This is a genomic window from Chryseobacterium sp. BGARF1 (assembly GCF_001677955.1).
Taxonomy (GTDB): Bacteria; Bacteroidota; Bacteroidia; order Flavobacteriales; family Weeksellaceae; genus Chryseobacterium.
Genome location: NZ_LELA01000042.1, coordinates 1 through 115,343, shown reverse-complemented (window position 1 = coordinate 115,343; position 115,343 = coordinate 1). Strand labels below are relative to the sequence as shown.

General features: G+C 33.7%; 104 protein-coding genes and 1 riboswitch (1 of these 105 running past the window's edge). Of the genes, 54 read left to right on the top strand and 50 right to left on the bottom strand.

The window, feature by feature from the left end; translation table 11 throughout:
• The 6 genes from thiC to AB671_RS07840 all read left to right on the top strand — a co-directional run.
• Window positions 1-409: the 3' end of a phosphomethylpyrimidine synthase ThiC gene (gene thiC / locus AB671_RS07865; protein ID WP_066675083.1), read on the top strand. The gene continues 1,403 nt to the left of window position 1, outside the view; the window shows 409 of its 1,812 coding nt (coding positions 1,404-1,812); its start codon lies off the left edge, out of view; its stop codon occupies window positions 407-409.
• Window positions 406-996: a thiamine phosphate synthase gene (locus AB671_RS07860; protein WP_066675080.1), complete on the top strand. Its 591-nt coding sequence runs from the start codon at window positions 406-408 to the stop codon at window positions 994-996. Before thiC ends, AB671_RS07860 begins: the two co-directional genes overlap by 4 nt.
• Before the next feature lie 19 nt (window positions 997-1,015).
• Complete coding sequence (locus AB671_RS07855) at window positions 1,016-1,630, top strand: thiamine phosphate synthase (protein ID WP_066675430.1); 615 nt, start codon at window positions 1,016-1,018, stop codon at window positions 1,628-1,630.
• Window positions 1,627-2,403 carry a thiazole synthase gene (locus AB671_RS07850; RefSeq protein WP_066675077.1) on the top strand — a complete coding sequence of 259 codons (777 nt, stop codon included), beginning with the start codon at window positions 1,627-1,629 and terminating at the stop codon, window positions 2,401-2,403. Before AB671_RS07855 ends, AB671_RS07850 begins: the two co-directional genes overlap by 4 nt.
• Before the next feature lie 102 nt (window positions 2,404-2,505).
• The gene (gene thiH / locus AB671_RS07845; protein ID WP_066675072.1) at window positions 2,506-3,624 is read left to right on the top strand and encodes a 2-iminoacetate synthase ThiH; all 1,119 of its coding nucleotides are present in this window, start codon (window positions 2,506-2,508) and stop codon (window positions 3,622-3,624) included.
• Between the two features lie 212 nt (window positions 3,625-3,836).
• Complete coding sequence (locus AB671_RS07840; RefSeq protein ID WP_066675428.1) at window positions 3,837-4,547, top strand: HesA/MoeB/ThiF family protein; 711 nt, start codon at window positions 3,837-3,839, stop codon at window positions 4,545-4,547.
• A 132-nt stretch (window positions 4,548-4,679) separates the two neighbouring features.
• Here the strand turns inward: AB671_RS07840 and AB671_RS07835 are convergent, their stop codons facing one another.
• Genes AB671_RS07835 through AB671_RS07825 form a run of 3 tightly spaced genes read right to left on the bottom strand, consistent with a single transcriptional unit; the run spans window position 4,680 to window position 9,882 of the window.
• Window positions 4,680-6,815, bottom strand: a complete 2,136-nt coding sequence (locus AB671_RS07835) for an outer membrane beta-barrel protein (protein ID WP_066675070.1) — start codon at window positions 6,813-6,815, stop codon at window positions 4,680-4,682.
• Between the two features lie 55 nt (window positions 6,816-6,870).
• Window positions 6,871-8,997, bottom strand: a complete 2,127-nt coding sequence (locus AB671_RS07830) for a TonB-dependent receptor domain-containing protein (protein ID WP_066675067.1) — start codon at window positions 8,995-8,997, stop codon at window positions 6,871-6,873.
• A gap of 36 nt (window positions 8,998-9,033) precedes the next feature.
• A complete protein-coding gene (locus AB671_RS07825) occupies window positions 9,034-9,882 on the bottom strand; it encodes a DUF5694 domain-containing protein (RefSeq protein ID WP_066675063.1) in 849 nt (282 codons plus the stop codon).
• A 169-nt stretch (window positions 9,883-10,051) separates the two neighbouring features.
• Here AB671_RS07825 and AB671_RS07820 point away from each other — a divergent pair, with 169 nt between their 5' ends.
• From AB671_RS07820 to AB671_RS07810, 3 genes are all read left to right on the top strand, one after another.
• On the top strand, window positions 10,052-10,399 hold the full coding sequence (locus AB671_RS07820) for a hypothetical protein (RefSeq protein WP_157444164.1): 348 nt from the start codon (window positions 10,052-10,054) through the stop codon (window positions 10,397-10,399).
• 266 nt (window positions 10,400-10,665) lie between these two features.
• Window positions 10,666-11,412, top strand: a complete 747-nt coding sequence (locus AB671_RS07815; RefSeq protein WP_228390881.1) for a sensor histidine kinase — start codon at window positions 10,666-10,668, stop codon at window positions 11,410-11,412.
• The gene (locus AB671_RS07810; protein ID WP_066675054.1) at window positions 11,399-12,082 is read left to right on the top strand and encodes a LytR/AlgR family response regulator transcription factor; all 684 of its coding nucleotides are present in this window, start codon (window positions 11,399-11,401) and stop codon (window positions 12,080-12,082) included. The genes AB671_RS07815 and AB671_RS07810 overlap by 14 nt, the downstream gene beginning before the upstream one ends.
• Before the next feature lie 49 nt (window positions 12,083-12,131).
• On the opposite strand, the gene AB671_RS07805 is transcribed toward AB671_RS07810, so the two are convergent.
• Complete coding sequence (locus AB671_RS07805) at window positions 12,132-14,399, bottom strand: aconitate hydratase (RefSeq protein WP_066675051.1); 2,268 nt, start codon at window positions 14,397-14,399, stop codon at window positions 12,132-12,134.
• Window positions 14,400-14,737: 338 nt separating this feature from the next.
• Window positions 14,738-17,518 carry a bifunctional aconitate hydratase 2/2-methylisocitrate dehydratase gene (locus AB671_RS07800; RefSeq protein WP_066675048.1) on the bottom strand — a complete coding sequence of 927 codons (2,781 nt, stop codon included), beginning with the start codon at window positions 17,516-17,518 and terminating at the stop codon, window positions 14,738-14,740.
• Between the two features lie 352 nt (window positions 17,519-17,870).
• Between AB671_RS07800 and AB671_RS07795 the strand changes: the two genes are divergently transcribed.
• The 8 genes from AB671_RS07795 to AB671_RS07760 all read left to right on the top strand — a co-directional run bounded on the left by AB671_RS07795 (window position 17,871) and on the right by AB671_RS07760 (window position 27,227).
• On the top strand, window positions 17,871-18,638 hold the full coding sequence (locus AB671_RS07795; protein ID WP_066678157.1) for a WG repeat-containing protein: 768 nt from the start codon (window positions 17,871-17,873) through the stop codon (window positions 18,636-18,638).
• Window positions 18,639-18,706: 68 nt separating this feature from the next.
• A riboswitch (TPP riboswitch) is annotated at window positions 18,707-18,800 on the top strand.
• 106 nt (window positions 18,801-18,906) lie between these two features.
• Entirely contained in the window at window positions 18,907-21,039 is a 2,133-nt protein-coding gene (locus AB671_RS07790; RefSeq protein WP_066678159.1) for a TonB-dependent receptor, read from the top strand.
• A 276-nt stretch (window positions 21,040-21,315) separates the two neighbouring features.
• A complete protein-coding gene (locus AB671_RS07785; RefSeq protein ID WP_066678161.1) occupies window positions 21,316-22,059 on the top strand; it encodes a hypothetical protein in 744 nt (247 codons plus the stop codon).
• 6 nt (window positions 22,060-22,065) lie between these two features.
• Window positions 22,066-22,593, top strand: a complete 528-nt coding sequence (locus AB671_RS07780) for an acyl-CoA thioesterase (RefSeq protein WP_066678163.1) — start codon at window positions 22,066-22,068, stop codon at window positions 22,591-22,593.
• Window positions 22,594-22,645: 52 nt separating this feature from the next.
• The gene (locus AB671_RS07775; RefSeq protein ID WP_066678164.1) at window positions 22,646-23,575 is read left to right on the top strand and encodes a 2-hydroxyacid dehydrogenase; all 930 of its coding nucleotides are present in this window, start codon (window positions 22,646-22,648) and stop codon (window positions 23,573-23,575) included.
• A gap of 126 nt (window positions 23,576-23,701) precedes the next feature.
• On the top strand, window positions 23,702-24,964 hold the full coding sequence (locus AB671_RS07770; RefSeq protein WP_066678165.1) for a serine hydrolase domain-containing protein: 1,263 nt from the start codon (window positions 23,702-23,704) through the stop codon (window positions 24,962-24,964).
• A gap of 25 nt (window positions 24,965-24,989) precedes the next feature.
• Window positions 24,990-26,747, top strand: coding sequence for an Ig-like domain-containing protein (locus AB671_RS07765; protein ID WP_066678167.1), 1,758 nt, complete (start codon window positions 24,990-24,992; stop codon window positions 26,745-26,747).
• A gap of 21 nt (window positions 26,748-26,768) precedes the next feature.
• The gene (locus AB671_RS07760) at window positions 26,769-27,227 is read left to right on the top strand and encodes a heme-binding domain-containing protein (protein WP_066678169.1); all 459 of its coding nucleotides are present in this window, start codon (window positions 26,769-26,771) and stop codon (window positions 27,225-27,227) included.
• An 8-nt stretch (window positions 27,228-27,235) separates the two neighbouring features.
• On the opposite strand, the gene AB671_RS07755 is transcribed toward AB671_RS07760, so the two are convergent.
• From AB671_RS07755 to AB671_RS07735, 5 genes are all read right to left on the bottom strand, one after another.
• The gene (locus tag AB671_RS07755) at window positions 27,236-27,754 is read right to left on the bottom strand and encodes an NUDIX hydrolase (protein WP_066678171.1); all 519 of its coding nucleotides are present in this window, start codon (window positions 27,752-27,754) and stop codon (window positions 27,236-27,238) included.
• Window positions 27,754-28,665: a site-specific tyrosine recombinase XerD gene (gene xerD, locus AB671_RS07750; RefSeq protein ID WP_066678172.1), complete on the bottom strand. Its 912-nt coding sequence runs from the start codon at window positions 28,663-28,665 to the stop codon at window positions 27,754-27,756. The genes AB671_RS07755 and xerD overlap by 1 nt, the downstream gene beginning before the upstream one ends.
• 16 nt (window positions 28,666-28,681) lie before the next feature.
• The gene (locus tag AB671_RS07745) at window positions 28,682-29,113 is read right to left on the bottom strand and encodes a deoxycytidylate deaminase (RefSeq protein ID WP_066678173.1); all 432 of its coding nucleotides are present in this window, start codon (window positions 29,111-29,113) and stop codon (window positions 28,682-28,684) included.
• Between the two features lie 35 nt (window positions 29,114-29,148).
• Entirely contained in the window at window positions 29,149-29,916 is a 768-nt protein-coding gene (locus AB671_RS07740) for an enoyl-CoA hydratase-related protein (protein WP_066678175.1), read from the bottom strand.
• Window positions 29,917-30,017: 101 nt separating this feature from the next.
• Window positions 30,018-31,505, bottom strand: a complete 1,488-nt coding sequence (locus AB671_RS07735; protein ID WP_066678271.1) for a catalase — start codon at window positions 31,503-31,505, stop codon at window positions 30,018-30,020.
• Between the two features lie 108 nt (window positions 31,506-31,613).
• On the opposite strand from AB671_RS07735, the gene AB671_RS07730 reads away from it, so the two are divergent.
• From AB671_RS07730 to AB671_RS07710, 5 genes are all read left to right on the top strand, one after another.
• Window positions 31,614-32,564, top strand: a complete 951-nt coding sequence (locus AB671_RS07730; protein WP_066678177.1) for a LysR substrate-binding domain-containing protein — start codon at window positions 31,614-31,616, stop codon at window positions 32,562-32,564.
• Window positions 32,565-32,794: 230 nt separating this feature from the next.
• On the top strand, window positions 32,795-34,075 hold the full coding sequence (gene metK / locus AB671_RS07725; protein ID WP_066678181.1) for a methionine adenosyltransferase: 1,281 nt from the start codon (window positions 32,795-32,797) through the stop codon (window positions 34,073-34,075).
• Between the two features lie 81 nt (window positions 34,076-34,156).
• The gene (locus tag AB671_RS07720; protein WP_066678186.1) at window positions 34,157-34,645 is read left to right on the top strand and encodes a hypothetical protein; all 489 of its coding nucleotides are present in this window, start codon (window positions 34,157-34,159) and stop codon (window positions 34,643-34,645) included.
• Between the two features lie 186 nt (window positions 34,646-34,831).
• A complete protein-coding gene (locus tag AB671_RS07715; protein ID WP_066678273.1) occupies window positions 34,832-35,419 on the top strand; it encodes an RNA polymerase sigma factor in 588 nt (195 codons plus the stop codon).
• A gap of 198 nt (window positions 35,420-35,617) precedes the next feature.
• On the top strand, window positions 35,618-36,313 hold the full coding sequence (locus AB671_RS07710) for a YjjG family noncanonical pyrimidine nucleotidase (RefSeq protein ID WP_066678187.1): 696 nt from the start codon (window positions 35,618-35,620) through the stop codon (window positions 36,311-36,313).
• A 70-nt stretch (window positions 36,314-36,383) separates the two neighbouring features.
• Here the strand turns inward: AB671_RS07710 and trpS are convergent, their stop codons facing one another.
• The 9 genes from trpS to ileS all read right to left on the bottom strand — a co-directional run bounded on the left by trpS (window position 36,384) and on the right by ileS (window position 44,877).
• Window positions 36,384-37,352, bottom strand: a complete 969-nt coding sequence (gene trpS / locus AB671_RS07705) for a tryptophan--tRNA ligase (RefSeq protein WP_066678188.1) — start codon at window positions 37,350-37,352, stop codon at window positions 36,384-36,386.
• A 79-nt stretch (window positions 37,353-37,431) separates the two neighbouring features.
• Window positions 37,432-38,292: a hypothetical protein gene (locus AB671_RS07700; RefSeq protein WP_066678189.1), complete on the bottom strand. Its 861-nt coding sequence runs from the start codon at window positions 38,290-38,292 to the stop codon at window positions 37,432-37,434.
• A 1-nt stretch (window position 38,293) separates the two neighbouring features.
• Window positions 38,294-39,004 carry a hypothetical protein gene (locus AB671_RS07695; RefSeq protein WP_066678190.1) on the bottom strand — a complete coding sequence of 237 codons (711 nt, stop codon included), beginning with the start codon at window positions 39,002-39,004 and terminating at the stop codon, window positions 38,294-38,296.
• Window positions 39,005-39,018: 14 nt separating this feature from the next.
• Window positions 39,019-39,663: a vancomycin high temperature exclusion protein gene (locus tag AB671_RS07690; protein WP_066678192.1), complete on the bottom strand. Its 645-nt coding sequence runs from the start codon at window positions 39,661-39,663 to the stop codon at window positions 39,019-39,021.
• A 41-nt stretch (window positions 39,664-39,704) separates the two neighbouring features.
• Window positions 39,705-40,343: a lipoprotein signal peptidase gene (locus tag AB671_RS07685; RefSeq protein ID WP_066678194.1), complete on the bottom strand. Its 639-nt coding sequence runs from the start codon at window positions 40,341-40,343 to the stop codon at window positions 39,705-39,707.
• The gene (locus AB671_RS07680) at window positions 40,343-40,537 is read right to left on the bottom strand and encodes a DUF2683 family protein (protein WP_066678196.1); all 195 of its coding nucleotides are present in this window, start codon (window positions 40,535-40,537) and stop codon (window positions 40,343-40,345) included. The genes AB671_RS07685 and AB671_RS07680 overlap by 1 nt, the downstream gene beginning before the upstream one ends.
• A gap of 52 nt (window positions 40,538-40,589) precedes the next feature.
• Window positions 40,590-40,835 (bottom strand): DUF6576 domain-containing protein, encoded by a 246-nt coding sequence (locus AB671_RS07675; RefSeq protein WP_066678198.1) that lies wholly within the window; start codon window positions 40,833-40,835, stop codon window positions 40,590-40,592.
• An 86-nt stretch (window positions 40,836-40,921) separates the two neighbouring features.
• The gene (locus AB671_RS07670; RefSeq protein ID WP_066678201.1) at window positions 40,922-41,302 is read right to left on the bottom strand and encodes a TraR/DksA family transcriptional regulator; all 381 of its coding nucleotides are present in this window, start codon (window positions 41,300-41,302) and stop codon (window positions 40,922-40,924) included.
• Between the two features lie 59 nt (window positions 41,303-41,361).
• Entirely contained in the window at window positions 41,362-44,877 is a 3,516-nt protein-coding gene (gene ileS / locus AB671_RS07665; protein WP_066678205.1) for an isoleucine--tRNA ligase, read from the bottom strand.
• A 414-nt stretch (window positions 44,878-45,291) separates the two neighbouring features.
• Between ileS and AB671_RS07660 the strand changes: the two genes are divergently transcribed.
• Together AB671_RS07660 and AB671_RS07655 are read left to right on the top strand one after the other, a co-directional pair.
• Entirely contained in the window at window positions 45,292-46,584 is a 1,293-nt protein-coding gene (locus AB671_RS07660; protein ID WP_066678207.1) for a phenylacetate--CoA ligase family protein, read from the top strand.
• A gap of 95 nt (window positions 46,585-46,679) precedes the next feature.
• Window positions 46,680-47,276 carry a hypothetical protein gene (locus tag AB671_RS07655; protein WP_066678209.1) on the top strand — a complete coding sequence of 199 codons (597 nt, stop codon included), beginning with the start codon at window positions 46,680-46,682 and terminating at the stop codon, window positions 47,274-47,276.
• Window positions 47,277-47,312: 36 nt separating this feature from the next.
• Here AB671_RS07655 and AB671_RS07650 read toward each other — a convergent pair whose 3' ends face one another.
• A complete protein-coding gene (locus AB671_RS07650) occupies window positions 47,313-48,557 on the bottom strand; it encodes an NAD(P)/FAD-dependent oxidoreductase (protein ID WP_066678214.1) in 1,245 nt (414 codons plus the stop codon).
• A gap of 86 nt (window positions 48,558-48,643) precedes the next feature.
• Here AB671_RS07650 and hutH point away from each other — a divergent pair, with 86 nt between their 5' ends.
• The 9 genes from hutH (at window position 48,644) to AB671_RS07605 (ending at window position 60,416) form a co-directional block, all read left to right on the top strand.
• Window positions 48,644-50,164: a histidine ammonia-lyase gene (gene hutH / locus AB671_RS07645; RefSeq protein WP_066678216.1), complete on the top strand. Its 1,521-nt coding sequence runs from the start codon at window positions 48,644-48,646 to the stop codon at window positions 50,162-50,164.
• A 70-nt stretch (window positions 50,165-50,234) separates the two neighbouring features.
• Window positions 50,235-50,966 (top strand): 3-oxoacyl-ACP reductase FabG, encoded by a 732-nt coding sequence (gene fabG / locus AB671_RS07640; protein ID WP_066678218.1) that lies wholly within the window; start codon window positions 50,235-50,237, stop codon window positions 50,964-50,966.
• Between the two features lie 72 nt (window positions 50,967-51,038).
• Window positions 51,039-52,259, top strand: a complete 1,221-nt coding sequence (locus AB671_RS07635; protein WP_066678220.1) for a beta-ketoacyl-[acyl-carrier-protein] synthase family protein — start codon at window positions 51,039-51,041, stop codon at window positions 52,257-52,259.
• Window positions 52,260-52,266: 7 nt separating this feature from the next.
• Complete coding sequence (locus tag AB671_RS07630; protein ID WP_066678274.1) at window positions 52,267-52,521, top strand: acyl carrier protein; 255 nt, start codon at window positions 52,267-52,269, stop codon at window positions 52,519-52,521.
• Window positions 52,522-52,630: 109 nt separating this feature from the next.
• Window positions 52,631-53,515, top strand: a complete 885-nt coding sequence (locus AB671_RS07625; protein ID WP_066678222.1) for a lipid A biosynthesis acyltransferase — start codon at window positions 52,631-52,633, stop codon at window positions 53,513-53,515.
• Between the two features lie 218 nt (window positions 53,516-53,733).
• A complete protein-coding gene (locus AB671_RS07620; protein ID WP_066678224.1) occupies window positions 53,734-55,272 on the top strand; it encodes a phytoene desaturase family protein in 1,539 nt (512 codons plus the stop codon).
• Window positions 55,256-57,052, top strand: a complete 1,797-nt coding sequence (locus tag AB671_RS07615) for a C45 family autoproteolytic acyltransferase/hydolase (protein WP_082987260.1) — start codon at window positions 55,256-55,258, stop codon at window positions 57,050-57,052. The genes AB671_RS07620 and AB671_RS07615 overlap by 17 nt, the downstream gene beginning before the upstream one ends.
• A gap of 305 nt (window positions 57,053-57,357) precedes the next feature.
• A complete protein-coding gene (locus tag AB671_RS07610; protein WP_228390932.1) occupies window positions 57,358-58,383 on the top strand; it encodes a hypothetical protein in 1,026 nt (341 codons plus the stop codon).
• A gap of 20 nt (window positions 58,384-58,403) precedes the next feature.
• Window positions 58,404-60,416, top strand: a complete 2,013-nt coding sequence (locus tag AB671_RS07605; RefSeq protein ID WP_066678226.1) for an FG-GAP-like repeat-containing protein — start codon at window positions 58,404-58,406, stop codon at window positions 60,414-60,416.
• A gap of 63 nt (window positions 60,417-60,479) precedes the next feature.
• On the opposite strand, the gene AB671_RS07600 is transcribed toward AB671_RS07605, so the two are convergent.
• The 19 genes from AB671_RS07600 to AB671_RS07510 form a co-directional block, all read right to left on the bottom strand.
• Window positions 60,480-61,649, bottom strand: a complete 1,170-nt coding sequence (locus AB671_RS07600) for a DUF2062 domain-containing protein (protein WP_066678228.1) — start codon at window positions 61,647-61,649, stop codon at window positions 60,480-60,482.
• 4 nt (window positions 61,650-61,653) lie between these two features.
• A complete protein-coding gene (locus tag AB671_RS07595) occupies window positions 61,654-62,130 on the bottom strand; it encodes a hypothetical protein (RefSeq protein WP_066678230.1) in 477 nt (158 codons plus the stop codon).
• A 5-nt stretch (window positions 62,131-62,135) separates the two neighbouring features.
• Window positions 62,136-62,507, bottom strand: coding sequence for a 3-hydroxyacyl-ACP dehydratase (locus tag AB671_RS07590; RefSeq protein ID WP_157444162.1), 372 nt, complete (start codon window positions 62,505-62,507; stop codon window positions 62,136-62,138).
• Between the two features lie 3 nt (window positions 62,508-62,510).
• The gene (locus AB671_RS07585; RefSeq protein ID WP_066678231.1) at window positions 62,511-63,146 is read right to left on the bottom strand and encodes a hypothetical protein; all 636 of its coding nucleotides are present in this window, start codon (window positions 63,144-63,146) and stop codon (window positions 62,511-62,513) included.
• Window positions 63,112-63,738 (bottom strand): LolA family protein, encoded by a 627-nt coding sequence (locus AB671_RS07580; protein WP_066678232.1) that lies wholly within the window; start codon window positions 63,736-63,738, stop codon window positions 63,112-63,114. Before AB671_RS07580 ends, AB671_RS07585 begins: the two co-directional genes overlap by 35 nt.
• A 213-nt stretch (window positions 63,739-63,951) precedes the next feature.
• Window positions 63,952-64,680, bottom strand: coding sequence for a polysaccharide deacetylase family protein (locus tag AB671_RS07575; RefSeq protein ID WP_066678237.1), 729 nt, complete (start codon window positions 64,678-64,680; stop codon window positions 63,952-63,954).
• A 146-nt stretch (window positions 64,681-64,826) separates the two neighbouring features.
• On the bottom strand, window positions 64,827-65,888 hold the full coding sequence (locus tag AB671_RS07570; RefSeq protein WP_066678280.1) for a beta-ketoacyl synthase N-terminal-like domain-containing protein: 1,062 nt from the start codon (window positions 65,886-65,888) through the stop codon (window positions 64,827-64,829).
• Complete coding sequence (locus tag AB671_RS07565) at window positions 65,885-67,084, bottom strand: beta-ketoacyl-[acyl-carrier-protein] synthase family protein (RefSeq protein ID WP_066678239.1); 1,200 nt, start codon at window positions 67,082-67,084, stop codon at window positions 65,885-65,887. Before AB671_RS07565 ends, AB671_RS07570 begins: the two co-directional genes overlap by 4 nt.
• Before the next feature lie 79 nt (window positions 67,085-67,163).
• Window positions 67,164-67,421 carry a phosphopantetheine-binding protein gene (locus tag AB671_RS07560; protein ID WP_066678241.1) on the bottom strand — a complete coding sequence of 86 codons (258 nt, stop codon included), beginning with the start codon at window positions 67,419-67,421 and terminating at the stop codon, window positions 67,164-67,166.
• A gap of 106 nt (window positions 67,422-67,527) precedes the next feature.
• Window positions 67,528-68,067 (bottom strand): 3-oxoacyl-ACP synthase, encoded by a 540-nt coding sequence (locus tag AB671_RS07555; RefSeq protein ID WP_066678243.1) that lies wholly within the window; start codon window positions 68,065-68,067, stop codon window positions 67,528-67,530.
• An 18-nt stretch (window positions 68,068-68,085) separates the two neighbouring features.
• Window positions 68,086-68,370 (bottom strand): type II toxin-antitoxin system RelE/ParE family toxin, encoded by a 285-nt coding sequence (locus AB671_RS07550; RefSeq protein ID WP_066678244.1) that lies wholly within the window; start codon window positions 68,368-68,370, stop codon window positions 68,086-68,088.
• The gene (locus AB671_RS07545) at window positions 68,367-68,606 is read right to left on the bottom strand and encodes an addiction module protein (RefSeq protein WP_066678245.1); all 240 of its coding nucleotides are present in this window, start codon (window positions 68,604-68,606) and stop codon (window positions 68,367-68,369) included. Before AB671_RS07545 ends, AB671_RS07550 begins: the two co-directional genes overlap by 4 nt.
• Window positions 68,607-68,645: 39 nt before the next feature.
• Window positions 68,646-69,788 carry a beta-ketoacyl synthase N-terminal-like domain-containing protein gene (locus tag AB671_RS07540; protein ID WP_066678246.1) on the bottom strand — a complete coding sequence of 381 codons (1,143 nt, stop codon included), beginning with the start codon at window positions 69,786-69,788 and terminating at the stop codon, window positions 68,646-68,648.
• Window positions 69,785-70,204: an acyl-CoA thioesterase gene (locus AB671_RS07535; RefSeq protein ID WP_066678247.1), complete on the bottom strand. Its 420-nt coding sequence runs from the start codon at window positions 70,202-70,204 to the stop codon at window positions 69,785-69,787. Before AB671_RS07535 ends, AB671_RS07540 begins: the two co-directional genes overlap by 4 nt.
• A gap of 535 nt (window positions 70,205-70,739) precedes the next feature.
• Window positions 70,740-72,002 carry an ABC transporter permease gene (locus AB671_RS07530; protein WP_066678249.1) on the bottom strand — a complete coding sequence of 421 codons (1,263 nt, stop codon included), beginning with the start codon at window positions 72,000-72,002 and terminating at the stop codon, window positions 70,740-70,742.
• Window positions 71,992-72,744, bottom strand: a complete 753-nt coding sequence (locus AB671_RS07525; protein WP_066678251.1) for an ABC transporter ATP-binding protein — start codon at window positions 72,742-72,744, stop codon at window positions 71,992-71,994. Before AB671_RS07525 ends, AB671_RS07530 begins: the two co-directional genes overlap by 11 nt.
• Before the next feature lies 1 nt (window position 72,745).
• Window positions 72,746-73,741 carry a BtrH N-terminal domain-containing protein gene (locus AB671_RS07520; RefSeq protein WP_066678253.1) on the bottom strand — a complete coding sequence of 332 codons (996 nt, stop codon included), beginning with the start codon at window positions 73,739-73,741 and terminating at the stop codon, window positions 72,746-72,748.
• A gap of 3 nt (window positions 73,742-73,744) precedes the next feature.
• Window positions 73,745-74,149, bottom strand: coding sequence for a hypothetical protein (locus AB671_RS07515; RefSeq protein WP_066678255.1), 405 nt, complete (start codon window positions 74,147-74,149; stop codon window positions 73,745-73,747).
• Between the two features lie 363 nt (window positions 74,150-74,512).
• The gene (locus AB671_RS07510; RefSeq protein WP_066678257.1) at window positions 74,513-74,719 is read right to left on the bottom strand and encodes a hypothetical protein; all 207 of its coding nucleotides are present in this window, start codon (window positions 74,717-74,719) and stop codon (window positions 74,513-74,515) included.
• A gap of 112 nt (window positions 74,720-74,831) precedes the next feature.
• Between AB671_RS07510 and AB671_RS07505 the strand changes: the two genes are divergently transcribed.
• Window positions 74,832-77,744 (top strand): M16 family metallopeptidase, encoded by a 2,913-nt coding sequence (locus AB671_RS07505; RefSeq protein WP_066678259.1) that lies wholly within the window; start codon window positions 74,832-74,834, stop codon window positions 77,742-77,744.
• Between the two features lie 338 nt (window positions 77,745-78,082).
• Entirely contained in the window at window positions 78,083-78,430 is a 348-nt protein-coding gene (locus tag AB671_RS07500) for a hypothetical protein (protein ID WP_066678262.1), read from the top strand.
• 75 nt (window positions 78,431-78,505) lie between these two features.
• Here the strand turns inward: AB671_RS07500 and AB671_RS07495 are convergent, their stop codons facing one another.
• The 6 genes from AB671_RS07495 to AB671_RS07470 all read right to left on the bottom strand — a co-directional run bounded on the left by AB671_RS07495 (window position 78,506) and on the right by AB671_RS07470 (window position 85,515).
• Window positions 78,506-78,772 (bottom strand): hypothetical protein, encoded by a 267-nt coding sequence (locus AB671_RS07495; protein ID WP_066678264.1) that lies wholly within the window; start codon window positions 78,770-78,772, stop codon window positions 78,506-78,508.
• Window positions 78,773-78,859: 87 nt separating this feature from the next.
• Window positions 78,860-79,303: an ABC transporter permease gene (locus AB671_RS07490; RefSeq protein ID WP_066678266.1), complete on the bottom strand. Its 444-nt coding sequence runs from the start codon at window positions 79,301-79,303 to the stop codon at window positions 78,860-78,862.
• 28 nt (window positions 79,304-79,331) lie between these two features.
• On the bottom strand, window positions 79,332-79,763 hold the full coding sequence (locus tag AB671_RS07485; RefSeq protein WP_066678267.1) for a hypothetical protein: 432 nt from the start codon (window positions 79,761-79,763) through the stop codon (window positions 79,332-79,334).
• On the bottom strand, window positions 79,763-80,902 hold the full coding sequence (locus AB671_RS07480) for a beta-ketoacyl-ACP synthase III (RefSeq protein WP_066678268.1): 1,140 nt from the start codon (window positions 80,900-80,902) through the stop codon (window positions 79,763-79,765). Before AB671_RS07480 ends, AB671_RS07485 begins: the two co-directional genes overlap by 1 nt.
• A 2-nt stretch (window positions 80,903-80,904) precedes the next feature.
• Window positions 80,905-81,819, bottom strand: a complete 915-nt coding sequence (locus tag AB671_RS07475; protein WP_066678269.1) for a hypothetical protein — start codon at window positions 81,817-81,819, stop codon at window positions 80,905-80,907.
• A gap of 42 nt (window positions 81,820-81,861) precedes the next feature.
• Window positions 81,862-85,515 carry an MMPL family transporter gene (locus AB671_RS07470; RefSeq protein WP_066681166.1) on the bottom strand — a complete coding sequence of 1,218 codons (3,654 nt, stop codon included), beginning with the start codon at window positions 85,513-85,515 and terminating at the stop codon, window positions 81,862-81,864.
• A gap of 163 nt (window positions 85,516-85,678) precedes the next feature.
• Between AB671_RS07470 and AB671_RS07465 the strand changes: the two genes are divergently transcribed.
• The 5 genes from AB671_RS07465 to topA all read left to right on the top strand — a co-directional run bounded on the left by AB671_RS07465 (window position 85,679) and on the right by topA (window position 95,529).
• Complete coding sequence (locus AB671_RS07465; RefSeq protein ID WP_228391034.1) at window positions 85,679-86,698, top strand: hypothetical protein; 1,020 nt, start codon at window positions 85,679-85,681, stop codon at window positions 86,696-86,698.
• Window positions 86,695-87,834, top strand: coding sequence for an EpsG family protein (locus AB671_RS07460; RefSeq protein WP_066681161.1), 1,140 nt, complete (start codon window positions 86,695-86,697; stop codon window positions 87,832-87,834). The genes AB671_RS07465 and AB671_RS07460 overlap by 4 nt, the downstream gene beginning before the upstream one ends.
• Before the next feature lie 288 nt (window positions 87,835-88,122).
• Window positions 88,123-91,569, top strand: a complete 3,447-nt coding sequence (locus AB671_RS07455; protein ID WP_082987259.1) for a T9SS type A sorting domain-containing protein — start codon at window positions 88,123-88,125, stop codon at window positions 91,567-91,569.
• A 197-nt stretch (window positions 91,570-91,766) separates the two neighbouring features.
• On the top strand, window positions 91,767-92,912 hold the full coding sequence (locus AB671_RS07450; protein WP_157444161.1) for a hypothetical protein: 1,146 nt from the start codon (window positions 91,767-91,769) through the stop codon (window positions 92,910-92,912).
• A 46-nt stretch (window positions 92,913-92,958) separates the two neighbouring features.
• Window positions 92,959-95,529 (top strand): type I DNA topoisomerase, encoded by a 2,571-nt coding sequence (gene topA / locus AB671_RS07445; RefSeq protein ID WP_066681155.1) that lies wholly within the window; start codon window positions 92,959-92,961, stop codon window positions 95,527-95,529.
• A 56-nt stretch (window positions 95,530-95,585) separates the two neighbouring features.
• On the opposite strand, the gene AB671_RS07440 is transcribed toward topA, so the two are convergent.
• From AB671_RS07440 to AB671_RS07420, 5 genes are all read right to left on the bottom strand, one after another.
• Window positions 95,586-96,047: a hypothetical protein gene (locus tag AB671_RS07440; protein WP_066681154.1), complete on the bottom strand. Its 462-nt coding sequence runs from the start codon at window positions 96,045-96,047 to the stop codon at window positions 95,586-95,588.
• 76 nt (window positions 96,048-96,123) lie between these two features.
• Window positions 96,124-96,981, bottom strand: a complete 858-nt coding sequence (locus tag AB671_RS07435; RefSeq protein WP_157444160.1) for a WG repeat-containing protein — start codon at window positions 96,979-96,981, stop codon at window positions 96,124-96,126.
• 346 nt (window positions 96,982-97,327) lie between these two features.
• Window positions 97,328-97,807, bottom strand: a complete 480-nt coding sequence (locus AB671_RS07430) for a hypothetical protein (protein ID WP_066681151.1) — start codon at window positions 97,805-97,807, stop codon at window positions 97,328-97,330.
• A 79-nt stretch (window positions 97,808-97,886) separates the two neighbouring features.
• Window positions 97,887-98,111: an ankyrin repeat domain-containing protein gene (locus tag AB671_RS07425; RefSeq protein ID WP_157444159.1), complete on the bottom strand. Its 225-nt coding sequence runs from the start codon at window positions 98,109-98,111 to the stop codon at window positions 97,887-97,889.
• 8 nt (window positions 98,112-98,119) lie between these two features.
• The gene (locus tag AB671_RS07420) at window positions 98,120-99,025 is read right to left on the bottom strand and encodes a hypothetical protein (RefSeq protein WP_066681147.1); all 906 of its coding nucleotides are present in this window, start codon (window positions 99,023-99,025) and stop codon (window positions 98,120-98,122) included.
• A gap of 197 nt (window positions 99,026-99,222) precedes the next feature.
• Here AB671_RS07420 and AB671_RS07415 point away from each other — a divergent pair, with 197 nt between their 5' ends.
• The 14 genes from AB671_RS07415 to AB671_RS07350 all read left to right on the top strand — a co-directional run bounded on the left by AB671_RS07415 (window position 99,223) and on the right by AB671_RS07350 (window position 114,797).
• Complete coding sequence (locus AB671_RS07415; protein WP_066681145.1) at window positions 99,223-100,308, top strand: glycoside hydrolase family protein; 1,086 nt, start codon at window positions 99,223-99,225, stop codon at window positions 100,306-100,308.
• A 152-nt stretch (window positions 100,309-100,460) separates the two neighbouring features.
• The gene (locus tag AB671_RS07410) at window positions 100,461-101,531 is read left to right on the top strand and encodes a formimidoylglutamase (RefSeq protein WP_066681144.1); all 1,071 of its coding nucleotides are present in this window, start codon (window positions 100,461-100,463) and stop codon (window positions 101,529-101,531) included.
• Between the two features lie 3 nt (window positions 101,532-101,534).
• Window positions 101,535-102,536 (top strand): glycosyltransferase family 2 protein, encoded by a 1,002-nt coding sequence (locus AB671_RS07405; protein ID WP_066681143.1) that lies wholly within the window; start codon window positions 101,535-101,537, stop codon window positions 102,534-102,536.
• Between the two features lie 104 nt (window positions 102,537-102,640).
• Window positions 102,641-103,771, top strand: coding sequence for a glycosyltransferase family 4 protein (locus AB671_RS07400; protein ID WP_066681141.1), 1,131 nt, complete (start codon window positions 102,641-102,643; stop codon window positions 103,769-103,771).
• 30 nt (window positions 103,772-103,801) lie between these two features.
• Window positions 103,802-104,644, top strand: a complete 843-nt coding sequence (locus tag AB671_RS07395) for a polysaccharide biosynthesis/export family protein (protein ID WP_066681138.1) — start codon at window positions 103,802-103,804, stop codon at window positions 104,642-104,644.
• A 3-nt stretch (window positions 104,645-104,647) separates the two neighbouring features.
• Window positions 104,648-107,137 (top strand): exopolysaccharide transport family protein, encoded by a 2,490-nt coding sequence (locus AB671_RS07390; protein ID WP_066681136.1) that lies wholly within the window; start codon window positions 104,648-104,650, stop codon window positions 107,135-107,137.
• Window positions 107,138-107,342: 205 nt separating this feature from the next.
• Complete coding sequence (locus AB671_RS07385; protein ID WP_066681134.1) at window positions 107,343-108,236, top strand: DUF6089 family protein; 894 nt, start codon at window positions 107,343-107,345, stop codon at window positions 108,234-108,236.
• A gap of 6 nt (window positions 108,237-108,242) precedes the next feature.
• On the top strand, window positions 108,243-108,992 hold the full coding sequence (uppS, locus tag AB671_RS07380; protein ID WP_066681133.1) for a polyprenyl diphosphate synthase: 750 nt from the start codon (window positions 108,243-108,245) through the stop codon (window positions 108,990-108,992).
• A 28-nt stretch (window positions 108,993-109,020) separates the two neighbouring features.
• Complete coding sequence (gene bamA, locus AB671_RS07375) at window positions 109,021-111,558, top strand: outer membrane protein assembly factor BamA (protein ID WP_066681131.1); 2,538 nt, start codon at window positions 109,021-109,023, stop codon at window positions 111,556-111,558.
• Between the two features lie 4 nt (window positions 111,559-111,562).
• Window positions 111,563-112,108: an OmpH family outer membrane protein gene (locus tag AB671_RS07370; RefSeq protein WP_066681129.1), complete on the top strand. Its 546-nt coding sequence runs from the start codon at window positions 111,563-111,565 to the stop codon at window positions 112,106-112,108.
• Between the two features lie 73 nt (window positions 112,109-112,181).
• Entirely contained in the window at window positions 112,182-112,685 is a 504-nt protein-coding gene (locus AB671_RS07365; RefSeq protein ID WP_066681127.1) for an OmpH family outer membrane protein, read from the top strand.
• Between the two features lie 69 nt (window positions 112,686-112,754).
• Window positions 112,755-113,240, top strand: a complete 486-nt coding sequence (locus AB671_RS07360; RefSeq protein ID WP_066681124.1) for an acyl-CoA thioesterase — start codon at window positions 112,755-112,757, stop codon at window positions 113,238-113,240.
• A gap of 11 nt (window positions 113,241-113,251) precedes the next feature.
• The gene (gene rfbD / locus AB671_RS07355) at window positions 113,252-114,112 is read left to right on the top strand and encodes a dTDP-4-dehydrorhamnose reductase (RefSeq protein ID WP_066681122.1); all 861 of its coding nucleotides are present in this window, start codon (window positions 113,252-113,254) and stop codon (window positions 114,110-114,112) included.
• Window position 114,113: 1 nt separating this feature from the next.
• A complete protein-coding gene (locus AB671_RS07350; protein WP_066681120.1) occupies window positions 114,114-114,797 on the top strand; it encodes a hypothetical protein in 684 nt (227 codons plus the stop codon).
• The last annotated feature ends 546 nt before the right edge of the window (window positions 114,798-115,343 follow it).

The window sequence follows — 115,343 nt, the reverse complement described above, 5'->3', positions numbered from 1 at the left end:
TTGGTTTGGTTGTGCGATGTTGTGTTATGTGACTCCGAAAGAACATTTGGGGTTACCCAATAAAGACGATGTAAAAGTTGGGGTAATCACCTATAAATTAGCTGCTCATGCTGCAGATTTGGCGAAAGGTCATCCAGGTTCGCAATACAGAGACAACGCGTTGAGTAAAGCAAGATTTGAATTCAGATGGGAAGATCAGTTCAATCTTTCTCTTGATCCGGATACGGCAAGATCTTATCATGATGAAACGCTTCCTGCGGACGGAGCAAAAATTGCGCATTTCTGCTCAATGTGTGGGCCAAAATTCTGTTCAATGAAGATCACACAGGAGATCCGTGAGTCTGCAGAAAAAGGAATGTTTGATAAATCTCAGGAATTCATCGAAAAAGGGAAAGAAATTTATATATGATCACTGTAATTTCTCCCGAAGAACTTGTTCAAAATGAAACTGAGATTATCAATCAACTATTTCAGGAAGGTTTGGATTTACTTCACATAAGAAAGCCTTTTATTAACCAAAATGAAATGACTGATTTTATTCAAAAGATAGATTCGGAATTTCATTCTCAATTGGTTTTGCACAGTCATTATAATTTGGCGGATAACTTTAATATTTCAAGATTTCATTTCAGAGAAATTGACAGAAAAAATGGCTTGTCTCAATCTTTTACAGATAAAACAATTTCAACATCAGTTCACGATATTGAAACGTTTAATGAACTAAATGAAGAATGGGAATATGCATTTATCAGTCCGGTTTTTCCGAGTATTTCTAAAAAAGGATATGGTGAAAATTCAAATATTTTAAATGATATCAAGAAAAGAGATAATCGAAATGTAAACCTGATTGCTTTGGGAGGAATTAATGAAAATAATATTCATCAGATTTTTGATAGTAATGTTGATGTTGATGGAGTGGCTTTATTAGGTGCAATTTGGGAAAGTAATCAACCATTGAATGTATTTAAAAAATGTAAGCAAAACATTAATTATTAGAGTTTATTCAAATTATAAAATGGAAAAATTACAATACATATCACAAGGATTTACGATAGAAGATCAAGAGCTAAATATTAGAAAAGCAATCGATAATGGTGTAAAATGGATACAGGTTCGTTGGAAAAACGCTTCTGAAAATGAACTAATCAAGCTTAGCGAGGTTTCAAAAAAAATATGCTCAGATAATCAAACAGTTTGTATCATTAATGATTATATACATATTGCTAAAATGGTCGATGCAGACGGAGTTCATTTAGGCTTAAAAGATGAAAAGATAGAATCGGCACGACAAATTTTAGGGAAGCATAAAATCATCGGAGGTACGGCAAATACTTTAGAAGATATTATTCAAAGAATTAACGAAAACTGCGATTACATCGGTTTAGGACCACTTCGATTTACTTCAACTAAAGAACAGCTAAGTCCGATTTTAGACTTTGAAGGTTATGAAAAAATCATTCAGGATTTAAAAGAAAAAGGATTAGAAATCCCAAAAATATTCGCAATTGGCGGAGTGGTTTTGAAAGACATCGATCTCTTACAACAAATCGGAATTTATGGAGTTGCCGTTTCTGGTCAAATCACCAATCAACCATCTATTATCAACGAATTTAAAATAGCAATGCAATGAACAATCAACCATTAATTATAGCAGACAGAACTTTCGAATCGAGACTGTTTTTAGGAACCGGGAAATTTGGAGATCTTTCAGAAATGACCGACTCCATCATCGCTTCTGGAAGTGAACTGGTGACAATGGCTTTAAAAAGAATCGATTCTCAATCTTCAGAAGATGATTTGTTAAATGCTTTAAAACCTACAAAATCTCACCTTTTACCCAATACTTCAGGAGCAAGAACTGCCAAAGAAGCGGTTTTAGCAGCACAATTGGCAAGAGAAGCCTTGGAAACCAATTGGGTAAAACTTGAAATTCATCCGGATCCAAAATATTTGTTACCTGATCCAATTGAAACGTTGTATGCAACAGAAGAATTGGCAAAATTAGGATTTATCGTAATGCCTTACATCCATGCAGACCCAGTTTTGTGTAAACGTCTCGAAGATGTAGGAACAGCCGTTGTTATGCCTTTGGGAGCGCCGATTGGGACGAATAAAGGGTTAAGAACTTTAGATTTTTTAGAAATTATTATTGCCCAAAGTAATGTTCCCGTTGTTGTTGATGCTGGAATTGGTGCACCTTCTGATGCCGCAAAAGCCATGGAAATGGGAGCTGATGCAGTTTTGGTAAATACGGCAATTGCCGTTGCAAGAAATCCTGTAAATATGGCATTGGCTTTTAAAGAAGGCGTAATTGCAGGAAGAAGAGCTTTTGAATCTGGTTTGGGAGCTATTGGAAATCATGCACAAGCATCAAGTCCGCTGACTTCTTTTTTGTTTGATTAAAATAAAGAGAAAAGAGTCCCGAAGGGACGATTTAATAAAGGATAGGATAAAATCCTATCAATAAATAATAGACAACGGGTCATTTGGATTAAACCGAATATTATGAAAAGTTTTAAAGATTTTTTTGAACAATATCAATGGGATGAGGTAAAAGCAAAGCTTGAAAAAGTGACATTGTCTGATGTGGAAAATAGCCTTCAGAAAAAGAATAAAACAATAGAAGATTTTCTGAACTTTCTTTCGCCTGTTGCTGCTCAAAAGTTAGAATTAATGGCGAAAATGACGCAGCAACTTACTCAGAAACGATTCGGGAAAACCATTCAGTTGTATGCGCCGTTGTACCTGAGTAATGAATGTCAGAATATTTGTACGTACTGCGGTTTCAGTTTAGATAATTCGATTAAAAGGAAAACACTTTCTGATACTGAATTGATGATCGAAGCTACCGTTTTGAAATCAATGGGGGTAAATCACGTTTTGTTGGTGAGCGGAGAAGCAAATAAAATAGTTGGAATTGATTATTTTCTGAACGCTGTTCGTTTGTTAAAGCCATATTTTGCTAATATTTCTATTGAAGTTCAGCCTTTGTCGGAAGAAGAATATCGAGAACTTCATGAAGCAGGCGTGAATGCGGTTTTGGTCTATCAGGAAACTTATCATCAGGAAGTTTATAAAGAGTATCATCCAAAAGGAAAAAAGTCAAATTTCAATTTTCGTCTGGAAACTCCCGACAGAATTGGTAAAGCCGGAATTCATAAAATGGGATTGGGGGTTTTGCTTGGTTTGGAAGATTGGCGTATAGACAGCTTCTTCAACGCACTTCACATCGATTATCTTCAAAAACAATATTGGAAAAGTAGGTATTCAGTTTCATTTCCTAGATTAAGACCTGCAGAAGGAATTATTGAACCCAATTTTATCATGTCTGATAAAGATTTACTCCAATTAATCTGTGCGTACAGAATCTGGAATGAAGATTTGGAAATTTCTATTTCAACAAGAGAAAACGAAAATTTTAGAAATCATATTATTTCTTTAGGCGCAACAGCAATGAGTGCAGCTTCGAAAACCAATCCAGGTGGTTATGCGGTGGACAAAGAATCTTTGGAACAATTTGAAACCAGTGATGAAAGAAGTATGGCGGAAATTAAAAATATTATTAAAAATGCAGGCTACGACCCAATAATGAAAGATTGGGATTCTGTGTATAGCGGAGTTTAAAGGTTGAAATTTTAAACAAATTAAAAATAAAAACTCTATTAGAAATATAACGAACGTCACTTCGAGTAGATTTTTGCAAAAAATCGTATCGAGAAGTTTTGCTTAATGAAAGTTCTCGATACATTTTTCTCCATTCTATTATGAAAAACAGTCGAACTGACGTGAGGTTAAAAATAAATCTCGAACAACCTGATTCAAATAAAATCAAAAAAATGAAAAAGGAAGATATTTTCTCAAGATACAGCCGCCAGATCTTTATTGAAGAAATTGGTTTGGAAGGTCAAAAAAAAATAATGAGTGCCAAAATTCTCGTGATTGGAGCAGGAGGTTTAGGTAGTCCGGTCATTCAATATTTAGCTGCGGCCGGAATTGGATTTTTGGGAGTTGCGGATTTTGATGAGGTTGAATTGCATAATTTAAACCGACAAATTATTCATAATGAAAATTCTGTAGGAAAATCAAAAGTTAAAAGTGCAGAAGACTTTGTAAAAAACCTTAATCGTCAAGTCAATTTTATCGGAATTGAAAATAAGATTGATGATTCTAATGCTGAAGAAATTATTTCTCAGTTTGATATTGTTATTGACGGTTCCGATAATTTTAAAACGAGGTATTTAGTTAATGATACTTGTGTAAAGATTGGAAAACCTTTAGTTTACGGAAGTATTCTAGGTTTTTCCGGACAGGTTGCTGTTTTTAATTATAAAGGAAGTAAGAATTTAAGAGATATTTTTCCTGAACCTCCTTTTAAGGAAGGTCTTCCGGATTGTGATAGTCTCGGAGTTTTGGGCGCATTGCCGGGAATTGTAGGAAGTATGATGGCGATTTTAGCTTTAAAAATAATAACCAATCTGTCATTCAATTTAAATCAAATCACATTGATTGATACTTTGGAATGGAGATTTCAAACGGTTGATTTCTAAAAAAATCCTAATTGTTATAATTTTCCTCTTTTTGAAAGAATGATTTTTAATGTTGATGGAAAATTAGACATCAAAAAAACGGACTAAAGCCCGTTCCTATTGAAATATATAATGGTTGAGATTTTGGATAAATTATTGTCCTTGTTGTAAAATTCCACCGCTGCTGTCGCTTTGATTGGTTGATTTAATCATATTCGGATCTTCTTTTGCCAGTTTGTTTTTGGTTGGGATTTTATAATTTACGGTGATTCCGAAACTTCTGCTGTCGTATTTATTGGATGTAAATACATTTCCTTCTGTAGATATGGCCTTGATGACGCTTTTATTTTGATTAAAAATATCTCTTGCATACAAGGAAAGGTTAAGACGGTCACTCATGAATTTTTTAGATACCGTAAGGTCAAATGCGTTGTTTAATGGTTTTTCAATTTCAAAATAATAGAAATTTCCACCTTTTGGTATTACGTTATAATTTGCCTGAAGTCTGATATCTTTAGGAAGAATAAATTGTCCCATTACGCTGAAAACCCAAAAACCTTTCGTTTTTACATCGGGCATTTCCTGAAGCTGATAACCCGTATAAACGTATAGTAAATTCATTTTATCAGGATTCACATTGAATTTCATCAGTTCACTGAAAGGCGTTGTAAACAACATAAACGGAATAGGCATTCCAAAGTTAAAGTTATGCGTTCTGATGCTATTTACCTGTACTTGTTCGTTTGTAATAAAATTATCTTTTCTTGAAACTCGCTGTACAATCTGATTTTTTACCCAACTGGTGTTGTAGCCGATGTAAGCATAATCAAATGCGCTGATTTTGATTTCAGCATTATCATAAATGGTTGGTTGTAAATTGGGGTTACCGGTTGATGTAACTGTTTCTGTGCTAAGTATATTGTTATTCGGGTTTAGTAGCGAAACACTCGGCAGACTGATTTTTTTGTTGTAGTTGACATTAACGAAAAGCTGTTTCATTAAATTATACTGCACACTTGCGTTTGGAAAGATTTTAAACTTTTTGAATGGATTTAAATTGCTTTCTTTTAAATTATTGTTTTCATCATAGAATCGTGTAATTCCTGTAATGTCATAATTTTCGGCTCTTGCTCCCGCGATGAAATCAAACTTTTTCAAAGTTGCCTGGAATTCTACGTAAGCAGAAGTCGTTTGTCTTGTGTAATCGAGATTAATAAGACTTTTATCTTTTGTTTCAAAATCTTGCTGGTCGTATAAACCTCCAAAACTTACCTTGCCATCATCTAAAATTTTCAGTGGTTGAGAATAATCAACTCTGAAATTATATAGATTAAATAAAGAAGAGTTATTTAATGATTGGTTTCCATATTGATTAAATTCTGAATCGCTGTTGGTGTAAACTGCTTTAAAATCAAGCTTCTTATTTTTATCCTCAAACTTTTTCTGATACGTTGCCGCAACTTCCTGTCTTAAACCTTTAGTATCACTGGAATAATTGGATGTGGTAACTCCACCTATAAATTGGTCAGCAACAACATCTGCACCTCCATTATTGTGATTGATGTCATAATTTAACAATAATCTGTCTTTCCCAAGCTCGAAAGTGAAAGCAGAATTCATATAATAGGTTCTTCCCAAGGAATTTGAGTGGTTTCTGGTAAGTCCATCCAATTCAGAAAGCGATAAGCTTTCACGGTAGTATTGACCTAAATTGACCTGCCATCCAAACCATTTGTTTCTTGAGTTTAAAGCGATTGAATTATTGAATCTGCTTCTGTATTTGTCGTAGCTTGAAAAACGGTAACCTCCATTGTAAACTGCAGTCAGATAATTTTTTGCTGATTTGCTTGTAATAATATTTAAAATAGCACCTCCAGAAGTTGCAGGAAATTCGGCACCAGGTTGTGTAATTATTTCGATTCTTTCTACGGAGTTTGCAGGCATTCCTACCAAGAAAGCATTCAGTTCGTTGCTTGAAATGTTTAAAGGTCTTCCATCCATATAAACATCCAAAGGCTTCCCCTGATACATCATTCCTACCATATCAGAAACTACCAAACCCGGAAGTTTTTTTACGCCTTCCATCAAAGAGCCTGAATTTAGACTTGGTTGCTCAGAAAAATCAAAGATTGTACGGTCAGCTTTTTGCTCAACGGCTTTTTTAGTTTTGGTAATAACAACGCTTTCTATTTCCTTTTCTTTTAGTTTGCTGTCATTATTATCTTTGGTTTCCTGGGCAAAACCTAAAACTGAACCTAAAATTGAAAGAGTAAATAAAGTTTTCTTCATGATGTGAGTAAATCTAATCAGTTAGACGATAGAAAATCTTATTTGTTACAAAATTTTATTGCGCTCTGTCTTTTTCTTCAAAACTGATGCTTTTTGTACTTCTTTTCTTTTTGTTGTTTCCTAATGTGTAATTGACATTTAAACGGAAACTTCTCCCATCCCAATAATTATTGAAATGTTGACTGTTATCTTTGAAATACATATCACCACGATATTTCTGAGCAAAAATATTGGTTACAGTAGCATTGATTTGTAACTGTTTTTCCATTAATGAAACTTTTATTCCTGAAGTAAGATTAGAAAAATTATGAAAATAAGAGTTTACATTTTTATAAGGTAAATCCTGACTGTAATTTAGAAAAAAGAAAACCGTTTTGTTTTTATTGACTGTAAAGGTATTATTGATCGAATAACTGACTGAATACCCATTTTTAGCTTCAGCTTCAACATTAAATATTTTAGAATCTGTAAGTGACCCATTTATTGAAAGACTTGTTTCCCAAAATTTGAACAATTTGTCGGTGTAAGAAGCGTTAGCACCATAAAAATTGTTGTCATAATGATTAAGGTAAGTCCCAATTTGTGTAAGACCATCTAAGTAAGAGACTTGTCCGAAACCATTTTTAAGCTTTAAATAATAAATGCTCGCTGAAAATTTGCTGTTGTAAGTATATCCCAATTCCAGATTATTGATGTAAGAGGGTTTAAGCAAAGGGTTTCCTGAAGAATAAGAATAAGGATTTTCATACCATCTGAAAGGATTAAGATTGCTCATACTCGGGCGGTTGATTCTTCTTGAATAAGAAAAACTGAAAACATTTTTCTCTTTTTTATAAGACACAAAAGCAGATGGGAACCACTGTCCGTAATTGTATGTATTACTTGTGTTTGTTGATGGAGTGAAGCTTTGCGCCTGAGTGTTTTCATAACGAAGCCCTGCTTTTGTTTCCCAATGCTCTCCAAAGCTTTTGGCATAACTAAAATAAGCAGCATAATTTTCTTCCTTATATTCAAATAAATTGGCTCTTTGAAAATCCGGAACATATTGATTGTTGATGATATTAAAATATTGTAAATCTGTAGCGTTTTTAAATTGATTAAATTTAAGTCCGGTTTCAATGGTACCAAAAGAAAACGGAAGCTCAAGGTCTCCCTGCAAAGAAAAAACCTGTGGCTCAACAATTGATCTTGTATTAACATTCTGAACTGAATTATCACTCAATTTCAATGTTGAAAAGTTAACGTCTGTATCAGAATTGTTTTTAAAAAAGTTTCCTGCAAAGCTCAATTTTTTTCCCAATGAATCTAATTTGAGGTCATAATAAGCGCTCAATGTATGAGTTGGTGTTTTTTCGCGGTGAAAAGTCTTTGTTAAAAGGTTTTCTGCGGATAAATCGGTGTCTACATTTCGTGTTTCGTTTACAATATCCATCCCAGATTTCTGATGAGCATAGATGTATTCCATTCCAATTTCGGAGTTTTTATTGAGCTTGTACGAAAGATTTAGATTAGGCGTCAATTCTTTCCACATATCTTTTCTTACAGACCGGCTGTAGTTTTGAGAAGCTCCTAAAATACTGTAGTTTTCTTCTGAACGTTTTGCTCCGTCAATATAACTTGTTTTAAATGACAAACTTAACTTTTCAGTTTGATAATTCAATGACCCTGTTGAATTTCCACCCGAATAGGTTCTTTGGTTCAATCCGGTATTCACAGATCCGCTCCATCCTAGGTTTGGATTTTTTTTAAGAATAATATTGATCAATCCACTGTTTCCCTGAGCTTCATATTTTGCAGGTGGAGTAGTGATTACTTCTATTTTGGCAATATTTTCCGAGCGTATCGTTTTCAGATAATTGATAAGATTCGTTCCAGAAAGATTCAGCATTCTTCCATTGACCATTACATTGACACTGCTCTTTCCTGCAATAGAAATACTTCCCAAATTATCGTCTACTTTCAACATCGGAACATTGGCTAAAGTTTCGGCACCATCCATTCCCTGTGAAGCTACAGAAGCTTCCACATTAAAGATAAATCGATCAGCTTTTCTTTCGAGAAGAAGTTTTTTCTTTCCATTAATGGTAACAGATTCTATATTTTTAAGTTGTAGAGTATCCTGTTTTTGGGCAAATGAAGAGATATATAAGAAAGAAGCTGCAATAATGAATGTCTTTTTCATAAGGAATGGATGGTTTAGATTGATGAGGTAAGAAAATTATTTTTTTGAGTCTAAAGATGAAAATTCTACGTAATCATATTCCGGAGACATAGTAAAAAGCTGTCTGAAAACTGTAGCATGACCGTTTCCTGCAATCACTAAAATTCTGTCTTCTGTATTTTTAGGGATCTCCTGTATTTTTCTGAACATTCTAAGATTCCTGTTGTACCAGTATAAAGCAAGCAGATCTGCGCCGTCGTGTTCTCTCAATTTAAAATCTCCTGTTAAATACGCTCCGTATTCATATTGATGATATTCTTTACTGTTCATATATTTAAACATATTAAGAATAGATTTGAAGTTTTTGCGCTCAGTATTCTTAATGAAAGTAGTATACTGTTGAGAAATACGATCGTCATTTAAGAAATCATAATCTTTAAGCATATTTTTAAAATATACTGAGTCTGTCTTACCAAATTTTTCTGTAAGATCATCTAATACTGAATTCGCATCAATGCTGTGTAATTCATTAATCTTAAGTTCTGTTGCGATACGCATTGCGAGCTGATAACGCTCATCTCTTTGGTCTCTGTGTTTTCCTTCCTTATATTCTTGCAATTTTTCGTTAGCTTTCCAATCTGGCCAAGCTTCAATTGCAATTTTTGTAGGCTTAAACTTTTTAATGTAATTGATTAATTCTGTTACTTCGGCTGCTGTCTTCGGTTCCAAAACATCTACTTGGTCATTTTTTTCTGTTTTATGAGCATCTTGATTGGGATAATCAAAATGAAATGAACCAACAACCAAAACTTTGGTTTTAGAATCAGGAAAATATTCTGAAGGTTTTTTCTGCCCGAATAAGAATGTTGACATTGTCATTAACGTGATTAATATTGATGTTTTCATAATAATTTGTTTTAAATATTTTTGACAAATTTATATCTCACATCGATTTGATAAAACAGCGTTTCGACCAAGTAAGGAATATGCCGGTTTAAAATATTTTCATCGGAAAAAAAGGGGTGTTTATAGATTTTGGAAGATTTGGTTATGCTATAGTATTTATTTTTGATGAATGAAAAATATAATACTCTTTTTAAGCTTAGCTTTTATGCAACCCAATGTAGGCGATCACAGGGTAGATGTTTGGAAAACAATGACAATAGCTCCGAACGAAAGCATTACTATTAATAAAGTAAAAGCGCCAGTAACTTTAGAAATAGAAAATCTTTCAGATGAAAAAATAGCTTTAGTTTCTGAGCTGAAAATACCTTCTGAAATTTTGAGTAAATCTGAATTTAAATATAGATTACCTAAAAAAAGCAGTTTAAAGCTGGAGAACAGAAATACAAAGCCTGTTTCAATATATTTGCATTATTACTCTTCTCAACCAATTATAGTTAACAACAAAGAATTACGATGAAAACAAAACAGATCTTATTTTTACACCTATTTTATTGGATTCTTAATATTACTTTTTCCATTTTGATACCGATATTAATATGGAAAACCGATCATGCTGTACTGAATGCCACATTTTTTATAGTTAGTTTTATCGTTTTTTATATTAATTATTTTTTTATAGTTCCGTTTTTCTTTAATATCAAAAAGCTGTATTTAACGATTTTTGGCTTTTTTATCAGTGTCGGCTGTTTTGTGATTTTTCGATATTTGTCAGAAGAGTTGATTATGCCGATGTTTATTGGACATGGTAATTATGCTGAAGGTACTTCGCTTTGGTTTTATTATTTTGATAATGTTTTTTATAGTTCTAATACATTGTTCATCAGTACTGCATTGGCTTTGTTCAATATATTTTTTAAAAGAGAAGAAGAACGACAACAATTGATTCAGGAAAAAAAATCTGCAGAACTCAAAGCTTTAAAAACCCAAATCAATCCACATTTTATTTTTAATACACTAAATAATATTTATTCTTTGGTCTATCAAAATTCAGATAAAGCTTTGCCAGCAATTGAAGAATTAGGGCAATTATTAAGATATAGCACAAAAGATCTTGAGAAAGATTTTATTACTTTAGATAAAGAAATTGGTTATCTAGACAGTCTAATTGCTTTAGAAAAATTGAGAATTAAAAACCCTGAATTATTAAATGTTGAAAAAAAGCTGTCGCATCCAAAACTGAATATTTCGCCGATGCTTTTAGTTCCTTTCGTTGAAAATGCTTTTAAACATGGGGATTTCAGAAACAAAGGTTTTGATATGAAAATTTCAGATAACAATAAAGTTCTGCATTTTTATCTTTTAAACTTTAAAAAAGAGAAAATGAAAGACTCTGTTTCTGGAATAGGGATTGAAAATGTAAGGAAACGACTCGAAATTTTATATCCTAAAAAATACGAGTTGAATATGATTGAAACGGAAACCAATTTTACCGTAGACTTAAAGATTGATTTAAAAAATGAAGAAAATTAAATGCATTATTGTTGATGACGAACCGCTCGCTGTATCACTCCTCGGAAGTTATGTAGAGAAAATTCCTTTTCTTGAGCTTGTTTTTTCTACTGAAAACCCTATTGAAGCTTTAGAATTTATTCAGAAGAATGATGCAGATCTTGTCTTTTTAGATATTCAAATGCCAGAATTAACTGGGATTAATTTTATGAAAATTGTCGGCGATAAAATGAAATATATTTTAACTACGGCTTATTCAGAATATGCTTTAGAAGGATATGAGCACAATGTGGTCGATTATCTTTTAAAACCAATTTCTTTTGACCGCTTTAATCGAAGTGCTATGAAAGCTCAGGAACGTTTTCCTGTAGTTGAAGCTACTGAAACTGGACATTTTTTCGTGAAATCTTCCGGTCAGCAACATCGCATTAATTTTGATGAAATTCTTTATGTGGAAAGCATTAAAGATTACGTGAATATTAAAACCAAAACTCAGGAATATATTGTTTTAGATACACTGAAGTCTCTGGAAAATCAGCTTCCTGAAAATTTTATAAGAATTCATAAATCTTTTATTTTAAATTTAAATAAAGTGAAAAGCTTAAGTTCAAAAAAAGTAACTTTAATTTCGGAACATGAAATTTCGGTGGGAGAAATGTATAAATCTAATCTTTTAGAAAAGCTGAAATAAAAAAGCAACTTCAATGGAAGTTGCTTTTCTATATGATAAAAACTAAATTTTAGTTTTCCTGTTGTTTAATTAAATTCAACGCAGAACCTGCTTTAAACCAATCAATTTGTTGTTCGTTATACGTGTGATTTGCCACAATAATATCTTTTGTGCCATCAGCATGTACAAATTCTAAAGTCAACTGCTTTCCTGGAGCAAACTGATCAAGATTTAAGAAGTTAACGGTGTCGTCTTCTAAAATTTTATCATAATCAGACTCATTGGCAAAAGTAATTCCCAACATTCCTTGTTTTTTAAGGTTGGTTTCATGAATTCTTGCAAATGATTTTACCAAAACAGCTTTTACACCAAGATGTCTAGGTTCCATTGCTGCGTGCTCTCTTGAAGAACCTTCACCGTAGTTTTGATCTCCTACAACAATCGTCGGAACTCCTGCTGCTTTGTAAGCTCTTTGTACCGCCGGAACTTCACCGTATTCACCAGTTAATTCATTTTTAACGTGGTTAGTTTCCATATTGTAAGCATTGACGGCTCCAATCAACATGTTGTTTGAAATATTATCAAGGTGACCTCTGTATTTCAACCATGGTCCTGCCATAGAAATGTGGTCGGTCGTACATTTTCCGAAAGCTTTAATTAAAACTTTTGCGCCGGTAATATTTTTGCCATCCCAAGCCGGAAATTCTTCCAATAACTGAAGTCTGTCTGAAGTTGGGCTTACATTCACCTGAATACCAGATCCGTCTGCAGAAGGGGCTTGATAACCATTATCATCTACAGCAAATCCTTTTGCCGGCAATTCAAATCCTTTTGGTTCATCTAGTTTGATTTGTTCACCAGCTTCGTTGGTTAAAGTATCGGTAATTGGATTGAAATCTAACCTTCCGGAGATTGCAACGGCAGCCACCATTTCCGGAGAAGCTACGAAAGCATGTGTATTTGGATTTCCATCGGCTCTTTTTGCAAAGTTTCTGTTGAAAGAGTGAATAATCGAGTTTTTCTCTCCTTTTTCAGCACCTTCTCTGTCCCATTGGCCAATACAAGGTCCGCACGCATTGGTAAAGATCCTTGCATTTTCAAATTTTCTGAAAGAATCTAAGAAGCCGTCTCTTTCTGCAGTAAATTTCACCTGCTCAGAACCCGGATTGATTCCTAAAATAGCTTTAGGTTTTACCCCTTTTGCCACTGCATCTTCTACAATTGAAGCCGCTCTCGATAGATCTTCATAAGAAGAGTTGGTACAAGAACCGATCAATGCCCATTCTACTTCAAGAGGCCATCCGTTGGCTTCAGCTTTCGCTCTGAATTCAGAAACTGGAGTCGCTAAATCTGGAGTGAAAGGTCCGTTCAAATGAGGAGTTAATTCAGAAAGATTAATTTCTATTAATTGATCGAAATATTGTTCAGGGTTTGCGTACACTTCAGCATCACCTGTTAAATGTTCAGCGATTTTATCAGCCGCATCTACAACATCTTGTCTTCCAGTTGCAGCCAAATATCTTCTCATCGAATCATCATAACCGAAAGTAGAGGTCGTAGCTCCGATTTCAGCACCCATATTACAAATCGTACCTTTACCTGTCGCTGAAAGCGATTCTGCTCCTTCTCCGAAATATTCTACGATACATCCCGTTCCTCCTTTTACGGTAAGAATTCCTGCCACTTTTAGAATAACGTCTTTTGCTGAAGTCCAGCCAGACATTTTTCCTGTTAATTTAACACCGATTAATTTCGGCATTTTTAATTCCCAAGCCATTCCTGCCATTACATCTACCGCATCAGCTCCACCAACTCCGATGGCAACCATTCCTAAACCTCCTGCATTCACTGTATGAGAGTCGGTTCCAATCATCATTCCTCCTGGAAATGCATAATTTTCTAATACAACTTGGTGAATGATTCCGGCTCCCGGTTTCCAGAAACCAATTCCGTATTTATCACAAACCGAGCTTAAGAAATTGAAAACTTCAGAATTTTTATTAATTCCTTCCTGCAAATCTGCTTCTGCACCCACTCTTGCCTGTATCAAGTGATCGGCGTGAGCTGTTGAAGGAACGGCTACTTTGGCTTTTCCAGCCTGCATAAATTGTAAAAGTGCCATTTGCGCAGTGGCATCCTGCATTGCAACTCTATCCGGAGCGAAATCTACATAAGAGTTTCCTCTTTCATATTCTTGTGTTGCGTTTCCTTCCCATAAGTGGGTGTAAAGGATTTTTTCTGAAAGCGTGAGTGGTTTTCCTGTAATTTGTCTTGCCGCAGCAATTCTTTCAGGATAACGTTCGTACACTTTTTTAATCATGTCAATGTCGAAAGTCATATCTATTTTAATTTTTCTTTTCTAATATTTTTCCGGTATTTTAATTAAAACTTAAAGCCAGAAATTTTTTCAATAAAGGTTCATCAAATACTATTCCTACCATTCATAAAATAGGACTAATTAGATGAATAACTATTATTTTTTATATCTATGAAGTTAAGGAAAAATAAATTTTGAATCATTGACATAGGTTAAAATAATTCTTGCCGCTCTTAAATGGAAAGATTCTAAACAAAAAAATGGAAGACTTCTCTCGAAATCTTCCATTTTTTATCATCAGCCTTGTCAAGGTTCTAAACCTTGACAAGGCTTTTTTTATTCTAAAAATTTAAAATCAATTAATGACCAACGGTAACCAATTCTTTGATAGATGGAACGAAAGTCGTTAAATCGATACCTTCAACCGCAGCTTTGTATTCTTCGATATTTGGAATTCTACCAATAATTGCAGACAATACAACAACCGGAGTCGATGCTAATAAAGATTCACCTTTTTTACGTTCTGAATCTTCAACCACTCTTCCTTGGAAAAGTCTTGTAGAAGTAGCCAAAACAGTATCTCCTTTTTCAGCTTTTTCCTGGTTACCCATACAAAGGTTACAACCTGGACGCTCAAGATACATCATGTTTTCATACTGAGTACGAGCTTCACCTTTCGGAGCATTATCATTAAATTCAAAACCTGAATATTTTTCTAATAATTCCCAGTCACCTTCAGCTTTTAATTCATCAATGATATTATAAGTAGGAGCGGCAACCACTAATGGTGCTTTAAATTCTACTTTACCATTTTGTTTTTCAATGTTTTTCAACATCTGAGAAACAATCTTAAGGTCACCTTTGTGAACCATACAAGAACCTACGAAACCAAGGTCAACTTTTTTCTCACCCCCGTAAAAGGTAAGGTCTCTGATGGTGTCGTGCGTATATCTTTTAGAAACGTCATCGTTGTTTACATCCGGGTCAGCAATCATTGGTTCAACGATAATGTCTAGGTCAACCACTACTTCAGCGTAATATTTTGCATTAGCATCCGGAGTCAAAGCAGGTTTGTCACCAGTTCTGATTTCCTCGATTCTCTTGTTTGCTTTGTTAATTAGACCTTGAAGAACGTGGTTATGATTATCCATTCCTTTGTTAATCATAATCTGGATTCTGCTTTTCGCAATTTCCAATGATTCAATCAAAGTATCGTCTTCAGAAATACAGATAGAAGCTTTAGCTTTCATTTCTGCAGTCCAGTCTGTAAATGTAAAGGCTTGGTCAGCAGGAAGAGTTCCGATGTGAACTTCGATAATTCTACCTTGGAAAACATTTTCTCCGTCAAATTGCTTCAACATCTGAGCCTGAGTTGCGTGAACTACATCACGGAAATCCATATGCTCCTTCATGTCACCTTTGAAAGTTACTTTCACAGATTCAGGAATCGGCATTGAAGCTTCACCTGTTGCTAAAGCAAGAGCTACCGTTCCAGAGTCAGCTCCGAAAGCAACACCTTTAGACATTCTTGTGTGAGAGTCACCTCCGATGATGATTGCCCATTCGTCAACCGTAATATCATTAAGAACTTTGTGAATAACGTCCGTCATTGCGTGGTATTCACCTTTCGGGTCACGAGCTGTGATTACTCCGAAATCGTTCATAAATTTCATTAATTTAGGAATGTTAGCCTGTGCTTTTTTATCCCAAACTGAAGCGGTGTGACAACCTGATTGGTAAGCTCCGTCAACGATTGGAGAAATCACGGTTGCTGCCATAGATTCTAATTCCTGAGAAGTCATCAAACCTGTCGTATCCTGAGAACCAACAATGTTTACTTCTACACGAACGTCTGAACCTGCGTGTAATAATTTACCGTCAGTAACACCTACAGCATTTCTGTTGAAGATTTTTTCAACAGCAGTTAAACCTTGTCCTTCAATAGAAATTTCTTTAGAAGGTGCGAAAACTGCAGGAGCTGTAATTCCTAAGGTTTTAGCTGCAAAAGTTTGAATTTTTTTACCAAAAACGATAGCGTAAGAACCGCCTGCTTTGATAAACTCTAATTTTTGAGGAGTAAATGATTTTGAAATATCTTTCAATTCAGTTTCTCCATTATATAATTTCTTTTCTTTGGTATTGATTGTCAAAACAGTTCCTGTAGCAATAGAATATTTTTCTTCTAACACAATATCACCATTTTCGTTACGAACAGGGTTTCCGTTTTCGTCAGTTTTCTTTACCCAGTTTTGTAGGTCAATTCCGATACCTCCTGTTACATCAACAGTCGTTAAGAAGATTGGAGAAATACCGTTTGTTCCCGCTACAATCGGAGCGATGTTTACGAAAGGTACGTAAGGGCTTGCTTGTTTCCCTGTCCAAAGTGCAACGTTGTTTACACCCGACATACGAGAAGAACCAACTCCCATTGTTCCTTTTTCTGCGATAAGCATTACACTTGCATCAGGATGTTGAGCTTGAAGCATTTTGATTTCGTCCTGAGCTTCAGGTGTAATCATACATTTACCATGAAGTTCTCTGTCTGAACGAGAGTGCGCCTGATTTCCAGGAGACAATAAATCTGTAGAAATATCACCTTCACCTGCGATGAAAGTAACTACTTTAATTTCTTCTGCAACTTCAGGAAGTTTAGTGAAAAATTCTGCTTTTGCATAGCTTTCCAAAATATTTTTAGCGATTACATTACCAGATTCGAAAGCTTCTTTTAAACGTGCTGTATCAGCATCATATAAGTAAACCTGAGTTTTAAGAACTTCAGCAGCCGGTTTTGCAGTCGTCTCATCATTTCCTAAAGCTAAATCAAGAAGAACTTCGATAGAAGGTCCACCTTTCATATGAGATAATAATTCGAAAGCGTAAGCTGGAGTAATTTCTTCAACCACAGATTCACCAAGAATAATTTCCTTTAAAAACTGAGCCTTTACGCCTGCAGCACTTGTTGTACCCGGTAAAGTGTTATAAATAAAAAATTTAAGAGAATCAGCTCTGTATTCGTTTGCTGTATCTTTGATTTGTGCAATTATCGCGCTTGATAATTCTGCGCCGTCAATTGGTTTTGGGTGAAGCCCTTGTGCTTTTCTTTCTTCAATCTCTTGGATGTAATCCTGATAAATATTCATAATAATGTACGTCTTTTCATTTTTAATTTCATTTTCAAAAATTTTAAAATTCTAAAAACCTGTAATGCTTTCAAGTTGTCCGGAATTTTTTCAAAAAACTTTTAACATCATGGATTAAACCTTTGATGTTATCTGAAAATCTTTTCTTGAGATAAAAACTAAACAGATAAGAACTGCTGTAAATTTTTTGATTTTATCAAAAAAAATCTTCAAAATTTTGTTTTCTATTGTTAAACCTTTGAAAATGTTCCCAAATTTACGAAATTTTACTATTTTGTAAGGTTGAAATTATTTAGATTCTTTATAAATATGAATTTTATATTTTCTATTTTTGGTACAAAATAAACATAAGATGATTCTAAGGAAATTGAAGTTGGGTTTTTTAATAGCGTTTTCCGTTTTTGCTTTTTCTCAATCTAAAACTCTTAAAAAGAATGATTTAAATAAATCTAAAAATAGAGTAAAGTCAAATATTGTAAAAAATGATGTGTCGAAACTTCCCGTGGTTAATGAAGAAGTGCCATTGCTGATTCCGCAAAAAAAGAATGGAAAATCGGGCTTCGTTAATCAAAAAGGAAAATTTGTAATTCAGCCAGAGTATGATTTGGTGATGTTTTTTGGTGAAGATTGCAACCTTTTAAACTCACCTAATGAGAAAGTTCGAAAGTTTGGAGCCGCAGATTTTGCCACTGTGGAAAAAAATAAAATAGCGTATCGTATTAGTAAAGTTGGTAAGAAAGTTTACCAATATAAAGATGCAGATTTAGGGAAATGTATACTAGAATTAAAAAAAGCACTATTTCATGCTTATATTTTAAAGGGAAAGTATGGTATTATCGAAGATTCAAAGTTTAAAAATCCTTCAAATCAGAGCGAGTTTACTATTTATCCTAAATATCAATACCTCTACATTTTAGAAGGTGATGATGTTTCTAATCCTATGATTGTTGCGACTTACAATGATAAGTTTGGAGTAATTGATGTTAATAATAAAATTATTATTCCGTTTGAATACGCCGATATAAAAAGGAATTACAGTTGGAAATTGGGTAAAATGTTTGAAGTTACAAAAGATGATAAAAACTATTATTATATTGATTCTTACAACCGATCTTACTAAATTTTATGGTTGAATTTTCAATCATAATTTCAAAATATTTCAATTCAAATATTTTTAGTAATTTCGCGGCTGAAATAAAGGGGTGCTCCAATAGGGGCTGAGATTATACCCAATGAACCTGGAACGGGTAATGCTGTTTAGGGAAACATTCATTATAATTGATGAATGATAAATGATAAACTATAAATTAAATCACTTATCAATCATAATTTATCGATTATAAATATAGTCGCCCCTTTTATTCCATTAAATTTTTAAATTTATAAGAATGAAAGGATTGTTTTTTTTAGGACTTACCGCAAGTTCCCTGAGTTTTGCACAAACTCTAAATAATGATTCTCTGAAGATCAGAGAAATTGAAGCTGTCAACTTTACCAAAAGACTTCCTGTTGCCAAAGAGATCATCAATGTTCAGAAAGATCTTGACGGTAGAAACCTGGGACAAGATCTACCTATTCTCTTAAAAAATCAAACGTCAATTATCTCAACTTCCGATGCCGGAAATGGTGTTGGTTACACTGGATTTAGAATTCGTGGAGTTGCAGGAAGAGGAATTAATGTGATGATGAATGGCGTTCCCTTCAACGATTCTGAAAGTCAGGGAACTTTCTTTGTGAATGTTCCGGATCTTACGAGTTCAGCTTCACAAATTGTGATTCAAAGAGGAGTCGGGACTTCCAATAATGGAGTTTCTGCCTTTGGAGCAAGTATTAATGTGATTTCTAAAGAGCCTGAAGAAAAATTTTATTTTAAAACAGATGACAGCTACGGATCATTCAATACCTATAAATATTCAGCTGAGGTAGGTTCTGGTAAATTCTGGAAAGACCGACTTTCTGTGATGGGAAGATATTCATATATTCATTCTGATGGGTATATAGACAGGGCGTTTTCAAATCTAAATTCTTACAATTTCACGGCTTTATTTGAAGAAGGGAAAACAAAACTTCGTTTCATGGCTTTTGGAGGAAAAGAAAAAACGTATCAAGCCTGGAATGGAATTGATAGACAAACCTGGGAGACCAATCCTAAGCTTAATTATTCTGGTCAATATACTGACCTTTTTACAGGAGAGGAAAAATTCTATGATAACGAAACCGATAATTACAGACAAAATCATTATCAGTTTTTATGGGAACAAAATATCAATGAGCGTTGGAATCTTGAAACAACTTTGCATTACACAAAAGGAAGAGGATTTTATGAAAACTATGTAAGAGTAAACGAAGAAGATGAAGATGCAACGCATTACTCCAATTACAATCTTCCGGTGTTTGAATTAAACGGTTCTCCGGTAAATCAAACTGATTTTATCAGAAAAAAATGGTTGAATAATGATTTCTATGGCTTGGTTTCTACCTTGTACGGGAAATTTGAAAATGTAGATTTAAATTTTGGTGTAGTAGGAAATCAATATTACGGAAGGCATTATGGAAATGTTACCGGAGTATATTTTCCAAATATTGATGAATTTGAATATTATCGTAACCGTTCGGTAAAAACTGAGGCTGCTGCTTTTGCTAAAGCTTTAATTAAAGTAAATGATTTTGAATTCTTCGGAGATCTTCAGTTGAGAAATATTGATTACGATACAAAGATATTAATGGAAGGTGATGGAGAAGGCGCTAATCTTGATAAAAACTGGCTGTTTTTTAATCCAAAAGCGGGAGTTAATTATAAATTAGGCAACGGAAAAGTATTTTTCTCTTATGCTCATGCGCAACGTGAACCGAATCGTGATGATTTAATATCAAACAATGACGTAAAATCAGAAAAACTTCATGATTTTGAAGCCGGATTCGAAAAACAGTTTGGAAAAGTAGCTTTTACAGCTAATCTTTATTATATGTATTATTTGAATCAGCTAGTTCTGAACGGTCAGATCAGTAATATCGGTGAATTTATCCGTACCAATTCAGGTAAAAGTTACAGAAGAGGAATTGAAATTGGAGCGTTAGCAAGGCTTTCAAAACAATGGGAGGTTTCAGGAAACGTAAGTATAAGCCAAAATAGAAACCTTGATTTCAGAATTAAAAATAAAAAAGAGATTACCGAGCTAGGGAACACTGAAATTTCATTTTCACCTAATTTAATTGCCAATCTTAGCCTGAAATACAATCCAACTAAGAATTTCCACTTTGCTTTGATGAATCAATATGTCGGAAAGCAATATCTTGATAATACAGAAACTCAGAGTTTGCAACTTGATGATTATTTACTTACGGATTTTAATGCGCAGTATGACTTTAAAATTGCAAAACATGAAGTTGCTTTAAAGCTTTTGGTGAATAATATTTTTAATCAGAAATATGTAAACAACGGATATGTTTACAATGGTCCGGTTTATTTTTCTCAGGCAGGAACTAATTTTATGTTTGGGATTAGCTGGAAAATTCAGTAATTAAACACCATTTCTATCATTATATTTCAAGTAAAGTTCAGATTAAATTTTTTAAAGGCTGCTTCAGCAGTCTTTAATTTTTTTTGAAAATAGAATCAACGAGTAAACTCTAAAAGGTCTCGCAGAAAGCTTTGAAAAAGGCTGAGACACGTACGACTTTTGTTTTAAATCAAAAAAACGATGCTGAACTGTATGGTCTGCAGGACAAAAAATCCTTAGGATGAGTACAAATAAATCTCTCAAAAAGTCCCGAAAAAGTCATAAATTTGCCACCAAATGAATATTTCAGCTTACATTTTAGACTATTTGAAACAATTTGGAACCGTTACTGTTCCGAAATTTGGTGTATTTTCTCTGGAAAATTCTAAAGCGGTCATCAATTCTGAAAACGGAAGTATTCTTCCTCCTTCTACAAAAATTGCGTTCCATTCTGATTATCAGGCTTTATCTGAAGATTTGATAGGTTTTGTCAGCAATAAAAAAGAAATTTCAAAAGAAGCTGCTGAAAGCGAATTGCAGATTCAGACTGATTTTTGGAAGAAAAAACTTCAGGCTGAGCATACTTTGGAAATCCAGAATTTAGGGACTATTTTTCTTGAAGACGGAGAACTTCATTTCAAAGGAGAGCGTTTAGAATCTGATCATCCGGATTTTTATGGTTTAGAAGAAATTAGATTTTCGGATATCAACGAAGGTGATTCTTTCGAAAGCCCTATAAATACTGAGAAAGATTATAAATTTAATAAATCAATTCTTTGGATCTTCCTTTTTATTATTCCGGTTTTAGGAATATTATATTTAGGATATACTCAACAGGAACTTCTCTTCGGAAAAAAATCTTTTGATGATGTTTCGGTACAAACCAAAACGAAAAGAATTGAAAAGAAAATGCCGGTAAAAATAGATTCGGCACAGATAAAAAGAGCAGATTCTGTAAAAGCTTTTAAAGCGGATTCTCTTAAAAAAGATTCAATAAAGCAGGCTGCAAAAACTTGGAAACCAAATTCCAATAAAAAGTAAATCAAAATGGCAAAAATAAAAAAAGCGTCAGAATCTCTGACGGTAATGACCAATATCGTACTTCCCAATGATACCAATCAACTGAGAAACCTTTTTGGGGGTGAGTTGTTGGCAAGAATGGATCGTTGTGCTTCAATCTCAGCAACAAGACATTGCGAAAGAAGAGTGGTAACAGCTTCTGTAAACCATGTTTCTTTTGATCATCCAATTCCGGAAGGAGGAATTGTAGTGATGGAATCTAAAGTTTCTCGCGCATTCGGAACTTCTATGGAAATTTACGTGGATGTTTGGTTGGATGACCCAATTAATCATAAAAAAATTCAGACCAATAAAGGAATTTATACCTTTGTGGCAGTTGATGAATTCAACAGACCGATTCCAATTCCGCAAATGGAGCCGGAAACAGAACTTGAAATAGAAAGATTTGATGCAGCATTAAGAAGAAAAGAATTATCGTTGATTCTTTCGGGAAGAATGAAGCCAACAGATTCTGTAGAGTTGAAGAAGCTTTTTGCAGGAGAAATTGAACAATAATTTACAACGGAAGAATTTTTCTTCCGTTTATTTTTAAATGTAAGTTACAAAAATGAGAATCTTATTATTAGATAAAAATCACCCTCTTATTACCGAACAGCTTTTAGCGAAGAATTTTATTTTGGAAGAAGATTTTACGTCTTCGTATGATGAGGTTTGTAGTAAAATTCAAAACTATGATGGAGTAATTATCAGAAGCAGAATTCCTTTAGATAAAAATTTCTTAGAAAAAGCAATTCATCTGAAATTCATCGCTAGAGTAGGAGCCGGAATGGAAAATATTGATATTCCTGTTGCTGAGAAATTAGGGATTCAATTAATTAATTCTCCTGAAGGGAACAGAGATTCTGTTGCCGAACATGTTGTAGGAATGTTGTTGATTTTAATGAATCGTCTTTTCATTGCCTCAAATGAAGTGAAAAATGGAATTTGGCTGCGTGAGGAAAACCGTGGTGATGAATTGCTTGGGAAAACAGTTGGTCTTATCGGTTATGGAAACATGGGAAAAGCTACCGCAAAAAGACTTTCAGGTTTTGGATGTAAGGTGATTTTTCATGACATTCTTCCTAATCTTTCAGACGAGTTTGGAACGCAGGTTTCTTTGGAAGAATTAAAAGAAAAAGCTGAGGTTTTAAGCTTGCATATTCCTATGACGGAAGAGACTCATTATTTAATTGACTCAACGTTTATTTCTGAAATGCAAAATGATTTTTATTTCGTGAATACCGCAAGAGGAAAGAATGTAGAGACGAAATATTTAGTTGAAGCTCTAAAATCCGGAAAAGTAAAAGGTGCATGTCTGGATGTTTTAGAATACGAAAAAGCTTCTTTTGAAAATTTAGAATCGGAAAATGAAGATTTGCAATATCTTTTAGACTCAGAAAAAGTAATCGTAACGCCACATATTGCAGGCTGGACGCATCAAAGCAAAGAAAAGCTAGCCCAAGTAATTGTCGATAAAATTATTGCATCGTTTTGCTAGTTTAAAATAAACGAATTAGATTACTCATTTAGGGTGTGAAATTTTATGTTAAATAATTCATAATTGACAATCGCCTTTTCATATTTGAACTGAGTTTTATTAAATTGCCGTTCATTTTTTGAATCCATGAAGAAGCTTAATCTTGTACTTGTTACCACCGTATTTTTATTCTTATTTTCCTGTAAAAATAAATCTGAAAATAATACTGCATCGGCAGGATATACCAGCAACCTTCCTAATTATGGAAATGTAGATTTAACGAAGGTTTTTGCTTCAGGAGATTTCAATCTTGTTGATAAAGACTATGCAGTAAATTATATTGACCAGTACTATAAAAAGGTATGGGAAAGAGGTAATTTAAGTGGAAGTTTCTTGGTTGCACAGGGAGATCAGATTTTATATGAAAATTACAGAGGTTTCGCTCGGGAAGGAGATCAGAATCCGATAAATCAAAATACGGCATTGCATGTTGCTTCAGTTTCAAAAACATTGACAGCAATGGCAATGATGAAGTTGATTGAAGCGGGGAAAATAAAGCTTACAGATCATTTGACGCAATTTTTCCCAGGATTTCCTTATCCGAATGTTACGGTTCAGACCTTATTAGACCAAAGAAGCGGACTGCCGAAATACGAATATTTCATTACTAAAATTCAACCTGCTCCTGCAGAACTTTCAAAAACGTACATTACAAATCAGGATGTTTTAAATATGATCATCAAATACAAACCTGAATTGGCGAGAAATACCGATACAGGATTTATGTATTGCAATACCAATTTTGCGCTTTTGGCCTTGTTGATTGAAAAAGTGACGAAAACTCCTTTTCCACAGGCGATGAAAGAAATGGTTTTTGCACCACTGAAAATGACGAATACTTATATTTTTCAGGAAAAAGATATTCCTACGGCATCGCAGTCATTTTATTTTGGTGGAAATAAGCTTTATCCTTTAGACCGATTAGACCTTATTTATGGTGATAAAAATGTTTATACTACACCAAGAGATCTTTTTAATTTTTCAAAAGCAATGTTTTCGAAAGATTTTTTAAAGCCGGAATTGATGCAAATGGTTTTTGCGCCTTACAGTAATGAAAAAGCAGGTCAAAATAATTACGGATTAGGTTTTAGAATGAAAATTTTTGATAACGGAGAAAAGCTAACTTATCACAACGGTTGGTGGCACGGTACAAATTCTGTTTTTGCCCATCTTTTAAAATCAAAAGTTACCATTATTGCGATTGGTAACAAATATTCGGGTAGAGTTTACTCAGCTTTGGCTTTGTCTGGTCTTTTTGAAGATTTTCCACCTCAAAAAGATAAGCTTCACAGCATTATGAATGATAATCAGGACACTTTGAAAACGGGAACAGAGGTTTTTGGAGAATAATGTTTATTTTTGCTCAAATAATTTCATGAAAAGATTTCTTCTTTTATTCATTATCGGAATTCTGGTACAGTCTTGTGCAAGAGTAGGCTCACCAATTGGAGGTCTTAAAGATACGTTGGCTCCTCAAGCGATAGGTTCAAATATAGATTCTTCGAGGGTTAATGTAAGAAGAGATATCAAAGAATTACGTATTGATTTTAATGAATATATTACCTTAAAGGACATTAGTAAAAATCTTAATATTTCGCCGCCAATAAAGAATATCAAAAGAATTCTTCCTTCGAATATTGCCAATAAATATATGGTGATTCAATGGACAGATACTTTACAGGCAAATACTACGTATAATTTCAATTTTGGAAACGCAATCGTTGATAACAGTGAAGGCAACGTATTGAGATATTATAATTTTGCTTTTTCTACAGGAGAAAAAATAGACGATTTATACATCAGTGGAGTGGTTACAGATGCTTTAGCTTTAAAAAAGAAAAGCAGTTCTGATAACAAAATGGTGGTAGGTCTTTATCAATTGAAAGACAGTATGGATTATAAGCAGAAGCCATATTACATCACAAAAGTGGACGATGACGGATATTATGAGCTCAATTATCTTGCTAAAGGAAAATATAAGATTATCGCTTTTGATGATGAGAACGAAAATTCTATTTTCAATCCTGGAAAAGAGAAAATAGCATTTCAGAAAGATACGGTCGTTGTTGAGAAATCTATTTCCGGTTTAAATTTAAAATTGTTTCCATCTAAAAAGCCATTTAAAAACCCTGAATTAAAGGAAATGCCGGGAGGAATTTTAATGACTTTTGAAGGGAATCCGGAAGAAGTAAAAGTACTTTCTATAAATGAAAAGCTGAAAGATATTAAAGTGACTCACAAACCAAAATCAGATTCTGTAAAGATATGGTTTGATGCTGTAAAAAGTGATGTTGGACAAACGGTGAACGAAAAATTAGAATTCAGCTACGATACCGGAACAAAGCAAGATACTGTGGCAACTTTTTATAAATATAATAAGAAGAATGTGATGGATGTTATTAGTGAAAATGGTGGTGCTCTATTGCCACCAAAAACTGATTTCAAAATCTCGTCTACTTATCTTATCGATAAAATTAATCCAGAGAAGTGGACTTTAAAGATTGATAGTACAACGGTACAACCGTTTACTGCAAAAATATCTCCGACCAATCCTTATCAGATTTTAATAACATCAGATTTTATTTCCGGGAAAAAATATCAGTTAACGATTCCGAAAACGACGATTTCATCTTATTATGAAAAAAATTCTGAGTCTAAACGTTTTGATTTTGAGGTTGATAAGATTGAAAATTATGGAAATCTGTCGATTACATTGGAAAATGCTCCCACTAAAAAGTATTGGCTCCAGCTTTTAGACTCTTCAGAAAAACCAATTTATCAAGTATATACAAGTGGAAATTCGGTTATGTTTGATGTATTAAAGCCTGCAGAATATATTATCCGTATTTTAGTAGATAATAACGAAAACGGCTATTGGGATCCTGCAGATTTTGAAACGTCTACTTTTGCAGAAGACTCTTATACTTATTATAAGACTGCAGTTATCCGACCGTTATGGACGTCAAAAGAAACTTGGGATTTGAAAGATACAAAAGTACTTGATATCAGTAAATTTGGTACCGCTCCAAGCGCTGCAAAAGCTCAGCCTAACGAAAATAAATCAACAACAAACCCATTGAACAAAAACTCTATTCAGAATAATAATTCTGGAACACGCACTGTGAATAGATAAGGGTTTACAATTAAGAAGATAATGCAGAAGTTTAAGAAAATAGCTTTTTGGTGCTTGGTAGGTTTTGCCATTATTCAGTTTATTCCAGTTGATAAAGTGAATAAGCCAGTAGATCAAAGCAAAAATTTTGTGAACGTTAAAAAGACTCCACCGAAAGTTGTTGGTTTACTTAAAAATGCTTGTTATGATTGTCATTCAGATGAGACTGTTTATCCTAAATATGCATATATTGCTCCGTTTTCCTGGTCAATTAAAAGCCATGTAAACGATGGGAGGAAGTATTTGAATTTCTCAGTTTGGGAAACATATAATAACGATTTGAAACACAAAATGCTTACCCGGGCGATAGAGATGGTTGATAATAAAATGATGCCAATGCCTGCATATATCATTTACCACGAAGAAGCCAACCTTTCTACCAATGAAAGGAGGCTTTTAAATGTTTATTTTCAAGAAGTCTTAGATTCTAAAAAGTACTAAAGAAATGATTAACTAAAATTTTTCAAATACTCTTCAAAGAATTTTTTCTGAGAATCAAAAGCAATGTGATCAAGATCAATTTCGGAGGTATGGATCCATTGCGTTTCTGAAATTTCTGAGAGTTCTATATTGACTTCAAATTTTTCATCAACACAATATTCATAAAACAAATCAATTGTATTGTAATCAATTTCTTTATATTGATATACATTCGGGAGACTCGTTAGATATTTTAAGTTTTTAACATCAATCTTGAGTTGAATCTCTTCAAAAAGTTCTCTTTTACAGGTGTTTTCTGCACTTTCTTTAGGGTCTACAAATCCTCCGGCCAGATCTAGTTTTCCTTTTTTAGGTTCCTGATTTCTGCGGGTTAAATAAATTTCGTCCCCACAGCGAATTACTACAGCAACAGCTCCCGCAACATTATTATACAAAGTGAAGCTGCATTCTGGGCAGCTCCATTTTTTTTCTCCGTCCCAATTGAGCGTTTTGTTTCCACAATTCGGACAAAATTTTAATATTTTCATTAAGCAATATTAGAGTTTCTCGGGTGATAGTTTAATATCACATCTCGAAGTTCTTCTGTTTTTAAATGGGTGTAAATTCCGGTTGTTGTAATGCTTGAGTGCCCCAACATTTCCTGAATGTAACGTAAATCGGCACCGTTTTGCAACAAATGGGTAGCAAAAGAATGTCTGAAAGTATGTGGAGATATTTTCTTGCTCACTCCTGCTTTATCGGTAAGTTCTTTAATAATGATAAATACAATTACCCGAGACATAGAAGTTCCTCTACTGTTAAGAAAAAGGGTGTCTTCGTGCTTTTTGTTGACCTTACTTTTAGAACGTACGTCACTGATATATTCTTTTAAAAGTTTAGCAGTATATTGAGCTAAAGGTACAAAACGTGTTTTGTTTCCTTTTCCAATTACTTTAATGTAGTTTTCCTTGAAATTGATATTAGAAATTTTAATATCAATCAATTCAGAAACTCTTAGTCCACAACCATAAAGAACCTCAATAATACAGTGATTTCTTTTACCTAAATCTGAACTTATTTCGATAGCTTGAATAATTTTTTCAATATCAGCCAGGCTTAAAGTATCGGGTAAGTATAAACCCAATTTTGGCCCTTCCAGTAATGTTGAAGGGTTGTCGTCACGAATTTCGTCTTCTAATAAATACCTGAAAAAAGCTTTAATTGAAGAAATCCATCTTGCCTGTGACCTTTCGCTGAATTTTTGTTTAGACAATGTGAAAATATATTCCTGTAGATTATCATAGGTAATCTTTTCAGGGCCAGTGTTTTCAAGGTCGCCTATTGCGTAGTCTTTAAGTTTTTTGATGTCGCGGATATACGCGTCAAGTGTGTTTTCAGAAAAATTTCTTTCAAAGCGAAGAAATATCTCGAAATCTTTAATTTTTTCATCCCAAGTCATTGTGTTGTGTTTTTTTTTAAATTTTTAACTCATTTTCTGAAACCTGTATTATTTCAATTTGATGTTCTTTTAAAAAGGCAATTCCCTCATCATCTGAGTAAGCATTGATGTAAACTAATCTTGAAATTCCTGCCTGTAAAATCAGTTTACTGCATTCTTTACAGGGAGATAAAGTAAGGTACAATGTTGCACCTCGAGCAGACTGTGTAGAGCCTGCCAATTTCAAAATAGCATTTGCTTCTGCGTGTAAGACGTACCAATGCGTTTTGCCTGTTTCGTCCTCACAGCAGTTCTCAGAGCCAGATGGGGTACCGTTGTATCCATCAGAAATAATCATCCTATCTTTTACGATAAGAGCTCCTACTTGTTTTCTTTCACAGTAGGAAAGTTTTGCCCACTCCTGAGCCATTTTTAGATAAGCTTTATCAAACTTATTATACTTCTGCATCGTTTATTTTTCGAAATAATTTGTGATAAGGAATATTAGAAGTTAGGCTTTCTTTTTTCAATAAAAGCGGAAACTCCTTCTTTCTTGTCGTCTAAATCAAAAAGCTCGCCAAAATACTTAATTTCGGCTTCAAAACCTTTATCAGTATCAGATAGATTGGTTGCTTTAATAGCGCGGGAGATTGCCATTGGAGAATTATTAGCAATTATTTTTGCCAATTCTTCTGTTTTAGAAAGAAGCTCACCAATAGGGAAAACTTCATTTACCAAACCAATTTCTTTTGCCTTTTGTGCAGGAATCATTTTTGCAGAGAAAATCATTTCATTAGCGATTCCTTTTCCTACTAATTTTGGAAGTCTTTGAGTTCCTCCATACCCAGGAATAAGTCCTAAAGTTACTTCGGGAAGACCAAGTCTAGCATTTTCAGATGCATATCTGATATGGCATGCCATTGCCAATTCTAAACCTCCGCCTAAAGCAAAGCCGTTTACTGCAGCAATTACTGGCTTAGACAGATTTTCAATCTTGTCAAAAAGAATATTTTGCCCGTTTCTTGCTAATTCTTCTGCTTTTTCCTGATTAAAGTTACTAAATTCTTTTATATCTGCACCGGCTACGAATGATTTTTCTCCGTTTCCAGTTAAAATAATTACTCTCACCTCATTATCAGATTGTAATTCGTCTAACACAGCACTGATTTCTTGTATCGTTTTTGCGTTTAATGCATTTAAACTTTCAGGTCTGTTGATTGTAATTACAGCAGTTTTCTCGTCTTTCTTTATCAGTATATTTTCGTAAGTCATTATTCCCTTAATCTTTAAGAACTTGCAAATTAAAAATTTTTTACAAATAAAAAGGGAAAAAAATGACTTTTTTCCCTTTTAAGTGTTTATTATTTAATAGTTTACTTTAAATGATTCATCATGTTGGCGTCTATATTGACACTTAAACCTGATGCTACTTTCATGCCAAGCTCAATATTTGCTCTGAAAAAATGGCATAATTGGCGATTGATTATCTCGTCTTTTTTAGGTCCATCAATTCCTCTCATACTACCTATAATGTTGTTTACCAGATGTTCTCTAGCTTCCTGGTTCATCGCTTTTGTATATAAAAGACCAGGCTGAGTATAATGATCATCATCATTTTCATTTCGGTTGAAATTAGCGACATGATTGCTATCTAATTCGTATTCGAAATTTTTGTAAGATGAATCTGGCTGAATGCCGTCAAAACTGTTTGGATGATAGTTTGGTTTATCTTGGTATCCGCTAGAATCAGCCATGAATCCGTCTCTTTGGTAATTGTTGATGGCAAAAGGACATCTGTTAACTTCCAGATGATGAGCGTTTACACCCACTCTATATCTGTGAGCATCCGGGTAAGAGAATAATCTTCCCTGAAGCATTTTGTCGGGTGAAAAACTAATTCCGTTTATTAAATTACTTGGGGAGAATGTAGATTGTTCAACGTGAGCAAAATAATTTACAGGGACTTCATCCAGCTCCATTTCACCCACTTCAATCAAAGGGAAGTCTCCCTGAAACCATACTTTAGTGATGTCGAAAGGATTCCATCTGAATTCATTAGCCTGCTCTTCGGTCATTACTTGAATGTACATCGTCCATTTCGGGAAATCGCCGTTGTCGATTGCATTGCAAAGGTCTTCCTGCGCAAAATCTGGATTTTCACCCGCTATTTTTGTAGCATCAGCATCATTGAAATTTTTGATACCCTGTTTTGTTTTGAAATGAAATTTCACCCAAACTCTTTCATTCTTATCATTAATCATCGAAAAAGTATGAGAACCAAATCCGTGCATGTGTCTAAAACCATAAGGAGTTCCTCTATCTGACATTAGAATAAGTACCTGGTGCAGCGATTCGGGGTTTAAGCTCCAGAAATCCCACATCATGGTAGCGCTTTTCAAATTGGTTTTTGGAACTCTTTTTTGGGTATGTATAAAATCGGGAAACTTTTTAGCATCTTTAATAAAGAAAACAGGAGTGTTGTTGCCTACCAAATCCCAATTTCCATCTTCAGTGTAGAATTTTAAAGCAAATCCTCTTGGGTCTCTTGCGGTATCTGCACTTCCTTTTTCGCCACCCACGGTAGAGAAGCGGGCAAACATTTTACACGAGTTTCCTACCTTAGAAAATAATTTAGCCTTTGTGTATTTTGAGATGTCATGAGTGACTGTAAATTTTCCGTAAGCTCCACTTCCTTTCGCGTGAACAATCCTTTCCGGAATTCTTTCTCTTACAAAATGAGCAAGATTTTCCTGTAAAATAAAATCCTGTAACAATACAGGGCCACGGGCTCCGACGGTTTGAGAGTCTTGATGTTCATAATAAGGTGCTCCACTGCCTGTCGTTAATTTTTTATTATCCATATAGTTATGATTTGAGATTGTTTTCCATTTTTCAGTATCAAATTTAGTTGAATTTTTAATGGCTTCTGCCAAAAACGTTATATCTTTGTAATAGATAATATTAATCAAATGAACATTCAGCAATTGGAATATCTTATCGCTGTAGATAAGTATAAGCATTTTGGTAAAGCCGCTCAAGCGTGTTTTATTACTCAGCCTACATTAAGTGCAATGATACAGAAGTTTGAAGATGAGCTGGATGTAAAGGTTTTTGACAGAACGACCCACCCCATCAGAACCACTGACGTAGGACTGCAAATAATAGACCAAGCTAAAGTAATCATAGAGGCTGTAAATGAGCTTAAAAACAAGGCTAATTTATTGAATAATATTTTGGGTGGAACGATTAACCTAGGAATTATTCCTACCGTTTCTTCATTTATTTTACCTACAGAGATTTTCCATTTTCTACAAGATAATCCTAAAGTTCAGATGAATGTAAAGGAGATGACGACCGATAACATTATCAAAGCCCTGAAAGCTGGAGAACTTGATGCCGGAATTATTTCTACTCCTTATGATAATGCCAACGAATTTTATCAGGACTTCTTATTTAATGAAGAATTGATGATTTATAGTTCGGATACTGAAGCAAACAAGAAAAATACATTTATCGTTCCCGAGGAATTAAATGTAGAAAAAGTTTGGCTTTTGGAAGAAGGTAACTGCCTGAGAAATCAGTTTGAAAATATCTGTCACTTAAAGGAAAATACATTAAAACCTAAAAATTTAGATTTCTTAGCGTCCAATATCCAGACTTTAGTACATATGGTTGACAAAGTGGGCGGAATCAGTATTTTGCCTGAATTAGCTTTAAATCAACTTTCGGAAGAACAAAAAGGCAAGGTTTATAGATTTAAAAAACCTTTTCCATACAGAGAAATTAAAATCATTTATTATAAACCGACTTTCAAGCAAAAAATCATTGATGAGTTGAGTTCATTTATAAAATCTTCTTTAGAAACGAAGCTTAATTTCAACAATGCACCAAAAGATTTTGTAAGCATTAAGCCTCAATAATCAAATTGAGAGACCATATGAAGCATGTTTCAATAAAAATATAATAATCGACAAAAGTTTTTGAGTATTAAAAAATAGTACTTAACTTTGCAGACGTTTATTAACGAGGAAAAATTTGACCTGATTGCAACCTCTCTAAAAAAATGCTAAAACAGTAATTCTATTTTAGCATTTCCGGGCAATTATTCATTTTTTCTTCACATTTTTAATTTAAAAATACAAAGAATAATATGTCTTATTTATTTACATCTGAATCTGTTTCAGAAGGACATCCGGATAAAATTGCCGATCAGATTTCCGACGCACTTATCGATAATTTTTTAGCATACGACAAAACTTCAAAGGTAGCTTGTGAAACTTTGGTTACTACAGGACAGGTAGTTTTGGCAGGAGAGGTAAAATCTGATGCTTACTTAGATGTGCAGACTATTGCTAGAGAAGTAATCAACGGAATTGGTTATACAAAAGGAGAATATATGTTCAATGGTGATTCTTGTGGGGTAATTTCTGCAATTCACGAACAGTCACCAGATATTAATCAAGGGGTAGACAGAGTTGTTGCTGATGAAACTTTCGAAACAAAAGCAAACGCACAAGGAGCGGGAGATCAGGGAATGATGTTTGGCTATGCAACCAACGAAACGGCAAACTATATGCCTTTAGCTTTAGATTTGGCACATACTATTCTTAAAGAACTTTCTGCTATCAGAAGAGAAGATTCTGAAATTAAATATCTTCGTCCGGATGCAAAATCGCAGGTTACTATTGAGTATTCTGACGATCACAAACCGGTAAGAATTGATTCTATCGTAGTTTCTACACAGCATGACGATTTCGCGGCTGAAGAAGAAATGTTAAACAAAATCAGAGAAGACATTAAAAACATTTTGATTCCTAGAGTTGTTGCTTTGCAGACTGAAGAGATTAAAGCTTTATTTAATGAGCAGATCAAATATCACATCAATCCTACAGGGAAATTCGTAATCGGAGGTCCTCACGGAGATACAGGCCTTACGGGAAGAAAAATCATCGTTGATACTTACGGTGGAAAAGGAGCTCACGGTGGTGGTGCTTTCTCTGGAAAAGACCCTTCAAAAGTAGATAGAAGTGCGGCTTATGCTACAAGACATATTGCTAAAAACCTAGTTGCTGCAGGTGTTGCTGACGAAGTTTTGGTACAGGTTTCTTACGCAATTGGTGTTGCTGAACCTTGTGGTTTATATATTAATACGTATGGAACTTCAAAAGTAGGTATAAATGATGGTGAAATCGCTAAAAAAGTATCTACCGTTTTCGATTTGAGACCTTATGCAATCGAACAAAATTTAAAATTAAGAAATCCTATCTACCAGGAAACAGCTTCTTACGGTCACATGGGACGAGAGCACTTCGTTGCAGATAAAACCTTTAACAAAGGTCATAAAAATGAGTTGACTCTTACAGATCTTGAGTTCTTCACATGGGAAAAATTAGATAAAGTAGAAGAAATTAAATCCGCTTTCGGAATTTAATTCTTCTTTTCGGTATAGAAACTGCTTTAACATTAAAATGCTAAAGCAGTTTTTTTTATTTTTACACTTAAATATTTTACAATGAATATGCGATTTGCAATCACTATACTTTTCCTTTTTTTTGTAAGCACTTTTGTAAAAGCGCAGTACACGGTGCATAAAATGATTAATGTGGGATATGTTTACCAAAACCAAAGCTTCGGTGAAGTAGGTGGTAAGTTGATGTTTCTTAAAAATGATGATGTGATTTATCGTTTAGGAGCTTCGGCTTTAATGGGCTCTGCGAATTCTGAGTTTGCAATCATGCCTAAAGTACAGGCAGATGTTTTACTGAATTTTGAAAGAAATGTAGATTTCTATCATTCATATTATTTTCTTGCCGGAGTTGAAGGAACGAATAAATATGTGGCTCCCAAAATAGGGGTTACTCTTTTCGGAATTTTAGATTTAACAGGTGGTTACGCTTTTCCTCTTGGAAATTCTGGTTTAAATGGTAAAGAATTAAAAGGATTGAATGTAAACTTCACACTAAATATCCCAACAGCCTTCTTACATGACATGTTAAAGTGATTTTTTTTAAATAATTCTTTAGAATATTTAATAATTGGTTAACAGTTATTAAAATTTTATTTATATTTACAGCATAATTGTAATGCTTATAGATAATACTCTACTCTAATACTGTTTTGGCAAACCAAAAATTAACTTGATCCTAGTCAGGAAATTGTTTGTCGGCGGAAAATAATGAGAAGAGTTATGAAATCAACAGATAGTCTATTAATTTCTCTGTACCAAAAAGGAGACGAAGAAGCATTGTCAACCCTAATACATCGCCATCAAAGAGAATTGTTTACGTTTATTTTATATAAAATAAATGATCAGGATTTGGCCAATGATATTTTCCAGGATACCTTTATTAAAATCATCGTAATGCTGAAAGAAGGTCGTTACAATGAAGAAGGGAAGTTTATTCTTTGGGCAAAGAGAATCGCGCAAAATCTTATTATCGATTATTTTCGTGCCAAAGCAAAAAATATAAAAGTTTCGGAAACTACTTTTGAGAATGATGAGTTTTCAATTTTCGATTTAATCAGAGAGCCTTCCGAAAATATTGAAGATCAATTGGTAAGTCTTCAGATTCAAGAAGATTTGCTGAAAATGTTGCAGTTTTTACCAGAAAACCAACAAGAGGTGATAAAACTCAGGTTTTTCGATGGATTGAGTTTTAAAGAAATCGCAGACCATACAGATATGAGTATTAATACGACTTTGGGGCGTGTTCGCTATGCATTGATCAACCTAAGAAAAATAATGGAAGAAAATAATATTGTCTTGACGAGATAATAATTCAATATTTTTCACGTTTTAAAGAAAAAGTAATTTTTGCCTATGAAAAATAACGATTCTTTAAAAATGAAAAGTTTGAAACCTAAAAAACAAACTATTGATTTCTTGCTTAGCTTCTCAAAAAATCTTGAAGTGGTGAAGATTAAAAATAATCATATTCATCTTTCAAAAAATTAATCATTAATTTTGTGCTGTATGAAAATTCAGCACATTTTTTTTGACTTAGACAATACGCTTTGGGATCACCGAAGAAACGCTTACCTAACCATCAAAGATCTTTTCGATAAAGAAGAAATCGCTTTAAAATATAACCTTGATTTTGAAGAATTTCATTCTGTGTATCATGAGATTAACGAAAGACTTTGGGAACAGATTAGAGACGGTGAAATTGATAAAGAATATCTTAGAAAACACCGTTTTTATGATACATTTAAGCGTTTTGGAATTGATAATCTCGAATTATCAATGTATTTTGAAGAACACTTTTTAGATAAAATCCTGAATTATAATCATTTGGTTGAAGGAGCGCAGTATATTTTAGATTATTTAAAAGCTAAAAATTATACGCTTCATATCATTTCAAACGGTTTTCAGGAAGTGACGGAGAGAAAATGTATTCTGTCTAAGATTGATCATTATTTTCAAACTATTACAAGTGCAGATTCTGTAGGGGTAAGAAAACCAAATCCTGCTATTTTTGAATATTCTTTAGGGCTTTCTAATGCTAAAAAAGAAGAAAGTATTCTGATTGGTGATGATTGGATTGCAGATGTCATCGGTGCTCAGCAATTCGGAATGGATGTAATTTTCTTTGATGTTTTAAATGAAAATAAAGACGTTGAAAATTTGAAAGTGATCAAACATCTTTTGCAGATCAAGGATTATTTATAATAATATATTGAAAATAGTTTCGGCGGTACCAAAGGTGCCGCCGAAATTTATTACTTATAAAAATTCAGGATTAAATTCCCAAACTTTCTCTTACTCTTTTAATAGTTTCCGTAGCAATAACTCTTGTTTTTGCTGCTCCTTCCTGAAGCTTCGCTTCAAGCTCCTCAAGATTGTTCATATAGTAAGAAAACAATTCTCTTTCTTTTTCAAATCTGGTTAAAATTAATTGGAAAAGTTCCATTTTAGCGTGACCGTAACCGAAATTTCCGGCTAGATATTTAGCTCTCAATTCTTCTGTCTGTTCCGGCGTTGCAATTAATTCATAAATCGCAAAAGTCTTGTCTGTTGAAGGATCTTTTGGCTCTTCTAAAGATTTAGAATCACTTTCAATACCCATTAGTTGTTTTTTCAATTGTTTCTCAGGTAAGAAAATATTGATGATGTTTCCTCTAGATTTAGACATTTTGTGTCCGTCTAATCCGGGAACATATTTGGTATCTTCCTGCAATTCAGCTTGAGGTAAAACCAGAACTTCACCCATCTGATTATTAAATCTTGACGCTACATCACGGGCAATTTCCAAATGTTGAAGCTGATCTTTTCCTACAGGAACAATTTCTGCGTCGTATAATAAAATATCTGCAGCCATCAAAATAGGATAGGTAAACAACCCTGCATTTACATCTTGTAAACGGTCTGCTTTATCTTTAAAAGAATGCGCCAACGTCAATCTCTGATAAGGAAAAAAACATGATAAATGCCAAGAAAGTTCACAGGTTTCAGGGATGTCGCTCTGTCTGTAAAAAAATGTTTTTTCAGTATCAAGCCCACAAGCAAGCCAAGCCGCAGCAATTTCGTAGGTGTTGTTTTTTAGTTCTTTTGCATCTTTAATCTGCGTTAACGAATGAAGATTCGCAATGAATAAAAATGATTCGTTTCCTGCTTGCTTAGAAAGCTCTACTGCAGGAATAATTGCACCCAAAAGGTTTCCAAGGTGCGGTGTTCCGGTGGCTTGAATGCCGGTAAGAATTCTTGACATTTTTTTAAAATTATTTCTACAAAAATAAGGAAAATTTAGAATCTATCTTGTTCAAAAACTGTTGTAAAGTTGTATAAAATTATTTCTTCAATTTAATTTTATAATAAAATGTGAGAACCTTTATATGCCAAAGAGTTAGAGTTTGTTCCGCTGAGATGAAGTCGTTTTCTGCACCAACAACCAATCGATCACGAAAAGAATTGATAAATTGCGACCAATATTCTCCCTTCGAATCTTTCAGTAGAAAATAAAATCCGGCGTCACCAAATTCTTTCCCTGAAGAATCTAAAATTAATTCGCCATTCTTTCCAACACTTGGAATCATCAACACAGTTGCATTTCCATTAGGCAGAGGGAAAACAGCTTTTACACAGGTTTTTCCGGAAGGCAAATTACTGATTCCGTAAACCCCGGAATAAATAACTTGTCCACTAGATTCAATGAAGCGAAACCAAAATGTGTATTTTATTTCATTGGACGCTGGATCAACAAGGTTGATAATTTCGCTTTTTAATGATTCCGGATCAGAAATATTTTTTGTGGGAATATTCAATTGATTGATCCTTTTGCTGAATAATTTATTAATTAAAATGCCAAAGAATTTAAATAATGGATTCCAGTGTACTGAAAAATCTAAGTTGTGATTTGCTGTATTTTCATAAAACCTAATTACCTTTTTTGATAAATTTGAGTATTCAGTTTCGGATAAATTCAGCTTTTGCATAGAAGGAATAATACCTTTTGCTTTTGAGTCTTTTTCTACAATTAAGTTTTCTTTTTTCGCAAATTGATAGATGAAATCTTTGCCTATCGCATCCAAATTTCCAAACGGTCCCATCAGCCAAGGAAAATCTTCAGGTTTGATTTTTTTTCCACGCAGAATCACCCACTGTTGAGTCACCCAATCCTGAAATTTCTGCATAGGATAAGCAAACCGCATTTTAATTGTTTTTTAGATTGGGAATAATATTGCGTCGTCCGTTCCACTCACCAAATTCAGAAATAGCTTTGAAGCGCAAGGTTGTAAATTCGAAGTGAAAATCTTTTCGATCTCTTTCTTTCATTGCATCGGCATGTCTTTTGGGTTTTGGAACTTTGCTATGTCCGTGAACCATGTCGGTTATTTCTTTTTGTGTTTTCCAAATAGAAAATGTAGAAACCGTATTTGGGAATTTTATAGAAGCTAATGATAAAGTAGTTGCCGGATGGTCGCGCACCAATTTCTCAACCGGTCTTCCCCAATGGATAAATCTTGGAATTTCTGTAAATTTCATTCGGGCAATAGTAACAGCAACGACTGGAGAATCTGGATTTTCAAATTCGGTGGTTTCATGGGGAATTTCAAACTTGTTGAATTTTCCCCATTTTCTCATGAAAGTTAATCGCGTATGCCAACCCTTAGATAAGGTTTTTCCAGTACTATTTTCAGCTAAAAAATGGTTGACATCACTTTCGTTTTCCCATTGAGCAAATACAGCGATTTGTCTGATCAGCATTCGGGATGGGGAAAAAATCGCTGAGCCAAGAGTCATTACTGTCATCGTTTCCGCATGTATCAAACCCGGAATATTTTTTGGTTTCGGTGGAAACAAAAGAATTTTAAACGCTGAAAAGAAATTTGTTTTTACTAAATGATAAGTGAAGACGCTCATTTTTTTAGTTTTTTCTATTTAATTAAAATCTTCTTCCCTCCAAACTTCGGTTCTACCCCAAACATAAAATCCCAAAAAACTTTTGCTCTTGCCAGTTTTTCTCTCGCATTGGTTTTTAAACCGGCATATTTATTAACATCTGCTGCATTGTAACCCCAAGCTTCAATATTGTTTTTTCTTGCTAAATAAACCGCTCTTTCGTTGTGAAACCTTTGTGAAATAATGATGTATGAATTTTGTCCGAAAATCTCTTTTGCACGAAGAACAGAATCTAAAGTTCTGAAACCTGCAAAATCTTCGAAAATTTTATCAGCAGGAACTCCGGCTTTGATGAGTTCGTTTTTCATTTCTTCCGGCTCATTATAATCTTTCTTAGAATTATCGCCACTCACGATGATATTCTGAATTTTCCCTGATTTAAATAATTCTGCAGCCGCTTCAATTCGATTAAAAAAATAAGCATTCGGTGCTCCATTGGATAAAGTTTTACTTGTTCCTAAAAGAAGTCCGGTTTTTTCATTCGGTAAAGTCGAAATATTCGAAGTCACATAATCTTCCGTCTGATTTTTAATCGTAAAGTTTGACCAGATGATAAAAATAATTCCTGCCACAAAAAGCAGCAGGAATATTTTGATTGTATTTTTTATAAATTTTCTCATACATTTAGACCCTTGAAGGTTTCATAAAAGTATGAAATATTTTAGAACTCAAGTCCGTTTGGAAAAGCTTTTTTTCTGAAAATTAAAAGCAATGCAGCTCCAATAGTAATAGCAGAATCGGCAACATTAAAGATGTATTTAAAAAACTCAAGATGTTTTCCTCCGATTAAAGGCCAGCTTTCAGGAACGTACCAATCTACCAAAGGGAAATGAAGCATATCAACAACGCAGCCTTTCATAAATGTAGAATATCCTTCACCGAAAGGAACCAGTTTAGAAACTCCACCGTAGCCAATCCATTGATTTACGTTTTCGTCATAGATCATTCCACTGTCGAAAATTAATCCATAAAACATTCCGTCAATTAAGTTTCCAATTGCTCCAGCAAAAATAATAGCCATTGGAATAATTAGATAATTAGATTCGCCTCTTTTAAGCCACTTGTTGAAAAGATAGATCATTCCGCCAATCAGAAAAATACGAACAATCACTAAAAAATATTTGCCAAGCATTCCACCAAAATGAAAACCGTAAGCCATGCCCGGATTTTCTACAAATGTCAATTTAAAACCTGGAAAAACAGGAATACTGTCGTTCAGGTTGAAATTTGTTTTGATGTAAATTTTTGAAGCCTGATCTATTAATAAAATAAGAAAAGTGATGAGTGCAATCTTCTTCATTACCTATTCGTCTTTGGTTTGTCTTTAAAATCCTTACCAGTATTTTCTTTCTTCACAGGAGCTTTTTTCTCAAAAGTTTGAGTTTTTGCGCCTCTTGTATGAAATTTTTCATATCGAATTCCCATGTCTTTCATCACGCTTTTTAGCGCATTCAGCTCCATTTGATTTTTTGGGTGTACAATTAATGCTTCCATTTTAATTTATTATTTGTGGTCTTGCTAAAACGTAAGTTCTAACAGTCCTTATTTAATGTTTAGAAAGTTCGTCTAGTCTTTTTCTGTCTTTTGCAGAAAGGTCATTGATTCCGTTCTTGCCCATTTTACTGAGAAGTCTGTCGATTTCTTTTTCTCTTTCTCGTTTGTCTGAGTTGAATTGTTGGTCTATTGTCAGATTTTTAGGTTTATCTGGATAGAATCTGTTTTTGATTCGATCTTTATTAAAAAACCATAAAACGATAACAAGGATAATTCCTAAAATCAAAAATTCACTCATAGATATAATTAAAAATTAGGTTTATACAATGCTGTAAAACATTATATAAACCCAATTAATTATTTACAAAAATAAGATAAAAATAATTATCTCTTCATATTTTTAGCTTCAATGCTCAAAGTAGCATGTGGAACTGCCAAAAGTCTTTCTTTCGGAATTAGTTTCCCTGTTACTCGGCAAACGCCATATGTTTTGTTTTCGATTCTTATCAAAGCATTTTTCAAATCTCTTACAAATTTTTCCTGTCTTCCTGCCAAAATAGAGTTTTGCTCTTTGCTTAGCGTTTCTGCACCTTCTTCAAAAGCTTTGAAAGTAGGCGATGTATCATCAGTTCCGTTATTTTGATCGTTGATAAAGCTTTCTCTGATTAACTGTAAATCTTTCTCTGCTTTCTCAATTTTTTCTTTGATTATCTTTTTAAACTCTTGTAAATCAGAGTCGTTGTATTTTACTCTTTCGTCTTGCATTGTCTTTTTCTTTTTTAATAAATTTATGATTTGGAAATTGAAAAAACAATAGTTAAATATTAATTTTTTTCAACATTCACTTTAAATTTAATCTCATCGATGTCGATTTCGTTAAAATTTGAAAGTGAAGATACAATTTCTATTTTATTTGACAAGACCTCAGATGAAATATATTCTTCATTTTGTTTGATCTGCTCCAAAAATGGAGTGTTTTCTTCCAAAACGATGCTTATTCTGTCTGTTAAATCAAAATCTTTCTCTTTTCTAAGATTTTGGATCCTGTTGATAAATTCTCTTGCGATACCTTCAGATCTCAATTCATCAGTCATCTTCAAATCTAGTGCCACAGTTGTTTTACCATCTGAAGTTACCGTCCATCCCGGAATATCTTTAGTTGAAATTTCTACATCTGCAGTAGTGATTTCATAGCCTTGAATTTCTATGCTTCCTTCTTTTTCTAAAGATGAGATTTGCTCTCCGGAAAGGCTAGTGATTTCATTACCAACGACTTTCATGTCTTTTCCAAGTCTTGAACCTAAAGTTTTGAAGTTTGGTTTGATCTGTTTTACAATTAAATGGGAAGCTTCTTCCGCATTGATCAATTGTAATTCTTTAACGTTAACTTCTTGTTTAATTAATTCTGCTACCGCTAAGATCTGTTCCTCTGTTTTCTTATTTAAAACAGGAATTAAAACCCTTTGAAGTGGTTGTCTTACTTTTAGGCTTTCTGCACGTCTGATTGATAGCACTAGACTTGTGATATTTTGTGCTAAATGTGTTTTTTCAACCAGATCCTGATCGATCAAACTTTCATCTGCAACCGGGAAGTCTGTTAAATGCACAGATCCTGCGCTGTCTTTTCCTGTTACTTTGTTTAGATCCTGATACAGCTGATCCATAAAGAACGGAGCAATTGGTGCAGATAATTTGGCAACCGTTTCAAGACAAGTATATAAAGTCTGGTAAGCAGAGATCTTGTCATCAGAATAATCTCCTTTCCAGAAACGTCTTCTGCACAATCTTACATACCAGTTACTCAAATTATCATTTACAAAATTACTGATCGCTCTTGCAACTCTTGTCGGCTCGTAATCTTCGTAAAATGCCTTTACTTCTTTAATTAAAAGATTCAATTCAGATAAGATCCAACGGTCGATCTCTGGTCTGTTTTGAACTTCTTTTTCAGAATAATTGAATCCATCAACATTTGCATATAAACTAAAGAATGAATAGGTATTGTAAAGCGTTCCGAAGAATTTTCTTCTTACTTCATCAATTCCATCTTTGTCGAATTTCAAATTTTCCCACGGATTTGCATTAGAGATCATATACCAACGCGTTGCATCCGGTCCGTAATCTGAAAGTATTTCAAACGGATCAACTGCATTTCCTAGACGTTTTGACATTTTCTGACCGTTTTTGTCCAAAACAAGTCCGTTGCTCATTACATTTTTATAAGCGACCGAATCAAAAACTGCTGTTCCGATAGCGTGAAGTGTGTAGAACCATCCACGAGTCTGGTCAACACCTTCTGCGATGAAATCTGCTGGGAAAGCTTTATTGTTATCGATTAATTCTTTGTTCTCGAAAGGATAATGCAACTGTGCATAAGGCATCGAACCTGAATCAAACCAAACGTCAATAAGGTCGCTTTCACGGTTCATTGCTTTTCCTGAATCTGAAACCAAGACAACTTTATCAACAATGTTTTTGTGCAAGTCGATCAAGTCATAGTTTTCTTCAGACATATTTCCAATCTCAAAACCTTTGAAAGGGTTTTCAGTCATCAATCCTATTGAAATAGACTTTTCGATCTCATTATATAATTCTTCAACAGAACCAATTAATTTCTCTTCTTTTTGATCTTCAGTTCTCCAGATCGGCAATGGAATACCCCAATATCTTGAGCGGGAAAGATTCCAGTCGTTCACGTTTTCCAACCAATTTGCAAAACGGCCTTCTCCGGTAGCTTTTGGCTTCCAGTTGATGGTTTCGTTCAATTCTACCAAACGGTCTTTTACAGCTGTCATTTTTACAAACCAAGAATCCAAAGGATAGTATAAAACTGGTTTATCGGTTCTCCAACAGTGCGGATAACTGTGAACATATTTTTCTACTTTGAAGGCTTTGTTTTCTGTTTTCAACAAAATTGCCAATTCTACATCCCAAGATTTTTCAGGTGCAGTTCCTTCATCGTAATATTCGTTTTTAATATATTTTCCTGAGAAAGTTTCCGGAACATCATTTCCTTTGATGAATTTACCTTGTAGATCAACCAACGGAACTAAATTATCATTCTCGTCTTTCACCAACATTGGCGGAATTCCTGCATCTTTCGCAACTCTTGCATCATCTGCACCAAAAGTAGGAGCGATGTGTACGATACCTGTACCGTCTTCTGTGGTTACAAAATCTCCGATAATTACTCTAAACGCTTTTTCAGGAGTTTCATCCGGTGTAAACCAAGGGATTAATTGCTCATATTGAGTTCCTGCAAGTTGTTCACCAGTAAATTCTTTTAAAACTTTATATGGAATGTTTTTAATTTCTGATTCTAAAAATTTTATTCTTTGTTCTCCATATTTAGGTTCTGCTAGTCCGGATAATTTAGATTTTATATCATCAATTTCAAGATTTAAAAAATTATGATATTCTTCTAGTGAATTGCTTTTAAAAAGATATTCATTCTGTTTTGTGTCAGTTCTAATATCAACAAATTTTTTACCGAAATTCTTTTCCAATAAAACTCTCGCTAAAACAACTGTTATAGGCTCAAAAGTATATTGGTTGAAGGTTTTTACCACAACATATTCAATATCTCTTCCTACCGCCAAAGCCGTGTTTGAAGGCAAGGTCCAGGGAGTTGTTGTCCAAGCTAAAACACTTACATCTCCATCAACATCGTTGAATAATTCTGAAGAATCTTTTTTAACTTTAAACTGAGCAACAATTGTTGTGTCGGTAACATCACGGTAAGTTCCCGGCTGATTCAACTCGTGAGAAGAAAGTCCGGTTCCTGCTTTCGGAGAATATGGCTGAATGGTGTAGCCTTTATATAATAATTCTTTGCTGTACAATTGCTTCAACAACCACCAAACCGTCTCCATATATTTTGACTTGTACGTAATGTACGGATCTTCAAGATCTACCCAATATCCGATTTTTTCGGTAAGGTGATTCCAAACATCAGTATAACGCATTACCGCTTCACGACAAGCTTTGTTGTAATCTTCAATCGAAATTTTTTTGCCAATATCTTCTTTAGTGATTCCGAGTTCTTTTTCAACTCCTAATTCCACAGGAAGTCCGTGTGTGTCCCAACCTGCTTTACGGAAAACCTGTTTCCCGTTCTGCGTTTGGTAACGACAGAAAATATCTTTCAACGCTCTTGCCATAACGTGGTGAATTCCGGGCATTCCGTTTGCAGAAGGCGGACCTTCGTAAAACACAAACTCAGGATTTCCCTGACGTGTTTCCACACTTTTTGCAAACGTATCATTTGCTTTCCAGAATTCCGAAACATTCTCGGCTACATCTATAAGGTTGAGGTTTTTATATTCTTTAAATTGGCTCATTGTAATTTCTCAATTTCGTTGATTAATCAAGTTGGCAAATTTAGTGAATTTTGTCGGTTTATAATATATGTTTTATTTTGATTCCGTCTATTGAAAAGTTGGAAGAAATTAAGAGTGTTTTAAATTGTGAATTGTTAATAGTGAAATGTGAGTTTTTAAAGCCTATGACATAATAATGTATTTGTCTTTTATCAATAGGAGCGGGCTTTAGCCCGCTTTCAAATTTGACAGACGAAATTGGCTTTAGCCAAAACTTATTTTTCTCTCACATTTTAATTTAACCTTAAAAGTAATCATCCGTGAAAATCTGTGGGATTTATATCTCCCGCTGATTACACAGATTTTCGCAGATTTTTATTGTTCAATGCTTCATTCTTTTCATTTTAATTAAATTTGTCTTCTAAATTTACACTATTGGAACTTTTCCCATTCATTGAAAAAGCAAGCAGTCACGATATAAAAATATTTCAGGAAGAAAAGCTTCAGGAGCTTTTGGTTTATCTGGAAGCCAATTCACCTTTTTACCAGAAATTATTTAAAGAAAATAAAATTCAAATTTCTGATATTCAGACTTTGGAAGATTTGCAGAAAATTCCAACAACTTCCAAAAACGATATTCAGCAAAATAATGATGATTTTTTCTGTATTCCACAGAATCAAATTGTTGATTACAGTACAACTTCCGGAACGCTTGGTGACCCCGTAACTTTCGGTTTATCTGATGCCGACCTTGAAAGATTGGCTTACAACGAAGCGATTTCTTTCGCTTGCGCAGGAATCCAAAAAGGTGATGTTCTACAAATGATTACGACAATTGATAAAAGATTTATGGCTGGTTTGGCTTATTTTTTAGGTTTAAGAAAAATGGGTGCAAGTGTCGTAAGAATGGGGCCGGGAATTCCAGAACTTCAATGGGATTCTATTTTTAGATACCAACCAAAATATTTGATAACCGTTCCATCATTTCTATTAAAAATGATTGATTATGCCGAAAAACACGGAATTGATTATAAAAATTCCAGTGTTTTTGGTGCAGTTTGTATTGGTGAAAGCATCAAAAATCAGGATTTTACAGACAATATTCTTTCGCAGAAAATTAAGGAGAAATGGAATATTCAATTGTATTCCACTTATGCTTCTACTGAAATGAGCACTGCGTTTACCGAGTGTGAACATCAAGTTGGAGGGCATCAACATCCGGAATTAATTATTACCGAAATTCTTGATGATGAAGGAAATCCAGTAAAAGATGAAGAAAGCGGTGAACTGACCATTACAACTTTGGGTGTTGAAGCACTTCCTTTGTTGAGATTTAAAACAGGAGATTTAGTTAAAGCACATTATGAACCTTGTCAATGTGGTAGAAATACAATGCGACTTGGTCCTGTTGTCGGAAGAAAGCAACAGATGATTAAATATAAAGGAACGACTTTGTATCCGCCTGCAATGAACGATATTCTGAATGATTTTGAAGGGATTTTATGCTATCAAATTGTTATTCAGTCTAATGAAATTGGTTTAGATGAAATTATCATTAAACTCAGCGCAGAAAGAGAAGATGAGAGTTTTGAAGCGGAGGTGAGAGACCATTTTAGAGCAAAATTAAGAGTTAGCCCGAAAATTGAAATGGTAGATTTTGATGTTTTGTCTAAAACTGTTTTCAACCCAAACAGTAGAAAACCGATTACATTTATAGATTTAAGATAAATTTTAAGTTTTATTCAAATAAGTTGGAAATATTATCGTTCAGTTAAAACTAATTTGCTTTTCTGATATTATATTTGCAATCTTAATTTTATACTATGAAAAAAATATTTCTATTTCTGTTCGTTGCAATGAGCACGACAATTTTCGCTCAAAATAAATTGACCATCGAATCGGGAAATCTGAGTTTTCTAAAAGGACAAACAGAAGTTAATGTTGAACGGAATTACGGAAGCCCGCTTTTTCAGGCAGATAATTTTACGGAAACTGAATATATTGAAAGAAGGCATAAGGAAACTGTCGCAAAAAAAGGAGAAGAGGCATGGAAAAAGTGGATTGATATTTGGGAGCAACATGTAGAAACCATTTGGACGGAAAAGTTCATTGAAGGTTTAAATAGATCAAAGAAAATTAAGTTTGCTCAAAATCTTGAAACAAAATATACTTTGATTATCCAGCCAAAATGGATGTATGCAGGATGGAGCGGTTTTGTAACGCAGCCCGGAAAATTAACAGCAGAAATTACAATCGTGGAAACTGAAAATCCTTCAAAAGTTTTAGCAAAATTTATAGGCGATAAAATTGAAGGAGTCGGAAGTAAGGTCGATTACAGCATGGAATATGGAAGAATCGCTGCAGCTTACGAAAAAACAGGAAAAGAGTTTGGGAAAGAATTGAAAAAAGCTTTAAAATAAAACAAAAAGCGGTCTGAAAATTTTCAGACCGCTTTTTTATGCTTGTTGCTTTTCTGCTTTAATGAAATTTGCCAAATTCACAATTGCAGTATCATGTATTCTCACAAACGTATTTTTTTTGTCCCAAACATACCCTGCCAAAACTGCGCAAATTTTTCTTTTTACATCAGGGTTTTCCGGCTGATGGAAAAATAATTCCTGAAGATTTCCGGTGTACCACTCTTTTACATACGTTGTAAAAACATCTACACCGTACAGAATATAATCTGCAAATTCTTTTTGCCAATCGACTTTTTCTCCGTTTAATTGTCTTATGGCCAGTTTTGCCGCTGTCATTCCGCCTTCGGTTGCAAAAGCCATTCCCGAAGAGAAAACTGGATCCAGGAATTCTGAAGCATTTCCCGTTAAAGCAAATCCGTCTCCGAATAAGCTTTTTACCGAGCAAGAATAATCTTTCAAATGTCTTGGTTCAAAAAGAAATTCTACATCACCAAAACGTTTTACATAATAATCAGAAAGTGAAATTGCTTTTCTCAAAGCTTCCGTAGGGTCTCCATTTTCAGAAAGTTTTTCAATATAATCAGTAGGGCCAACAATTCCTATGCTTGTATTTCCATTGGAAAATGGAATTACCCAAAGCCAGACTTCTGTTTCAATAATATCAAAAGAAATCAAAGTTCCTTCTACGCCTTCTTCTCTGTTGATATCTTCAACGTGAGCAAAAATTGCAGAGTGCGGAGACAATTTTGAAGGTTTTTCTAAATCTAAAAGTCTTGGTAAAACCCTTCCGTAACCGCTGGAATCAATCACAAACTTGGCGTGGATCTCTTTCGTTTTTCCGTCTTTGTTTTTTACGGTCGTAATAGAATCGGTTCCGTTAAATTCAATGCCGATAACTTCTGTTTCAAATTCAAGGTCAATGCCTTTGTTGATGACTTCCTGAGCCAGAGTATTGTCGAAATCGGCTCTTGGAACTTGCCAGGTCCAATCCCATCCTTCTCCGAATTTGTTGCTGAAGTCAAAAATACAAACTTCATTTCCTCGCATAAAGCGCGCTCCCAATTTCTTTTCAAAGCCCATTTTATCTAAAGCAGGAAACAATCCGGCTTCATCAAAATGATCCATTACTCTGGGAATAAGGCTTTCGCCAACAACAAGTCTTGGGAATTTAGTTTTTTCAACCACTTTCACATTGATGTTCTTCTTCTTTAAATAAGCAGAAGATACGCATCCAGAAGGTCCGGCTCCAATTACTAAAACATCAACAATTTCTTTGTCCATTTGTTTAATAAAACTTTTTATCTTTGCGCAAAATTAGTGACAATTAATTACATTTTACAAAAATTATATATTATTACTTTTAATTGATGAAAATAAATAACTTTTTAGAACTGAGAGATTTTCAGAGAATTATTATTGAAAATGAAAGCATTGAATTAGATCTAACACTTCTCCAGAGGGTGAATGAGAGCTTTTCTTTTCTAAAGGAATTTTCAAAAAATAAAGTAATTTATGGTGTGAATACGGGTTTTGGGCCAATGGCGCAATTTAAGATCAGTGATGAAGATACACACCAACTTCAGTATAATCTTATCAGAAGCCATTCTTCGGGTATCGGAAATCCACTTCCTGCTGATGAGGTAAAAGCTTGTATGTTAGCAAGATTAAATACACTATCATTAGGGAATTCCGGAGTTCATGAATCTGTAGTAAATTTACTTAAAGAATTAATTAACAGAAACATTACACCGCTTATTTTTGAACACGGAGGTGTTGGAGCAAGTGGTGATTTGGTGCAATTGGCGCACTTGGCTTTAGTTTTAATTGGTGAAGGCGAAGTTTTTTATAAAGGTGACAGAAGATCAACCAAAGAAGTTTTTGGAATTGAAGGTTTAGAGCCAATTCAGGTAGAAATAAGAGAAGGTTTAGCCTTAATGAACGGAACTTCTGTTATGACTGGAATAGGTGTTGTTAATGCGTATAAAGCCAATCAATTAACTGATATTTCATTAAAACTATCTTGTGCCATTAACGAAATTGTTCAGGCATATGATGACCATTTTTCAGAAGTATTGAATGGAACAAAGCTTCACGCAGGTCAGCAGAAAATTGCAGAAAAAATGCGTGATCATTTATCTGACAGTAAATTGATCAGAAAAAGAGCAGACCATTTATATACTCACTTTGAAGAACAGGAAAAGGTTTTCAAAGAAAAAGTACAGGAATATTATTCTTTAAGATGTGTTCCTCAGATTTTAGGTCCGGTTTTAGATACTTTAGAATACACTGAAAAAGTGTTGGAAAATGAGATCAATTCAGCGAACGATAATCCAATTATCAATGTAAAAGATCAACATGTTTATCATGGTGGAAATTTCCACGGAGATTATATTTCTTTGGAAATGGATAAGTTGAAGATTGTTGTAACGAAGTTGACCATGTTGGCTGAAAGACAATTGAATTATCTTTTAAATTCAAAAATAAACGAAATTTTACCTCCATTTGTTAATTTAGGTAAATTAGGATTTAATTTCGGGATGCAGGGTGTTCAGTTTACGGCAACTTCCACAACGGCAGAAAGTCAGATGTTGTCGAACCCAATGTATGTTCACAGTATTCCTAATAATAATGATAATCAGGATATTGTAAGTATGGGAACCAATGCAGCGGTGATTTGCAGAAAAGTAATTGAAAACGCTTTTGAAGTTTTGGCTATTGAAGCGATTACTGTTGTTCAGGCTATAGAATACCTGGGTTACCAAGATCAAATTTCATCAAAAACAAAAGAATTGTACGATGAGATCAGAAAAATTATTCCTGCATTTTCAAATGATATGGTGATGTATCCTTATTTGGAGGAAGTGAAAAAATATTTAAAACATTTCTAAAGTCCTGAAAGGACGATTTAACAAAGAATAGGATGAAATCCTATTAATAGAAAATATTAAAAACGAATAGATGAAATGTGCAATTGTAACAGGCGGTTCCCGAGGAATTGGAAGAGCCATCTGTATAAAACTGGCAGAAGAGAAAATTGAGCATATTTTAATTAATTATACTTCTAATGAAGCTGCAGCAAAGGAAACTTTAGCGAAAGTGGAAGAGTTAGGTTCTACAGGAGAAATTCTTAAATTTGATGTAGGAAATGCCGAAGAAACTCAAAAAGTTTTAAATGAATGGCAGGAAAATAATCCAAATTCTGTAGTCGAAATTATCGTAAACAACGCAGGAATTACAAGAGACGGATTATTCATGTGGATGCCAATTGAAGACTGGAATTCTGTGATCAATACAAGTTTAAATGGTTTCTATAATGTGACGAATTTCTTCATTCAAAAATTATTGAGAAACAAATATGGCAGAATTATCAATATGGTTTCTGTTTCCGGAGTAAAAGGAACGGCTGGACAAACCAATTATTCTGCTGCGAAAGGAGCTTTGGTGGGAGCGACAAAAGCTTTGGCTCAGGAAGTTGCAAAAAGAAATATCACGGTAAATGCAGTTGCTCCGGGTTTTATCAAAACAGATATGACTCAGGATTTTAACGAAGATGAATTGAAAACGATGATTCCAGCCAATCGATTTGGTGAAGCAGAAGAAGTGGCAGATTTGGTTGCATTTTTAGCATCAAAAAAATCTTCTTACATCACAGGAGAAATTATTAATATTAACGGAGGAATTTATTCATAAATTAGGTAACAGATAATAGGTGACAGTAATTAGCTGCAACCTAAAACCTGAAGCTTATAACCTAAAATTTAGATGGAAAATAGGGTAGTCATTACCGGAATGGGAATTTATTCTTGCATCGGCACTTCTTTGGAAGAAGTGAAAGAATCCCTGTATCAAGGAAAATCGGGAATTGTTTTAGTCGATGAAAGAAAAGACTTTGGCTTTAGGTCGGGTCTTACGGGAGTTGTTCCAAAACCGGATTTGAAGAATCTTCTCAGCAGACGTCAACGCGTAAGTATGGGCGAAGAAAGCGAATACGCTTACATTGCAACATTGGATGCTCTAAAACAGGCAAAAATCGACCAAGACTTTTTAGACCAAAACGAAGTTGGGATTTTATATGGAAATGACAGTGTTTCAAAAGCGGTTGTAGAATCTATTGATATTGCTAGAGAAAAAAAAGATACCACGTTGATGGGTTCTGGAGCGATTTTTAAATCGATGAACTCCACGGTAACGATGAATCTTTCTACTATTTTTAAATTGAGGGGAATCAATCTCACCATCAGTGCAGCTTGTGCAAGCGGTTCTCATTCTTTGGGATTGGCTTACATGATGATTAAAAATGGTTTTCAGGAGATGATTGTTTGCGGTGGAGCACAGGAAACCAACAAATATTCAATGGCGAGTTTTGATGGTTTGGGTGTTTTTTCGGTAAGAGAAAACGAACCAGCAAAAGCATCAAGACCTTTTGATTCTGAAAGAGATGGCTTAATACCGAGCGGTGGAGCAGCAACTTTAATTGTTGAAAGCCTTGAATCTGCACAGAAAAGAGGTGCCACTATTTTAGGCGAGATCGTTGGTTACGGCTTTTCTTCAAACGGCGGACATATTTCTACACCGAATGTAGACGGTCCGGCTTTAGCGATGAACCGTGCTTTAAAACAGTCGGGTTTAGAAGTAAAAGATATCGATTATATTAATGCTCATGCGACTTCCACACCAATTGGTGATGCAAACGAAGCAAAAGCGATTCACGAAATCTTCGGAAGCGAAGTCCCGGTAAGTTCTACAAAGTCAATGACGGGTCACGAATGTTGGATGGCAGGTGCAAGTGAAGTGATCTATTCGATTTTGATGATGCAGAACGATTTTATCGCTCCAAATATCAATTTAGAAAATCCTGATGAAGACGCTCAAAAGATAAATTTGATCTCCGAAACTAAAAATCAAAAAATTGACGTATTTTTGTCGAATTCTTTCGGATTTGGGGGAACCAATTCCGCATTAATCGTTAAAAAATTTGAATAAAGAAAACATGGAAAGAGAAAAAATTGTTGCCATTGCTAATGATTTTTTAATCAATGAATTTGAGGTAGATGGTGACGAAATCACTCATGATGCTCATTTTAAGAAGACTTTGGGCTTAGACAGTTTAGATTATATAGATTTGGTGGTAGTTATCGAATCTAATTTTGGAGTGAAATTAGGCGAAGCAGACTTTAAAGATATTATCACATTTGATGATTTCTACTCGACAATTGAAAACAAGATCGCCAATAAAAACGCATAACTATCGATTAAACTTTACTCAAAAAATGTAACGATACTACAATTTAACAGTTTACCAATGTTTTAAATATTGTTACATTGTTAGACTGATACATTGTTAAATTAATACTATGAACAAGTGGAAAGGTAAATCTAAAGGCACTATTCTTGGTTACCAAATTTTCGTCTGGTGCATTAGAAATATCGGGATCCGAAGTTCTTATTTTGTACTTTATTTTGTTGCCTGTTACTACTTTTTGTTCGAAAAAAACAGCAACAAATACTACAGATATTATTTCCAGAAAAGATTAAATTACGGATTTTGGAAAACAAAAATTTCATTATTTAAAAGCTATTTCACTTTCGGAACAATTCTGATTGATAAAACTGCTATTTCTGCAGGATTAAGAAACAAATATACCTACGAATTCGACGGAATAGAAAATCTTAGAAATCTTTTGGCCGAAAAAAAAGGTGGAGTTCTCATCAGCGCACACATCGGAAATTTCGAAATTGCAGAGCATTTTTTTGCCGATATCGATTTCGAATGTCAGATTAATTTAGTCACTACAGACCAGGAAGTTACGGTCATTAAAGAATATCTAGAAAGCATTTCTGTAAAACAAAGCAACATCAAATTCATTTACGTGAAAGACGATATGTCGCATATTTTCGACATCAATGAAGCGTTGTCTAAAAACGAATTGATATGTTTTACAGGCGATCGTTATTTTGAAGGTTCAAAATTCCTTGAAGCAGATTTGCTTGGGAAAAGTGCAAAATTTCCGGCAGGTCCGTTCCTTATTGCTTCCAGATTGGGTGTTCCTGTGGTTTATGTGTATGTAATGAAAGAAAAGAATCTTCATTATCATTTGTATGCAAGAGTCGCTGAAAACGTCAAAAAACGCGATGCACAAGGGCTTTTACACTCATACACCAAAAATCTTGAATCGATGATTCAGAAATATCCACTTCAATGGTTCAACTATTTCGATTTTTGGGACGATATTGATTAATTTTCGATAATTTTAAGGCGGTTATTTGACAGTATTGAATAACAGTTTAATATTTTTTTATGGCAGCTATTTCCGCCTTCCGCTCTCAATCTTTTTTTGCCAAAGCTTTACCAAAGCAAAAAAAGGATTTCCGCTCAAGTCGGGCTGCAAACAATTCAGCAATAGAAAAGCCTTGTCAAGGTTTTAAACCTTGACAAGGCTGATGAAAATTAATTTCCTTGAAAAAAACATACGACATATTGATTATCGGCAGCGGAATAGGAGGTCTTGTTTCGGCTCTTATTTTGGCTAAAGAAGGCTTAAAGGTCTGTGTCCTAGAAAAAAACAATCAATATGGCGGAAATTTACAGACATTTTCCCGTGATAAATTAATTTTCGATACCGGAGTTCATTATTTGGGCGGACTTTCAAAAGGACAAAACCTGCATCAGTTTTTTTCTTACCTGGAAATAATGGATGATTTGGAGCTCCAGAAAATGGATGAAAATGGCTACGATAAAATCACTTTCGGAGACGATGAAATTGAATATCCGCACGCTCAGGGTTATGAAAACTTTGTTGAACAATTATCAAAATATTTTCCTGAAGAAAGAGAGAATTTAGAAGATTATTGTGAAGAAATTCAGCGTGTTTGCAATCACTTTCCCAGATATAATGTGGTTGGAAAAGATAGTTATAGTGAAGAAATTCTCCATTTAAATACCAAAAGATTCATCGAATCGATTACTCAGAATAATAAATTGCAATCTGTTTTATTGGGTTCCAATTTTTTGTATGCAGGCGATTCTGAAAATGTTCCGTTTTACGTTCATGCTTTAACGGTGAATTCTTATATTCAAAGTGCTTACAAATGTATGAAAGGAGGAAGCCAGATTTCTAAGCTTTTAATCCGAAAATTAAGAGAATACGGAGCGGATGTTCACAAACATTCTGAAGTTACTGGGTTTATCTTTAATGAAAATAATGTTTTAAGTTCGGTAAAAACGAGATCAGGGAAAGAATATTTCGCCAAGCAGTTCATTTCAAATATTGAAATTCGTTCTTTAACTAAAATAATCGGCGAAGAAAAGCTGAAAAAATCTTTTTTAAACAGGATCCTGAGCTGGGAGCCGGTTTCCTCGTGTTTTAGCGTTTATTTGGTTTTAAAACCTCAAACAGTTCCGAACTTTAATTACAATATTTACCACTATTCATCTGAAGAACTGGTCTGGAATGCCTATCGTTACGACAAACAATCGTGGCCCGAAACCTATATGCTTTCTTCCACGCCTTCAAAGAATCATCCTGATTTTGCAGAAAGCTTAACCGCCATTTCTTATATGGATTTTGATGAGGTGAAAGCGTGGGAAACTACTGTAAACACCGTTGCTGAAGAACACGAAAGAGGAAAACAATACGAAAAATTTAAGCTAGAAAAAGCAGAAAATATGATTGATGCTTTAGAAAAGAAAATACCGAATTTAAGAGACTCAATTAAACATATTTATACGTCTTCACCTTTGTCTTACCGCGACTATATCGGAAGTTTTAACGGGAATATGTATGGTTACATCAAAAGTTCAGAAAACCCTTTAAAAACGATGGTTTCTCCGCGAACGAAGATTGATAATCTCTTTCTAACAGGGCAATCTGTCAATATGCACGGGATTTTGGGTTGTACAATCGGAGCGTTCAATACTTGCGCAGAAATTTTGGGTAAAGAAAAAATTGATGAACGTTTGACGCAAATGATTAATAAGAATGAAAGTGAAAAATAAAGATAAAATACAGTTTGTCATTCAGAACGAAGCGAAGCGAAGTGAAGAATCTCAATTGTTTTTGTTGAGATTCTTCCTTCGTCTGAATGACAACATTCGACGTTTATACAATAACAGAAATCTAATTTTCCTTTTTCTAAACCTTATTCTCATTCTCAACCTTACTTCTTGTGGTGTCCGAAAATCAATCAAACACGTTCCTGATATCAAACAATATTCGTTAGAAATACCCAAAATCAAAACAATTAACGACTCTACTTTTAGTTTTAACCAAAATTATTTAACCAAAAATAAACAGCAGCTTTGGGAACTGTACATCAAAGGAAATCCTTTGCAATTGGGCTATAACAATGGCGCTTTAACGCAAAATTTGATGCAGAAACAGGAAGAAATTTTCTTTTCTAAAGTGGAAAGTTTTGTTCCCTCGAAGTTTAAGCAAAAATTGTTGAGAGGTTTCTTGAAATGGTACAACCGAAAAATGTATCTCAATGTAAGAGAAGATTTTCAGGCTGAATTATACGGCTTATCGCAATATTCATCAGATAAATATGATTTTATTGCTCCAAAGTTTAGACGAGCGATGTATTTGCACGGCGCACACGATATTGGTCACGCAATGCAGGATCTAATGGTTGTTGGTTGCACTTCGCTTGCAGTTTGGAATGAAAATACGGAAGACGGAGATTTGTTGATTGGAAGAAATTTTGATTTTTATGTCGGTGACGAATTTGCGAAAAATAAATTAATTGAATTTGTAGAACCAGAAGACGGAATTCCTTATATGTCTGTAAGTTGGCCAGGAATGATTGGTGTAGTTTCCGGGATGAATAAAGAGGGAATTACAGTAACGATTAACGCCGGGAAATCGAAAATTCCGTTCACTGCAAAAACGCCAATTTCTTTTGTGACAAGAGAAATTTTGCAATACGCCACAACAATTGATGAAGCGATTGCGATTGCCAGAAAGAGAAAAGTTTTCGTGTCCGAATCTATTTTGGTAGGAAGTTCAAATGATAAAAATGCAGTCATTATTGAAGTTTCTCCCGATAATTTTGGGGTTTATAAAGTTGAAAATACGAGTAAAGTTTTTTGCACCAATCACTTTCAATCGGAGGCTTATAAAGATGATAAAAGAAATAAAAAGCAAATTTTAGAAAGTCATTCTGAATACCGTTACGAAAAACTTCAGGAGCTTTTGCAGGAAAATAAAAAACTGAATCCTGAAAAAATGGCTTCCATTTTAAGAGACAAATCTGGTTTGAAAGATGAAAAAATAGGCTATGGAAATGAGAAAGCGATTAATCAGCTTTTGGCACATCACGCGGTGATTTTTTCGCCTCAGAAAAGATTAGTTTGGGTTTCTTCAAACCCTTATCAGTTGGGCGAATTTGTCTGTTATGATTTGAATGAGATTTTCTCTGATAAAAGATTAAGAAGTGGAAAATTTCCAAAATCTGAATTGAATATTGTTAAAGACCCGTTTGTAGATTCTCAGGAATTTGAAAATTATGAAGAGTTTAAATTTGCTCATTCTGAAATACAAAGTGCAATCGATTCGGATAATATGGTTCTTACAGATGATTTTATTCCTCATTATCAATCTTTGAATCCTGATTTTTGGCTGGTTTATTATCAATCCGGGAAATATTATTTTAAACAAAAAGAATTTTCAAAAGCAAAAACAGAATTTGAAAAAGCTTTAACGAAGGAGATTACAACAATTCCTGATAAAGAAAATATCGAGAGATATTTGAAGAAAGTGAAGAAAAATGTGAAATAAATCTTTTTTTAGGACAAAATATTTTATTGAAATAGAGCTATGAGAAGCAATTCTTATAGCTTTTTTTAGTTTTAATTAAATTGTGGTTGTAATTGTATTTTGTTGCGTTGTTCGTGGATTTCGTGCTTTTTAATTTGTTTTGTTGAATTATTCTAAATATAATTATTTATTTTTTGTGAAAATGTTTGGTGGCGATTGTGTTAAATATTTATATTCGTTTTTCCAATACTATTGAATTAATGAAAAAAATCTATTTTTTAATTTTATCTTTTTTACTCCTTATTTCATGTAAAACTGATGAAAAAATGGAAGCTGTAGAAACAGAAAGTTCCTTTGTTAACTTTAATATTGATGCAGTTCCTTATTCAAAACTTTCAACGTATTCTTTTTTTACCGGAGATTTAAAAAATTTAAATCCATCAAAAAAAGTGATTCCTTATGAACCGGCGAGCTCTCTTTTTACAGATTATGCCTTAAAAAAGAGATTTATCTGGATGCCGGAATCTACTAAAGCAAGTTATGTTTCAGATGATCAGTCGTTAAATTTTCCTGTCGGAACAGTTTTAATTAAAAACTTTTATTATAATACTGTTCAGCCGGGTAATAGCACGAAAATTATTGAGACAAGATTAATGATTAAAAAAGCGAGCGGTTGGATATTTGCTGAATATTTGTGGAATGATGATCAAACTGAAGCAAATTTAGTAACTGGTGCCGATTTTACAAGCGGAAGCTCAAAAAATATTACATTTAAGAAAAGTAATAATGATGTTATTACTACAGCTTACAGAATTCCTTCTGAGTCTGAATGTTATGCCTGTCATAAATTAGATAATCAACCGGTTCCGATTGGTGTGAAACCTCAAAATCTTAATGCTTCTTATAGTTATCCAAACGGATTGAAAAATCAGTTACAGAAACTTGTTGATGAAGGTTATTTGCAAAGCTATCCTTCAAGTATTGTTTCTACAGTTGATTATAGAGATACAAGTAAACCTGTAGATATTCGATTACGTTCATATGTTGATATCAATTGTGCGCATTGTCATCAGGAAAAGGCTCGTTGTGATTACAGAGCGATACGACTGAGCTTTAATAAAACTGCCAACTTTGCAAATATGGGAATTTGTGTAGCCGCAGATGAGCCTATCGATCAGTCTTTACAGAGGATTATTACTCCGGGAAATCATAATAAATCTGTAATGAATTATAGACTTAATTCTGTAGATGAAAGTATGAGAATGCCTTTATTGGGAAGAACGGTGGTTCATGATGAGGGGGTAGAACTTTTAAAACAATGGATTAATTCTTTGAATCAAAACTGTCCATAAAAATAAAACTAAAAATAATCATGAAAAAAAAACTATCCTTTTTTGTTGTATTATTTAGTATAACATGGGGAAATGCACAATTAACCTGTGCTACAGCAGTGAATCTTTCACCGGGAACATATACTGCTCCTGCAGTTACAGGTACAGCGCTTCCGACAGTCTGTACGCTTGCTAATTCTGGAAATGCTGCGTTATGGTATAAATATACTGCGACGCAAAATATTAATATTACTGTTTCCACGGCTTTGCCAGGACAAAATGTAGATACAAGAATAATTGTTTTTAAAGGAAATTGCGGAAGTCAAACTTGTGTGACTGCAAATGATGATTTTTTAGGTTTGCCTTCTCAGGTTACTTTTGCTGCAACAATGGGAACAACTTATTACATCACTTTTGATAATAGGTGGACAAGCTCAGGATTTAACTTTACAGTTGCAGAAACTATTCCTGTACCAAGTCGTTTATCGTTTAATCAACAGTCTGTAAATGCTCCGGGAATCTATAACCATTGTGTGGTAGATATGAATGGTGATTATTTAGATGATATCGTTTCGGTGGTCAATAATACTCAGATAGTAATTGCATATCAACAGCCTGGAGGTACTTTTAATGAGGTAGCTCATACTATTCCTGATACTTCAGTTTTACCATATTGGAGTATTGCTGCCGGAGATTATGATAATAATGGCTTCAATGATCTTATCTATGGTTCTGCCAGCGGAATTGCTTTTGTAAAAGCCAATGCAACGGGAACAGGCTTCACCGTAGACAGAAAGCCTCAATCTTTTCTTACGCAGCGTACCAATTTTGTAGATATCAATAAAGACGGAAAATTAGATGCTTTTGTCTGTGATGATAATGCTCCCAACAGATTTTATATGAATGACGGAACCAATATGAATCATAATCAAGGTGGAATGGGAGATTTCCCTTCTGGCGGAAATTATGGATCCATTTGGGTTGACTATGATAATGATGGTGATATGGATTTATTTATCGCTAAATGTAGCGGAGGAGGCTCCGGACCTGGTGGAAATATTGATGAGCTTCATCGAAATAACGGTAACGGAACTTTCACCAATGTAGCGGCTATGGCAAATATGGCAAACCCTGTTCAGACTTGGTCTTCGGCTTGGGGAGATTTTAATAATGATGGTTGGATGGATGCTGTAGTGGGAATGAATTCCACAGCAAACGGATACAGCAAGGTGATGAAGAATAATGGGGATGGAACTTTTGCAGATGTCTCAGTAGATTCGGGTTATGATACTGCAAGTGGTTTAAGCAGAGAATATGTTGCTTATGATTTTGATAATGATGGATTTTTGGATATTTTAGGAGCTGGAAACAATATTATGTTTGGGGATGGAAATCTTAAATTTACTCCTAATGCAAATCCATATAATTTAAATTATAACAACAGACCGGTTGGGGATCTTAACAACGACGGTTTTCTTGATATTCAGAATGGAAATACCATTATGCTGAATGCAGGAAATACCAATAAATGGCTAAAAGTAACTTTACAAGGAACCCAAAGCAACAGAAACGGAATTGGTGCAAGAGTAGAAATTTACGGCGCTTGGGGAAAACAGATTCGTGATGTACAAAGTGGAGTAGGATTCAGAAATATGAATACATTGAATACACATTTTGGGATTGGTCAGGCTACTGCCATCACAAAAGTTGTTATAAAATGGCCTTCCGGATTGGTCGATATCATCGATAATGTTACACCAAATACAACCCTCCATGTTGTAGAAGGAACGCATTTAGGAACTAGAGATGTCGAAAATATCCAAGATTTATTTACAGTATATCCAAATCCTGCTTTTGATATTATTAATTTTAAATCAAACAAAAACTTTGCTCCGACAGAAGCAAAAATCTATGAGCTTAGCGGAAGAATGGTTTTACAGACCAAAGTTGAGAAAGAATCAATTTCTGTGAAACAATTAAATGCAGGTAATTATTTGTTGGTTTTAACCGATAAAAATGGGAAAATATATTCTCAGAAAATAATTAAAAAGTAAAATCTAATTTTAAACTTAAATTAATGCTGCAAAGTCGAAAGGCTTTGCAGTTTTTTATGAAAATCAATTATTTTCAGGATTCACTTTATTCAAAAAAAGAAAAGCAGCAATTCCTGAAATGGTAGAAATTGAAGTCGCCAGAATAAAGCTTCCGATAATGTATTGAAGCAGATTATTTTTTACTAAATCGAAATTCAAATCCTGACTCAAAAGATTAGAATCTCCTGAAACGAAAGGCGCTCCCAAAAACAATGAAGCGGCAATAATGAACGGAATAAACGGCGGCAAACTCACATTGGAAGCCACAAATGCCAAAACTTTATTGAGTTTGAAAAGGACTGATAAAGAAATTACCAACAACGTCTGAAATCCCCAAAACGGAGAAAGCCCAATGAAAACACCCAAAGCGATAGAAAACGCTTTTACACGGTTGGTTCCTTCACTTTCTAGAACATCTTCTTTGATGAATTTTTTAAAGCTTTTTTTTCTGAAATTATTAATGAAATTTCTTGGAATAATATACAATAAAGTGATGGTCACCAAAATTGTATTCAAAATACTGATTCTTGTAAAATCTTTAAAAGGTCTGAAATGCGAAACCCTTTCTGCAGGGTCATACAAAACTTTTATCGGAACATTTTTTACAGAAATGTGTCTCCAGGCGGTTCTTACGATAATTTCGATTTCAAACTCGAATTTTGGAGTAAAATATTTTTTCGGAATTTTATGTAAAGGATAAAGTCGATAACCAGATTGTGTGTCTTCAAGCTTGATTCCGGTCTCAAACCAAAACCAGAAATTAGAGAAACGATTTCCAAAACTGCTTTTTTTCGGAATCCCGTCTTGCGACATATTTCGATTTCCAATCAGTAAGACATCTTCGTTTTCTTTCAACAGATTTTCTACAAAAACAGGAATGTCATCGGGATAATGTTGTCCGTCTGAATCGATGGTGATGGCGTAATTGTAGCCTGATTCTTTTGCTTTTCTAAAACCTATTTTCAGTGCATTTCCTTTCCCTTTGTTTTCTGATAGATTAATAATAGTAATCGAATATTTTTCTAAAATCTGTAAAGTAGAATCAGTAGAGCCGTCATTGATAACGATAATATTTTCGGTATAATCTAAAACACCGTCAATTACTCTTTTCAGAGTTTTTTCGTTATTGTAAGTAGGAATTAAAACGCAGATTTTCTTTTCAGAAATTGCATTTTGCACTTCAGGAAGGGTCATTGTTTTATTTTAACATTGCTTTTTCTGCGTCTGTCATGGTCTTAGACTGAGTTGCAAACTTTTTAATATAAGTTTTCAGCGCTGCGTTTTGTTTGCTGTAATTATTTAAAAGAAAAGCTTTGTCGTCTTTTAAGCTTCCTCGATAACCTACAATTTTCGGGATATTTTCCTGAACGCTCATTCTTATAACTCTCAATTCTGCGTTACTTGGATTGCTTTTAATAATGCTTTCAAGACTTGTTGCTCCGGATTTTACGAGGGCTTTTCTGTTTTTGGTTACAATTTTAGCCTCCATTATTTTCGCAGCAGCTTTGTAACCGTTTGTTACGGCATCAGAACCAGTTTGCTTTTCAGCGATATCAATGAAACTTTGTGTATTTGCAGTTGACGAATTGGCCTTTTCATAGCTGTTTCTTAAAGCATCAAGATCAGATTGAAAGAATAGAAAAAAAGCAGTCAAAAACGAGAAAATAAGTTTCATAAGGTCTATTTTTTATAGTTTACCGACATTTTTAATGCAATAGTCTCGCCAAAAGAAGTCACGTTTTTTACTTTGATTTCTTCTTCGCTTTCTTTAATATCTAATTGCAGCGTTAAATCCGGTGTCTCAAAAGGATTTATGATGGCCATAAACTTTACATTGGATGCTGATTTTAGAAATAATTTCTTCCCAGTAAATTCTTCAGTCAGTTCTTTTACAATCTGCATCATACAAACTCCGGGAGTTACAGGATTTCCTGGGAAATGGCCTTTGAAAATATCATTATTTTTATTCAGGAAAATATGAGCAATAAAACTTCCGTTTTCTGCTTTTTCAGAGGACTTTAAAGTGTAAAAATCTGTAAGAATGGTCTGCATTATTTATTCAGTTTCGGTGATTTGAAATAGTTTTATATTGATTTTAAAATCTTTATGTTGAAGATTTAAACTATCCGCGAAGATATGTTTTTTTGCATCAAAAGTGAAATCGACTTTTTCCTTATTGTTCTTTGTATAAATGATTTGCTTGAGCAGATTATTTTCTTTGTTGAAAAATAAATAATAATTTTTCTTCTCAATTTTTGAAAGATAAATCTTAGAATTTTCATTTTCAAAACTTTCATTCACAGGATATCTTTGTCTTAAAAGTTCCTGAAAATCATTCTTCAAAAAATTAATGACGATTTTTTTATCTAAATCCGGAAGAACGTAATTCAGTTTAAAATCATTTTCCGAAACTTCAAAATCAATCAATTTATTTCCAAAATCTGAAGTTAATACAACACGATGTGTTGTTTCCTTGATTTTTTTGATAATTAAAATTCCACTGATGTGATTTTTATAAATATCCATTTGACATTTATACACATAATCTTCGTTGGAAGAAAAGTATAGATTTTCAACTGTTTTTTCAGAATTTGAAACAGGTTTTACATCTGTAAGCTTATACGTTTTACAGGAAACAAACAGTAAAACAAACAAACTATAAAGAAAACTCTGAAGCAGGAATCGGCGCATTGATTTTTGTGTTTTTGAAAACAATATTCGTTGTATCTCCCGAAGCTTCTGTCATATTTACTTGCGAAACTGTCGTTTGATTTTTAGGGAAATGAAGTTCAATTTGTTTGATATATTTCAATAATTGAGCAGATTTAGGAGTGAACTTTGCGATATTGAAATTTCCATTTTTTAAATATTCCACAGAAAATTCTGGGTCGCTGAACATTTTTCCGTTTGAGCTGCCGACAATCAGTTTATTGATTTTTTCAAAAGTTTTGCTTTTGGCATCTACCGAAGATTTTTTTCCCTGGTCATTGATGAAAATTTTATTTTCCTTAAAAATAATGCTGTATTGATAAGGTTTTGTGTATTTCCAGCTCAGCGTATTTGGCGATTTTAAAGACATTTTACCGGACGTGATAATGCTTTTATCCAAAAAATCCATTTTTTTAGTTTGAATAAAATCGGCTTGTAAAGTTTTTATTTCTTTGGTTTCCGATGAAACTTTAGTTACAAACGCTTTTGCTTCCGCTCCGGACATTGCTGTATTTTGTGCAAAAAAGAAGCTTGAAGCTAACAAAAACGCTCCGAAAGCAATATTTTTAATCATTATTTTATTGTTTAAATTTAACCACAAAAGGCACAAAAGTTTTTTATAACACTTAAGTTACTTGAAGTTAGCAATTCGACGTATTAAGAGAACACATTAGTTTTTTGAAAATCTTTGATTTTCGTCTTATGTGAATTTCTGTTTTCAAAGTATTAAACTTAAAAAAAACTAATGTGTCCAAAAACTTTTGTGACTTTTGTGGTTAAAAAATTATTAATCAACCTTAAAAGTTGAATATTTTTTTTCCTTCAAAAATAGCAATAAATCTACCAAAACATTATACGTTTTTTCCGAAGTATCGTGAAGAAGAATAATGCTTCCTTTTTTCAGGTTTTTGGTGACTTTTCTAAAGATTTTCTTTTCATTTTCTGTGATTGTATCCAAAGAACGTACATTCCAGCCAATGCTTTTTTTCTGAGTTTTCCGGATTGCTTTTGCAATATTCGGATTGGTAACTCCGAAAGGTGGTCTGTACAAATCGGTTTTTAGATTTCCGACTTTCAATATCATTTCATCACATTTCTCAATTTCCTCAATCATTTTTTGAGTTGATAAAAAACCCGTATTGTTTGAATGCGAAAACGTATGATTTCCAATCGTGTGGCCCTCTGCAATAATTCTTTGAAAAGTTTCGGGATATTTTTCAATCTGTTTTCCGATACAGAAAAAAGTAGCTTTTACGTTATTTTCTTTTAAAATATCTAAAAACTTAGGAGTAAATTCTGTAGGTCCATCATCAAAAGTTAATGCAACTTCTTTTATTTTGGTTCTTTTATGCGTAAAACTATTGACAAAATATCCTAACCGAATATCAAAAGAACCCCAAACTACAACCGCTGAAAACACTAAAAACAAAAACAGATACACCCAAAAACTTCCTTGAAACGCATAAATAAAAACGTTACAGAAAAGATAAAATAGGATAAATGGGTAATGTTTCATCTTTATTTTTAATTATTGGTTCTCCTTGTTGCCGTCTGTTTTGTCATTCACAATGTAGCGAAGCGAAATGAAGAATCTAAATGGTAAAGTTGAGATTCTTCCTTCGTCAGAATGACAAAGAGACTGTTTTACTTTGCTGAATGAAATCAAGCTTTCTCCAACAAAACCAAACTATGGTCATTTCCACCCAAATGATTATATAAAAGAATGTTTTTAATTTCTTTTTTCTTTAAATCATTAATCATCATCACCTCCGGAATTTCCTGATTTTTCAAAATATGGCAAGCCATAAATGTTGAAAAACCACTTGCCGTATTGAATTCTCCGCTCAAATGTTTATAATACAACAATGCTGAATTTGAAAATAAATCCATTGCTTTCGTATAATAAGTATCAGAACTTTTATCTCCGCTGAATCCTAAAATAGCAGCATCAATTTCATCATTTTTCAGATTGTTTTTAGCTAAAAAATCTTCAATAAATTGTTGAGTTTCTTCTAAGTCTAATTGATTACTTAATTGAATATCTTTTAGTTGAGCGTAAGAATTTTCTGTTTTATCTTTTCCTAAGACAAAAAAACTGGCGCCTTCACCCCAAATAACACCGTCAGTTGTCGAGTTTAAATAATCAACGGGAAAATTTTCTTCTTTTTTAATGGTATTGTTTAATTTATACAATTCCATTGTTCTGTTTGTTTGTTCGTCTGTAGACCCCACTAAAATGGCTTCTGCTTCACCATCTAAAATCTGAAGTTTCGCATCCAGCATTGAAAATTCCAATGAAGATGAAGTGTTGACGTACGTGAAATTATAGCCGTGGCATTGTAATCCCAAAGCAATTTGTCCGGAAACCGTATTGTGAGTGGATTGAATGAAAAAAGTCGGAGTTAAAAACTCTTCATTATTTTCAAGGACATTTTTTAAAAACTTTTCAGAATCCTGCGAACAGCCCATTCCTGTACCAACAATTATGGCAGTAGGATTTTCTATTCCAGCTTCTTTCAAAGCATATTGAGACGCAACGGTGCTCATTTTTACTGTTTTAGACATTCTTCTGCTTGCTGCAGGCGGAATGAATTCCTTGTAATTAGGCTCAATTGCTTTTAAAATCTGAACTGAGTTTTCAGGTTGTAAATTTTGGAAAAAGTTTTCGTTTAAAGTGTCCTGAACTGAGATGCAGGCTGCACTGTTGATGTAAACTGCACTCACGATTTTGAAAAAATTAAGGTTGAACAATTTCCTCCAAATCCAAATGAATTGGAAAGAACGTGATTGATATTTTTCTCTTTGAGTTCAGTAACCGGAGTCAAATCAAATTCTTCCATCTTAGTTTTAAAATTAAGATTCGGGAAAATGATATTATTCTGCATTGCCAAAATAGAATAAACTGCTTCAATTCCTGCAGCTGCAGCCAAAGTATGACCTGTAAATGCTTTTGTAGAACTGAATTCCGGGACTTTATTTTCGCCAAAAATTCGAATCATCGCAATTCCTTCCGATAAATCATTATTTGGAGTTGCCGTTCCGTGAACGTTAATATAATCAATGTTTTCTTTATCTAAACCTGAAACTTTCAAAGCTTTTTCCATTGCTAAAAATGCACCTTGTCCGTTTTCTGAAGAAGCAGTTTGATGATGTGCATCATTAGCGTTTCCATATCCTGAAAGATAGGCTAAAACTTTTTTGTTTTCTTTTTTCACGATTTCATCAGATTCCAAAACAATAAAAGCAGCGGCTTCACCTAAATTTAGACCTTTTCTATCGTTATCAAAAGGCGTGTTGTAAGATTCCGTCAAAATCATCAAGGTATTAAATCCATTCAGAGTAAACTTTGAAAGAGAATCTGTTCCGCCGACAATTACACGATCCAAAACACCATTTTTAATGAGCTTTGCGCCCATCATAATTGCATTTGCTGCAGAAGAACAAGCCGTACTAATTGTAGAAACCATTCCTTTCAAACCTAATAAATCTGCAATAGCCAATGATGAATTTCCGGCATCGTGAGAGTCAATATATTTTTGCTTTTCAGGGAAATCTTCGTAAGTGTAGAAATATTTTTCGGTGATATCCATTCCGCCAACGCTGGTTGAGGAAATGAGCCCGGTTTTATATTGATTAATATCCGAAATTCCGGCACTTTCTACAGCTTCTTTTGCAGCAACCATTCCTAACAAAGCAGTTCTTGTTACGTTGTTATCTTCAGCGAGCTGAAGTTTCTGTATCAATTCTTCATTAGACAACTTTATCTCACCAGTTTTAATAGTTCCAGTGTGGCGTGTTTCAAACATTTCAATGTCTGAAATCCCGTGTTTACCAGTCGTCAGCGAAATAAAATTTTCCTCGACATTGTGACCAATGGAGGAAATAATGCCCATCCCTGTAATGGCAATTTTTTGACTCATCTTTTGCAAATGTAACAATGTATCAATGTAACAGTTTACCAATTGCTAGACTGTTATATTGATACATTGGTATATTAATTTATTTTGTTCTGTTTTCTTCGATGAATTTTGCCATCACTTCGATTGATTGGAAGATTTCTTTTCCTTTTTTAGGGTCAGATAATTTGATTCCGTAGTCTTTGTCAAGAAGTACAATCAATTCCAAAGCGTCGATAGAATCCAATCCAAGACCGCCACCGAATAACGGGTCTGTATCTTTGATTTCTTCTATTGCAACGTCTTCAAGGTTAAGAACTTCTATAATTTTTGTTTTTAATTCTAATTTTAAATCTTCCATAAAATAAATTTCATTTATAATGTACTAATGTATCAGTTTAACAATGTACCAATGATGTTTGGGGTAATTAATTATTGGTAAACTGTTACATTTTTATATTGTTATATTACAAAGTAAGCAAATATACAAAAGCTTTATAACTTTCCTGATATAGTTCTACCCAGCCACACAAGACTTTTTCAGCTTTTCCTGATTGTAAAATCTGTTCTGCATATGAGCTTAAAAAATCTTCATCAAATTCATCCAAAACGAAAAAAGCATTTTGGGTCTGCATTTTATGTTTTATGCTGATTTCACCAACACAAATATTCGGTAAAGTGTACACAAAAACAGCAGGACTTGGGAAATAATTTTCCTGAGAATTAATGCTTTCCTGATATTTAAAATCAGTGTCTAAGCTTGATGATTTATTAGCAAAAATCAATGCTGTTTTGCTGTGATTTTCGTTTTTCAATATCATTTCAGAAGCAAGAAAAGTGAGTTTGCTTAAGTTATCCATCTTATGAAATTTAGGATAACTTAGTTCTAAACTTTTATAAGCTTCTTTCGCAAAGTCTGAGAAATTTTCGGTTTCGGATTCAAAAATAATTTCGTTGTTGAGAATGATTTTTGAATTTTCTATGGTGCAAATGTCTGTTTTCTTCATTAATAGGTTTCAAAAAGTTTAAGGCTTTTTCTCTAGATTTTGATGGGTGTTGAAAACAGATAGTACAATGATTTTGTTATCAATAATATCAAAAACTATGAGATAGGGAAACTTTTTAATAAAAGCTTCTCTATAATTTCTTTTAAGCTGAAAATGTTTTGGATTGCTGAGGATTCTGCGAAAATAATTATTTATCTGTTTCATAAATTTTTCTCCCAAAACTTTTTGTGCATTCTCATAATAAATGTATGCTTCCAAAATTTCAAGACTGGCTTCTTCTTGTATGATTAATTCATCAATCATTTTAAAGCAGATTTTGCCTTTTCTTTAACTTCCTCCCAAGTATAAGATTTACTTTCTCCTGTTATGTATTTTTCTCTTCTTTCATTTAATTTGTCGTAATGCCAATCAGGAATTGTAGGATAATTATCTTCTTGTTCCTCAGCATCAATAATTCCATTGATAATACGTAAGATTCTCTCATCTGCAATATCAATGAAGTCGTGAATTCTTTTTCTGATTTCTAAAGTAGATTCCATTTCCTAAAACTTTAATTCTATCAAAATTACAAAATTATTTTATGCTTTTTCCAAAACAATTGCTGCATTACATCCACCAAAACCCGAAGCTGTTTTCAGAATATATTTGATTTCTGCCGATTGGTTTTCTTTAATAATATTTAAATCTTGAGAAACTCCCATTTCTTCGAAGTTTTTAGACGGAATTAAAATGTTATTCAACGCAGATTCCATAGAAATAATACTTTCCAATAAACCTGAAGCTCCTAAACAATGTCCGTAATATCCTTTCATACTATTCAAAGGAACATTTTGTAATTCCATTCGGTTGAAAGCGATGGCTTCCATTTCGTCGTTGTAAATGGTTGCTGTTCCGTGAGCGGAAATAAAATCGATTTGTTCTGCTGAAACTTTTGCTTCTTTCATTGCATTTTGAATGCTTGCAAACAATCCGTCGCCAGTTCTTGATGGGCCCGAAATGTGATTAGCATCATTGATTGCTGAATCTCCTAAAACTTTAAATCTAAATTTTTTGGTTTCTGATGGAGTTGAAGTAATATACATTGCAGCAGTTGCTTCGCCCAAATTGATTCCGTTTCGATTTTTATCGTAGGGTTTGCAAGGTTCGCTTCCGATTGCCTGAAAAGAATTGAATCCTGAAATCACAAACTCAGAAATCTCGTCTCCTGCAATTACAAAAGCATCTTTATATTTTCCTGCTTGAATCATATTTTTCGCTACAGAAATCGCCATTACTCCGGAAACACAGGCGTTGGAAACCACAATCGGTTTAGTTTTAAATCCAAAAAAATCAGCTAATTTTTGAGCTAGCTTTGACAAATAAACGCCTTCCGGTAAATCTGTTTTATTTTTTAATAAACTGATATTTCCTTTTGTAGTCGATAAGATAAAAGCGGTGTCATCTGAAATGGGATGTTTTTCAACTAAAGGTTTTAAACTCAATAAAAACATTTTTTCAAGTCTCGTAAAGTTGTCATTCTGAGCGGAGTCGAAGAATCTCTTAAATTCCTCTTCCAATTTCTTAGAATCAATTTTAGAAACAAAAAAAGCTTCAAGATTATCGCTAACTTGATGCAAAGCTACACCGGATTTCCCTTCTACAAGTGCTTTCCAATTTGATTCTATATCAAAACCTAAAGGTGTGACGCAGTTGTAATCAGTAATGTAAATTTCTTTTATCATAAACCCATTTTATCTTTCCAGGTTTGAAAAAACTCAGGATTGTACAAACATAAATTATTATCAGAATCCAAGAAAACCTGAATGGTTTCTCCTGAACAAACCAATTGGTTTTGCTGATTGAAAATCTCGTATTTGTAAATCAACTTCGCGGAAACAGAATTTACAAAAGTGGTAACAATGTTGAAGGTTTCGCCATATTTTAAAGGAAGAAAATGTTCGCATGTGCTTTTCACAATCGGTGTTACAAATCCTGCTTTCTGAATATCGAGATAAGTTAAGCTGTGCTGTCTTCCGAAAGCTTCTCTTCCATCTTCAAAATACACGATATAATGACCGTGCCAAACAATTCCGAGCGGATCTGTTTCGTTGAATCGTACGCGAACTTCCTCGGTACAAGTTAAATCTTTAGACTGCATTTTTATTTTCTTTTTTTAACCACAAGGGGCACAAAGTTTTTCACAAATTATAATCAAATGTTTTATTGTGTGATAAAATTTAAATTCAATTATCAGGTCGCTCTTCTAGAGCTTTAATTCAATCAATATCTATTTGTTATTAACAGTTCGCTTCTAATGAAGCTTTGCAAAGTCCCATCGGGACGTACTGTTAGTAGGAAGAAATGAAGTCCCAAAAACAAAGCTCCAGAGGAGCGAACTGTTAGTTTATCTTGTAAACATTGAGTTCTTAAATTTGTTTATATTTTTATCGGACAAACCATAAACCAAATATTTCTGTTGATTCATTCATTTTAATTCTACTTTCAACTTTGCCAAAGTTTGGACTCTTGATTAGGTTGACAAAACGTGAATTTTCTACGAAATCCCTAGCCCTGATGGGAACGGCATCCTTTTTTGTCATTGCGATTGCTGAAAAGTTCTATAGATTGATTCACGTCATTCGCAATGAGAAAAAAGATATAGTGAACAGCAGGTTCTAGGCTCTTAAAATAAATCAAACACTATTTTGTTTCCTCTCATAAAATAAAGAAATGGTAACCATTGCAATATAAAATAAAAATAAGAAAATCAATTCTTTAGCAATTTCACCAAGTCCGCTGTTTCTCAAAATAATATCGTAATAGGCATTCAGTCCCCAATTCATCGGAGAAAATGCGGCGATTTTTTGCATAAATTCTGGCATCAGAAAAACAGGAACCCAAATTCCGCCAACCGCTGCCAAAACAACCACAGAAGTCGCTCCAAACGGCGCAGATTGTTCCTGAGTTTTTGCAACAGTTCCCAATAAAACGCCAAATCCAATCGCTGCCAATCCTGCAAAAAGAGTGACAATGATAAGGTGGAACATTTTTCCGGTCACATCAAATTGCGGTAAATCCATATACGGGAAAAGCCAAACCCCAACTGCAACCATCAATAAAAACTGAATGATGCAAATGATGAGATATGTAAATGTTTTTCCTAAAATATGGATGTAGTATGGAGTCGGACTCACACGAACTCTCACGCTCGTTCCCTGACTTTTTTCTTTAACTAAATTAATAGACAAAGGAACGACGATAAAGAAAATTGCAAACAATGCCCAAGCCGGAACGTTGTGTTGAACAGAATTTGGCATCAATTCTTCTTTGCCTTTGTTCGGAGTGATTTCTTTAAAAGTAATTAAGCTTTTATTTTCAAGGTCTTCGGTTGTTCCTAATTGGTCTTGAAAGGCTTTGTATATTTTTTTATTCTCGATTTCAAAAACCATTTTATTAATGGCGTTCATTACTGAATTTTTGAAACCTGCGTTGGTTGCAGGGTCGAAATAGAGATGAATATCTTTGGTTTTTGAAGCCACCGCTTTTGTCGCCGTTGAATCACTTTCCAAACCAAATGAACTGACAATGGTCTGGACTTTGGAATCGATATTTGAATTTAAATCTTTCGTTAAGTTTTCAGGAATAACGATTGCCATTTGATAATCTCCTGAAAAAACTGCGTTTTGAGCAGATTTTTCATCATAATTTGTCAGTAAATCAAAGGTTTTGCTACGTTGCAGTTCCAGTTTGATGTTTTTAGAAATTTCAGATTTATCGTTATCAATAAAAATAATCGGAATTTTTGAACCTTCCAGATTTTTAAAAGTAGAATCCTGAATTAAAGTAATCGTAATAATCAGAAGCAAAGGCATTAAAAATATAATGACAATTCCACCTGAATCTCTTTTCAGCAACTGAATTTCCTTGATGAAACTTCTCCACAATTTATACAACATCTCTCAATTCTTTTCCGGTTAATGAAATGAAAACATCTTCAAGGTTTTCGGCATTGGCAACTCTTTCAACCAATTCTTCAGGTGTTCCTGTCGCGTGGATTTTTCCGTGGTCTATGATGGCAATTTTTGTGCAGAATTCTTCCGCTTCCGAAAGGTGATGTGAAGTATAAATAATGCACGTTCCTTTTTTATTTAAATCTAAAAGATAATCAATAATTGCTTTTTTGGACTGTACGTCAACACCAACAGTCGGTTCGTCCAGAAACAATACTTTTGGGTTGTGGAGCGTTCCTGCAATCAGATTGCAACGGCGTTTCATTCCACCTGAGAACTGGTCGACCTTTTTATTGGCGAATTTAGACAAGCCCATTAATTCTAAAGCATTATCGATTTCTTTGTGAAGATTTTTATGTTTTAAACCATACAAACTTCCAAAAAATAAAAGATTTTCTTTAGCTGTTAAAGTAGGGTAGAGCGCATATTCTTGAGGAACAACACCAATGATTTGTTTGATTTTTGAGGCATCTTTTTTAGGTGACAGCCCGTTGATGGTAAAACTTCCTGAAGTTGGTTTGATTAATCCTGAAAGCATAGAAATCAATGTAGTTTTTCCAGCTCCGTTGGGACCAAGAATTCCGTAGATTTCATTTTTATCGATGTTCAAAGAAATATCATTAACCGAAAACTCTTCCGAATTTTTGTATTTCTTGTAAAGGTTTTTTATTTCGATGATATTTTCCAAACTATATCGCTTTTCTCAGTTTTTTATAAAAAGCTTCTTCCAAATCGGCAATATGCAGCATTGATTTTGAAAGCTGATTGTAAATATCGCTTTTCGAATTTCTGTTTTTGTAAACTCTGGCAATATCCACCGCAAAATCTCTCCAAAGGTCGCCGATTGCAGTAATTTCTTTAGACAATTCTTTCAGTTCGTCATTTTTAAGAATTACAGCAGCTTCCTGCAAAAATGCACCGTAAATAAATCTGAATCCGCCACCGCCGGTTCCTATTTCTTCCTGCATTCTGATTAATTGCCCAAGATAATGATTGGTTACTTTCGTACCTTTCTTTTCTGCCCATTTCGGGATGCTTTTTGCGACCCAGCGCATTGCTTTTACTCCAATTAACGGAACTGGAGCCAGCATATTTTTACAGGTATCTTTAATTCCTTTTTTAATCGCTTCTTCCAGATTTACATTTTCCGGAATGTGAGTTGGAAAGTACATATGACCTTTTGGAGCGAGTGCACCTTTTGCATAACGTACTTTTTCTAGCTCGGCTTCAGACAATGTTGTTGCGAAATCCATTACAGGATCACTGATGAGGAATTTTCCATCTTCTTTTCCATAAACTACAAGATTGTGAGCATTGAAATGGAATTTATATTCTTCAGGAAAATAAGTAAGGTTAAAAACCCCAACCTGTAAACCTGTAGGTATGTTTTGTTCTAAATTTTTCTCTAAAGCCGTTTGAGCTTCCTGAGGATTTGAGAATTTTTGTCTTTTAATTTTAATTCCCAATCTTTTTGCTGCTTTGCTGAAAATAGCTCCTGGCATCGGACGGTAACTAAAACCCGGAGCAAAATTAACTTTCAAAAAAGGAAGATATACAAAAAACAGACCTGACCCGATTCCGAAGATCATAGGTTCGCTGAGTTTCAGACCTCTGTTGAGAAGTAGATTGGAGGCAACACCGTTTTCGCAATGTGCAGTTTGGTGGTGTTCAAAATTGATCTTCATTTTTTATTTGCCGTTGAAATTTTTTAATTCATCTACCGAAATCTCAAATGCATCTGCATATTTTTTGAGGGTAGAATCGCTGAGTTTTTTAAAAAAATTGGGTTTTGCATGTCTTTTCACAGTCCATTGCCACATATTAACGTAAGCTGCTAAAACCTGCATATCCATTTTATTTAATTCCATAAAATAGACGATAGGACTTACCAAATTGTTTGCCACATTTTGTTTTGCTTCTTCGATGCGTTCATTAATGAGCTCCATCGATTCTTCGAGAGCTGCTTTTTTGGCATCCCAACCAATGCTGTTTGCTGTGGTGTAATTGTCATTTTCATCAGTCACATACAACACTTCGGTCATATTTGCTGATTGTAAATTACTCTCGTCCTGAGGAAGATCTTGCTTTTTCACCCGAAAATATTGATGTTAATTATCTTTAAAATCTAATTGGCTAAAATAATAAAAATGCAGGACATAAGATTGTGCTATTTTTTTTAACCAAAAAGCTGTTTAAACTAATTTGAAATTTAACCACAAAAGGAACAAAAGATAATTATAAAGCTATTATTAGATTATCAAAGTTCTCAAAAGAATAAAAAATCAAAGATTTTTAAAGATTTTTGTGTGTTTTTTTTCTTTGTACTCATCAACTTTAGATAAAAGTATCTAAATCTTTTGCCTCTTTTGTGGTTAAATAAAAAGTTTAAACAAGTTTCAAAATAAAAAAGCGCGAAGAAAATCTCAGCGCTCTAACAATAAAAAAGGAATTAAAGTTTATTGACGTACTCTCTGAAGTTTTTTTGTCAGAGAATTTATTGGAAGATAAATTACAGATATGGCTAGAAACAGCATGGTGATCATTGCAAAAAATTCTGTAAAGCGCATTGTCATGCTTGGTTCTTTTATATCACCATCCATAAGAAAGCCTATGGTTGTAATAATTGCTGAGACTGTAAAAATGTTTAAAAGTTTTCTTTTCATTGTATAGATTTTAATTATATATCAAACGCAGGTGAAGTTGCTTTATTGTGTGAACGATTTGTAACGAAACAAAAATTGTAAAGACTAATGTAATCAAATAATTAATTTCAATATGAAGAAAATTTTTATTTCTCTTTCTCTTTTTGTGATGTTGCATGCTGCCGCACAAAAATTTGAAACGCAGAAACAAACGGATGCTCAAGGGTACAGCTTCGAAACTGTGAAGAATGACCAGTCAGGAGTAAGAGTGTACACTTTGAAAAATGGTTTGAAAGTATATCTTGCTAAAAATGATGATGCACCGAGAATTCAGACTTATATTCCTGTAAGAACAGGTTCTAATAACGACCCTAGTGATAATACCGGTCTTGCTCATTACTTGGAGCATATGGTTTTCAAAGGGACTTCACATTTGGGAACTCAGGATTGGGCAAAAGAAAAAACGATACTAAAGCAAATTTCTGATCTTTACGAACAGCACAAAGCAGAAAAAGATCCTGAAAAGAAAAAAGCACTGTATAAAAAAATAGATGAGGTTTCTCAGGAAGCTTCAAAATATGCAATTGCCAACGAATACGACAAAGCAATTTCATCTTTGGGAGCAACTGGAACCAACGCTCATACTTGGTTAGACGAAACTGTTTACAAAAATAATATTCCTGCAAACGAGCTTGAAAAATGGCTTAAAGTAGAAAAAGAACGTTTCTCTGAATTGGTTTTAAGATTGTTCCATACAGAATTGGAAGCGGTTTATGAAGAATTCAACAGAGCGCAGGATAACGACGGACGTTTGGTAAACTACGCATTAATGGATGCGCTTTTCCCAAAACATCCAAACGGTCAGCAAACGACGATTGGAACTTCAGAACATTTGAAGAGCCCTTCAATGGAAGCTATTCACAAATATTTTGATACCTATTATGTTCCTAATAATATGGCGGTAGTTTTGGTTGGAGATCTTGATTTCGACAAAACCATTAAAATGGTAGATCAGTATTTTGGTTCATTCAAATACAAAGAATTGCCAATGAAGAAAATGGTTTCGGAAGAACCAATGACCTCTATTGTAACAAGAACCGTAAAGAGCCCATCTACACCAAGAATGACAATCGCTTGGAGAACCGATTCAAATGGAACGAAAGAGGCTAGATTGGCAACGATGGTTGGGGAAATCTTGAGCAACAATGGTGATGCAGGTTTAATCGACCTTAACATCAATCAAAAACAATCAACTTTAGGAGCGGGAGCTTATGCTTCACCTTTAAACACATACGGATCTTTTAATATGTATGTAACTCCGAAAGATGGACAGAGTTTTGATGCTGCTAAAAAATTACTTTTTGCTCAGATTGATTTAATTAAAAAAGGACAGTTTCCTGAATGGATGTTGAAAGCTATCATTAATGATATGAGAGTACAGCGTATGAAAGGTTGGGAAACTGCGGATGGTTTAGCAACAACACTTTACGGAGCTTATATTGGTGAAAGAACCTGGGAGCAGGAGCTTGACGAAATTAATCAGTTTGAAAAAATTACAAAATCTGACGTTGTAAAATTTGCCAATGATTTCTTTAAAGATAACTATGTTGTGATCTACAAAGAGAAAGGGGTGAATGATAAATTGGTTCGTGTAGAAAACCCGGGAATTACACCAATTAAACTGAACAGAGATGTACAGTCGCCTTTCCTTAAGGATATTTTAAGTACAAAAGTTGCAGAAATAAAACCTCAGTTTGTTGATTACAAAACTGCCATTGCAACGACTGAAATCAAAGATAAGAAGGTAAGTTTCGTTAACAACAAATACAATAAAGTTGCTCAGGTAAGTTATATTTTCCCATTCGGAACAGATAACGATAAAGAGCTTTCTTTAGGTGTAAGTGTTTTACAGTATTTAGGAACGGATAAATATACTCCTGAGCAACTAAAAGAAGAATTCTACAAATTAGGAATTTCAAATAGCTTCAGAACAACTAATGATCAAACTTTCATTACATTAAGCGGTCTTGAAGGGAATATGAAAAAAGGGGTAGAATTGTTGGATCACTGGTTGAAAAACGTAAAAGCAGATCAGACAATTTACAACCAAACGGTAAAGACTATCCTTGAATCTAGAGATGTTGCTAAGAAAGATAAGAACAGAATTATGGCAGCGCTTTCTAACTATGCTAAATATGGGAAAGATTCTAGAATGACTGACATTATTTCTAAAGAAAGACTTCAGAATATCAATGTAACTGAATTGATGTCTAAAATCAAGACTTTAAATAATTATCCTTACGAAGTTTTCCTTTACGGAGAAAGCCAGAAAGATCTTGAGAAAGCGGTAAAACCATTTATTGCAAACGCAACTTTGCAGCCTGCAAAAGCTAAAGTATATGCAGAGCCTGCAACTGGAGGAAAAGTATATTTTGCTAATTACGACATGGTACAAATGGAAATGTCTAAAATTGCAAAAGGAAGCGACGTACATCTTGCCAACTTCGGTAAAGCGAATGTTTTCAACGAATATTTTGGTAGAGGTTTATCTTCAATCGTATTCCAGGAGATCAGAGAAAGTAAATCTTTGGCATATTCTGCTTACGTTTCTTATGCTACAGCAAGCGAAAAAGATCATCCGAACTATGTAACCAACTATATCGGAACACAGTCTAATAAATTGCCTTTAGCGGTAACTGCAATGAATGAATTGATGGCAGATTTCCCACAAATTCCTGCTCAGTTTGAGAATTCTAAAGGGTCAGCTTTAAAGCAAATTGCATCTAATAGAATCAACAGAACAAATATTTTCTATAATCAAATGGCTCTTAAAAAATTAGGTGTTGATTATGATATCAGAAAAGATGTTTATTCTGAAATTCAATCGTTGACATTGCCTCAATTAACTGGTTTCTACAATACAGAAATTAAACCATTGAGCTACAATACAGCCATTATCGGGAAAAGAGAAAACCTGAAAATGGAATCGATCAACAAAATGGGTGACTTTAAAGAAGTGACTTTAGAAGAGATCTTCGGATATTAATTTTCATTAATATAAATTGTTTTAAGTGAGGCAGAAATGCCTCATTTTTTTGTTTTTATAACATTCAAAAAAGATTGTATATTTGATTTTATCCGTATAACAAAACTAAATCTACCATAAAAGAGAGTATAGAAAATAAGAAGCTAATTTGGATTGCATTTGCCTGCAGTTTAGTTTTTCTGTTTATTGCTTTTAAATTTATCACTTCTGAATTACCCAATGAAAAGAATATTGCAAAAATCACCGGAATTCTAAAAGATGATATAAAAAAAGAAACTGGGGGTCGTGGTAAAAAATCTTTAATAATTAAACTAAAAAACTATCCCGAAATAGATTTCATGATAGGAACTGTTTCTTTAGACGATACCTATTCTGAGAAATTGACAGATGAGAACAAAATGGGAGATTCTATCACGTTTTTCATTGAGGACGTGGAATTCAGAAGGAAAATTGTAAAAAAAGAAAAAATACCATTTCCAGAGAATATTCTTCACCCTGAAAAAATAAGTGTCGTTGAAATTAAAAATAGTAAATCAAACTATCTCTTGCTAGAAGATTATCGTAAAGCACATTTGAAAAATAATTATCTGGGAACTGCTTTTTTTGGAATTTTAGCTTTACTAATGTTTATTTTGGGCACGAAAGTTTTGCAGCATCAAAACAAATATGAAGGCTTAAAAAATTGACTAGAAATACCTTACTTTTTTATTTCAATCAACAAATCTTGCTATATGGTTTTTGTTTTCATCCTTCAATAGTTTTTACTTCCTCTTATATTTCAATTGTACCAAAAGATAAATTTCATTCTTTTCTAAATCATTGCACCAGGTACGTTCTACAACTAAGGCATTATTGTATAAGCCTAAATCTTCCATGTTCTCATAATACTCGATTCTTTCTGAGCTCTCGTGTTTGAAAAAAGAGATCAGATTTACCTCATCTCCAACTTGCGGAGCTACCGGAAATTCTACAGAATTTCTAAACTCAAATTTAATATCGTACGAATAGAATCTTACTTTTACGCTCATAACTTTATTTTCTCAAATATATCGAGAATTTGGCCAATAAAAAAAGCCAAACTTTAAAGTTGGCTTCTTATTTTATATTAAAAAATTTTATGATTCTATTTCTTGAATAAACAAACTGATTTGGGTACGAATCAGCAACTGATCATCCAGAAAAGTTTCGCAAAAAATATTGCAGATGTTTTCGTATTGTGAGATCAAGGAAGCTTTAGAAATGATCTTGTCACCAACTTGAGGTAACCTAAAAACTTCAATTTTTTTGATGTTGGTGATAAATCCGATTACTTTAGTGTTTGATTCCGGATTTTCGAAGAAACTTTGCCCAAGAATTGATGATGAGGTTTGCGCAGAATGTTCAATTAATCCCGCTTCTACAAACTGATTGTTGTGTACAAAAATATTGTCTGGAGTAATCTCAAAAGAAGTCACCACCTTTTCCGGAGTAAGCTCCAGAATATAATCTGCCATCAACATCGGATTGCGATGAGGCAAAAAATGATGAATGTTGATGAGGTTTTCTTCTTTTAATTCCATTGCTCTTGGTACATTTTTCTTGACTCTTTTATTTAACGACCGTTTTCATTTCAGATTTAGCAATAATTTCACCGTTGATTTTTGTGATAATTTCTACTAAAGTAACGCCCATCATTTCATTGATGATTTTCACTTCAGAAACAAGCTCGTCTCCTGTTTTAGGTAACGTCTGTGCTTCAAAGGTTTTAATGGCACCAATGTAACCTGTAGGAGCTTCTTTTCCTAAAAGATAAAATTTGTATCCTGTATGAAGCGCCACACTTTGCGCCTGATGTTCGATCAAACCAGAAGCCTGAAAAACACCTTCATGCACAAAAATATTTTCTTCGGTAATGGTAAAGCCCGATATCAAATGCTCTTCAGAATATTCTGAAATGGCATTCACCATCACAAAGGGAAACTTCTGCGGAATTAGACTTTCAACAAAATTTTGGTCAGATGTTGGTAAAGAAAGCTCCATTAGCAAACCGTTAATAAAGCACAAGAATAAGCAAATCTTCCACTTTCAGGAACGCAAAGAAGTACTTTTTCGCCTTTTTTTAAATTTCCTGAATTCATTAATTGCTCAACGGCAACGAAAATAGATCCTGCTCCGATATTTCCAATTTCTGAAAGATTGTAGAACCATTTCTCCCAAGGGAAATCAAGCCCTACGTTGGCAAATTCATTCTTTAAACCTTCTTTAAAATAACCTGAAGAAATGTGAGCCAAAACGTGATCTATGGTTTCAGGATCAAGCTGATGTTTATCAAAAGATGCTCTCAAGCTTTCGGCACCTTTTACTAGAATATATTTATCTAAAATCTTAGTGTCTTGTTTTAAAGCAAAAATAGACTGCTTCAGCCATTCGTCAGAAGGGTAATCTGCCCATGATTTTAGGCTGCCGTCTTCTTGCTTTTCACAACCAGAATACATACAAGCTTCAATTTCGTGAGCGTAAGAATAGAAATCAATCCAATCGATTTTTAAAGAAATTTCGTTTTCTCTTGGTTTGTTTTCCAATAAAAAAGCTCCGGCTCCGTCGGAAAGCATCCATCTTAAAAACTCTCTTTTGAAGGCAATGATAGGTCTTTCTTCTAAAAGTTTTAAGTTTTCTGCTTCATGGTCAAATTTATCGGCAGTCATCCATGAAGACATTCTTTCAGAGCCTACACAGACAGCATGGTCTTTAATTCCTGCTTTTACATTCAGGAATCCATAATTCAAAGCGTTCATTCCCGAATTACAAAGTCCGGTTGCGGTATTAATTTCGATAGATTTTCCGATGTTAAGCTCACCATGAACCATTGACGCATGAGAAGGCTGAATTTGGTCTGGAGAAGTAGTTCCCACAGACAATAATGTCATATCTTCTTTTTTGAAGTTTTCATCAAAAAGTCCTTCCACCGCTTTTGCCGTAATCTGTGCGTTGGTGTGTGTCGGATTTCCGTTTTTATCTAAAGCGTAATATCTCGTAGTGATTTTGTTGTTCCTTAGAATTAAGGCTCTTGCCTTAGAAGGTGTATTATTTACCAAGCCAAGATAGCTTTCCATTTCATCATTAGAAACCGGCTCATTCGGCAAGTATGTGGATGCTTTTGTTATAAATACGTCGTACATTCCTATTTTAAATTAATTCCTTGTAAATATTTTTTCTGTTTTTGTCTTTTTGTCCATAAAATTGGAGCTAGCAAGATATGAAAAATCAACACAATGGGTGAAATGATCCAAATTGCTGCCATCAAATATACCTTAAAGAATTTTATCAGCAATGGTCGTTTTTCTTTTTTCTTGATAATCAAATTAGACCAAATGGTAAAAATTTTATTCCCTACTTTTTCAACTCTCACAAGGAAGGCTCTGATTTCTACAGCGCCGTTCTTTACCAAATCAGGTTGAAGATTAGCTAAATCATTATTTTTTAAATGTCTCTCAATAATCTTACCGTATTTTCCGGCTCCGTTGATTTCTTCATCCGAAACTCCAGCTGCAGGAAGAATTCCTGATTTTTCTTTTTGTCCGGTTGTTAACCATCTTAGAATGGTCAAAACACTTGTGTAATTGTCTCTTCTGTCTACTAATGCAATATTTCCGACTAATTTAGCGTCAAAATTCTTTAAATATACTTTCAGTTTTTCCTGTGAAAGCATCCACATATTTCTGGTTGCTGAAATGGTTACAACTGGCGTATTCTTTAAAATATCAGCTGCAAAACCGCTTTTCAAAAATGAAATAATCGGAATGGACGGCGTAAGATACCAAACCTGATATCCGAAAAGAATTAAATCAAATTTAGTATTGAGCACTTCTTCCGGTGGTGGAAGAATTTCGCTAGGAATTTGTAAATAAGATTCGGGAAAGGTGTTGAAGAAAACATCACTCGGCCAAGGAAAAGGAAAATCTTTTTTAAGCTGAATGTTGTAATAAGTTACTTTATATTCGTCTTTTTTATCTTCAAAAGGCTGTGCAATATTTCTTACAATATCCTCCAGTTGCCCGGTTTGAGTGTAATAAATGACAAGTATATTTTTTTGCATTAATCTATTTTATGGATTACAAAAATATGATTTTCATAGATATTATACATATCTAAATACTTTTATTGATTCTGAGTTAAATATTTGCTTGAAATTTTCATTTTCAAAAGTTTGATTTTTAATATTTAAAAAAATAATGGTCTCTGGTAAATCTTTAATATCTTTAATATTAAAATTCTCGTCAGAAATTAAAAGAACATCAGCTTTTTTATTAATTTCTGATAAGTTATCGATATAGATTATTTTTCGTCTCTGCACCAGATAATTGTTTTTTGCAACCAGTCTTTTTTCGTTATCATTGATGAAACTGAAAACTCTTCTTCCGGCTTGTTGTAATGTCAGCAAAATATCTTTCTGCCCAAAATCATCTGCAATATGAAAAACGGTTGCATCGCTCGCAATGTGTTTATTCAGTTCAAAATAAACCGACTTGTTTTTGTTGAAATCGCCTTTTACGGGTTTTACGACTTCATTTTCTTTATATAAATAGCTTAAAAACAGTTTCTTTTTAAAATAATTTTCGTCTTCAATTTCATTTCTCAGTTTCGCAAACTCATCTCTGAAATAAGCATTGATTTTTTTCGTTCTTTCTGAATAATCTGTACCAAAATTTAAATCGTCTTTATTGATTCTGTCGCCTACTTTTACCGTAATACTTCCGTCGTAGATAATGAAGTCTCCTTTTGGTTGTACTTCAGAATTTCCGTGAATGTAAAGTGGTAAAATATCCAATCCGAATTCTTCAGCCAGATAAAAAGCTCCTTTATGGAAGCGCTTTACATCATTGGTGTAAGACCTTTCTGCTTCAGGGAAAACCACTAATGAATACCCTTGGTCGATTTTTTCTTTTAATTTTTCTTTGCCATTTTCGATGCCTTGAGAAACAGGAAAAAAGCCTAAAGCTCTTACCAGCTTACCAAAAACAGGAGAGTTCCAAACCCAGTCATTCACCAAATAAACAATCTTATGTGTTGTCATTGCAATCGCCAAAGTATCGAGAAATGAGGTGTGATTGGCAATAATTACTGCTGGTTTGCTGAAATCTTCGTTGGGATTTCTTATTACAGTTTTCTTTACAAATGGGGTAAGGTGTAAAACAGACTTTAAAAATAAAGCAATGGCTTTTTTGATGTTGTCTAATGTTTTTCCTTTGGCTTTTTTGATGAAGAAATGTCCGAAGAAAGAAAAAATAAGTCCACCCAAACCATAATATATAAATGAGAAGACTGAACGTAAAAATAACCTCAAAGTAATGGGTGATAATCCTTTCTTTTGTCTGTTAATAATCAAAAATCTAAACCAAAACGGATATAAAGTGGAGGTAATCACAATCACTGAAAACATCCCGATTAAAGCAACCAAAGCTAAAGAATGTAAAGCCGGATGTTTTGCAAAAATTAATGAACCGATGGATAAAATGGTTGTGAAAACCGCCAGAATAATAGATGTTCTGTAAGTTGGAAGTTCGTTTTTCCCATTTGTATGTTCTTTCTGCATTGCTTTTGTGAGGAAAATACTGAAATCATCCCCAACTCCGAAAACCAAAGTACAGACAACTGTACTGAAAATATTGAGTTCTAAACCTAAGAAATAAAGAATTCCTGCGGTAACGACTCCTGTTAAAACAATAGGAAACATTGTTAAAAGTGACAATTCGAAATTTCTGAAGAAAACAATAATCGTTAAAACAATTGCTAAAAGAGAATAGTTAATCAACGTATTAAAATCTCGTTTCAGTAAGCCTAAAAAGTTCTCATTCATCTGTTGACGGTCGATTGCTAAAGCTTCGTGCGTTTTTTCGACCTCTTTGATGAAGGCGTCTCTGTTTTTCTCATCCAATTTCACAACGTTCGAAACGGTATAAAATCCATTTTCGTTGCTGAGGAATTCTGAGATTTGCAGCGCTTTTATTTTTTCGTAATCTTTTAAACTTAAAGTAGAGTAAGGTTTATTTAAATTTTCATTAAACTGATTAAATGCAGAAGCGTTGAAGCCAAATTTGTTTCCATTATTCACCAATTCAGAAATGGTCTCATTTTTTTTATTTTGACTCCAAAACTGATTCCATTGTTCTACTTTTTTCTGTTGGTCTTTTTCTGATAAAACCACATTTCCGATAGAGTTATAGCTTAAGATTTTCCCGTCCTGTTTTTCTTTTTCCAAAAACTGACTCAGCTGAGAATTTCTTGTTAAAGCTTCATTTTCAGAGTTTCCGTAAGAAATAGTGTAAATCGATTTTGAAGTGATGTCGGACAGTTTTTCAAGCTTCGCTTCACTTATTTTTAAATCTTTTGGAATGTAATTTAAATCACCAATATCTTCATTAAAACCAACATGTCTGAACCCAAAAAGACACGCAATAATCATCAACGAACAGCCGATAATCAAAGGTTTGTTTTTTTCGTAAGGATAACTCCCTATTTTATCGATAAAATTGGTGTTGGTTTTTTCGTTGCTTTCTTTCGGATGATACAATTGCGGAACAATAATTAAAGCTGCAAAAGAAGACAGAAAAACGGTAATTGAAGCAAAAAGTCCGAGGTCTTTCAAGGCTTCAGAACGCACAAAAATCAAACATAAAAAAGAAACCGCTGTCGTTGCGCTGCTCAGAATAATCGGTTGTGTAATTTCTTTGTAGAGCTCTTCAATATTATTGTTATGCTTGTAATGCGTGAGAATGTGAAGCGCATAATCTATCGTAATCCCGATGAGAATCGCACCAACACTGAGCGAAATTGCCGAAATTTTATCTTTAATAAAGTATAAAATCATCAGTGAAATGAAAACGGCAAAAACCGTTGGCAAAAAAACAATCAGTGGTGTAAAGAAATTTCTGAAATAATACATCAGCAAAACCAACAAGACCGTCATTGAAATAATCACCGTATTTTGGATGTCTTTTTTGATTTGCTGAGCATTGGCAACCGCAATTACGGGCGACCCGAAATAGCTGATTCCGGTTTTTCCTTTGAATTGTTTGTTGATATTATCTTTTATTTCATTGAGCTGATTAACGAAAACTTCGTTGTTTTTGGTATCGTTGCTTTTATTTTTCGGGTCGATAAAAAGCAAAAGGTTTTTCCCATCTTTGGTAACGATATAATTGTCTTCAAGCTTAAAATCTTTGCTGATGTTGAGCGAATTCAGTTTTTTGATTCCGAGAAAAGTAATTCCGAGAGGGTCTTTTTTGATGAAATCTTTAGTGACTAAACTTGTAGGCGAAACCAGCGAAACATAATTATTCTCAACTTGTTTGGCAATGCTGTCTTTGTTGAGCTTTCTTTCGATTTCAGCGTAATCATTTTCGTTTAAAAATAAAGGGAGATTCTGATTGACAAAATCGAAGGTCTCTGAAATTTCATTATCATTTACTTTTCCTTGAACCGAACCGATGTATTTTTTTAAAGGTTCAATTTTATTTAAAAAAGTATCGGCGGTTTCTGAAAGTTGAAAACTATCGTCATTAGATTTTTTCTCAATAATAACAATGATTTTGTCTGAAAAGTTGAGCTGTTGCAGAACCTTCGCAGTCAAATCTGACTTTTCATTTTTAGGAATAATCTGATTAATATCTTCTTCAAAATTAATTTTCGAAGCAAAAAAGCCACAAATAATAAGAATTCCCAATGCTACAGCAACAGAAATAATTCGGTTTTTGGAAATCAGGTAATATAAATGGATGAAAAAACGATGCATGAGTTTGTAAAATCAAGTCTGCAAATTTATATTTTTCAGGATTAGTTTAAAACAATTATTTAATAAGTTTTCACTGAAAATCAGTAAAATATTTAAGATAAAATGAAAAAATCTTTTACTTTTGTAAAAATTCCCTCCCTGCTAAGTTATAGATAGCAGAAAAATGTTTTTAAAGGCACAGCAGTTTTGTATGTTGAAAATAGTTGATGAAAAATTATCCGGATTTCTGTTTGTAGTAATTTTACCGTTTCTGCTGTTTTTCATGTCTTATTATGGGTTTGAATCTTCTTATGCAAAATTGAAATCGATGGAGGAGCCTCCAGATTTTATGTTTTCTTCTGTGTATGCTTACAGGGTTATTCCAAATTTTCTGATGATGGAAGTTTTTGCTTTCGTTAATTTTGTTGTTGATAATTATTTATTCTCATTAAAAAGTTTTCTATTAAAAAACGGAACGCTGTTTTATCATAGTATTTTTTTGATTAACGCTATTTTTTTTGTTGCTTCTTCATTAGTTTTAAATAAAATTTTAAATTTTAATTCTGAGTTTTCTAATAAAAAGCTTCGTCGGATTTTTCATTTGCTTGCCGTTTTTTTTATCGTTATTGTACAGTATGTACCAACAAATTGTGATTTGATTTCTATATTTTTTTATGTAACGGGGGCATGGCTTACTCTAAAATATTATCATCACAGGAAAAATATAGATTTTCTTTTATTATGCTTAACTATTCTTACATCTACATTTGTGAGAGAAACCTCATGTCTTAATATCGCATTTTTTGCAGCTATTTTTTTTGATTTTAAAAACTTTAAAAATACTTTTTATTGGAAAGAAATATTCTTTTTAATTATTTCTTTTGTTTTGCCTTATTTTTTACTAAAAATGATGATTCCGCAGAGCGCCTCTTTTTTTGAGGGTATTTATTTTGTAAAGAATTTTACAAGTTTGTATAATCTTTCAGGTTTTCTGTTTGGATTTTTGGCATTTTATTTTGTTTTTCAATTGGGGAATAAAGAGCAGCAGGGCATTTTAAAAAAATATTTATTTTTTTCGTTACCTTATTTGGGAATGATTACTTTGGTCGGGCTTTTTTGGGAGTCTAGACTTTTCTTGCCACATATTCTTTCGGGATTTGTGGTTGTGTCTCATCAGTTTAAAAATATTCAACAGCATAAATGAGTTTATTACATCCATATTATATTATAGCGCTTGTTTATATACTTATTTTCAGTTTTCAGGAAGTTTACGGGGAAAAAGTAGAAAAAAAATGGCTTTGGTTTTTGGCGGGTTATCTTATTATTTTGGCTGGACTAAGAAATGAGGTAGGTCCGGATTATGGAAGTTATGTGGGTATTTACATTTATTCTGATACTAAAGATTATGTGAGTATCATTATGAAGGCATTGTCTATGGAAGGGCCACAGCCCATGGAACTCGAGTGGTTGTTTGTGCTTATTAATAAGATACTGATTAATGTCTTCAATGCTCCTTTTTACATGTTAACCCTTGTGATTGCTGCGATTACAGTCTTTTTTAAAGTGGAATACATCAGCGATAATACTTTTTATCCTTTTACATTTTTGCTATTTATGTTTATTCCTGGTTTTTTTATCGGGGAAAGTGGCCAGATTAGACAATGTTTAGGTTCATTTATGGTATATTATGCAATACGCTTTATTAAAGAAAAAAAGCTTTGGATGTATCTTTTGTGTATTTATCTGGCTGCAGGAATTCATAATGTTTGTTATATATTTTTGCCAATGTATTGGATCGCTAGAGTTCCGATGAATAAATTTTGGATGCTTATTTTAATTATAGCTTCGGTCCTCGTTTCTCCTTTTGAGGTTTATAGAGCATTTGGAGCTTTCTTAGATGGTATTGCTTCCGATGTTATGATTGTGGAGGGTTTTAATGGATACGTTGATCAGACTGCACAGCGAATGAATGGTGGTTTTGGTATTCCCGAAGTAATGATGATGATTCTTACTTTCTTTTTGTTTTGTTTTGATACACCAATGAAAGAAAAATTCCCTTATTATGAATATCATCGAAATTATGCAATCATTGGGATATGTTTTTACTTTATTTTCAGAAATAACCCTATCTTTTCTTCAAGATTAGCAGGTGCGTTTATTGGTTTTTCTTATATAATTATACCCAATACGATGTATGTGGTCTCTGCGAATACAAAAAAGTTGATTTACACTTTTATTATTGCGCTATTTTTATTCAACTTTGTCGTGTTTTCAAGTTTTAAAAACATTGTAAACGGTAGATTTACCTCTGAACTTTACAAAAATTATTTACTGCCCTAAGTTTTTATCTCACTTAACGATATTTTTATTTCCTATCTTTTTCACTTAAAATTTTCATTCGTTATTAATGAATGTTAACTCAGGCTCATGCATTTATTGAGTCTGATATTGTATTTTTGTGCGCGAAATAATTGGAGCGAAATTTTCATACATATGTGAATATGGTTGTTTATTTTGTAAAATAATTTACTTATATATTTTTATTTTACGAATATTTTAAATTTATGTTATGTTTTCGTGAATTTTATTTTTAGATTGCAGTGTCAAATCACAAAATCAAATTACAATATGGATAAAAAGTACTTTTACAGTATTGCTGCTGCTTTCTGTTTCTTTTCTGCTGATGCTCAGAGTCTTTTAGAATCAAAAAAAACTTTTTCTAATTCTGAACAAACAACGTTGAAATTAAAAACAGATGCTTTAAGTAATCGAATTTCGGATCAAAGTATCGGAATTATCGAAATGGCAGTTGCGAAAGATTGGATGAAGGCTCCGAATAGTTATATTTTTGAACCTTCACAAATGAATGACGGAATTTATATTCCCGTGAATAAGGCTTACTCTATGTGGAGTGGCTATGAATTTTTAGGCTACTCTGGTATTCCAAGTGGTGTTGTCACCGCAGATGTGCTTTGGGAAGATAATCACGGCTTAATTAAATCAGGTGTAAATTATGCTTTAGAGGTTGTGGGTTCCGGACAAAGTGCTAAAATAAAAGTTCCGGTAAACAAATCAAAAGAAGGGAATGCCGTTGTCGTTTTTAGAGTAAATGGAGAAATTTTTTGGTCATGGCATATTTGGGTGACCGATGATCCTACAAACGGATCTACCTATAAAAGTTATACCAATGTTAGAAGAGAAAAAAGCGATGGTACACTAGAAGTTATTCCCGATGCAGAATGGAAATGGATGGACAGGAACTTAGGGGCCTTAAGTAATTCTATTACGGCAGATGATTGGAATAAAAATCAGGGTCTGTTGTATCAATGGGGTAGAAAAGATCCTATTCCATCTTTGGTTGATAGAGGTAATGACTTTTACGAAGTTTCAGGTTCTATAGGAAGAGTACGTCATAGGCAGGCAAAAAATTTCGATAACGCACAGAATTTCGATAACTTAAGACAATTTGTACCCATTTCCAGTGCTAGTGTTGATAATAATATCAAGCTTTCGGTAAAAAATCCTTTAAGCCTTATTTATGTTAATAAAGACGATAATTCTGGACCTGCTTATTACAATAATAATGCAAATCTTATGATTAACTGGTTTGGGAGATCGACTACATTGCCTGATAGTAGACTTACCGAACTCAACCTATGGTCAGACAATTCGAAAGGAAAAATTGCCACATATTATAATTACCACAGCAGTAATGCACCCTATCGTAATAAATCATCGTTTGATCCATGTCCTAATGGGTGGAGAATTCCTTCAATGTTAGTTTCAAATCTTGCTTCTGGTTCTTATGTTGATGATATTAGAATTGATTATTCTCCGTTTGGAGTGAGAACTGCTTTAGGTAAAAATTCTTTCGAGGCTAATCGTTATCATATCATTAAACCTAATGATAATAATGTACCCGCATTTATGACAGGATTTAAGCTCTATCCAAATGTAGGATTTGATTTATCTAATGCTGGAGGATTTGATATGGGGGTTTTTCCTGGAACTGGAGGAATCGCAATCAATGCTCAGGGAGGGCAATATACAGATCAACATCATGTAGGTTTGTGGACGGCTACAATGGTGCGTCATTTTGATGTGACTCCTGCCGTAGGATCACGATTATTGTATATGATTCCTGATAAAGGTCAAACTGATGTTCCGGATTCTGGAAATCCTACCATTAAAGGAAGATATTGGTATACACCAACGGCTTCGGTAAAAACCTCAGATGCCAATGGTTGTAGATGTATAAAAGATCCATTGTATCAACTTAATAATTATGACTTTCCTACCGAATATATCAATACGGTTTCCGAATATACTGTGGGGTTAGATAATCCAAATACCTATCAGATCGTAAAAGATGATGAAGCTTCTGTTGTAGAAATTCCGGTAAGTAAGGCTTTTGCTGTTCAGAGTCAGTTGCTTAATAATCCAGATATTTTAAATGCTTCTAGTTTTAATGATTTAAAAGTTAATGTTTTATGGGCGACGAATGCAAATTTGATTAATACTGTAAATGTTATTAATCCTTCGCCGGGTTCATTAGATGATTTAGCAAATTCTAAAATTGTTGTTAATGTAAATCCTAACCAAAGCGGAAATGCCGTGGTTACGCTGCATAATGGTAGTATTACTAATCCTGTTTATTGGTCATGGCATATTTGGGTAACAGATAGCGTAATAGAGACAAATGTTTATGCAACTGAAGCCCCTAATGCCACAGCAACTAATTATGTAAATTATGTTCCAAAAGGTGATGTTTTAAAAACAGAATTTATGGATAGGAATTTAGGTGCAATCGATGCCTTTCCTAGTGTTGCTAACCCTCTGACTCCTACAGCGGAAGAGTATGCAAAAATTAAAGCTTCTACAGGATTACAGTATCAATGGGGAAGAAAAGACCCAATTCCTTCATTTCAGTATGCTGACAGATCTTCTTATGATATATTTTTAGGAAATGTAAATTCAAATGGAGCAATAGTATATAATACACTTACGGCGCCATCATACAATGATATGGCAGGAAATTATATTGTTCCTTACAATACATACACAAATGCTTCCAATGCAAATGTTCAGACAAATGATAAAGTGAGCGATAAAGTGGCTAAAGTGCTTTCTTATTCCGTAGAGAATCCTTTGGTTTATATGATCCCAAGCTCTTTCGCTCCTCGTAATAATGCGGTTCCTAATTATACAAATGGAACAGACTGGTTGTTGGATGAGCCTAATGTTGCCAATGACCGATGGGGAAGAGGGGGTAAGAAATCTCCTTTCGACCCTTGTCCCGAAGGATGGAGAATACCAGACCTTACCGGAGTTGCTATTGTTTCTAATAAAGACTTTGGGATGTCACCGTGGTATAAAAAAGATAAAAATATTACCGCAAGCTATAATTTAGTTACTGATTATTTGGGAGTACAAGTGAAAAATTTGAGCAATGCAAGTGTTGGGTTTGTTTTCAATAATACTGCAGATGCAATGGGGAATTATCCAAATGCAGGGTCACGTGGTTTCAGAAGCGTGATGGCGAATCAAACTCCCGTTGGAACTTATACAGTCAATAATTTTCAGTATCCCGGTGTTTGGACGGCAGCTTTGGCTTCAAATTATATTGGCAGACCGATTAATATTTTATTTGATGCAGCTTCAGTTACTGATCGTTTCATTGCTTTCCACGATAACAATGACCCGTACTTTGGGATGAACTGCCGATGTGTAAAGGTAAACTATAATCAAGACGGATTTGAAGAAGGGCCTATTCCTGCAATTCCTGTAACGCCTGGCTCTACAATGAAAGCCTCAAATGTTTTCAGCAAATCTGAAATTTCAGAAAAAGTAAAAGAAAATAAAATTGTTCTTTTCCCAAATCCGGTGAAAGATGTACTTTACATTAAAGCCACTGAAAACAAAGAGTATCACTATCAGATTTATAATGCTTCAGGACAGTTGGTGAAATCTGGTAAATTTGAAAATACACAAACGAGTGTTTCATCATTGGTTCAAGGTGTTTATTTAGTAAGAATTAATAATTCTGAAGCCTTAGTTAAAATCATAAAAAAGTAATTTAAACTTTCATTTTTGTAATATTTTAAGCTTAATAAGCAAAATAGATATCACTTAAGTTTTAAAAGAGAAATAGAATAGCAATAGAATACCGCAAATTTCATAATTTTGAGAGATTAAAATTTGAGTTTGCAGGTTATTTAAAAGCTGTTTTGTTTCTCTTTTTTTATTTTTATGAAATTCATAAGCACACAAGATTGAAAAAAGCTCTGTATTATTTTAATAGCAAGATTTTTATTTATCTCATCATTATTGCAACAGCTCTGTTTGCGATAGTATTTACGTATTTTCATAACATAAGATCCGATGGGTATATTCTGGGCGACTGGCTCATCAATTATCAGGATGGTGGTTTCAAAAGGCGCGGCCTTTCGGGAAGTTTCTTTTTTCTATTACAGGATCTCTCAGGATTCAGTCTTCATTATTTAGTGTTTGGTTTTCAGGTAATTATTATTATACTTTTCTTTTATTATTACTTTAAGCTCATTCAGTATAAAGAAGCTACTTTTCTATATCTGTCACTTCTGCTTTCGTCACTTGGTTTTGTGGGACTTTTCAATTGCGTAGATTATGTAGGAAAAAAAGAATTTATTATTTTTTTTCTTTTTGCCTATTTCGTTTATCAATTAAATCAAAACACCTTGTCAAGGTTTAAAGAGTATTTTATTTGTTTGGGGCTTTTCTTGGCTATGTTGTTTCACGAGATCACACTTTTTTTTATTCCTTATTTTTTGATTGCATTATATCTTAAAACTAAAAAAATAGAATATAGACGATATTTAAAATATATTCTTGCTGTTTTTATTCCTGCGATTATCATTGTGCTATTTGGAAAAGAAATCAATGAAGGCCAATCTTTGCAAATTCTCAAAGATCGTGGTGTCATTCTTACCAAAGGTATTTTCTTTTGGAATATTGATGAAAGACAATATATAAAAGACCATCTTTATGAATATCTTCTTTATTTTTTTAGTTTAGGATTTAGTGTTTTTCACCTTTGGTTTTATTTAAAATATCAAACAAGTCGAAAGATTTTATCTATCGCATTGGTTTTGGCTTTCTTGTTTTCGCTTCCGTTGTTTTATTTAGCAATTGATTGGGGACGATGGATGTATATACACATGATCTTTATTATTGTTCTTTTCGCCTTATTATTAAAGGATTCCGAATCTTCATTAGCTTCCGAAAAGTTGATTTTAAATAAGAAATTTTGGATTACTTTTTTCATTATTATTATTTCTTTGATCTATAGAGTTGAGATGTCGGGAAGAGGTTTTACATTCGAAGGATTCTTCTACAGAACCTTAATTGCCCCATTTGAACTTCTAAATAAAATGATTTAGCGGGTTCATCTAATAAAAAATCTTTACTTTTGCAGAAATTTTCAGTATGTCGAAAAATTTAGTAATCGTAGAGTCCCCAGCCAAGGCAAAAACCATTCAGAAATATTTAGGAAATGATTTTGAAGTAAAATCTAGTTTCGGACACATCCGAGACCTTCCTAAAAAAGGAATGGGAATTGACTTGGAGACCTTCAGTCCCGATTACGAAGTTTCTGCCGACAAAAAGAAATTAGTAACAGAGCTAAAAGCTTCTGTGAAAAAAGCCGACATGGTCTGGTTGGCTTCCGATGAAGACCGCGAAGGAGAAGCTATTGCATGGCATTTGGCAGAAGAGCTAAAACTAAAGCCAGACAACAGAAAGAGAATCGTTTTCCACGAAATCACTAAAAATGCGATTCTTAAAGCCATTGAAAACCCGAGAGATATTGATCAAAACTTAGTCAATGCTCAGCAAGCAAGAAGAATTTTAGACAGAATTGTAGGTTTTGAAATGTCGCCAGTACTTTGGAAAAAAGTAAAACCAGGATTGTCTGCAGGTAGAGTACAGTCGGTTGCTGTACGATTGGTGGTAGAAAGAGAAAAAGAAATTCGTGCTTTTACTCCAAAAGTAAGTTTCAAACTAGACGGAATTTTCTTAAACAAAACATCGCAGGAAATTGCAGCAAAGCTTAAAAAAGATTTCGAGAAAGAAGAAGATGCCGAAAAATTCTTAGAACTGGCAAAAAGCGTTGAGTTTAAAGTTTTAAATGTAGAAACAAAACCGGGAAGCCGCTCTGCATCGGCACCATTTACCACATCTACCCTTCAGCAGGAAGCTTCTTCAAGATTAGGATACAATGTAACCAACACAATGCGTCTAGCGCAGAGATTATATGAAGAAGGATTCATTACTTATATGAGAACCGACTCGGTAAACCTTTCTCAGGAAGCGATTGAAGGCGCAAAAAATCAAATTATATCAGAATACGGAGCAGAATATTCTTCTCCGAGAAATTATACCACAAAATCATCCTCAGCACAGGAAGCTCACGAAGCAATCCGTCCGACAGATTTCTCTGTGAAATCAATTTCAGATGTGCAGTTAAGCAAATTATATCAGTTAATATACAGAAGAACATTAGCTTCTCAAATGGCCAATGCTAAAATTGAGAAAACGGTTATCGAAATTGGTAATGCTAAACTTCCGCAGCATTTTGAAGCGCAAGGTGAAGTTATTATTTTCGATGGTTTCCTTAAAGCTTACGGAATTGTAAAAACAGAAGATGAAGATGAGGAAAACAACGAAAAGTTGTTGCCAAAAGTAACCGTTGGTGAAGTTTTAAGCTATAAAAAAATTACGGCACAGGAAAAGTACACAAGACCAAGCGCGAGATATACAGAAGCCGGATTGGTAAGAAAGCTTGAAGAACTTGGAATTGGTCGTCCTTCAACCTATGCGCCAACGATTCAGACGATTCAAAACCGTGAATATGTAGACAAAAGAGAAATTGAGCCACAGTTAAGAGAGGTGGTAAAGATCTCTTTAACGAATAATACAATTAAAAAAGAAGTTCTTGAAGAAAAATTCGGGGGCGATAAAAATAAATTTGTTCCTACAGACATCGGAGAAGTTGTAAATGATTTCTTAACGAATAATTTCAGTGAAATACTTGACTTCGGATTTACTGCAAGAGTAGAAGAAGGTTTTGACGAAATTGCAAACGGTGCACAAAAATGGAAAGAAATGTTGGCCGATTTCTACTCAAAATTCCATCCTAGAATTGCTGATGTAGAAGAAAATGCAGACCGTGCGAATGGAGAAAGAATTTTAGGAGTTGATCCTAAAACAGGTAAAAACGTACACGCAAGAATCGGAAGGTTTGGAGCCATGATCCAGATTGGAGAGCAGGATGATGAAGAAAAACCAATTTTCGCATCATTAATGGCCGGACAAAATATTGCAACCATCAATTTGGAAGATGCTTTAGAGTTATTCAAATTACCTTTTGAATTAAATAATTTTGAAGATCAGACCGTCTCAGTGGGAGTAGGTAGATTTGGTCCTTACGTAAAATGGGGCGACACCTATATCAGTATTCCGAAAGGGGAAGATCCTCTTTCTATAGATCAAAAACGTGCGGAAGAGATCATAGCTGAAAAGAAATTAGCGGATGCACCCATTGCGTCATACAAAGGTGAGCCTATTACAAAAGGAACAGGGAGATTTGGACCTTTCATTAAGTATCAAAGTATTTTCATCAACGTTCCGAAAAAATATAACTTCGAAAACCTATCTCAAAGCGACATCAACGAATTGGTAGAGGCCAAACTGGAAAAAGAAGCCAACCGTTACATCCAACAATGGGAAGCTGAGAAGATCTCCATTGAAAATGCAAGATGGGGCCCTATCGTAAAACACGGAAAGAATATTTATAAAATTCCTAAGAAAAAAGACGATACCAAGTATGAAGCAGACGAGCTGAAAGACGTTTCTATCGATGAGGTTAAAAAATGGATCACAGCACAAGACCCAAAAGCTTTTGCTGAGAAAAAGAAACCTGCGGCAAAGAAACCAGCCGCAAAAAAAGCGACGACAACGAAGAAAGCTCCTGCTAAAAAACCGGCAGCGAAGAAATAATTAGTTTTTAAACTTACATAAATAACCCCTTTTGAAATTATCAAAAAGGGTTATTTTTATTTTATTCTAAAACAAAATCCTGAATTTTGAAAAGATATTTGAGGGAAATAGTCACTGTCTTTTGCGCAGTGTTGAAACCATCGCTTATATTTTCTAACTCTAAAATCATAAATATTGATCATTAAATACGGTTTCTTCAAAAGCTCTTTTGATAGTTTAATATTAAAAGTAGCAATTTGTTGTGAGTTGCGTTTAAAAGTATTATAATCGAATGTAAGTATAAGATCGTTATTTAGTTTCTCGAAGCTTGATCTTTCATGATCAGGAATGATTAAATCTCCGGGATAATAATTAACTGTAATTCTTTCTTCGTCTCTACTATTGTTATTGCTTAGATACATTGCAGTAATTTCGCCATCAATATTAACATCGTTTACCTGTAAAATAACATTAAAATTTTGAGCGTAACTGCTACCAAAACTAAATATTACGATTATTAGAAATATATTTTTTATCATTTATTTGTATTTTGAAACTATTAAGTTTGTACTGCAAGTTTGTTTTTCGAGAAAGGAATTTATTGATCAAGAGAATTTATTCATGAGGTATAACTAACTGTCCACTTTTGTTTAAGTAGTGGACCCCTCCTCCAAAATGTGGAGCGCCATAAAATTCTATGAATTCCCCTTGAAAGCCTCTGTAACAGTGCATTTCTATTCTATTAAGAACTTTTCCCTGCTCATCAATAATTGCATCTAGAAAATAATCATTTGCGATTTCAAATTCTTGTTTATTTATTCTAACAGCACAAATACCATTTTCAAATTTATCTACTAAATAGAACTTTGGTTCAATTATAACATTATTTAATTCATCTTTAAAGCCCCAAAGCTCATTTTCTATAAATGGAATAAATTTGCTGGATCTAAACTCATTTTTGTTATCAGTTTCGGAGTGACTATTATAAGTATCTACATCAGAAATAGTTTTTGGGTCAATTCTTTCTCCCTTAATATTTATTGGATAAAAATCAGAATATTTTATATCGCTCACGTAGGCAATTCCATTTTTAAAACTACCATGTCCGTCTTTCCATGTTTTTCCGAATTCATTTATTCCATTTTTATTCACAAACCAATGTTCTCCGAAATTTGAAATTCTTGCAAATCCATCACTAAATCCTGATTCGGGAAAACCATCTTTAATGTCGAATGCAACGTTGCCTAGCGTATCAATAAATATCCATTTATATCCTTTTTTTATAACTTCTTTAGAAACATAACAAAGCCCCTCATTAAAATCACCAGTAATCAGATATTGTGCTTTTATCTTGATCTTTCCGGTTTTGTCAATAAATCCATATTTCCCATTTTCTGATTCAAATTTATAAAGCCCATTTCCCTGTCCATAAGAAAGATTTGAAAATAAGATCATTAGTAGTATTGCTTTCAAGGTTTTATAATTTTTTTGATTAGTTTTTACTTCCAAAGTAGCAAATATATTCAAAAAGAAGACTTTTAATAATATTTCCTATTCATTAAATTTATTTTGTTCTTCAGACACGAGTATTACAGATAGTTAAGTTTAAAAACGTATTAAAATACTGAATTTCCACTAAAAAAAACTCACAATCCAATCATTGAAACTCTTGACTGGCTCACAAGGATGCATCGTTGACTCTTCAACAATGGAAATCGAATCTTCAATACTCATTTTTGAATCTTTAAAAATCAAAAACGACTCTTTTAGACTGGTTGATGAGTCTAAAAGAGTCGTTTAATACATTCTAAGATTTGCTTTATTCTTTTTTAGGAGCTGCTTTATTTCCTTTTCTTGTAAATCTTTGGCTAAGGTCTTCATAAATAGGTTTTGCAGTGGCAACCCCTTTATCAAAAGCTTCTTTTGTGGTTCCGTAATAAAGAAGAGCCGAAACCAGAGCTTCGCTTCCGGCAAGAGTAACGGTATCTTCAATATCTGAAGCTAATTGAGTTGCTAAATTACCCAATGGGCTAAGGTTGGTAACTACAGCTTCATCTTTTAAAAATTCGGCTTTATCCATGTAATTGGGGATAAATTCGGGATTGGTTTCCATGTAGTTTTTTACTTTCTGTACAGTGGCTACGGTTTTATCGCCCATTTTAAAAAGAGATTTTCTTTCTTCTACACTAAGTCCTTGAAGATAAGGTGAAAGCAGTGTTTTGCAGTCTTGTAATTTTTGATTTACCTCTGCAATTATAGCCAGAGGTATTTCTACACTGATTTGATTTTTTGTGCTCATCGTTTGTGAATTTAATTGTGTTAAACAATTAAAAATAAGAAATTTAAGGATAGGTTGCTGTATTTTTTTTAATAAATAGTTAAATTAACTCATCTGTTGAATTAGATCCTTCTTTAGCTCCCATACTTAAAAGGAAACCAACTATATCATCATTTTCTCCATTTTTAGCAGCATCCAATGGCGACATTCCATTATTACCAATCCCATTAATGTCTACACCTTCTTCCAATAATCGTTTCACTTGCTCAATGTGACCATAGTAGCACATTTCAAGTAATTCCCATATTTTATCTACGTTTTCCAATTTACTTTTTATTCCCATTCTGTTACTACTTTCAATAGGTGCTCCATTATATTTTTCTTCTCGTAATCATTAAATTTATCTGAAGTTAAAGCACTATTTAAAATATAATCGCCTGAATTGTAATCTTCATTAAAAATGTTGGTAATATTTGAAACTATTTTGTAAAAATCATAATAATCATTGTAATCTGATTTATCTTTATCGATTAAAACTTGCATTTTTTGAAGGTAATATGTTTTTATTTCATCAAAATACTTGTCTCGAACAAGAGGTAACAGTTCTTCGTTTCCTTTTAAAAACTGTTGTAGGGCGTTTTTATATTGTTGGTCAGAATATTGAATTGTGTCGGTGGTGATGCTTTTTTGTTTATAATGTTTTATAAAATCAGGGTCAGGAAGTAATCCATTTTCTATAAACCAGTCTACCGTTTTTTCAAACCGTTCTTTATCATTTTTCAGATGCTCTATTTTTGAGATTGTTCTTATTTGATGGGCTATTTTCCTGTATTTTTCCAATTCTATTCCCTGTAAGACCAAAAAAGATTGATATTCTTTTCCATTTTTTCTAATGAAGAAAATATGAGTGTAGGCGGTCCAGTTATTAGCTTCGGTGGGTTTCATAATACATCCTCCTTCATTGGTTATCAGATCCGAATAATAATCTTCATTGTCTAAATATTTTCTGGCTGTGAGGTTTTTTGGTATCGTAGAAAGCCTGTTTTTTAAGATACTGTCGATTTTATTTATTTTAATATATGTTTTATTGGTAAAATCATTGAGGCGGATAGTATCAAAATCGAAATCATAGCTAACGATAATTAAATCACTTTTAAGGATTGCCTTCCGAAAATCTAAGTTCTGAGCATAGCCACTGATGGCTAGAAATAAAAAGAATAGTATTTTCAAATTTTTCATGTAAGTTTTTTTAATCAGATTAGTAAAACGCTGTTGCGTATTATCAATAAATCAAATATAACAATTATGTCAAGATGTTTATTCTTGATAGAAAATTTTAGAAGGTAATTTTAAATAGATTCTAATTTAAAAGCAACCCGAAACCGCAGGACACTCTTTATTTGCATTTCTTCTACATTAGCTGAAAATCAAATCAAATGAATCATCCAAAATATACCCGCAAAGATTTTTTAAAAACTTCAGCTTTAGGAATTGCAGCGGTGTTTTTGGGTTCATCATTTACTCAAACTTTCGATTTTTCTGATAAACCTTATTTTAAATTAAAACCAATCGGGCGCTCATTAGAACTCGAAGGCTATTACATTTGGTGCTCTTCTCCTATTTGGGGTGAAGATGGAAAAGTACATCTTTTTTATTCCCGTTGGAAAAAAGAAAAAGGAATGGGTGGTTGGCTTAATGGCTCTGAAATTTGTAGAGCAGTAGCAGATTCTCCTTTTCATAAATTTGAACATAAAGAAGTGATTCTTCCACCAAGAGGTGGTGAGTTTTGGGATGCGACAACCTGCCATAATCCTTTAATTAAAAAAGTAGAAGGCCAATATTACCTGTTCTTTATGGGGAATTCCAACGGAAAAACAAATACCAAAAGAATCGGATTGGCGGTTTCAAAAAGTTTGAATGGGGAATGGAAAAGACCGGATCAACCTTTACTTCTTCCTGGAAAAGACGGTTCTTGGGACGATCATTGTACCACAAATCCGGCTTTTGTAAAAGGAAACGACGGGAAGTATTGGCTTTTTTATAAATCCTGGAACACTGAAGAATATGAAACTCAAAAAGGAACAGTTCGAGGCAACCGCAAATACGGCTTGGCAAAAGCAGATTCTCCAAGTGGACCTTATACAAAGGTTTCTGAAAATCCTGTGATTGATTTTTCAAGCTTACCCAACAATGCACAATTGGAAGATGCTTTTATATGGAAGCAAAATGGAAAATTTCACATGATTGCCCGTGATATGGGATTTTATAACCACGAATATGGCTTGCATTTAACCACAAAAAACGGAATTGAATGGACAAAACCTGAAGTTGCTTATCTTAATATGCAGTTTTATATTAAGGAAACAACCCCGCCAAAACATTTAAAAAGATTCGGAAGACTAGAGCGTCCAATGATTTTGATGAGTAAAGATGGGAAAAGACCTCAGTTTTTATTTGGAGCCACGCAAGGTGGTGCTTTTGAAACTTCTACAACTTTTGTGTTTGAGATTTCGAAGGGTTAAGCTTAAACTACATGGGTTTTAAAACCTTGTCAAAGTTTTAAACTTTGACAAGGTTGATCACAAAGGATATTTTTCGTTCTGAAATATAATTTCAAAATTCTACAGACTCATTTAATTTTAATATTTTTGAGCTTTAATAAGTATTTGAGCGCATGGATTTTGAAGATTTTATCATTTCACCCAGAAATTTCAGGACAGAAAACTGGCAAATCGGAAATAAGATTACCAAAGAAATAAAAGAAAACAGCATTGTGCTTCTTTTTGTTTCTGATTACAGGGGAGCCGATGGTAATGCTGAAGTACAGGATTTTACGGCGGTAAGAAAAGAATTTTATAAGCTTTCTCAACTCGATTTTGAAATTCCGGTGGTTGATCTAGGAGACTTGGTTTCCGGAAAATCGGTGCAAGATTCTCACTATATTTTGCAGGAAGTTTTATCGGCTTGTCATTACAAAGGAGCTATTCCGGTGATTATCGGAGGTTCTAATGATTTTGCATTCTCATTATTTTCGGGTTTAAATTTTCACCAAAACAATATTAATTATACTCAAATCAGTAACATTATTTCCCTAAATCAGGGCGAAATGATCAACGAACATACTTTTTTAAGTAAGATTTTAGGATCGAAAAGCTTTTCTATTAAAAATTATCATCATTTAGGTTATCAAAAGCATCTTAATGAGCAGGATTCGGTAAAGCTCATCAAAGAAGTGGAGTTTGATATCATTCGTCTTGCAGAAATGATGAATTCTACTGAGAGAACCGAGCCCTTCTTTAGACAGGCAGATTTGGTAACGGTAAATTGTGATGCGATTGAAAGTTTTGGTGATGCATTTTCTATGAATCCTCAAGTAAATGGTTTAAACCGAAGAGAAATCTGTGCGTACATGAAAGAAATCGGCCTAAGCGAAAACCTGAAATCTGTAGGGATTTTTAATTATAATATTTATTCTGAGAACCAACTCAATCATCAACTTTTGGCACAAATGCTTTGGTATTTAATTGAAGGAATAAATATACAGAGATCACATCCTAAAGAAAGACATTACGAAATGTATTATGTTTTGATTGAAGACCGACAATATGCCTTCAAGCGCGATACATTCAGTAATTTATGGTATTTTGGGGATGATGAAAACATAGAAAATTGTATTCCGTGCTCGAGAAGTGATTTTGATGAAGCCAAAAAAGGCTGGTTAAGCGCAAGGTTTACAAAAATCTAAGCAATGAAAAACCTTCCCTCAAAAGTTTCTGTCATTGTCCCGGTTTATAATGTTGAAAACTATCTGGCTAAATGTCTTGATTCTTTGGTGAATCAAAGTCTTCAGAATATTGAGATTATCGTTGTAAATGACGGAAGTAAAGATGGGTCGGGAAATATTATTCAGGAATTTTCAGAGAAATATTCCGATAAAATAAAGGCTTTCAGTAAAGAAAACGGAGGTTTGAGTGATGCCCGAAATTTTGGAATTGACCAAGCAACAGGAGATTATCTAGGATTTGTGGATAGTGATGATTATGTTTCTAAAACGATGTTTGAGGAAATGCTGAATCTCGCCGAAAAACATAATGCCGAAATGGTAATTTGTAATATTCAGAAAGTAGACGAAGAGGGAAATGTAACCCAAAAGTTGACGCAGATTCCCAATATGCCTGAGAAAATTGATTTGGAAGCCAATTTTTCTGTATTTTCAGATTTGAGCTATTTTGCCTGTAATAAATTATTTAGAAAAGAACTTTTTGCTGATAAAAGATTTAAAAAAGGAGTTCATTTTGAGGATATTCAGTTGATTCCTCAGCTTTTACTTGAATGTAAAACTTTGGCACAGACACAAAATTTTCATTATCAATATCTAGAAAGAGTAGATTCTATTTCGAAAACCCACAACGAAAAAGGTTTGGATATCTTGAAAGCTGTAGAAGATGTGGAAGTGTACTTTAAAACTTCAAAATATTCTTCAAAAACAAAGGAATTGCGAGGTTTTCAAATTTTAGAAGGAATTTATACCTTTTTAGCTTATCTTGCTTTTGTTAAAAATGAGACCCAATTTTACAAAATGTCTCAAGAACTCGAAGATTTTATAAGAAAAAGAGATGTTAAAATGAAAGATATATTGTTTTACAGTCGTTTTGGTAAAAATTATATTTTATCTTTACCCCTGAAAAAAACTATATTTTATCTGCTTTTTTTTGCTAGACAGAAAAAACTAATAAGGAAACTAGTATAGACACAAATAAAATTTCCGGTATTTTGAAATTGATTTTTGAAAGTGTATTCTTTTTTTAATTTTATTTTAATATTTACTAGACGACAAAGGCCCAAAAGCAATAGATGAAAAATTTTGAACTATTCTTAAATGAAACAGGTATTTCTATTTTTTACATAAAATTAGGATTGGGTTTCTTATCTTCTTTTCTGATAACTTTTTTCTCAATTCCTACGATTATTAAAATCTCAAAACGTAAAAACCTAATGGATGAGCCCGGAGTAAGGAGTTCTCATCTCAGGAAAATCCCTAATTTGGGAGGCATTGCGATGTTTTACTCGATAGGAATTTGTACCTCAATTTTTGCGTACGAAATTTTCGATTTATATAAATTTCTTTTTGCTTCCCTCATTATTCTGCTTTATGTTGGCATTATGGATGATATTGTTGTCATGCGTGCTTACAAAAAGCTGATAGCACAGATTGTGGTATCGGTTTTTATTGTCATTGGTTCGGATGTAAGAATTAGAAATTTATTTGGAATTTTTGGAATTTACGAGATTCACTATTTGGTAAGTGTGATTTTTACAATCATTACTTTTATTATTCTCATCAATGCTTTCAACCTTATCGATGGGATTGATGGCCTTGCGGGTGGCTATTCTCTTATTTGTAGTGCTCTTTTTGGAATTAGTTATTATCGTTTAGGAGAGTACAATTATCCTTTGGTTATTTTATCAATTGTTATAATTGGTTCGGTATTGGCGTTTTTGTATTATAATTTATCAAACTTGCGGGCCACTAAAATATTTATGGGAGATACAGGATCTATGCTTTTAGGATTTTTGTTGGCATTTACATGTATCTGTTTTATAGATATTTTTATTGATAAAAAAATGTTAGGTGTTCCGAAATATCATTTGAAATCGGCTCCTGTAATAGCAGTTGCTATTCTTATCTTACCTATTGTAGATACTTTAAATGTTATTATAGTACGACTTTGGAATAAAAAATCGCCTTTTGAAGCCGATAAAAACCATATTCACCATAAACTTCTTAAACTCGACCTTACCCATAGAAGGGCTAGTTTTTATATTATATGCTACTACCTGTTTATTGTAGCCATTACCTATTATCTGAGACATATTAATGTAAATCTGTTATTGGTGATTATTCTATTTTTAGGCTTCCTTGGAGCTTATATTCCCGATATTATTTTTCTAATGCGGAATAATAAGCTGAAAACTGATAATTAAATTCTATTTTTACAAACTACATTTATTACGATGAAAATTTATACGTATTTCCTATTTTTAATTTTGCCTTTTGTGTTGGTTTCCTGTATCACAACCAAAGATGTAAAATATATGCAGCCCAGCGAAAGTCTTGTTATCAATGAGGAGGGATTAATTCCATACAATACTCCGGTTTACAGGGTTACCAAAAATGATATGTTGACTTTGAATATTGTGACCACTCCTAAAGGTGATGCCGCACAATTTTATTCTGCATTAAACACTGCAGCAGCAGGGAGTAATAATATTTTATTTAGTGGAAGTGGAGGAAATGGTACAGGAGGAAATGCTATGATTTATTTTAATGGGTTAAAGGTTGACTCTAAAGGGGATATACTAGTTTTTGGGATAGGTTATGTAAAGGCAGAAGGAAGAACAATTGAAGATATCACCAAAGAACTTCAAATTAAAGTAAATGAAAATTTTCAAGACGGAAAATCTGAAGTAAGACTTAATACAGACGGGATAACCTATTACGTGTTGGGTGATATTGAAACCACCGGAATTACAGGAGAAAAAAAGGCTCATAAAAATACCTTGACTTTAACAGAAGCAATTGCTATTAATGGAGGTTTAAACAGAACGATAGATCGTAAAAATATCGTGGTGTACAGAAAACTACCCGAAGGCATCAAAAAAGCCCAGATTGATCTTACAAGAGAAGATGTGATGAATTCTCCGTATTTTTATGTACAAAATGGGGACGAGATTTTTCTTACAACTCAAAGAAGAGCGCTCAACGGCTTTGGAAAAGATCCTATACAAACGCTTATCAGTGGTGTTTCTGTGATTACTACAGCGCTATCAATTTATCTACTTATTAAAAACCTTTAATGTATGATTCCAGGAAAAGAAGCTTTAGTAGGTAAAAATGAGCCGCAAAAAGAAAAATTTGGATCATTTGCTTTATTTGATATAGAACACTTTTTAAGAAGAGTTCTGAGGAATTGGTATTGGTTTGTACTCATGCTTTTTATTGGTTATGCTGTATCTTGGTTTTATGGGAAGTACTATGCGCAGAATATTTATGCATCAGATTTAAAATTAAGTATTTCAAACAATACCGCAAGTTACTTTACACCAAGTCAGTCTATTAATTTTATATGGGGACAAAATGGTAATCAGGATGGTATTTATTTGAAAAAAATGTTGCTGTCTAGATCTCACAACGAGTTTTTGGTAAAAGAATTAGGCCTTTTTGTAAATTATACTACTAAAGGAGCCATAAAATCTACTTATTTGGATAAAAATGACTCCCCTGTATTTTTGGAAGTAGACCGAAAGCACTTGCAACAAGTCAATTATTCTATTACTCTAACGCCTAAAGGAGGAGGTGCTTACCAAGTAACTTTACCTGAAGAAGGGCAATCGGGGTACCTATATTCTTATGATTTTGAAGGTTTTCAGAGTATCGAAAATTTTGGAAGGCCTGGTGATAAAACGATTAAAGTAAACGAATGGTACACTACTCCCAATCTTAGATTTAGATTGGTTCCTAACCCGGTGTCACCTTCTATTAACTATGAAAATATTATTGTAAATCTTTCCACGGTAAATGATGCTGTAAACGGAATTGTTTCTACTGTGGGTGTAGATTTTGATAAGGAAATTAATAGCATCATGATTATCTCTAAGACAGGTTTTAATCTAAATGGCACCGTTAGTTTTCTTAATAAATCAGTGGCTGAGCTTCAGAAAAAAAGGTTTAATGATAAAATACAAGTTGATCAAAATACAGGAGCGTATTTGAAAAATAGTTTGGCTGATATTAGAAAAAAACTAGATTCAAGTGCGGCATATCTTAACTATCTTAAGGTTTCAGAAAAGCTCTATGATATTTCCAACAGAGACGAAAAATCTTTGCAGAAAATAAAAGATTTGGAATCTAAAAAAGCTGACATACTGAGTAAAATGAATTCTTTAAACAGTATCAGAAATTCTGTAGAATCTCAAGGTTTCGATAAAATGATAAGTCCTTCGGCGGCAGGTTTTGATGATGGTCTTTTTACAGCATCTGTTTCTGAGCTAAAAGCGCTTTATCTTAAGAAAAGAGAATTATCATCAATTTACACTCCCAATTCAGAGCCTATTAAAGAAATCAATCGCTTAATTAGCGAGGCAAAGACAAATTCTTCAGGATCTCTTAGAAATGTTCATACTGTATATATTACTGAACTTAATAAAATTGAGAAACAGATTCTAGAGACTAGTTCAGATCTTACTACCTATCCTGAAAAGCAAAGGAAATATCTTGATGCTGAAAGAGGCTATAATATGATTGAAGCCACTTACAATAGCTTGCTAAGCAGGCAGAATGAAAGCGAGATGAGGCTTGCTACCAATCAGTCTGATATTACAGTAATTGACCCTGCAAAAAATCTTGGGCAAGGTCCTATTGGTCCTAATGTAAAAGGAGCAAAAATGACAATAGTAAGTGGGTTTCTTGCTTTTCCGCTGATTTTAATTCTTTTGGGAAGTCTTTTTGATAGTAAAGTAAGGAATATTAAAGAATTACTAAGCGCTACCAAAATCCCGTTATTGGGTGTGATTGGTAATAATAACAATGAAAATATGCTTACTGTTCTTAATACTCCAAAATCTTCAGTTGCAGAAGCTTTTAGAGGTATTAGAGCAAATATGAGATTTTTATCGGGAGAGGATGATAAAAGTAAGGTAATCTTGGTGACTTCATCAGTCGGAGGGGAAGGGAAAACATATGTTTCAATAAACCTGGCTTCAGTTTTAGGTTTAAGTGATAAGAAAACTATCTTATTGGGAATGGATTTACGAAAGCCAAAAATTTTCGGTGATTTTAATATTGATAATAAGCTAGGGATTTCAAATTATCTTACAGGAGAAACAACGATTGATCAAATCATTAATAAAACCAATATTCCAAATCTTGATGTTGCTACTTCAGGACCGATTCCTCCAAATCCTTCGGAACTTTTAATGAGCGAACGAAATGTAAAATTAATTGAAGAGCTAAGAAAACTCTATGATTTTATTATTATCGACTCACCTCCTGTAGGGCTTGTTGCCGATTCTTACGAATTAATGAAGTATTCTGATGCCAATTTATACATCGTACGTCACGAATATACCGAAAAGTATATGCTTAAATTGATTACTGAAAAGTATCACAATGACGAAATCAAACATTTAGGGTTTGTTTATAATGATTATGTGACAAAGCAGGGATATGGCTATGGTTATGGTTACGGATATGGCTACGGATATGGCTATTTTGATGAAGATAAAAACTATACAGAGCCGTTATTAATTAAAATAAGAAATAAAGTGAAAGCTTATTTTGATAGAAAATAATAGCATTTGAATAAACAAATTTGTTATTCGTAAATATCATTAGAAGTATTAAAAAAAGAATAAATTTCCCTCTTTTCCGTTTACTTTATAACAAATTATATTTTTTTGTTTATTTTTAACTAAACATTAAGATTATCATTAATATAAAAATGTTTTATATTTGCAAAAATTAATTTTTAAAATAACCATAAATCCATATTCTTTTATGAATAAAAAATTATTGTTTAGCTTCCTTACCCTCCTAGGAACGGTGGTAAGTTTAAAAGCACAACGAAATGAATTGGGAATTCGCTTAGGGATGAGTAATCTTGTCGGCGACATAGGGAAAACCAATTACATTTTGCAGCAACCTTTGGATTTGGATAGAGCTTCAGAGTGGGGCGTTCCTTTTTATGGTGGTATTTTATACAGATTTAATTTTAACCCGCACCAGACGGTTAGAGTAGACTTAGGTTATAATCAGGTGCAGTTTAGCGATAAGGCAGCAAAAGAAGAGTACAGAAGAAACAGAAACTCATTCGGTAAAAATAATGTTTACGAAGCGAGCATCATGTTTGAGTACAATTTCTTCCCAGTAAATAATGAGCAATTAAGTATGCTGAGCCCTTATATTTTTGGGGGATTTGGAGGTTTAGTTTTTGATGCTCCAAAGGCAACTTTAACTCATGATTTCAGAAGAAATGCAGATGGTGTAGCGCAGGCTCCAATTAACGAATTAGATTTTGTTACCACTACAGAATATTCTATGGGTAAAAAAACAGTGGCACAAATTCCTTTCGGAGTTGGTTTAAAATATAAATTCAATCACGGATGGGCTGTCTTTGCAGAAGCTACTTTCAGATATAGCTTAACAGATCAGTTGGACCACAGCAAGATTCTTGCAAAAGATGTGATTAGTAATTATAATGCAGATATTTTAAGCCCTACAACCGGAGGTTCTTTGCTACAAACAGGAAATTATTATGGAGTCTCTAAAGAAAGAGAAGCTACTTTTATAAAAAATAGAACGGTAGGTGACCCCGAGTCTAAAGATTGGATGAATACTTTCAGTTTAGGATTGACCTATTCTTTTGGTAGACCACCATGTTATTGTGATTAAGAAACTATGTCGTTGATAAAAAAACAAATAAATTCTGAGAATTTACCGAAGCATGTGGCCATCATTATGGATGGTAACGGAAGGTGGGCAAAATCTCGAGGTGAAGAAAGATCTTTTGGTCATAAAAATGCTATTAATGCGGTTAGAAATGCTATAAATGCGTGTAACGAGATTCATATTCCTTACCTAACACTTTATACATTTTCATCAGAAAACTGGAATAGACCTTCTGATGAAGTAAGCACCTTAATGAGCTTACTTGCTGAGACCCTTTTATTAGAAGCTGAAGAGATTTTTACTAAAGGCTTGAGAATGCATGTCATTGGTAATTTAGATAAATTGCCTGTGATGGTAAAAGATCAGTTGCTTAGCGTCGTTGATCTTACAAAAGAAAATACAAAAGGAAATTTGGTACTCGCAATAAGCTATGGCTCACAAAACGAAATACTAAATGCCGTAAAAAATATAAGCTCCGATGTAAAAGAAGGAAAGCTGGAGGTGGAGAATATTGATGAAAAATTATTTGAAAATTATCTTTATACAAAAGATTTTCCACCAGTAGATTTATTGATCAGAACAAGTGGTGAAATAAGGATAAGTAATTTTTTGCTTTGGCAGATTGCTTATGCAGAACTTCAGTTTCTCAATGTTCTGTGGCCCGACTTTACAAAAGATATTTTCTTCCAATGTATTGTTGATTATCAAAATAAGGAAAGAAGATATGGTCTTACAGGCGACCAAATTCAAATTCAGTAAATTTTAAGAAAAGAAAGATTACGATAAAATGAAGTTTAGACTATTACCCATCATTATGTTTGCGGCTTCTGCACATTTTTATGGACAGGTAACTCCACAAGACAGTACAAAGGTTGACGCCGCTACTGTTATGGCAGAAAATCAAACAGGAACTTACACGCTGAAGGACATTGTTGTTGATGGGGTAAAAAAATACACACCAGCTCAGATCTTTAGATTTACAGGCTTATCCAAAGGTGAGACAGTAGATATTCCGGGGCAAAAGGTAAGTAATGCTATCAAAAAACTTTGGGATTCTCAATCTTTCTCTGAAGTTGAAGTTTATGTAGAAAGTATTGAAGGGCAGACCGTTGTTCTTAGATTTTACTTGCAAGATTTGAAAGATCTTGGTGAAGTAAAATTTACAGGAAAAGGTATCGGAAAGTCTAAAAATGAAAAATTAGTAAAAGACAATAATTTAAAGCCGGGAACAAAAATTACTCAAAACCTTGTTTCAAGCCTTAAAACAAATATTCCTAAGGATTACGTTAAAAAAGGTTTTGCAGATGCTAAAATTACAATTCAGGATAAGGTAAATGGGAGTGATCCTAACCTTGTAGACTGGACTATTAATGTAGATAAAGGGAAAAAAATTAAAATCAGCCACATTGAGTTTGAAGGAAACGAAAGTGTTACTGATGCAAAATTGAGAAAAAAAGCTTTCAAAGAAACCAAGCAGAAGAGATTTGGTATCGGTGGTATTCTAAAGTCTTCGAAATTTGTTGAAGAAAAATATCAAGAAGACAAACAGAACTTAATTAATTATTACAACTCATTAGGATATAGAGATATAGCAATTGTTTCTGATTCTGTATGGAGGAATAAAAAGAATAACTACGAAATCAATGTTAAATTGAAAGAAGGTAAAAAATATTACATTGGTGATATTACTTTTACTGGAAATACAGTTTTTGCTACAGAATATCTTCAAAGAATCTTAGGATATAAGAAAGGAGATATTTATGATGCAGTTGGTTTCAATAAAAAAGTAGGAGAAGACGGAGGAAAAGAAGACGATTCTGATATCAAATCGAATTACATGAATAACGGTTATCTTTTCTCAAATGTTACTCCGGTTGAAAAATCAGTAAATGGGGATGCCATTAATCTTGAGATCAGAATTAATGAAGGTGAACAAGCAACTTGGAATAAAGTAACCTGGTCTGGGAATACAACTACTCATGACCATGTAATCTTGAGAGCGTTAAGAACCAAACCGGGAGAGTTGTTTAAGAAAACTGAGATTAAACGAACTTATTTTGATTTGGCATCAATGACATTCTTTGATCCTCAACAGATTGGTCAAGATATTCAGCCAAATCAGCAGGATAATACTGTTGATATCGGTTGGAAATTAGTAGAAAAAGGTTCCTCACAAGTTCAATTGCAGGCTGGTTACGGAGGTAACAGTTTCATCGGAACTTTAGGACTTACTTTCAACAACTTTTCATTGAAAAACTTCCTGAAGTTTAAAGATTTCAGACCTGTGCCTCAAGGTGATGGTCAGACTTTATCTCTTCAGGCTCAAGCAGGACAATACTTCCAGAATTATGGAGTTTCATTTACAGAACCTTGGTTGTTTGGTACAAAACCAACAGCACTTTCTGTAAGTTTAAACAATTCAAGAGTTAATTATAGCCAGTCTGTAGGACCAGACCAGAGGTTGAATATTTTCTCAGCTACTGTAGGGCTAAACAGATGGTTGAAATGGCCAGATGATTATTTCTCTTTATACACAGGGATTCAGTTTCAAAAATATAACTTCAGCAATTACCCTTTTGAGTTTGGTGATACCACAGAATTGTATGGTAACGCCAACAACTTAAGTTTAAATGTTGGGTTAAGCAGAAACTCTGCAGGTATAGATCCTATTTTCCCTACAGTGGGTTCAAATATTGAATTGTCAGGTAAATTTACTCCACCATATTCATTGTTTAGTAATAAAAATTACTCAACGATGACGCCTACAGAAAAATATAAGTGGATGGAATTTTATAAGATAAAGTTTAAAGCTGATGTTTATAACGAAGTTATCGGTAAATTAGTCTTAAGATCTTCTGCTGAAATGGGCTTCATGGATGGTTACAACAAAGAATTGGGTGCACCTCCATTTGAAAGATTCTATGTAGGAGGAACCGGACTTTTCGGAGGTAGATTTGATGGTAGAGAATTAATTCCATTGAGAGGATACGAAAATGCATCTACATATGGTGGGCAGGCAGAAGATATTACTCAGAGAGGGGGAGGTACTATTTATAACAGATTTACGTTAGAATTAAGATATCCGATTTCATTAAATCAAACTGCCAAAATTTATGCACTTACTTTCGCAGAAGGAGGTAACGTTTGGAACAAATGGGGCGATTACAATCCGTTCCAGCTTAAAAGATCTGTTGGTGTAGGGGTAAGAGTTTACATGGGAGCATTTGGTTTAATAGGATTTGATTTCGCTTACGGATTTGATAAAACAATCAGTGGTGATGTTTCTGGAAGTAGAACACACTTCTTAATGAACCAATCTTTATAACAGTATGAAAAATTTTAAAACTCTTTTCACTTTAGCGGTAATTTTGCTTTTTAGTTTTAGCAATGCTCAAAAATTAGGAGTCATTGATACCCAATATATTTTGGATAAGATGCCTCAGTATAAAGAAGCAGAAGCAAGACTTAACTCTCAGATTGATACTTGGGAACAGGATATTAAAAACCTACAATCTCAGTATGAACAAAAAAGAGCTGCTTTCGAAAGTGAAAAAGTTTTATTAATTGGCGACCAACTTAAACTTAGAGAAAAAGAAGTCTTAGATTTAGAAAAAAGTATTCAGACGACGCTAAGTTTGAGATTTGGAAAAACCGGAGAAATCAATCAGCTAAGAGCTAATTTGGTTGAGCCTTTTGAAGACCAAATTTGGGGAGCTGTAAAAACCATGTCAGAGAAAAATGGCTTGGGCATAGTTCTTGATAAAAATAGCCATGTAAATGTGGTTTTCCTTCAGCCAAGATATGATTATACAGATAAAGTATTAACAATCTTATTGAAAGGAACTGAAAAAGAAAAGAAAACAAATAAAAAGTAGTAAAAGTTTTAATAGTACTTAACTTTTACTTAAATTTAAAATCTAAAAACAAATTAATTATTTATTACCCGTTATGAAAAAATTAAGTGTATTATTTGCAGCAGCAATGATGGTTGTCTCTGTTGGGATGGTAAAAGCGCAAAAAATTGCTACTCTAGACTTAGTAACTGTACTTAATGCAATGCCTGAAAAGAAAAAAGCAGATACAGATCTTAAAGCTTTCCTTGATGCTAAAGAAGCTGAAATAAAAAAGAAGGCTGATGCTATGCAGACAAAATATGCTTTGTATACAAAAGAAGCTCCTACAAAAACTGAAGCTGAAAACAAAGCTAGACAAGAAGAAATGCAAAAGTTACAGGCTGAAGCTCAACAAATGAGTGAAAGAGCACAAAAAGATCTTGCTGAAAAAGAAAAACTGGCTTACGCTCCTATCGAAAAGAAAGTGATGGATGCTGTAAACAAAGTTGCAAAAGCAAATAGCTATGAGTATGTAATGGATGTAAACTCTGCAGGTCTTATCTATAAAGGAGGTCCTGATGCTACTGCTGCTGTTAAAAAAGAATTAGGTCTTCAATAATTTCTGAAATTAACAAAGATTTATAAAAACTACCACTTCATTTCGAAGTGGTTTTTTTATTTTTGCGTTATGGAAAAAGAAGTCTCAACGACCGTAAAAGTAAGATTCAGCGATTGTGATCCAATTGGGCATTTAAATAATGTGAAATATCTCGATTACATGTTCAATGCAAGAGAAGATCATGTGGAAACTTTTTATGGGTTTACCTATGAAGAATATACTAAAAAAACGGGCTGTACCTGGATTGCCATTCAAAATGAAATTGCTTACCTTAAAGAAGTAAAATACAATACTCAGGTTGTTATCAGCAGTAAAACAATAGAAATAGGAGACCGAATTTCTAAAGTAGAAATCCTGATGAAAAGTCTTGATGAAAAAACTATTCATGCGGTACTTTGGGTGAAGGTTATTTATTTTAATTTAAAAACAAGACGTTCCGATGTTCATCCAGAAGAGATTATGCAGACTTTTGGAACATTCTATGTCGATTTAGAACAGAAAGACTTCCAATCGAGAGTAAAATTTTTAAGATCACAAAACGCGAAAAATTCATAAAACTATTAAATATGAAAAAAATACTTGTCATAGGTAGCAACGGTCAGTTGGGAAACTGCATCAGAAAAATTGCTCCCGATTTTGAAAATAACTATGAATTTATTTTTACGGATTCTCAGTCTTTAGATATTACAGACGAAAATCAGATTAATGACTTCTTTTATGATCAAAAACCCAATTTCTGTATCAATGCTTCAGCGTACACTGCAGTAGACCTTGCCGAAAAAGAAATTGAAAATGCGTTCGCTGTAAATGCAGAAGGAGTAGAAAATTTGGCTAAAGCTTGTGCAGATTACAAAACAGTCTTCATTCATGTTTCCACCGATTATGTTTTTGATGGTGAAACCAACTTAGATTATTCAGAAGATGACTTTACAAGTCCTATCGGTGTGTACGGAGAGTCTAAACTAAAAGGTGAAGAATTAGCCTTAGAAAATAATCCAAAAACAATTATTTTAAGAACTTCTTGGTTGTATTCAGAGTTCAACAAAAACTTTGTGAAAACAATGCTTAATCTATTTTCGCAAAAAGAAGAGTTAGGAATCGTTGCCGATCAATTTGGACAGCCAACTAACGCCAACGATTTGGCAGAGGCTATTATGACTATTGTAGAAAATTCAAATAAAACTTTTGGAGTCTTCCATTTTTCAAATTATCCAGAAACCACATGGTTTGAATTTGCTAAAAAAATTGCCGTGTTTTCCAAATCATCGATAAAGCTAAATGCATTGACAACTGAGCAATATCCAACTCCGGCAAAAAGACCAAAAAGAAGTACCATGTGTCTTGATAAAATAGAAAACATCTACAAAATTGAGCCAAAACATTGGGAAAATAGCTTAGAAGATTGTGTTAATATACTTTCAAATTAAAATGAAGATAAAAAATACAGCCCTATTTATTTTCATGATGGCGTTTACGTTCATCAATGCACAAAATGTTTTTTTGTCTAAAGTTGAAAAAACAAAAGAGAATAAAGATAAATACTTTTATACAATCGATCCCGCAAAATCTAATGCAGAATATTTGGGCGAAATTGATGTACAGGGGTTTTCAAACGATGACGCTGCACTATTTTCTTCCATTTACAAAAAAGCAAAAGAAATAGGAGCTAATGCTTTTTCTTACAAACCATTTGAAAGTGTAGACGAAAAAACGCAGCCATTTAATCCGGCAAACTACCAATTAGGACTTTACTATATTACAAAAGACGAGCTTTCAAAACCGTCAGATGTAATGTACTTTTTTTCGTCATCTTCAAAACCGCAGACCATTAGCATCAACAAAAAAGATTATGTTTTGCAGCCAAGGTCATTTACCTCAATCAAAGGTGTTCCAGGAGAGATTTATACAGTTTCCACGAAAAAATTCTTAGGCTCTACCATTAAGATTGCTGTCAATGAAAACTCTCAGGCTCAATATTTTCAAATTTCAGCTGCTAAAATTAAATCCAACACTTATGGCGAACCGGGGATTAACCTAAAATCAGGTGATATCATGGGTCTCGACAAATCATTTGGTGATTTCTTAAGAATGATTTACACCGAAAACAAATAATAAGCTTTTCAAATACTATCCTTACCTCTGAATTCATTCGGAGGTATTTTTTTTGATATATAAATAAGTATACTCTCCAACTTTTCTTTAGGAGCTATTTCCCGCTGTCCACTATATCTTTTTTTGCCCACGCTTTTTTCAATCCACTGAAAAAAAAGGATGTCGTTCCCATCGGGGCTACGAGATACTATATAATAAAGACATTCTAGTTTATCCATTCAATTTTCTGCAACCTCGAGAATTGCCCTCCAATTTTTTACCAGCCTTACGCTGTGTCACCACCACCAACGGAATTGTATTAAATTCCCCTCCATTGGAGGGGTGTCGAAAAATCTTTGATTTTTTGACGGGGTGGTTTTTCCCATCTCAAGCTCTCCGCAAAACTTTCCTACCTTCTAAACCTAAACCTAAACCTAAACCTAGAATGATATGATTATATTACGAGCTCCGTAGGAGCGACTCCAACACTCCAACACTCCAACACTCCAACACTCCAACACTCCAACACTCCAACACTCCAACACTCCAACACTCCAACACTCCAAC

What these genes read in the sequence shown, in the direction of transcription:
- topA (WP_066681155.1), top strand. Translation starts at nt 92,959, where the DNA reads ATGTCGAAAAATTTAGTAATCGTAGAGTCCCCAGCCAAGGCAAAAACC.
- AB671_RS07795 (WP_066678157.1), top strand. Translation starts at nt 17,871, where the DNA reads ATGATTCTAAGGAAATTGAAGTTGGGTTTTTTAATAGCGTTTTCCGTT.
- AB671_RS07520 (WP_066678253.1), bottom strand. Translation starts at nt 73,741, where the DNA reads ATGAAGATCAATTTTGAACACCACCAAACTGCACATTGCGAAAACGGT.
- AB671_RS07630 (WP_066678274.1), top strand. Translation starts at nt 52,267, where the DNA reads ATGGAAAGAGAAAAAATTGTTGCCATTGCTAATGATTTTTTAATCAAT.
- AB671_RS07465 (WP_228391034.1), top strand. Translation starts at nt 85,679, where the DNA reads ATGTTTTTAAAGGCACAGCAGTTTTGTATGTTGAAAATAGTTGATGAA.
- AB671_RS07825 (WP_066675063.1), bottom strand. Translation starts at nt 9,882, where the DNA reads ATGAAAACATCAATATTAATCACGTTAATGACAATGTCAACATTCTTA.
- AB671_RS07600 (WP_066678228.1), bottom strand. Translation starts at nt 61,649, where the DNA reads ATGACCCTTCCTGAAGTGCAAAATGCAATTTCTGAAAAGAAAATCTGC.
- thiH (WP_066675072.1), top strand. Translation starts at nt 2,506, where the DNA reads ATGAAAAGTTTTAAAGATTTTTTTGAACAATATCAATGGGATGAGGTA.
- AB671_RS07615 (WP_082987260.1), top strand. Translation starts at nt 55,256, where the DNA reads ATGAAAGTGAAAAATAAAGATAAAATACAGTTTGTCATTCAGAACGAA.
- AB671_RS07650 (WP_066678214.1), bottom strand. Translation starts at nt 48,557, where the DNA reads ATGGACAAAGAAATTGTTGATGTTTTAGTAATTGGAGCCGGACCTTCT.
- AB671_RS07555 (WP_066678243.1), bottom strand. Translation starts at nt 68,067, where the DNA reads ATGAAGAAAACAGACATTTGCACCATAGAAAATTCAAAAATCATTCTC.
- AB671_RS07430 (WP_066681151.1), bottom strand. Translation starts at nt 97,807, where the DNA reads ATGAGCACAAAAAATCAAATCAGTGTAGAAATACCTCTGGCTATAATT.
- AB671_RS07470 (WP_066681166.1), bottom strand. Translation starts at nt 85,515, where the DNA reads ATGCATCGTTTTTTCATCCATTTATATTACCTGATTTCCAAAAACCGA.
- AB671_RS07505 (WP_066678259.1), top strand. Translation starts at nt 74,832, where the DNA reads ATGAAGAAAATTTTTATTTCTCTTTCTCTTTTTGTGATGTTGCATGCT.
- AB671_RS07755 (WP_066678171.1), bottom strand. Translation starts at nt 27,754, where the DNA reads ATGAAAATATTAAAATTTTGTCCGAATTGTGGAAACAAAACGCTCAAT.
- AB671_RS07785 (WP_066678161.1), top strand. Translation starts at nt 21,316, where the DNA reads ATGAATATTTCAGCTTACATTTTAGACTATTTGAAACAATTTGGAACC.
- AB671_RS07720 (WP_066678186.1), top strand. Translation starts at nt 34,157, where the DNA reads ATGAATATGCGATTTGCAATCACTATACTTTTCCTTTTTTTTGTAAGC.
- AB671_RS07350 (WP_066681120.1), top strand. Translation starts at nt 114,114, where the DNA reads ATGAAGATAAAAAATACAGCCCTATTTATTTTCATGATGGCGTTTACG.
- AB671_RS07815 (WP_228390881.1), top strand. Translation starts at nt 10,666, where the DNA reads ATGCCGATGTTTATTGGACATGGTAATTATGCTGAAGGTACTTCGCTT.
- AB671_RS07530 (WP_066678249.1), bottom strand. Translation starts at nt 72,002, where the DNA reads ATGTTGTATAAATTGTGGAGAAGTTTCATCAAGGAAATTCAGTTGCTG.
- AB671_RS07605 (WP_066678226.1), top strand. Translation starts at nt 58,404, where the DNA reads ATGAAAAAAAAACTATCCTTTTTTGTTGTATTATTTAGTATAACATGG.
- AB671_RS07360 (WP_066681124.1), top strand. Translation starts at nt 112,755, where the DNA reads ATGGAAAAAGAAGTCTCAACGACCGTAAAAGTAAGATTCAGCGATTGT.
- uppS (WP_066681133.1), top strand. Translation starts at nt 108,243, where the DNA reads ATGTCGTTGATAAAAAAACAAATAAATTCTGAGAATTTACCGAAGCAT.
- AB671_RS07820 (WP_157444164.1), top strand. Translation starts at nt 10,052, where the DNA reads ATGAAAAATATAATACTCTTTTTAAGCTTAGCTTTTATGCAACCCAAT.
- AB671_RS07545 (WP_066678245.1), bottom strand. Translation starts at nt 68,606, where the DNA reads ATGGAATCTACTTTAGAAATCAGAAAAAGAATTCACGACTTCATTGAT.
- AB671_RS07455 (WP_082987259.1), top strand. Translation starts at nt 88,123, where the DNA reads ATGGATAAAAAGTACTTTTACAGTATTGCTGCTGCTTTCTGTTTCTTT.
- AB671_RS07745 (WP_066678173.1), bottom strand. Translation starts at nt 29,113, where the DNA reads ATGCAGAAGTATAATAAGTTTGATAAAGCTTATCTAAAAATGGCTCAG.
- xerD (WP_066678172.1), bottom strand. Translation starts at nt 28,665, where the DNA reads ATGACTTGGGATGAAAAAATTAAAGATTTCGAGATATTTCTTCGCTTT.
- AB671_RS07385 (WP_066681134.1), top strand. Translation starts at nt 107,343, where the DNA reads ATGAATAAAAAATTATTGTTTAGCTTCCTTACCCTCCTAGGAACGGTG.
- AB671_RS07410 (WP_066681144.1), top strand. Translation starts at nt 100,461, where the DNA reads ATGGATTTTGAAGATTTTATCATTTCACCCAGAAATTTCAGGACAGAA.
- AB671_RS07760 (WP_066678169.1), top strand. Translation starts at nt 26,769, where the DNA reads ATGCAGAAGTTTAAGAAAATAGCTTTTTGGTGCTTGGTAGGTTTTGCC.
- AB671_RS07500 (WP_066678262.1), top strand. Translation starts at nt 78,083, where the DNA reads ATGATAGGAACTGTTTCTTTAGACGATACCTATTCTGAGAAATTGACA.
- AB671_RS07690 (WP_066678192.1), bottom strand. Translation starts at nt 39,663, where the DNA reads ATGAGAAAATTTATAAAAAATACAATCAAAATATTCCTGCTGCTTTTT.
- AB671_RS07395 (WP_066681138.1), top strand. Translation starts at nt 103,802, where the DNA reads ATGAAAATTTATACGTATTTCCTATTTTTAATTTTGCCTTTTGTGTTG.
- AB671_RS07575 (WP_066678237.1), bottom strand. Translation starts at nt 64,680, where the DNA reads ATGAAACATTACCCATTTATCCTATTTTATCTTTTCTGTAACGTTTTT.
- bamA (WP_066681131.1), top strand. Translation starts at nt 109,021, where the DNA reads ATGAAGTTTAGACTATTACCCATCATTATGTTTGCGGCTTCTGCACAT.
- AB671_RS07790 (WP_066678159.1), top strand. Translation starts at nt 18,907, where the DNA reads ATGAAAGGATTGTTTTTTTTAGGACTTACCGCAAGTTCCCTGAGTTTT.
- AB671_RS07780 (WP_066678163.1), top strand. Translation starts at nt 22,066, where the DNA reads ATGGCAAAAATAAAAAAAGCGTCAGAATCTCTGACGGTAATGACCAAT.
- rfbD (WP_066681122.1), top strand. Translation starts at nt 113,252, where the DNA reads ATGAAAAAAATACTTGTCATAGGTAGCAACGGTCAGTTGGGAAACTGC.
- AB671_RS07370 (WP_066681129.1), top strand. Translation starts at nt 111,563, where the DNA reads ATGAAAAATTTTAAAACTCTTTTCACTTTAGCGGTAATTTTGCTTTTT.
- AB671_RS07680 (WP_066678196.1), bottom strand. Translation starts at nt 40,537, where the DNA reads ATGGAAGCATTAATTGTACACCCAAAAAATCAAATGGAGCTGAATGCG.
- AB671_RS07830 (WP_066675067.1), bottom strand. Translation starts at nt 8,997, where the DNA reads ATGAAAAAGACATTCATTATTGCAGCTTCTTTCTTATATATCTCTTCA.
- AB671_RS07475 (WP_066678269.1), bottom strand. Translation starts at nt 81,819, where the DNA reads ATGCAAAAAAATATACTTGTCATTTATTACACTCAAACCGGGCAACTG.
- AB671_RS07365 (WP_066681127.1), top strand. Translation starts at nt 112,182, where the DNA reads ATGAAAAAATTAAGTGTATTATTTGCAGCAGCAATGATGGTTGTCTCT.
- AB671_RS07535 (WP_066678247.1), bottom strand. Translation starts at nt 70,204, where the DNA reads ATGCAGTCTAAAGATTTAACTTGTACCGAGGAAGTTCGCGTACGATTC.
- AB671_RS07420 (WP_066681147.1), bottom strand. Translation starts at nt 99,025, where the DNA reads ATGAAAAATTTGAAAATACTATTCTTTTTATTTCTAGCCATCAGTGGC.
- AB671_RS07540 (WP_066678246.1), bottom strand. Translation starts at nt 69,788, where the DNA reads ATGATAAAAGAAATTTACATTACTGATTACAACTGCGTCACACCTTTA.
- AB671_RS07440 (WP_066681154.1), bottom strand. Translation starts at nt 96,047, where the DNA reads ATGATAAAAAATATATTTCTAATAATCGTAATATTTAGTTTTGGTAGC.
- AB671_RS07710 (WP_066678187.1), top strand. Translation starts at nt 35,618, where the DNA reads ATGAAAATTCAGCACATTTTTTTTGACTTAGACAATACGCTTTGGGAT.
- AB671_RS07585 (WP_066678231.1), bottom strand. Translation starts at nt 63,146, where the DNA reads ATGCGCCGATTCCTGCTTCAGAGTTTTCTTTATAGTTTGTTTGTTTTA.
- AB671_RS07485 (WP_066678267.1), bottom strand. Translation starts at nt 79,763, where the DNA reads ATGGAGCTTTCTTTACCAACATCTGACCAAAATTTTGTTGAAAGTCTA.
- AB671_RS07610 (WP_228390932.1), top strand. Translation starts at nt 57,358, where the DNA reads ATGGAAGCTGTAGAAACAGAAAGTTCCTTTGTTAACTTTAATATTGAT.
- AB671_RS07635 (WP_066678220.1), top strand. Translation starts at nt 51,039, where the DNA reads ATGGAAAATAGGGTAGTCATTACCGGAATGGGAATTTATTCTTGCATC.
- AB671_RS07390 (WP_066681136.1), top strand. Translation starts at nt 104,648, where the DNA reads ATGATTCCAGGAAAAGAAGCTTTAGTAGGTAAAAATGAGCCGCAAAAA.
- ileS (WP_066678205.1), bottom strand. Translation starts at nt 44,877, where the DNA reads ATGAGCCAATTTAAAGAATATAAAAACCTCAACCTTATAGATGTAGCC.
- AB671_RS07700 (WP_066678189.1), bottom strand. Translation starts at nt 38,292, where the DNA reads ATGCGGTTTGCTTATCCTATGCAGAAATTTCAGGATTGGGTGACTCAA.
- AB671_RS07590 (WP_157444162.1), bottom strand. Translation starts at nt 62,507, where the DNA reads ATGCAGACCATTCTTACAGATTTTTACACTTTAAAGTCCTCTGAAAAA.
- AB671_RS07415 (WP_066681145.1), top strand. Translation starts at nt 99,223, where the DNA reads ATGAATCATCCAAAATATACCCGCAAAGATTTTTTAAAAACTTCAGCT.
- fabG (WP_066678218.1), top strand. Translation starts at nt 50,235, where the DNA reads ATGAAATGTGCAATTGTAACAGGCGGTTCCCGAGGAATTGGAAGAGCC.
- AB671_RS07800 (WP_066675048.1), bottom strand. Translation starts at nt 17,518, where the DNA reads ATGAATATTTATCAGGATTACATCCAAGAGATTGAAGAAAGAAAAGCA.
- hutH (WP_066678216.1), top strand. Translation starts at nt 48,644, where the DNA reads ATGAAAATAAATAACTTTTTAGAACTGAGAGATTTTCAGAGAATTATT.
- AB671_RS07850 (WP_066675077.1), top strand. Translation starts at nt 1,627, where the DNA reads ATGAACAATCAACCATTAATTATAGCAGACAGAACTTTCGAATCGAGA.
- metK (WP_066678181.1), top strand. Translation starts at nt 32,795, where the DNA reads ATGTCTTATTTATTTACATCTGAATCTGTTTCAGAAGGACATCCGGAT.
- AB671_RS07715 (WP_066678273.1), top strand. Translation starts at nt 34,832, where the DNA reads ATGAAATCAACAGATAGTCTATTAATTTCTCTGTACCAAAAAGGAGAC.
- AB671_RS07670 (WP_066678201.1), bottom strand. Translation starts at nt 41,302, where the DNA reads ATGCAAGACGAAAGAGTAAAATACAACGACTCTGATTTACAAGAGTTT.
- AB671_RS07595 (WP_066678230.1), bottom strand. Translation starts at nt 62,130, where the DNA reads ATGAAACTTATTTTCTCGTTTTTGACTGCTTTTTTTCTATTCTTTCAA.
- AB671_RS07550 (WP_066678244.1), bottom strand. Translation starts at nt 68,370, where the DNA reads ATGATTGATGAATTAATCATACAAGAAGAAGCCAGTCTTGAAATTTTG.
- AB671_RS07495 (WP_066678264.1), bottom strand. Translation starts at nt 78,772, where the DNA reads ATGAGCGTAAAAGTAAGATTCTATTCGTACGATATTAAATTTGAGTTT.
- AB671_RS07490 (WP_066678266.1), bottom strand. Translation starts at nt 79,303, where the DNA reads ATGGAATTAAAAGAAGAAAACCTCATCAACATTCATCATTTTTTGCCT.
- AB671_RS07740 (WP_066678175.1), bottom strand. Translation starts at nt 29,916, where the DNA reads ATGACTTACGAAAATATACTGATAAAGAAAGACGAGAAAACTGCTGTA.
- AB671_RS07560 (WP_066678241.1), bottom strand. Translation starts at nt 67,421, where the DNA reads ATGGAAGATTTAAAATTAGAATTAAAAACAAAAATTATAGAAGTTCTT.
- AB671_RS07835 (WP_066675070.1), bottom strand. Translation starts at nt 6,815, where the DNA reads ATGAAGAAAACTTTATTTACTCTTTCAATTTTAGGTTCAGTTTTAGGT.
- AB671_RS07860 (WP_066675080.1), top strand. Translation starts at nt 406, where the DNA reads ATGATCACTGTAATTTCTCCCGAAGAACTTGTTCAAAATGAAACTGAG.
- AB671_RS07675 (WP_066678198.1), bottom strand. Translation starts at nt 40,835, where the DNA reads ATGAGTGAATTTTTGATTTTAGGAATTATCCTTGTTATCGTTTTATGG.
- AB671_RS07400 (WP_066681141.1), top strand. Translation starts at nt 102,641, where the DNA reads ATGAAAAATTTTGAACTATTCTTAAATGAAACAGGTATTTCTATTTTT.
- AB671_RS07765 (WP_066678167.1), top strand. Translation starts at nt 24,990, where the DNA reads ATGAAAAGATTTCTTCTTTTATTCATTATCGGAATTCTGGTACAGTCT.
- AB671_RS07480 (WP_066678268.1), bottom strand. Translation starts at nt 80,902, where the DNA reads ATGTACGACGTATTTATAACAAAAGCATCCACATACTTGCCGAATGAG.
- AB671_RS07775 (WP_066678164.1), top strand. Translation starts at nt 22,646, where the DNA reads ATGAGAATCTTATTATTAGATAAAAATCACCCTCTTATTACCGAACAG.
- AB671_RS07770 (WP_066678165.1), top strand. Translation starts at nt 23,702, where the DNA reads ATGAAGAAGCTTAATCTTGTACTTGTTACCACCGTATTTTTATTCTTA.
- AB671_RS07685 (WP_066678194.1), bottom strand. Translation starts at nt 40,343, where the DNA reads ATGAAGAAGATTGCACTCATCACTTTTCTTATTTTATTAATAGATCAG.
- AB671_RS07810 (WP_066675054.1), top strand. Translation starts at nt 11,399, where the DNA reads ATGAAGAAAATTAAATGCATTATTGTTGATGACGAACCGCTCGCTGTA.
- AB671_RS07580 (WP_066678232.1), bottom strand. Translation starts at nt 63,738, where the DNA reads ATGATTAAAAATATTGCTTTCGGAGCGTTTTTGTTAGCTTCAAGCTTC.
- AB671_RS07695 (WP_066678190.1), bottom strand. Translation starts at nt 39,004, where the DNA reads ATGAGCGTCTTCACTTATCATTTAGTAAAAACAAATTTCTTTTCAGCG.
- AB671_RS07730 (WP_066678177.1), top strand. Translation starts at nt 31,614, where the DNA reads ATGAACATTCAGCAATTGGAATATCTTATCGCTGTAGATAAGTATAAG.
- AB671_RS07855 (WP_066675430.1), top strand. Translation starts at nt 1,016, where the DNA reads ATGGAAAAATTACAATACATATCACAAGGATTTACGATAGAAGATCAA.
- AB671_RS07405 (WP_066681143.1), top strand. Translation starts at nt 101,535, where the DNA reads ATGAAAAACCTTCCCTCAAAAGTTTCTGTCATTGTCCCGGTTTATAAT.
- AB671_RS07565 (WP_066678239.1), bottom strand. Translation starts at nt 67,084, where the DNA reads ATGAGTCAAAAAATTGCCATTACAGGGATGGGCATTATTTCCTCCATT.
- AB671_RS07840 (WP_066675428.1), top strand. Translation starts at nt 3,837, where the DNA reads ATGAAAAAGGAAGATATTTTCTCAAGATACAGCCGCCAGATCTTTATT.
- trpS (WP_066678188.1), bottom strand. Translation starts at nt 37,352, where the DNA reads ATGTCAAGAATTCTTACCGGCATTCAAGCCACCGGAACACCGCACCTT.
- AB671_RS07625 (WP_066678222.1), top strand. Translation starts at nt 52,631, where the DNA reads ATGAACAAGTGGAAAGGTAAATCTAAAGGCACTATTCTTGGTTACCAA.
- AB671_RS07655 (WP_066678209.1), top strand. Translation starts at nt 46,680, where the DNA reads ATGAAAAAAATATTTCTATTTCTGTTCGTTGCAATGAGCACGACAATT.
- AB671_RS07735 (WP_066678271.1), bottom strand. Translation starts at nt 31,505, where the DNA reads ATGGATAATAAAAAATTAACGACAGGCAGTGGAGCACCTTATTATGAA.
- AB671_RS07460 (WP_066681161.1), top strand. Translation starts at nt 86,695, where the DNA reads ATGAGTTTATTACATCCATATTATATTATAGCGCTTGTTTATATACTT.
- AB671_RS07510 (WP_066678257.1), bottom strand. Translation starts at nt 74,719, where the DNA reads ATGAAAAGAAAACTTTTAAACATTTTTACAGTCTCAGCAATTATTACA.
- AB671_RS07805 (WP_066675051.1), bottom strand. Translation starts at nt 14,399, where the DNA reads ATGACTTTCGACATTGACATGATTAAAAAAGTGTACGAACGTTATCCT.